Consider the following 98552-nt stretch of genomic DNA (forward strand, 5'->3'; position numbering starts at 1 on the left):
GCGCTTGGCGAGCCTGATTTGTCGTCCTGGAGCAGGCCATTGGCGAGAAACGCACGCTCTGCCGTCTCGAACATATGGTGGTGCGTGTCGACGAAACCCGGCATGACAATGCGCCCGCGCGCGTCGATCACGTCTGCGCCGGAGGCGGTGATGCCGGGTTTCACCTCGACGATCTTCGTGCCTTCGACCAGGACGTCGGCGACCTCGAAGTTGCCCACTTTCGGGTCCATCGACATCACCGCCCCGCCCCGGATCACGTAGCGGCGTCCCTTGCCACCGGTGTTCCTCGGTGGCGCCTGGTCACCGTCCCGGGCATCTGCCGGGGACGCGGCGAGCAGACTCGCCCCCGCCACACCGGCCGCCGCCGAGGTCTTGAGAAAATTGCGGCGCCCGGGTCGTGGATCGGCGTTCTCCCGCCGCTCCCCTTCGTTCCGCCGGTTCACCATGATGAATTCTCCTTCGTAAAGCTGGTCAGGACGCGCTGACAGTTGGGGTGGCTCGCAGGGGGGTGAGCGCGGTGCTCCAGTCGACGACCTGGCCGAGCATGGAGTCCAGCGCCTCGAGGTTGTAGTCGCCGGGCTTGAAGACGGTGAAGTCCTCGAATTCCGTCAGCAGGTGGAGGGTGACCTGCTGGCGTACGTCGGCCAGGTGAAGGTTGCCGGCGATCGTCCGCAGGTGCTCCACGGCGCGGGCACCGCCCACCATTCCGTAGGAGACGAAGCCGACCGCCTTGTTGGCCCACTCGGCGTACAGGTAGTCGATGGCGTTCTTCAGCACGCCGGGAATGCTGTGGTTGTACTCGGGCGTCACGATGACGAAGCCGTCGAAGGACGCGATGGTGCTGGCCCACTGCTTGGTGTGCTCGTTCTGGTAGTTGCCGAACGCGGGCGGGAACGGTTCGTCGAAGTAGGGCAGCGGGAAGTCGCGAAGGTCGATGAGCTCGAAGGTGGCGTCGTCACGGCGCGAGGCGTGATCCCACACCCATCGGGCCACCTGCTCACTGTTCCGATCCGGGCGCGAGCTGCCCACGATGATGCCGATCCGGGTCATGACGGTCTTCTTTCAGTTGCGCTGCGGGCCGACAAGGGAGGACGCCCCGCCGAATCGAGTTGATGTGTCTACTGGAGAGATTACGCCATCGAGTAGATATGTCAACTCACTGGTAGAGTGGCCTCATGGCGCAGCTTGGATTGACCGAACGTGAGCTCCGCGCGTGGCGGACGTCCTTCCGGATGGTGGAGTCGTTGCGGACCCGCATCGAGCAGCAGCTACAGGCCAGCAGTGGCCTGTCCAACGCCGACTACACCGTGCTCGCCCTGCTGTCCGAGGCGCCCGGCGGGCGGATGCGCTCCTACGAGCTCGGGCGGGCCGCCGGCTGGGAGAAGAGCCGCATGCACCACCAGCTCGTCCGGATGCACCGCCGGGGCCTGGTCGCCCGCGAACGGTGTGGCTCTCGCGGCATCTACTCGGTTCTCACCGAGGAGGGGCTCGCCGCGCTCAAACAGGCCGTGCCCGGGCACGCCGAAGAGGTCCGGCGCCTGTTCGTGGACCGGCTGACGCCCGACGAGCTCGATCAGTTCGCCGATTTGGCCGCCAAGATCCTCGACAACCTGGAAGCGGACGAGCAGCCCCCTTGACGCGACCCCTCTCTGTCAGACTGCATGCGTGAACGGGTCCGCGCCATCCTGGTGGAGGGCGATCACCTGCGCACCATCAAGCGGATCAAGCCAAGTCGGCAGCCCTACTGGGTACTGCCCGGCGGAGGCGTCGAGACCGACGACGCTTCCCTGGAGCAGGCGCGCCACCGTGAGCTTCACGAAGAGCTCGCCGCAAGGCCGATGTCCGAGCCCTCGTGCACATCCTCACCACCGAACTGGACCGTCAGTACTTCTTCCTGTCCCACGTTCCGCGAGGCGGTGCTGCGGGTTCGCGTGAAGGACGGTGAACAGCGGGCCTGGGAGTCGTGGGGCGGTTCCGGGCCGACGAGCGCGGCGTGGTGGACGCCGGGGTCATGGCACCGCTGGACGGCACGTACGAAGGTGCGTCCCCGACCGGCCTGCTGTGGTCGATGCGGCCGGCCGAGCCTCCCCTGGACGCTTCTTCGCCCGCCGCAAGCCGAATCCGCTGCGGATGTCGCTCACGGTGGAGACCGACGGAGCACCGCTGGCCGAGACGCGCTTCGAGCGCACCTTCACAGACCAAGACATTCTCGAACGTACCGCACCGTACGACAGCGGCCTGACGGGCACGCTCTACTCACGGGACGAGGCGGCACCCGGAGTGATCATGCTCGGCGGCTCCGACGGCGGCCGGCTCGACCACTCCGCCGCCCTGCTGGCCACGCGCGGATACACCGTACTGTCGCTCGGCTACTTCGGCGTCGAGGACCGGCCGGCCCACCTCATCCACATCGACCCTCGGTTACTTCTCCCAGGCCATCACCTGGCTCACCGGACGACCAGAAGTGAGCGGACCGCGGGTGGCGATCATCGGGCAGTCCCGTGGCGCGGAACTCGCACTCCCGGTCGGCGCACCGGATGAGCGGTGGCCGCGGTCGTCGCCGTCGCGCCGGGCAGCATACGGCACGCGGGCGTCACCGCCGACAGCCGCGCTTCAAAGGAACCGGCGTGGGACCTGAAGGGCCAGGCTCTGCCGTTCATACAGGCGAAGATGTTGGTGAGGACGTTCTTCCACTTCATGAGCGTGGGGCTGCAGCCGCCGGCCTGTACCGCGTCAAAACTCATCGCATCGGGCTCGAGCTGGAAGTTCACCGAAGTAGCGACGCGGAGCGAATCACCGACCTGAACATACGCCGACGAGACCGGCTCGGCGGCCTCCTCCACGAGTACTCACATGCCGCTTAACCTGCACGGATGGAAGTTTCGGCAGGGGCAGAGTTGGAACGCCTCAGCGGGGCGGCCCGACCATGACCTGGCCGTACGCGTCGGCGGCCTGCGCCATCACGGCTGGATCGATCTGGACGCCGTCGGGGCGCGGGGTGGCGTGGTCGCGGCCGGCGTTCTCCATCCGTCGCAGGGCGACCTCGTCTGCCTGGATGCTCATCGAGCCCCCGGCGTCGGCGACGACCTAGACCTTGTAGCCCTGCTCGAGCGCGGTCAGGGTCGGATACACGGTGCAGACGTCGTTGGTGACCCCGGCGATGACCAGGTTGCTGCGCCCGGTCGCGGCCACGGCGGCCGCGAAGGCAGGGTCGTCCATGGCGTTGACCACGCCGATGCGCTGGATCCGGGCGGCGTACTCCTGCGGGGCGACAGTGGCGATCTCGGGAGCCAGGGGGCCCTGGCCGTGGTCTTCCAACGAGGTCGTCAGGACGAGCAGGAGGTCGAGGGCCTTGGCGGCCTTGGCCAGCGCGACGGCGTTGGCCAAGCATCTTGGCGCGCCAGCGCCTCCGGGCGGACTCGATCAGATGGGAAGGCACGCTGCCAGACGCGTGAGTGGCTGACCCATCGGTGGCGCGATCGTGGTCAGTTTTTGAGCTGTGAACTGGAGGGTCCGCGGGTGCAGAGTGGGCGCCGCGTGATGGCCGCCGGCCCGCCCGGGCCGGCGGGTCCGCCCTGCCACAGAATCCAGCCCGGAAGTGGACATGAAGGCTATCTGCATGCTGCGCGGCTCCGCCGAGCCATCTACCCGAATCCCGGCCTCCAGCACAGCCGTGCAGCGGAGACCCACGAAGGAATCAAGCACGTGGCGATGAACGCGCTGACCCAGGTCGCCGGGTACTGGATGGACCTGACGGGAATCTTCGCCTTCGCGATGTCAGGGGCGTTCGTCGCCGTACGCAAGAACTTCGGCGTCTTCGGGGTGCTCCTCCTGGCCGAAGGGGCCGGTCTGGGCGGCGGCCTGTTCCGCGATCTGGTCATCGGGGTCGTTCCCGTCGCTTTCACCGACTGCGGCTACTACCTGATGCCCGTGGCCGCCGCGCTGGTCGTCTTCTTCAGTTCGCGGGTGCACCGCCACAGCGGAGTACTCGCGGTCATCGACGTGTGCGACACGGCCGCTCTGGCGCTGTTCGGCGTCACCGGGGCAGTCAAGGCGCTTGGACACGACTTCAGCTGGCCGAGCGCCGTCGCGCTCGGCGTCGCCAGCGCCGTCGGCGGCGGCATCCTGAGCAGCGTTCTGGCTATGGAGGTGCCATCTTCGCTGCGCTGGGAGCAGGATCTGTACGTGCTACCCGCCGTCACCGGCGCGGGCTCGGCGATCCTGCTCGACGCGTTCGGCGTGCTCAACGGCGTCACCGCGCCGTGCGCCGCCGTACCGGCCTTCGGCCTGGGGCTGCTGGCCACGCGCCACCGTTGGCGCACGCCCCGCGCCCGCATCTGGCGTAACCCATTCTCCGGCATGCGCCACCAGCCCGCGCAGGCCCGGACTGCATCGACGGCTGACAGCGAGAGGACGCAGTTGGCGGGTCCGTACAACGAGCGTCGCCAATGGGTTGCCACCACCTCGTCCCGTGTCCGACCGGCAAAGGTCAGGGAAGGATAAACGCCGAGGTCCTACGCGGCAGGGCGGCCCGGGTAGACCCACACAGGCCGTCGGAGGTGCCACCGACGACCGGGTGCGTGTGCCCGTTCGACCAGGGGCGTGGCCGGCTTAAGGGATTCGCCGCCTTCATGGTGACGATGCGGCTGCGGCATGGGACTGTCGCTGATGACCGGCGACGCCAGGTTCGTCCTTGCCATCAAGTCGGTCACCACCGCGCTGGCTTTGCGCCTGCCGATAATGTCATCCGCCCAGGTCATGACCTTGCAGGGCTTAGCACGGCGTGACACGATTTTCCGGCCACTAGGAAAGGGACCAAGTGCGGCTTGCAGCGCCCATAAGATCAAGACCGCGTGTTAATTATCTGCGAGCCCTAACTAACCGGCATTGCCGTTAGTGCCGGTCGCTGACGTCGCATGCCGGGGCGTACGAGCACGTGCCGAGCACGCTGGGGACCCGTTCATCCATGCAACGGCTTTCATCGAGCGATACGGGATCACCGTCGCCTTCCAGCAATTGATTCCGGAGGAACCCGGAGCGATTCACTGTTGACCGGTCCCTCGAGCACTTCTCCCCTGCCGCAGGTCCGTCCGGGGCTGCTGGTCTCCCAAGTGCTGGTGAAGATGCGGAGCGCGAGTCCGTAGAGCAGCCCCGGGGCCGCGCAACCACGCAGGGCGAGTTGCGGCCGTGTTCGGTGTCTCCGTACAGGGTGATGTAGGCGACCTCGTCGGTCAGGATGATGCGATACAGGTTCCGCAGGTCGTAGAAGCGCAGTTCGACGACGTCCAAGTGCTGCGCTGCCTCGCGCACGTACTCGGCGTTGTTGCGCACCTGCTCCAGCAGCATGCCCGGGTGGCTTTGGAGGTCTCCACCAGCACCGTTTGTAGGTCAGTGCTGACACCACCCGGACCAGGAGGGCACCCTAGTGTTGGTGGGAGTTGACACCACCCTGGCGGGCGCGCAAGCGGAGCTCGTAGAGCAGGCCAAGTGGCGGGAGCACCCCAATCGGGACACCCCCGAGCACGTCCGCGATCAGGCCGAACTGTGGGCGGGACAGGCACGCACCGAACTGGAGTGGGCGAAGAGCCTGAGCAAACGACTGTCTGAGGGCGCCTACACCATGGCCGATGATCCGGATTCGTGGCGAACGGTCCCCGATCACCTCAAGATGCGCGCCTAATCAACCTTGACTAGACGTTTCGTCCTCGTGTACTTTGGCCAAGTAGTCAAACTGGACTAGTCCCTACCAATCCGTTCGCAACACGGGAGAAGGAATCGAACCCATGGGAAAGCTCGCGATCGAGACGAGAGGGTTGAGCGGAGGTGGGCGCATGTCGGCGACGAAGCTCCTGGTACTCGGTATCGTGCACCTCTCCGGCGGCGCGCATGGCTACCAGGTGCGGTCCGAACTGCAGAGCTGGGGTGCGGAGAGTTGGGCCAAGATCAAGCCCGGCTCGATTTATCACGCGCTGAAGAAGGCGGCGGCTGATGGCCTCCTCACCGAACACGCCGAGCCGGGCAACTCCGGGCCGGAGCGCGTTCTGTACCGCGCGACAGCTCGGGGACGTGACGAGATGGTCGAACTGGTCCGCGACGGTCTGCGGCGCACCCACGACCCGGACATGCTCAACGCGTCCATCGCCATGTTGCCCATGCTGACCAGGACAGATGCCATCGCGCAGGTTAACGAGCGGGTCGCGCGCCTGGAAGCGGAGCTCGTAGTGCAGGCCGAGTGGCGGGAGCACCCCAATAGGGACGCCCCCGAGCACGTCCGCGATCAGGCCGAACTGTGGGCGGGACAGGCACGCACCGAACTGGAGTGGGCGAAGAGCCTGAGCAAACGACTGTCTGAGGGCGCCTACACCATGGCCGATGATCCGGATTCGTGGCGAACGGTCCCCGATCACCTCAAGATGCGCGTCTAATCAACTTGACTAGACGTTTCGTCCTCGTCTGCTTTGGCCAAGTAGTCAAACTTGACTAGCTCACCAATCCGTTCGCAACGCCGAGAGAAGGAATCGAACCCATGGGAAAGCTCGCGATCGAGACGAGAGGGTTGAAGAAGAGCTTCGGCACGACCCACGCGGTCGCCGGTGTGGACCTGGCCGTGAGCGCCGGGGGCGTGTACGGCGTGCTCGGTCCGAACGGGGCGGGCAAGACCACCACGATCCGCATGCTGGCCACGCTCCTGCGCCCCGACGCCGGAGAGGCGCAAGTGCTCGGCTACGACGTCGTGCGTGACGCCCGGGCGGTGCGGAGCAGGGTGGGCCTTACCGGGCAGTTCGCGTCGGTCGACGAAGACCTCACCGGGGTAGAGAACCTGTTGCTGCTCGCCAGGCTGCTCGGCTACTCGCGCCCGCGGGCCAAGCGGCGAGCGGCCGACCTGCTCGACGCGTTCGGTCTTGCCGAGGCGGCCGACCGGCAGGTGAAGAAGTACTCCGGCGGGATGCGCCGGCGCATCGACATCGCGGCGAGCCTGGTCGTCACCCCCGAACTGATCTTCCTCGACGAGCCCACGACCGGGCTCGACCCGCGCAGCAGGAACCAGGTCTGGGAGATCGTCAGGGGCATGGTCGCCGAGGGCGCCACCGTGTTGCTGACCACGCAGTACCTCGACGAGGCCGACCAGTTGGCCGACCGGATAGCGGTGATCGACCACGGGAAGGTCATCGCCGAGGGCTCGAGCGGCGAGCTCAAGGCATCGGTCGGCGCCGGCTCGCTGCACGTACGGCTACGTGCGCCCGAGCAGCGGGCCGAGGCCGAACGGGTCCTCGCCGGCGTCCTCGAGGTGGCGGCTGAGCCGTCCGCCGACCCGGCCGCGCTGTCCGCGCGGATCTCCGACCCTGAGCGGGTCGCCCGCGCCCTGGCCGAGCTGTCCCGCGGCGGCATCGACGTCACCGAGTTCGCGCTCGGTCAGCCGAGCCTGGACGAGGTGTTCCTCACCCTGACCGGACACGCCGCCGAGGAGACACCCGAGGAGGATGCCGCATGAATGCCACGTCCGCGGAGCAGGCGTCGGCGCCGGTCACTGAGGACGCGCTGCGCAGTGTGCTGTTGGCCGGTGAGCGGCCGTCTCGCCCCGGCCCGGTGCGCACCTCGTTGACATTCGGCTGGCGCGCTCTGCTGAAGATCAAACACGTCCCGGAGCAGCTCGTCGACGTGACCATGTTCCCGATCATGTTCACGCTGATGTTCACCTACCTGTTCGGCGGCGCGCTCGCCGGGTCGACTCAGGAGTACCTGCAATTCCTGCTGCCCGGGATCCTGGTGCAGGCGAACGTCATGATCACCATGAACACCGGCATAACGCTGAACACCGACATCCAGAAGGGGGTGTTCGACAGGTTCAGGTCACTCCCGGTGTGGCGACCGTCGCCGCTGGTCGGCGCCCTGCTCGGCGATCTGGTGCGCTACTCGATCGGGTCGGCGATCGTGATCACGCTCGGCCTGGTCCTAGGGTTCCGGCCGGAGGGTGGCGCCGTCGGCGTGGTGCTCTCGGTGGCGCTGCTGCTGGTGTTCTCGTTCTGCCTGTCGTGGCTGTGGACGATGCTCAGCCTGATCCTGCGCACGCCGAACTCGGTGGCGGGGGTCAGCATGATGGTGATGTTCCCGCTGACGTTCGTGAGCAACATCTTCGTGGACCCGAAGACGATGCCCGGGTGGATGCAGGCGGTCGTCGAGGTCAACCCGATCACCCACCTGGCGACCGTGGTACGCGGCCTGATGGACGGCTCGGTGCCCGCCGGGGAAATCGGCTGGGTGCTCGTCTCGTCCGTACTTCTCGCCGCGGTCTTCGGTCCCATCACCATGGTCCTCTACCGCAACAAGAAATAGATGCCGCTCCCGCGAGCACTTGGTCGAAATCAACTCCGACAACCCGGCCCACTCGGCCAACGCCATCACCGCTACCAGACCCGGACACGACAAGGAGAGCCGAATGAGCACCATCCCCAAGAAAACCTCGGAAACCGTTGCGCACACGCCCGGGCGGGCGAGCAGCATCGGGGTCTGGATTCTGCACGTCGTGCTGGCGGCGATAATCGCCGGCGGCGGAATCTCGAAGCTCGCCGGCGACCCGATCATGGTGGACATGTTCGCCGACATCGGGGCTGGCCAGTGGCTCCGGTACCTGGTCGGAGCGCTGGAGGTCGCGGGAGGGGTTGGACTTCTGATCCCGGCTCTGGCGGGCCTGGCCAGTCTCGGGTTGGCGGCATTGCTGACCGGTGCTGTCATCACCGATCAGTTCGTGCTCGAGCAGAGCCCTTGGCTGCCGCTCGCCTTACTCATCGTGGCGGCCGTGATCGCAAGGACGCGGTGGTCGCGCACCGAGGCCGTCGTCGGCACGCTGCTCAGGCGCTGAGACAAACCTCTCGAACGGAGATGTGAGATGAACGAGATGGCCTTTCGCGTGACATCAAACGATGGCACCACCATCGCCTACGACAGGGAAGGAAGCGGTCCGGCCGTCATTCTGGTGGGCGGAGCACTCGACGAGGGGGTGGAGAACGCGCCCTTGGCGCCAGCTCTCGCCGAGCACTTCACGGTCTACAACTATGCCCGTCGGGGACGCGGCGCGAGCGGCTTCACCGAGCCGTACGCCGTGGAAAGGGAGATCGAGGACCTGAATGCGTTGATCGCGGAGGCGGGCGGCTCGGCACACCTGTTCGGGGCGTCCTCGGGCGGCGCGCTGGCGCTGGAAGCCGCCGCGGCCGGGTCAGCCATCGACACGATCGCCGTCTGGGAGGTGCCCTACGCGGTCGGGGACGACATACGCCCGCGATTCGAGGAGTACATCGCAGACACCCGACGCGCCTTCGACGCCGGGCGAGACGAGGAGGTTCTCGAACTGTTCATGCGCATGAGCGGCGCCTCCGACGACAACATCGCGGCCAGGAAAGCGGCAGGCAAGCAGACGGCGCATTGGGCGCATTCGGTCGCCCTCGCGCCCACGCTGGTCCACGACAGCGTCTTCCTCAACCGCTACCAATTGCCGGCCGATCGACTGGCAACGGTCACCCAACCGGTCCTGGTCACCACTGGAGGGCCGATCACGGTCCCCTATATGGCAGGCCTGCCCTCGGACTTCTTCGACCGCGCAGCCGACGAGCTTGCAGACCAATTACCCCACGCTCAACGGGAGACCCTCGAGGGGCCGGATCACGTCGTCGACCCACAGACCGTCGGCCCGCTGTTGCTACGGTTCTTCAGCACCGAACACTGAGGGGCCTGCGAGGTGTTGCGGGAAGACCGATTAGGCACCGCGCAAGCAGATCTTCGTCGCGCCAGGGACACGGGGCGGACAGGTGGTGTCAAGGTTGATGTCGTCGGCGGCATCACAGGCCTGATCCTGGGCGTGCTCGTCACCAACGTCTTCGTCACCACGCAAGGCCGGGCCGTCGTACTGACCTGGGCTTCAGTGGGACTCGACCTGGCCTACTCGCTGCTCATCGGCTCCGTCGTCGGTCGTACCCTCCGCTCCGGGCCGACTCAGTACCGCCCACCGAAGCCCTGCGCAGCACATGACCAGGCACCTCGGTAGGGCCAGTGATTCCGGGCTGTGGTCGCATGCGGTCACCGTTCCCGGGCGGTGGCCCGGTGCCGAAAGTCGTGCCCACGGCGTGCTCACGGCGTGCTCACGGCGTGCTCACGTCAGGAGTGCCACCGATGACGCAGCCGCGTTCCCGGGTCGACCTGTACGCGGCGATCCGACGGGATGCCCGATCTGGGATGTCCAACCGCGCGCTGCAGCGCAAGCACGGCGTCGGCTTCCGAACCGTGACAGCGGCGCTGGAATCTGCATGGCCGAAGGAGAGAAAGCAACCGCCCAAACGCGGCTCACGGCTTGACGCGTACCGAGTGGTGATCGACGAGTGGCTGCGCTCGGACCTCGACGCGCCGCGGAAGCAGCGACACACGGCGAAGCGGATCTTCGATCGACTGCTTGACGAACATGACGGGGCCGGGGTGGTGTCGTACTGGATGGTCCGCGAGTACGTCGCCACCCGACGCCGTGAGATTCGCGTCGAGGTCGGACGGGAACCTGCCAACGCGTTCATCCCGCAAGAGCACCGCCCGGGCCGCGAGGCCGAGGTTGACTTCGGCGACGTCGCCATCCGCCTGCGCGGCGAGCTCGTAACCTGCGCGCTGTTCAGCCTTCGGCTCTCCTACTCAGGCAAGGCCGTGCACAGGGTCAGTGCCTCGGCTGGGCAGGAAGCCTTCTTCGAGGGTCACGTCCACGCCTTCAACGTGCTCGGCGGGGTGCCGACCGGGAAGATCCGCTACGACAACCTCAAGGCCGCCGTCGCGAGCGTGATCGGGTTCTCCCGCCAGCGGGTCGAGGCCGACAGGTGGACCGCCGTCCGTTCCCACTACGGCATCGAAGCCTTCTATTGCCAGCCCGGAATCCAAGGTGCGCACGAGAAGGGCGGCGTCGAGGGGCAGATCGGCTGGTTCCGACGCAACCACCTCGTCCCCATCCCAGAAGTCGACTCCCTCGCCGAGCTCAACGCTATGGTCGACGCCTGGGACGAAGCCGACGACGCCCGGCGGATCGGGTCCCGCGCCCGCACGGTCGGGGAACACTTCGCCACCGAGCAGCCACTCCTCGCGCCCCTTCCGACCGAGCCGTTCGAGACCGGCCGCTGGTTCACCCCGCGCGTGGACCGGTACGCCCAGGTCACGGTCCGGATGAACAAGTACTCCGTGCCCGCGCGCATGGTCGGCCGTCAAGCCCGGGTGCTCCTGAACGCCAGCGACCTGGTCGTGTTCGACGGCAGGACCGAGATCGCCCGCCACGAACGGCTCATGACCAAGGGCTCGACCCGGGTCGACCTGGACCACTATCTCGAGGTCCTCCGCAAACCGGGCGCGCTACCCGGTGCGAAAGCGCTGGAGCAGGCCAGGGCATCCGGGCGGTTCACGCCCGTTCACGACGCCTGGTGGGCCGCGGCCTGCAAGGCCCACGGTGACGCTGACGGCACCCGTGCCCTCATTGAGGTCCTGATGATGCACCGGCACCTTCCACACGACCACGTCGTCGCCGGACTCGCGACGGCGCTGCGTGCAGGCGCGCTCACCGCGGACGCTGTCGCGTTGGAAGCGCGCAAGTACAACGACACAGCAGATGGCGGAGCCGACGACACGACAGCGGACCACCAGTCCCTGATGAGCGGCGACAGGGCACGCGGAGAAGGCGAGATCCCTGCCGTGCGATCGCTGACCGAGCGCCGGCTCCGCGCCCACATCCCGGCCGACACTCGGCCGCTGCCGAGCGTGGAGAAGTACGACCAGCTGTTGGCCAGCCGACGTGACACCCCGAACGAAGGAGCCGCACCGTGACCACCAAGCGCCGTGGAATGACCGAAGAAGCAGCCGACGCCGCGATCGACCAAGCGTGCCGGATGCTGCGAATGCCCACCATCCGCAACTCCTTCACCGACTACGCCGACCGGGCAGGGCGTGAGCAGATGTCTTACCGCGGGTTCCTCGCCGAACTATTGCTTGCCGAGTGCGACGATCGCGCCCGACGCCGGTCCGAACGCCGGATCAAGGCCGCCAAGTTCCCCCGCGAGAAGTCCCTGCGGGCCTTCGACTTCGACGCCAACCCCAACATCGATCCCGCCGGGATCCACACCCTCGCCAAGTGCGAATGGGTCCAGAAGGGACAGCCGCTGTGTCTGATCGGGGACTCCGGCACCGGCAAGTCCCATCTGCTGATCGCACTCGGCACCGAGGCCGCCATGGCCGGCTACCGGGTCAAGTACACCCCTGGCGACCCAGCTTGCCAACGAGCTCGTCGAGGCCGCCGACGAGATGACGCTGGCGAAGACCATCGCCCGCTACGGCCGCGTCGACCTGCTATGCATCGACGAACTCGGCTACATGCAACTCGACCGCCGCGGCGCGGAACTCCTCTTCCAGGTCCTCACCGAGCGTGAGGAGAAGGCCTCGGTCGCGATCGCGTCCAATGAGTCCTTCGGCGGCTGGACCAAGACCTTCACCGACCCCCGGCTATGCGCAGCCATCGTCGACCGACTCACCTTCGGCGGCACCATCCTCGAGACCGGCACCGACTCCTACCGTCTGGCCCAAGCCACAAGGCAGCGGACAACCTGACACCCGTCGGGCGCGGAAGCGGTGTCGACGCAAACCAACATCCGCGGCACCGACACGTGCCCGGCGGTGTCAGAACTCGCCAACAAGCGGTGTCGGACGAAACCTCCGCAGCCACCCGGGCGCAGCCCTCGGTCGAAGCATCGCATTGACTCCTGCCCGGTCGGGGATCGGGCAGCAGCACCCGGACCGCTCGAGGGGCCGTACCGCGCCCGACCAGATGGGCGCGAAGGCGTCTCGGGAGAGCTCGTTGCCGCGCCCAGTGAGCACACCGACCCACCGCGCCCTGGCCAGGTATATCGGGAGAGCACGGCGACGGCCCAGTCGCAGCCTGATGGCTGCCCCGGCGCATCCTCACGTGACCGTGGTTTTGTCAACGACGGCCGAATTCTGACCCCCTGACGACGGTTGAATCTTGACCCCCTGATGTTGTCGTTGGCTACTGCTCGTGCTCGGATCGGGCTGGTGGAACCCGGCCCAGGTCGCGGTTCTTCAGCCGGTAGCTGTCTCCCTTCAGTGAGATCACTTCGGCGTGGTGGACGAGGCGGTCGATCATGGCGGCGGCGACCACGTCGTCGCCGAATACCTCGCCCCAGCGTCCGAAGGGCTTGTTGGACGTGACGATCAAGCTGGCGCGTTCGTAGCGGCTCGAGACCAGCTGGAAGAACAGGTTGGCGGCCTCGGGCTCGAATGGGATGTAGCCGACCTCGTCCACGATCAGGACCGGGATGCGGGCCAGCTTGACCAGCTCGTCCTGCAAGCGGCCGACGGTGTGCGCGTCGGCCAGGCGGGCCACCCACTCGGCCGCGGTGGCAAAGGCGACCCGGTGACCGGCCTGGCATGCGCGGATCCCCAGCCCGATCGACAGGTGCGTCTTGCCGGTGCCGGGCGGGCCGAGGAAGACCACGTTCTCCCGGGCGGTGACGAAGTCCAGCGTGCTCAGATGGGCGATGGCCTCGCGTTTGAGTGAGCGCTGGTGGTCGTAGTCGAAATCTTCTAGAGCCTTGCGGGCCGGGAAGCGGGCGGCGCGGATGCGGGCCTCGCCGCCGTGGGAGTCGCGGGCGGCCACCTCGCGTTGCAGGCAGGCGGCCAGGAACTCCTCATGCGTCCAGGACTCGGCGCGGGCTCGTTCGGCCAGCCGTTCGACGGCCGCGGCCAGCGACGGCGCCTTCAGCACCCGGGTCAGATAGGCCAGCTCGGCGGCAAGGTTGCGGCCATTCGCGGCCGCCGCCGACGCGGTGCTGGTGGTTCGTGTGGCCATCACGCCACCGTCTCGATGCCGAGCAAAGCGTCGTAGTCGCTGAGCTGGCGTTGTTCCACCTCAGTGTCGATCGGCGTGGCCACGGCCTGCAGCCTGGCTGAGCGCAGCGCCGCCGCGGCCCGGGCGTGAGCGGGGTCGGTGAGCGTCTGGTGGGCGTCCCAGCAGCGCTCGTGCCGGGCCATCACCTGGCCGGCGCAGGTCACCGTGACGTGCTCCAGGTCGGCGACGACCTCGACCAGGCGGCCGATCGCGGACGGGTGAACGGAGTAGTCGTTGGAGGCGACGCGCACGTAGTGATCGCGCGCCAGCCGGGTCGCGCTGCGCCAGCCCACGGTCGGCGGCACTGGCGGCAACGCGACCATCGCCGCCCGATCCGCGCCGATCCGGTCCGCCGGACGGCAGTCCAGACGGCGATGATGGCGCTGGTTGGCTCGCTGCAGCCAACCCTCCAGCTGGGTGTTGAAGTCGTGCGGGCCGGTGAAGGCGCGGCCCGGCAGGAATGAGGTCTCCAGATAGCCGTTGGCCCGCTCCACCAGCCCTTTGGCTTCCGGATCGGCCGGCCGGCACTGCAGGATGCGAGCGCCCAACGTGCCGCGGAAGGCTTCGGCGTCGCGGGTGAGCTGCGGGCGGCCGCCTTTCCATGCCCCGATGGCGCCCTCGTTGTCCCACACGAGAGTCTTCGGGGTGGCGCCGAGCAGGGACAGCAGCGCCCACATCCCAGCGAACAGATCCCCCGCTGCGCGGGAAGGCAGCATCCGGGCCAGCAGCCAGCGCGAGTAGCCGCAGACCAGGACCAGCACCGGCAGGCTCATCCCGCGGCCGGGCCCGACCGGGATGCGGGCCGGCGGGAACCATAGATCGCATTGAGCCAGCTCGCCCGGCTGGTAGCTGGTGCGCGAGGCCGGATCGACGGGCCGGTACTCCGGCCGGATCTGCCGGATGCGGTCCTTGAGCACGGTTATCGACCGCTGCCAGCTGATCCGCTCGGCGATCACCGTCGCGGGCATGTCCGGCCACTGCCGCAGCAGCTGGCGGATCTGCGGTTCTACCGCATCCACGATCGACTTCTTACTTGGCCGTTGATACTTCGGCGGCTCCTCGGCCGCCAATGCCCGCCGCACCGTGTTCCTGGCGATGCCCAGATGCCGCGCGATCGCTTTGATCGGCATGCCCTCGGCCCGGTGCAACCGGCGGATCTCCGCCCAGTCCTCCACCTTGATCACCCTCCAGAGTGAACTGCAAGGGGGGTCAGATTTCGGCCGTCGCCTGGGGGTCAGTATTCACGCGTCGTCGACAGGTTTGGCCGAGATGAACCCGATGCGGCCATCACGGCCATGTCAACAGGCTCGGCCAGCCGACGTCTCATGCACCGCATGATCCCACATCACCGCATGTCAGAGCCAGGATCAAAGCGCGCCCTGCAGGATTCGAACCTGATGGGAGTCAACGGGGTGCCGATGGAACCGACGAAAGCTGAGACCGCCCTGACCCCGGACTCGTCTAAAAACCGGGGATGGCCAGAAAGTGGACAGCAAACTGGTCTGGGGAACGGTCAGGCGGGGCGAGCACACTCGGGCGGACCAGGTGTGTGGTGGCGGACAACGCGCCACCGGCGGCGAAGTTCCGCACGAAGTGACAGGAAGGCTGATTCGATCATGACTGAACGCCTGCGCGTGGCCGTGCTGGCGGGCGGCCCCTCGGCCGAGCACCAGGTGTCGCTGCAGTCGGCGCAGGCGGTGCTCGACGCCCTGCCGAAGGACCTGTACGAGCCCATACCCGTCATCATCGACCGCCAGGGCAGATGGCCGCTGGAACTGCGCCGCGGCGTGGCGGACGTGCTCTTCCCCGTGCTGCACGGGCCGTTCGGAGAGGACGGCGTTCTTCAGGGCCATCTGCAGACGCTGGGCATCCCGTACGTGGGCTGCGGTGTCCTGGCCTCGGCCGTGGCGATGGACAAGGTCGCGATGAAGCGCACGTTCGTCGCCGAGGGTATTCCCGTCACTCCGTACGTCTGGTTCACCGACCACGAATGGCGCACCACGACCGACCACTGGGGCCTGGTCAAGACGCTCGACTGGCCGATGTACGTCAAACCGGCCAACATGGGCTCCTCCATCGGCATCTCGCGCGTCACCTCCATGGAGGAACTGCGCGCGGGCGTCGATCTGGCGCTCACCCACGACCGGGTCGTGCTCGTCGAGCAGGGCGTCGACGCCCGCGAACTGATCTGCGGCGTGCTCGGCGATCATGACTCGCCGGAGGCTTCGGTGCCCGGCGAGCTGAACGTGAACGGCGCGTGGCTCGACTACGAGGCCAAATACCTCAGCAGTTCCGAGATCTCCACGATTCCCGCCGCATTGCCCGAACGGGTGGCCGAGGACGTGCGTGAGCTGTCTCTGCGCGTCTACCGGGCGATCGGCGGCTACGGCCTGTCCCGGGTCGACTTCCTGTACGAGGAGGACACCGGACGCCTGTACGTCCTGGAGATCAACACCATGCCGGGCTTCACCCCCCGATCCGTCTACCCCAAGGCATGGGCGGAAAGCGGCGTCCCGTACCCGGACCTGCTGCGCCGCCTCATCGACCTGGCGTTCGCGCGGAGCGGCTCGTGATCCACATGACGCTGGCCGAGATCGCCCGGGTCATCGGCGCGGACCTGCACAGCGTGGGTGAGCCGGAGGCGCTGGTGACGGCGCCGCCGGCGATCGACTCCCGTGACGTCGTGCCGGGTGGACTGTTCGCCGCGACGGCCGGGGCCCGCGTGGACGGGCATGATTACGCGGCGAAGGCCGTGGCGTCCGGGGCCGTGGCCGTGCTGGCCTCCCGGCCCGTCGGGGTGCCCGCCCTTGTGGTCGAGGACGTGCAGACGGCGCTGGGCGTACTGGCCCGGCACGTGCTCGCACGCCTCGGTCCGATCGTGATCGCCCTGACCGGCTCGGTGGGCAAGACCACGACCAAGGACCTGCTGGCCCAGGTGCTCGAACGGCACGGGCCGACGATCGCCACCGATCGATCGTTCAACAACGAGCTGGGGTTGCCGCTCACCGTGCTGCGTGCCGACGCCACGACCCAGTACCTGGTGCTGGAGATGGGCGCGGGCCGCAAGGGCGACCTGACCTATCTGACCGGAATCGCGCCCCCGCAGGTGGGCCTGGTGCTCAACGTCGGTGCCGCGCACGTCTCGCGCATGGGGGGCAGGCTGGCCGACGTCGCTGCCGCGAAGGGGGAACTGGTTGAGGCGTTGCCCGCCGGCGGGTTCGCGATTCTGAACGCCGACGATCCGTACGTCATGGGCATGGCGGGCCGTACCAAGGCGCGGATCGTCCCGTACGGCGGATCGGCGGGCGTGCGTGCCGAGAACGTGCGGCTGGGAGACCTGGCCAAGCCCTCGTTCGACCTGGTGACGCCCTCCAGCCGCGCCCGGGTCGAGCTGGACCTCATCGGCGAGCACCAGGTGGGCAACGCGCTGGGCGCCGCCGCGGTGGCGGTGACGCTCGGGCTGTCCGCCGGCGAGATCGCCGACGGGCTGAACGCGGCCAGGCGGCGTTCCCCCGGGCGACTGGAGGTGTTCGAACGGCCCGACGGCATCACCGTCGTCAACGACGCTTACAACGCCAACCCCGAGTCCATGCGAGCCGGGCTACGGGCGTTGAAGGCGATGGCTGGCGGACGCCGTACCGTCGCCGTGCTCGGTGCGATGGGCCAGCAGGCCGATGCCTCGCGCGCCCGGCACAGGCAGGTGGGGCGGCTCGTGGCCGATCTGGGCATCGACGTGCTGATCGCGGTCGGGCCGGGGGATCCGGTCGAGATGGCGCGGGAGGCGGAGTCGGCGGGCGTCACCGTGCGGACGGCCGAGAACACGGCCGCGACGGTCAGGCTGGCCGCCGGGCTGCTCGAACCGGGGGATGTCGTGCTGGTCAAGGCCTCCAGCGAGATCGGACTCAGCGCCTGTGCGCGGGAGCTGGCGGGTGGCTGAGCCGGTCGCAGTGCTGGGGCGGCGGCTGCTGGCGGCGCGGAAGCGGACCTTCGTCGGCCGGGAGGAGGAGCTTGCCGTCTTCGAGGCGGCGCTGCGTATCGGGGGCCGGGTGTTGTTCGTGCACGGTCCGGGCGGTGTGGGCAAGTCGGCGCTGCTGTGCCGTTTCGCGCAGGAGGCGGCCGGACGTCCGGTGACAAAGCTGGACGGCCACGCATTGGGCCCGTCCCCGGCCGCCTTCGAGTCCGCCGCCAGACCGGTGCTCGACGGCGAGCGTGCCGTGCTGCTCATCGACACCCTCGAACAGATCCAAAGCCTGGAAAACTGGCTGCGCGAACACTTCCTGCCCCCTGCCGGTCGGCGCGCTCGTCGTCGTGGCCGGACGCAACTCCCCGGATCTGCTGTGGCAGGCCGATCCCGACTGGTCGGACACGTTGCAGATCATGCCGCTGCGCTGCGCCTGGCCGCCAAGGTCGACGGCGTGGAGTCCGTCGTCGCCATGCGCTTCTGGATGGACAGGCAACCGCAGGCGTACCGCGTCTACCGGCGTACCGCGACTGGGGGAGCTGAGTGGCTACCACCGGCACTATCACAAGTACGACCAGGGAAAACTCGCGTGCTCGGAGATTCGGAATACGCCCTGTTCTCCCACGACTGGCGGGGCCTCGCCCGTCCAGGTGTGGCTCGAACGGGTGCTGACGGCCGGGCCGCGCAGGGATGTTCCCGAGGTGCCGGAGCTTGAGCTGGCGGTGTTGTCACAGGAGGAGTTCGCGGGTGCCGTGCGCAAGGCCCTGCGGCACCTGTCGCGCCCCTCCGAACTGGCCGCCAACCCCCTCGTCCGCAGCAGGCTGGTCGCCGGGCACGCCGACCCCGTACTGGCCCTTCGCCAGCTCCGGGAAGAGAGCATCAGGAACCTGAGCGGGGACCCGCGCGCGAGCAAGCCGCATCGCGCTGGACACCACCTACCTGCGCGGCGTGCCCACTCAGGAGGCCGCCGCCGAACGGCTCGGCCTGCCCTACTCCACCTACCGCCGCCATCTGGTCTCCGGAATCGAGCGCGTCTGCGAGGATCTCTGGCGTCGCGAGCTCTATGGCGCGCACGAGAGCTGAGCGGGTCAGCCGGACAGGGCGAAGGCGGCCGCCGCCTCGGCGTGCAGGCGGGCGCTCGGCAGTACGGGGACGGGGCTGTCCTTGTCGCTGATCAGCAGCTCGATCTCGGTGCAGCCGAGGATGACGCCCTCGGCGCCCGCGTCGGCCAGGTCGTCGATGATCGCGGTGTAGGAGCTCCTGGAGGAGGGACGGAGCGTTCCGCGCACCAGCTCGTCGAAGATCACGTCATGGACCAGCTCGCGCTGCGCGCGCCCGGGGACGATCACCTCGAAGCCGTGGGTGGCCAACCGGTCCCGGTAGAAGGGCTCCTCCATCGTGAAGCGGGTGCCCAGCAGGCCGACCTTCCGCATGCCTCTGGCTGTGACCTCGGCTCCCACCGCGTCGGCGATGTGCAGGACGGGCACGTTCGTGCTCTGTGCCACCTCGTCGCTCACCCGGTTGAAGGTGTTGCTGCAGATGAGCAGTATCTCGGCGCCCATCGACTCGAGCCCGCCGCCCGCCTCGGCCAGCAGCGCTCCCACATCCTGCCACCGGCCGGCGAAGATGAGGTCTTCGACCGTGGTGTAGTCGACCGACCAGATCAGGCTGTTGGCGGAATGGCTGCCGCCGAGGCGCTCGCGTATGCGCTGGTTGATGACCTGGTAGTAGATGACCGTCGATTCCCAGCTCAAGCCGCCGATGAGCCCGATAGTACGCATGGAACTCCGTTCGTAACCGTGTCGCGGCAGGCTAGGCGGAGTACCTGCTCATTTCGCAGACCAAAAACTGTCCGGTTCTTCGCGGGCAGCTTCTGGTCATAGATCTGACCTGTCGAATGGACAGGCGGAGTCCCTAGCTTGCCTCCGGTCAAATGTGAACTTCACCCATCGGGGGCGATCCGTTGAACAGGAAGAGCACCGGCGTGCTGTCCGCAGTGCTGGCCGGGATGCTGAGGACGAGCGCGTGCGGTACGGACAAGACCGAGACCGCGCAGGGCTCAGGCGGCTGCGACACCGGCAAGGGCACGCTGGTCGTCGGCGTGATCGCGCCATGGTCAGGCAAGCTGTCCATGACCGTGGTGGCCTCTGTCCTCGCCGCCGGTGGCGTCTTCACCATCTCGGAGGCGACGGCCACACCGTTCACGACGCGTTGGCGCCGTAGAGCTCCCGGTGCCACAGGTCGGCACAGATACGTTCGATGCCGGCTGTCAGGTGGCGACGGTAGGTGGTGAACGGCAGGCCGAGTCGTTCGGCGGCCAGCTCCTGGGTGGGCGTGCCGTGCAGGAACGTGACAGACAGTGCCCGGTGGAGCTTGGCCGAGCGTGGGTCATGGCGTAGGTCGTCGATCGCCTGGCGGAGCAGGTCGCCCAGTGCCGTGGCCGGGTCCTGCCCGGCCCGCTCGGCGATCAGCCTGGTGCGCGTCAGCGGGGAAGCGGCCAGCGCGTCCAGCCGCGACAACTGGCGCAACGCCTTGCGAACCGCCTCGGCGAACTCCGCCTGGGACAGCACCGCCAGCTCCGCCGTCTCGGTTTCCGGCCCGTCGGCGGGACCCGTTACGGGCAGGTGGTTCACCCGCTCCAGCCACGCCCGCGCCGGCACCGCGCGCCAATCATGAGCGAACAGCGTGTACGCGTCCTCCCCCAGCCGCGGCTGCTCGGGGATATCCCGCATCCCGTAACGCCGTAAACGCTCCACCCACGCCTTGCCCAGACGCTTTACCGCGATATACGACCAGGCCATCCGCTCGGCCCGCAGACAATTACCGATCACCCGCCACTGAATCACATCCATCACCGGCGAATTCTCGCAATGAGGCGGCAGCACCCATAGCCGGCTGACCGCCAGATGTTCACCGGCGCGCAATGGCGTGGAGGCGCGCGCATGCGCCCACGCCATGGCCACGACGGGATCGGCCGTCAGTTCTTGCTCATCGAGTTCGGCCAGACGCAACCACGCTGTGAAGGCCACGACCTCACCGGTTTCGGTCCGTCGATACAGCCGGAACGCCTCCGGCTGACGTTCCGCCCAGAAGGCGGCGCAGGCGGCGGACGCCGCACCCTCCGCTGCCGTGGCCACCCGGACCAGCGTGCCAACGTCCTCCTCGCGCAGCACCTCTTCCTGGAACTCGCCCTCGTCGCGGCAGCGGTGGAAGTCGGCCGGCGCCTCGTTGTCGCGATGCAGGTAGAGCAGTGCCGCCACCGCGCCGAGTACGTCCGCGTCGCTCGCCGTACGTACCCTCTCCGCCAGGTGCGCGTGGATGCGGTCGTGCATCGCCGTATACCCCTCGGGATCCCGCCATCGCAGGTCCGCCTCCAGCACCTCCCGCACCACGTCATGCGGAAACAGCCCCAGACGGCTCGACTCCACGAACGGCAACCGCCGCAACCATCCGAACAGCCTGCTGGCGTCTTGCGGTAAGGCCGCCCGCAGCAGTTCCTCCGTCGTCATGTACGCATGCGCGCAGATTTCCAGAGCATGCCGATGCGCCGCCGAAGGCAGCTCGCCCACCAGCTGATCCAGCAACGTGGCCACCACGTCCTGATTCGGCATCCACCGCCTGCCGGCCCCGCCGTCCTTCACCGCCACCGCCGCCCCCAGCAGCAGCGCCAGCGGATGACCACCGGCAAACGCCAGCAGCACCTCGCGCAACTCGGCCGCCACCCCGCAGGAGTCCAGCAGAGCCTGCGCGTCCGCGGTCGGCAGGTCGCGCAGGGCCAGCACCTCCAGCGCCCCCGCCCATCCCGAGTCGGCCTGCCACCGCAGGTCCGGCGGGTTTCGCCCCGCGATCACCACCAACGCCCCCATGGGCACCCGCGGCAGGAACCGCTCGCGCAGCCATCCCTCCAAGCCCTGAATCCGTTCGAAGTCGTCGACCAGCAATACCGCGTCCGCATCCCGCAGCACCAACTCGGCCTCGGCCTCGAACGCCGCCGGCGACGGCTCCACCGTGCGCCCGTCCACCACCGACACCGGCCGCCCCGCCACCACGGCCGCCTGCGCAAACCGCCGCAACAAAGCCGACTTCCCGATACCGCCGGGACCGTGCACGTACAGAACGCTGCAGCCGCCGCCGTACAACGCCGCGTCGAAAACCGCGAGCTCTTCCTCCCGCCCCACAAACGCCATCTCACGCGCCGCTTGCAGGCGCGATCCCAGCAACCCGGACGTATTACTACTCCCCGATGACATATCCCCTAATCCCTCTCCGGACACCCGGCCGGCACTGCTGTCAAGTCCCGGTACGACCTCTCGGACGCGCTGGCCGGATTCTCGGTGAACCATCCACAGGTCGGCCAGTCAGCCAAGAATTCAACAGGACGCACCATGACGCTTCGCCCCGTCTCCTCTCGAAATTATGAAGACAACGAGCCGTGACAATATCGCCCGCTGTCCACCACAAGTACAGCAGACCGTACCTCCAGACATTCGCCCGCGTCGCACAACGCAAAAATAACCCGTTCAATGCGCGGATCGTTCACGTGATGAATTTGGCATTCGGCGCGCACCCCGTCCGATTGAAAATGAGAGATCCTTCCGAATTACGACGCACTAGAGCAACGGAACCTCCACGCTGCACCTAATCAGCACTTCGCTCGTTGAGGATTCCCAGGGATTGCGAAGGGAACCCTGCTTTGATGCGGTGGCGATCGACGATGCGCTGGACCTGTTCGCGCTGCTGAGGCCGCGCTCAGCGCGACCTCTGGTGGCAATCGGGTATTGGCCGCGGTGCAGAAACGCCCTGGGCCTGGCCGTCGGGGTTCAGGCATCGAATCGAGGGGCTGAAGGCACAGACGGACGGTGGGCGCGGAAGAATTCGATGATGTCGTGGGCCAGCAGGTCGGGTTCTTCGTGGGCGGCGAAGTGTCCGCCGCGGGGCATGTGCGTGTAGCGCGTGACGTTGTAGGTGCGCTCGGCCCAGCTGCGTGGGGGCCGGCTCAGGTCGGCGGGGAACAGGGCGACGGCCGTGGGCACCCTCACCCGTTCGACACGTTTTGTCATGCCGTGGGCGTACTCGTAGTAGGGCCTGAAGGAGGTCGAGATCGTGCCGGTGAACCAGTAGAGGGAGGCCTGGGTGAGGATGAAGTCGTCGCTGAAGCGCGAGGACAGGTCGCCTCCGCAGTCGCTCCACGCGCGGTACTTCTCGACGATCCAGGCGAGCAGGCCGGCGGGTGAGTCGGCCAGGCCGTGGGCCAGGGTGAGGGGACGGGTGTTCTGCTGGTGCTGGTACCCGCCTTCCTGCTCCTGCCAGGCCGCCACGGAGGCGAGGTGGGCCTGTTCCTGCGGGGTGAGGCCGTCCGGGTCGTAGTCGGCCGGGGCGGCCACGGCCAGCAGGTGGATGCCGACCAGCGCCTCGGGGTGGGCCTCGGCGAGCCGTGAGGTGACGCCGGCGCCCAGGTCTCCGCCGTGCGCCGTGTACCGCTCGAAGCCGAGTTCGTCGCGCATCAGCCGGTGCCAGAGTTCGTGTGTCTGCTGAGTATTCGTGAGCGTGGGCCGCTGGGGTGAGAAGGCGAATCCGGGCAGTGAGGGAACGATCACGGTGAAGGCGTCCTCGGCTGCTCCTCCGTACCGGGATGGGGTGGCCAGCTGGTGGGCGAGGGGGATGAGTTCGAGGAAGGAGCTGGGCCAGCCGTGCGTGAGGACGATCGGCAGCGCGTCCGGGTGCTCGCCGTCGAAGCGGAGGTAGTGCACCGGTGTTCCGTCGAGGTCCGCGAGATGTGACGGGAGGGCGTTGATGGCGGCTTCGTGGGCTCGCCAGTCGTAGCCGGAGGCCCAGTACGCGACGAGGCGGCGGAGTTCCACGGTGTCGGTGCCGGCCTGCCAGCCGTGCACGGGCCACGGCTGGGGCCATCGCGTGGCCCTCAACCGGGCGCGGAGCTCGTTCAGCTCTGCGTCACTGACCGTGATCATGGGTGTGTTGCTCGGCATGGCGTTCTCCTTGGTGTGCTGCGTGTGCCGGCGCACGTCGCCCTCACTGCGGCCGCTGTCTCGCGCCGATGCCGGCTCATGTGGGCGTGGAGTCGTCGTCGGGCACGCCGCTGCCTTCGTAGGAGCCGAGGTTCTCGATCAGGTCGAGGAGTTCGGGGTGGTCGATGAACCGGTCGCGGTGCACTTGGGCGATCTTGTCGCCGATCTCGGGGTCGGGGTCGTCGGTGAGGTCCAGTGAGACCATGTTGGCCGCGAGCGGTATACCGATCGCGTCGATCTGACGGTGCAGCGCGTCGTACATGTAGGTGCGGTAGGCGTCGATGTCCTTGAGCGCGTACATGGTGCCGTAGTGGAACTCGCCGCCGAAGTCACGACCGACCATGAAGAACTCGACAGCGTCGAGCTTGTCGCCGAGCGTGCGCAACAGGTCGAGCGCGTGCTGGACCTGGCCTTCGGGAGCGTCGGGCTTCAGGGCGATGCGGATCTGGTGGTAGATCATGGCAGTTCTCCTTCGAACGGACGTTGATACAACGAGTGGTTGCGTTGAGGACTCTAGGTTCTGCTTCCTCTTAACACAACTGTCTGTTGCCTTAATTCCCGGCTTAATGCACCTGCGAGTTGTACTAGGATTTGCGTCGCTCTAACCTGGCCGTATGGCAGGAGAACCGCTGCAAGACGTTCAGCATCTGCACGCCGACGCGGCCACGGTTCGGCCGGGCGGACGGACGGCGCGCGTGCGCGAAGCCGTCATCGATGCCACCATCGCGGAGTTGAGCGAGGTCGGCTACGCCGCGCTGCGCGTCGATGCGGTGGCCGAGCGCGCGGGCGTCAACAAGACGACGATCTACCGCCGCTGGGGCAACAAGGTCGGCCTGGTGTCCACCGCCCTCATTGAGCGCCGTGGCCAGTTGGTGCCGCCCGCCGACACCGGCAGCCTGCGCGGGGATCTCATCGAGCTGCTCAAAGAGATCCGGCTCGGCCTCAACGTCCCCTGGGTCGCCGCGCTGCTGCGCGAAGCCGGCCCGCGCACTGCCGCGAACGCCGATCTGTACGAACTCCTCGACAGGTTCTGGCCGGCCCGGTTCAAGGTCTCAGGAGTCATCTTCGAGCGCGCCGTCGAACGCGGCGAACTACCCGCCGACACCGACCCCGACTTCCTGCTGGAGATGCTCTCGGGGCCGCTCTACTTCCACTGGCTCATGCTCGGCCACCCGCTGGACGACGACTTCCTCGAGCGAATGGCCGACTTCATCCTCCATGGCGCACAGGCCAGACCACCCGGCGCAGGGGCGTCGGAGAGCGGCGGCAGGTAGCCAGTTTCAGGCAGTGTGCTGGTAGGCGGTGTACGTGAGAGATGCTGGGCCGCTGCGGCTGCCAGGAGCCGGATCGACCCCCCACCGACCACGAGAAAGCGCTCTCCTGGTCGCGCCTGTGCGCGGCGCACAGCGTGCCAGGCGACGGCGCCGGGTTCGACCAAGCATGCGTCTTTCACGTCCAGCTGCGAGGGCAGAGCCAACAGCGTGTATTCCGGCACCACCACCGCTTCGGCCAGGCCGCCGTCTCGGTAAATCCCGAGGCTTCCGTGGCCGACTTCAGTGCATGTCCGCGTACGACCTCATCTCCCGAACGGGGTACGACCTCACGTCCAGAGGGTCGGCGTGTCATTGACGTGTTCGAGCTGAGTTAGTGATCATCCTTCGATCTGTCAGCCGGCAAGCAGACGAGATCGAAGGATGACCACGGGGACTGCACCCTCAGCCTGCAGATACTTCTTGACGGTCTTCCAGTCGTGCCCGCGCCGCGACGTGCCGATGATCGTTGGCGTGATTTCGTCCGCGCCCACGCCGCGAGCACGCTGGCTTGTGATTTCTTCACGGTGGACACCGTCACGCTGCGCCGGTTGTACGTCTTCTTCGTGGTGGAGGTCGGCACCCGGTTCGTGCACGTGCTCGGCGGGACCGCTCACCCTGATGGCGCATGGGTTACCCAGCAAGCCCGTAACCTTCTCGTCAATCTGGAGGACCGGGCCAACACGTTCCGGTTCCTGATTCGGGATCGGGACACGAAGTTCACCAGCAGCTTTGATGAGGTCTTCGCAGGCAACGGCATTCACGTGCTGAAGATCCCGCCACGGTCGCCTCGCACGAACGCGTTCGCCGAGGGATGGGTACGCACCACACGCACGGAATGCACCGACCGACTACTCATCTTCGGCGAGCGACACCTTCGCACCGTGCTGGACGAATACGCCGATCACTACAACCGACACCGGCCACACCGCTCCCTCGCCCTCCGAGCTCCCACCAATGATGCCTCCAACGTGATCCCGCTGCCGCTGGGCCGGATCGAGCGCCGCCACGTTCTCGGCGGTCTGATCAACGAGTACCAGCGCACGGCTAACCAATGAGGTGCCGTCACGAATGCGCAGGTCAACGCCTTTGGGCCTGGTTTTGACACCCTTCACGCAACGCAGCCCGCCCGGCACGTGACCGACCTCAACGACCAGCGAACCGTCCGCCGATAACCCGTCGTCGCGGGGCATGATCAGCGAATACCGCCACGCCGCTTAACCGCAGCTCAGGCCCCGTAACTCAATATTCGAGCGGTACACCCACCTCAGCGCATGTGGATGCGTAACGATTGGCTGGCGTCACTCGTCCGTACCGTCGACTACCTCATTCAAGTCATCCAGCTCAACCTCACCCGACTTCCAGAAACGCCGCAGCGGTCCGCAGCAGTACCACACCAGGAAGCCGGCCACCGCGAATATGACACCAGCCATCGGCACGTCGCCTTTGCAGAGCATGACAATCCCCCCGATGGCCATGGCCAGCGTCATTGGCACCAAGAGGACCAAGGTGAGCACGACCCAGAATCGCCGCATGCTGTGCAGGGTGTTTTCGGCGGCGTCCTGCACCGCCTGTCTGACTCCATGATCCGTTTGCACGGAGGGCGGGGATGCGTCGGCGTCTCGCACGCCGCCGTCCCGGGAAACAGATGGAGGCGAAGGGGCCTCGGACGGCCCCTTCGACCGCAGGGATCCGTCGGCGCCCGGAGTGCAGAACGCAGGCCTAGCAGGCGGGTCCGGCTGGGCAGTGGTCGGCGCCCGTGAGGGGCTGGTCTTTCCCAGAAAGGCCCGGAAGCCCTTCCAGGTGAAGGACGCCGCGCCGAACCACAGCGCCAGCTTCCCCAACATGTCCGGCCACCAGAACCAGGCCACCAGGCCACAGAGCCCGGCCAGCCCGAAGAGTGCAAGGCCGAGAGAGATCCGGTCTTTCGACATGCGCACCACTCAACGTTGTCAGAGGTCTCCCAGTTGAGACGTGTGGCGGATACCCATGGTTCCAAAAGAAGACGGATGGTGGCTGAATGGCCCCGTTCAGCGGAGTGTTCGCACCGTGCGTATGGGCATCGACCCCGGGACGGCACGACGTCGAATGCCCTCGACAGCGCCATCGTCAGGCCGGTCTTGTGTTTGATTAAAAGAGATAGATATTGGTCTCAGGCGCACGCGGATCGAACCCGGAACCTATGGATTAAAAGCTGCAGAGTCCCCTACTCGACGCACTACCGCGTCCTGTTTCACAGTACCACTACATGCCATTTGACCCGCGTTCACCGCACCTGGCCGTTGACAGCGCTGGGCAGCGATCACGGTATTGATCCGACTTACTCTGCGTGGTGTGTCGAGTGGACTATGTTATGTCTTTCTCAAGATCCTCTTGGTGTGTCGTCAAGGACGATGAGGGGGAGAGGGTTGGCGAGGAAACGGTTCGACATGGTCGATGTGGTGGAGATCCTCACGCGCTGGGAGGCCGGAAAGGGCGCGTTCGACGGTGTAGCGGGCCCGCCATGGCGTCCTGAAGCCGAGACGACAACCGTGTATGCGGTGGCAGATCCCCTGTCGGCCCGAGTTCCTGAGATCGGCAGTAGGTAGCGCCGTTATCGCAGCGTCACGTGTCGCGGGCCGTGGAGTTAGGGGGAGGTTGGTCCGCGTGGTCGTAGGCTTCCTGCGACGCCGACACCTCGCCGAGGTGCGCGATCGCCCATTCCTCCAGCGCGCGCAGCGGTTCGCGCAGAGTGCGGCCCGCCTCGGTCAGCGCGTACTCGACGCGGACCGGAACCTCGGGGTAGACGGTACGGCGTACGAGCCCGTCCCGTTCCAGTCCGCGGAGAGTCTGGGTGAGCATCTTCTGCGAGATGCCCTCAATGCGTCGGCGCAGCTCCGAGAACCGAGCGCTGCCATCCCACAGGGCGCCCACGATGAGCACCGTCCAACGGTCGCCGATGCGATCCAGGATGTGGCGGGTCGGACAGTCCGCACGATAGGGGCTGCTGCGGAGCACTGACTCGGCCTGAGTGGTTACCACAAAGTGCCTTCTTCCTATCAGAGAGCTGCCCTCCTACGGCAATCACAGGGCGTCGCCTGACGCCATCCGTCCCGGAGAAAGGCACCTCGTGTCCCGTATCACCGTCATCGGCGGCACCGGCTACGCCGGTTCAGCCATCGTCGCGGAGGCCGCCTCTCGCGGCCACCAGGTAACCGGGCTGAGCCGCTCGCTCCCCGACGCGCCAATCCCAGGCGTACCCCTGTACGTCGTCGGCGGCTACTCCTCCCTGCGCCCCGCACCCGGGGCGGCCCGCTTCGTCACCGACCTCAGCCACATCCCCGCAGAGCTCCACGACGAGATCCGCGCCGGAGCCGCGCTCATCATCGAGGACCTCCCAGCCACGCCCCCGACCCTCGACTGGGTCTTCGTGAGCCCGGCGCTCAGGTTCGGCGCACGTATGCCCGGCGAACGACTCGGCCGTTATCGGCTCGGCGACGACGTCGCGGTTCAGCCCGAGGACGGCGGTGCGATCTCCGCCGCGGACTACGCCCTCGGGTTCGTCGACCTGATCGAGAAAGGCGACCACCACAGGGCACAGGTCAACCTCGGCCACTAGGCAGGCCCGTTGTCCCGTCTCTGAAGATCTTGCCTCTCGACGGAGCCCTGACCAAGCCAGAGGCAATCTCGGGTGAGACGGAACCGCGGCCGAATCTCATTCAAACAAGGGCTCTGTCTCAGTTAACCTTGACAGACCCAAAAGCGGTCTTCAGCCAGCGGGCTCAGGCTGGTGCCGCCGTTCTGGAGGGTGCGAGCAGGCCCAGGGCGCGGGCCGTCTCAACGGCCTCCGCCCGGCGGTGCGTGCCGAGCTTGGCGTACAAGTTACGGATGTGCGTCTTGACCGTGTTGGTCGAGACTGAGAGTTCGCGGGCGATTTCCGGGGTGGTCAGGTTGGTGGGCAGGTAGCGCAGTACGCGGACCTCGCTGCCGCTGAGCGGTTCCCGCAGCGGCTCAGGTCTGGTCGGCGAGCGAGCGGGCCGCGTGCCGGCCAGCAGCAGGGTCTGGATCTCGGCGATGAGAGAAGCGTGCGCGGTGCGATGCCGGACGTGGCGCTCGAACAGACCCGGAGCCGGGTAGAGCAGGAACGGGAGGAGCACGCCGTCGGGCTCGGCCAGGTCCAGGGCGCGCTCCAGGGCGGTTTCCGCGGCGGCCTGGTCGCCGAGCGCTTCCCGGGCGATCGCTTCAAGCAGGAACGCCTGCGCTTTCCTGGCCGGCCAGGCTAGCGGCGCGGTGCCGTCAAGGACCGGGGCGAGTGCTGCGGTGGCGGCCTGCGGGTCACCCTGGGCGAGGCGCAGCGCGGCGGTGGAGTTGCGGGTTGTCCCGTGGCTGCGGTCCTCGTCGCTGTCGTTGAGCCCGGTCAGGAACCGCGCGGCGCGGTCCGTCTCGCCGAGGCGCAACAGGCTGTGCACCAGCAGTTCCCGTGTCGGGGGCAGCAGGTAGTGCCGGGAGGCGAGGTGCCTGGACAGCGGCACGCCGGCCTCGAAGGCGGCGAGCGCCTGCGTGGTTCTGCCGCGTGCCAGTTCAAGGACCCCGCGGACGTAACGGATGGCCAAGACGACCGCAGGCTCGGTTTCTGTGCTGAGGAAGCGCTCGGCGCGCTGCACCCAGGGCTCGGCTTCCGCGGGCCTCACCTGGTAGGCCAGCACCGCACCAATCGTCACGGAGGCGACGCGGGCGGCCGGCTCACTGGCCCACCCATGCCGCTCGGCCAACTCGACCGCCTGCGTGCCGAGTTCCACCGCGCGGGCTGTCGACCGCAGGAGGTTCGTCGCCGCCAGGTAGGCCAGGCCGGTGAACTCCAGGTAGGGCCGCCGAATCTGGCGGGCTAGCGCGATGCCGCGTTCCAGGTTCGGTCTCGCATCATCGGGCGCGTCTGCCCAGAACTCGGCGATGCCGAGGCTGATCAGCGCCAGCGCCCGCAGGTCCTCCCCCAGGCCAGTCACCGCGATGCCCGCGCCGCTGGCCTGGACCATGGCTTCCAGCCTGGCGGCCTGCTCAGTTACGGCTGGCAGGTCCGCACGCTGGCGGGCAAGCAGCAGCCCGACAAGGCCAAGCAGCAGCCGCACCTGCCCCCGCCGGGCTTCTGGCACGCTCTGCGATCCCCGCTGCGCCTGGCCCAGGTACCCTTCCGCGGCTTCCAGCGACCCTCGGGCCAGCTCGTCCGCCGCGGCTACCGCGGCCAGTCCGGCATCCGCCGCGGCCAGCCCGGACGGGAAGCCGGCTAGCAGCTCGTGCACGGCGCTGGCCTGGCCGTCCAGGTGCAGGGCGGGCCAGTGGTCGGTGAGCAGTTGGGCGGCGAGGTCCCAGCCCTCGGCGTCCTGGGCCTGCCGCACCGCCTCAACCAGGTAGCCGTGCCCGGCCAGCCACTCTGCCGCTGCCCGGTGCAGCCCGGCCACCGCTCCCGGTTCGGTGCGGCGCAGTTCCAGCCGCAGCAGGCCGGCGAACATCTGGTGGTAACGGAACCAGGAGCGTGTCGCGTCCAGCGAGACCACGAACGCGCCTGCCGCCTCCAGATCCTGCAGGATCCGTTCGGCGCCCTCGGCTCCGGTCAGCAGGCTGGCCAGCTCGCCGTTGACCCGCTCCAGGATGCTGGTGCGCAGCAGCAGCATCCGCACCTGCGCGGGCTGCCGGTCCAGCACCTCAGCCAGCAGGTACTCGGCCACCGTGCGCTCAGTTCCGGAGAACTCGGCCGCGAACCGCTCCGGATCCGGGTGCCCGGCCAGCGACAAGGCGGCCAGCCTCAGACCTGCCGCCCAGCCCTCCGTTCGCTGGTGCAAGCCCGCCAGCGCCGACGGCGGCAGCTTCGTTCCCGCCGTCGCCAGCAACTCGCCGGCTTCGGCCAGCGAGAACCGCAGGTCGCCATCCCGGATCTCGGTCAGCTCGCCATCCAGCCGGAGCCGATGCAAGCCCAGCCGTACGTCGTGTCGCGCGGCTAACACGAACCGCAGCCCCTGTGGCGCGCGCATCACCAGCAGTTCAAGCTGCCGGAGCGACTCCTCGCCGAGCTCGTGCACGTCATCGACCACGAGCCACAGCTCGTCTTCCAGTCCTGCGAGGTCCCCGAGCAGCTGTTCCGCTATTGTCTGCCCGTCCAGGCCCGGTGCCCCCGTCACTGCGCCCACGAGCCCCGCTCCCGGTGCGGTCGCACGCAATGCGGTAACCACTGACAGCCAGAACCGCTGCGGGTCGCGTTCCTCCCGCCCCGCCGCAACGTACGCTGCCCGCCCCGCCAGCCTCCGCTGGCTGATCCATGACCGCAGCAGCACCGTCTTCCCGCTGCCCGCAGGCGCCGACAGCATCGTCACCCGCGCCGACTCGTCAAGCCGGCCAAACAGCGCAGGCCGGGCCACTACCCCGCCCGGGCCAGCCTCGCCGCCTACCTTGGCCGTGAGCTCCGGTCCGTTCAGTCCCACAGTCTGATCATTGCATTTCCCGCGCCTGGACCGCAGTCGCGCGAGGAACTGTCGCCGGCCAGGGTGCCAGCCGCTACGCGCAATCACCCTGATCAGATGGGCTTGGTGTCACCCGGTCGATGTGAATTCGTTCCGGCCAGTCCTGTAGGCACGCGCACCCGTGCGGCAGCAACTCATGCCTGCTCGGCCAGTGCGCGCCACTGCTGCCAGGTGGCGAGCCGCTCGCGGTACGCCTTCTCCGCGATGGGGTAGGGGAAGCTGCCGAGAAACAGGCGCAGCGGCGGCTCGGGGAGGTCGACCAAGGTGAGGATTACCGGCGCGGTGACCGACGGGTCGCGCGGTGCGCGGGCACCGGCGCCAGCCCGCCGGGCCTCCCGTACCGGCTCGTAGGCGGCGATCGGCGCGGTGTGTACCGCCGAGTCGCCGGCCCAGTCCGTGCCGTACGGCCCGGGCTCGACGAGCGTCACCTTGATGCCGAGCGGGCCGACTTCCTGTGACAGCGCCTCGCTCATGGCCTCAAGGCCCCACTTCGAGGCGTTGTACAGGCCAAGCGTCGGGAAGGCGGCGATGCCGCCGATGCTGGAAACCTGCAGGAGGTGCCCGCTGCCCTGTGCCCGCATGACCGGCAGGGCCGCCTGGGTCACCCACAGCGGGCCGAGCAGGTTGGTGTCGATCTGGGCGCGGGCCTGCTCTTCAGTGGTCTCCTCGATCATGCCGAACAGGCCGTAGCCGGCGTTGTTGACCACCACGTCCAAGCTGTCGAACTCGCGCGCGGCGCGGTTCACCGCGGCGAACACTCCAGCCCGGTCGGTCACGTCGAGGGAGATCGGCAGGAACTGGTCACCGTACTTGTCGGACAGTTCCCGCAGCGTGTTGATGTCGCGTGCCGTCGCGGCGACCCGGTCACCACGTTCCAGCGCCGCAGCCGCCCAGATGCGGCCGAAACCGCGCGAGGCCCCGGTAATGAACCATGTCTTCATGCGATCTCCTCAAGATAACGATGAGCAGCCGGGGGTGTCCCTGTGCCGGCGCTCCCTGTCATGCGTGCCAATCTGGCCGGCCGCCGGATGAGCGGTCATCGCCCTATCGGGGTGATTCACGGCGGTTCCCTGGTCCGTGGGTCAGTTGCACAGGGTGCCGGCGGCGGGCAGGGCGCGGTTGACGAGGTAGTTGTCGGTGTACTTGGCGACGCAGGAGCTAAGGAGGTAGGTCGTGTAGTCGTCGCCGTTGGCGGAAAGCACCCGGCTGCCGGGCAGCTGGGCGGCGAAGCCGAAGGCCCAGGGGTAGGCCGACATGACCTGAGGGGTGGACTCCAGGATCAGGGCCGGAGGTGCGTGCTTGACGGGGGTGGCGGGTGCCGGGCTATGGGCGGGAGCAGGCCAGCCGAGGCAGCCGGTCAGGTTGGTCCAGGACTCTACCTGGCCGCCAAGGTGGGGAGAGATCTTGTGAGCCAACCGCTCGAGCCGTGCGAGTCCGGTGTAGGTGGTGGCGGCAGGGGACTGGTCGAGGCAGGCAGTTGCCTGCAGCTGGACATGGTCGAGGATGGTCTTGTCCGCGTCGTGGGTGAAGGCGGTGGCATCACCGCCGAGTGCTTGCTTGATCGCGGCGGCGAGGGGAGGCCAGGTGACGGAGCTGATGCCAAGGAAATGCTGGGTCGCGGCCTGGATGTCCTGGCCGGTAACCGTCTGGGTGGTGCCCTTGGCGGGGATGGCGGCGCGGTTGGCGCGGGCTACGAGCTGGTCGTACAGGCTCGCGGTTGGCGGTTCGGGCGGCGCGTGGCCGAGGTCTGATTCCCGCCAGGCTTGCTCGCCGAGGACTTGGGAGAGGCGTTTCTCGAGCTGCTGGACGCGGGTGTTCAGCCGGATGGCGCGTTCTTGGGCGGCCAGGAGGTCGGCTTGCAGCGATGCCCTGGTGACGGCGGTCCCGGTGACGTTGCCTTCCGAATGAGCCGCCGGCCGTGCTGCGGGCACCGCGCGAGTCGCTCAGCGGCAGCGAGGTCCGCGTGCTGCGGGCCTGCTCGCGCCCTCCCGGAACGCCGTCAGGCGCCAGCGGGACTGAGACACGAGTCCGCATACGGCCGCGGCTCCCGTTGCTGGGAATCACCCTGACCGCATGACGGCCGGTCACCCTGCCTTCGGCAAAGCTGCGTACCAGGACGACGAAGCGTATCTGGGCAAGGGTGATGAGGATGGATCAGGAAGACCGTCCGGTCCTGGTGACCGGGGCTACCGGCAGCACCGGCCGGGCCGTGCTGGAGGCCCTGGCCGGGCGCGGAAAGCCAGTGCGGGCGATGGTGCGCCGGGAGGCGGACCGGGAGCGTCTCCCGGTCGGCGTCCAGGCGGTCGTGGCCGACTTCGACGACGCCGTATCCGTGGCGGCGGCTCTGCGCGGCGCCGGACGCGCCTACCTGGTGACGCCGTCCGCGGAGCGGGCCGAGGCGCAGCAGCGGCGTTTCGCGGACCTAGCGGCCGAAGCCGGCGTCGAGCACGTGGTCGTGCTGTCCCAGCTGGCCGCGGACAAGGACTCGCCGGTGCGGTTCCTGCGATACCACGCCATGGTCGAAGAGCATGTCCGCAGCCTGGGCATCGGGTACACGTTCCTGCGGCCCAACCTGTTCTTCCAGGGGCTGCTGGCGTTCGCCGGGCTGGTTTCCGCACAGGGCCGGTTCTACGCGCCGATCGGCGACGCGAAGGTGAGCGCGATCGACGTGCGCGACATCGGCGCGGTGGCCGCGGCCGCGCTGACCGAGGCCGGGCACGAGGGAGCGACGTACACGCTGACCGGCCCCGCGGCCATTACCCACCACGACATCGCCGCGGCACTGGCCTCCGCCCTCGGGCGCGACGTAACCTTCGCCGAGGTACCGCCGGATGTCTTCGCTGACAGCCTGAGCGGGATGATGCCCCCCTGGCAGATCGACGGTCTCCTGGAGGATTACGCGCACTACGGGCGTGGTGAGGCGGCGGAGGTGACCGCGACAGTCGCCGATATCACCGGCAAACCCTCCAGGAGCATCGGCCAGTTCGCCCGCGACTACGCCGCGGCGTTCAGCAGCTAAGTGCACCTGTTCGCAAGTTCGCCGGGATCGTCCCCGGCGTGTGCCGTTCTCGAGTACGACCCCTCACTGGCACCGGTCGCCCCGGGGCACCGCTTGCGCGAGGGACGGGGCGCGACAGGATCACGCAAATAAGGTGATCATCCCTTCATACCCCGGCAGGTGAGGCTGTGGAGGACCCGCAAGAGGATGACCGGTGATGGCCGGGAAAGGAACACCGATGACCAGCGAGCGTCATGTGCTGCACGTATCCGATGCTGATCTGGAGGAGCTGCGGTCGAGGTTGAGCGGCACGCGCTGGCCGCAGCCATGGCCGCGGCAGGAGGCTGGCGGCGACTGGCTGGCAGGGACGAGCGAGGGGGAGCTGCGGCGGCTGGTCCGGTACTGGGCGGACGGTTACGACTGGCGGTACCGCGAGGCCGAGATCAACGCGCTTCCCGGCCATGTCGCTTCGGTGGACGGGGCTGGCGTCTTCTACTGCGGTTCGACGCCGAGGAGCCGGGGGCGCTGCCTCTCGTGCTGACGCACGGCTGGCCCAGCTCGTTCCTGGAACTGGCCCCGCTGGCCCGTCGCCTATCCATGCCGTCCCGGCACAGCGGGCAGGCAGCGGACGCGTTCACCGTCGTGGATGTGCCGACGGCGGTGGCCGTGTTCCCCGGGACCTTAGCCACCCGCCGCGGAGCTGGGCCGAGCGGACCTTCAACGTCACCCGATACACCGCCATGCCACGCGGCGGCCGCTTCGCCGCGCACGAGGAAGCGGCGGTGCTCGCCGCCGACCTCACCGAGTTCTTCCGCCCACTGCGGCAGGCCACCTGACCTCGCTCCAGCCGCCACGGGGTGCTGGGTGGAAACCGCCATTTTCTCGGCCAGCCGGTGTTGAATCCTTGCGCGTGCGTCGAAGACGATAAGGTTGCCTTGCGTGGTTAGGTGATTTTCTTGTCATGCTGTGTGGATAATGAGGGTTTTGTGGCCCCTCGGGATCGCCCCGCTGGTCTTGCGTAGCGATCGGTCCGAACAGCACAGCGTTCACCCGCACTCCGCTTCGCGCCAGATGCACGCCAAGATCCCTGCTCAGCTGCACCACTCCAGCCTTGGCGGCCGCGTACGCCATCTGGGCGGTCGCCGCACCAGTCTCGCAAGGAATGACACGGCGTTGATGACCGAGCCGCCGGCCGGGCCGGTGTTACGCAGGTGCGGGATGCGCCGCCTCCGTCTACTTCGTGGTGGCCGAGGCACTCACCAACATCGCCAACAGCCAGGTTCGGCACGCGGTCGTCAGCGTACGCCGCCTCGACGGCCGGCTACACCTGCGGGTCGTGGACGACGGGTGGGACGGAGCGAACGAGAGCGGCTCCGGCGTCGTCTGCATCAGCCGACGGGTCGCTGCACACGATGGGTCCTTTTCTGCTGGCCAGTCCTACCGGCGGACCGAACCGTCCTCAACGTGACCCTGCCCTGTGCGATGTGAGGCCCCTCGACCACGCGGTCAAGTACGGGTCGCCTGACGCGGCTTCCTCGGGCCCGAACAGTGCGAGCCGTTGTGATGTCAATTGTCGTTGGTCCCGTACAGTTCGCGTTGCCAGAGTTCCTCGCAGATGCGTTCGACGCCGGAGGTCAGATGGCGGCGGTAGGTGGTGAAGGGCAGGCCGAGTCGTTCGGCGGCGGCTTCCTGGGTGGGGGCGCCGCGCAGGTAGGTGGTATCGAGGGCGCGGTGGAGCTTGCTCGCACGGGCGTCCTGGCCCAGCGTGTGGATGGCCTCTTCCAGGCGCCGACGCAGGGCCTGGACGGGGTCGGAATGCCCGGCGACCAGCCTGCTGCGGACGAGGGGGTTGGCGGCCAGCTCGGACGTACGTGACAGGTGCCGCAGGGCCTTGCGGACGGCTTCGGTGAACTCCGCCTGCGACAGGACCGCGAGTTCGGGCTCCCGCACGGAGGTGGCGTCGGTGGGTGTGTCGGCCGACATCAGCCGCTCCAGCCAGACCTGTGCGGGCAGGGCCCGCCAGTCGTGGGCGAACAGGGTGTATTCGCTGTCTCCCATCCTGCAGTGCTCGTCGAGCTCGTACGGACTGTCGCGCCGGTAGTAGCCGACCCTGACGTCGTCGGCGGGCACGGCCATGAACGACCAGGCCATGCGTTCGGAGCGCAGGGAGTGGCCGACTCCGCGCCATTCCATCACCGAGGACAGTCCCTGGTTGGCGTCGCGTACCCAGATTCGGCCGACGCTCAAGTGCTCGCCCGGCCTCAGCGGGGCAACGGCGCGGGCGTGGGCCCAGGCGGCGGCGACGACCGGGTCGGCTGCGGCCTCCACGTCGCTGGGCCGGTCCAGGCGGAGCCAGACGCAGACGCCGGCCAGCTCGCCGGTCGCGGCATGCCGGTAGAGGTGGAACGCCTCTGGCTGCCGGGCGGCCCAGAAGGCGACGGCGGCTGCCGACTCCTCGCTGTCGGCCTCGGCCACCAGAGCTACCGTGTTCTCGGTTGCCCCGATCTGAAACACCTCCTCGTACACGTCGTCCTCCTGGTGCCAGAAGTCCCGCCCCGGCAGGGACCTGCGATGGCGGCGCAGGTAGAACATGGAGCCGACGACCCGGAGCACGTCGGCGTCGGCCACAGTTCGGACCTGGGCCATGAGGTGACCGCCGATGCGCTGCCGCAGGTCGGCGTAGCGCTGCGGGTCTCGCCAGCTCAGGTCCGCCCGAAGGATCTCGCGTACCACATCGTGCGGGTGCAGCCCCGGCGTCCCCGACTCCATGAACGGCAGCCGCCGCAGCCATGAGAACAAAGCGGCGGCGTCGTCGTCGGGCAGCACCGCGCGCAACAGGTCCTCGGTGGTGATGTACGTCTGCGCGCAGACCTCCAGCGCGTGCCGATGCGCGGGACTCGGCACATCCCCGACGAGCTGGTCGAGCAGGGTGGCCACCACATCCTGGGCGGGCGTCCAGCGCGAGCTCGCTCTCTCATCCTTGATCGCCACCGCGGCGCCCAGCGACAGGGCCAGCGGATGACCGCCGGCGAAGGCCAGCAGCGACTCGCGCAGGCTGCCGTCAGCCACGCCACGGGCCTCCAGCAGCGCCGCGGCTTCCGCGGGCGAAAGGTCGCGCAGCGGCATCACCATCAGCGTGCCCGCCCAGGTAGGGTCGGCCTGCCACGTCAGGTCCGGCGGGACGCGCCCGGCCAGGACGACCAGCGCGCCGACCGGGATGCGGGGCAGGAAACGCTCGCGCAGCCAGCCTTCCAAGCTCTGAATGTCTTCGAAGCTGTCGATGAGCAGCACGGCACGCTCATCGGCGAACACCGTCTCGGCGGCGGACTCGAACGCGGCCGGGGACGGGCCCAGCGTGCGCCCGTCCAGCAGCGTGACGCTTCGCTCGGCTGTCAGGGCTTCCTGCGCAAGCCGGCGCAGCAGCGCCGACTTTCCGACACCGCCAGGGCCATGCACGAACAGCACCCTGCCACCGCACCGCAGCGCCGCACTGAAGGCGGCGAGCTCCTCCTGACGCCCGACGAAAGCCCCATTCCCTGCGGCCAGCAGACGCTGTCCCAGCAGGTCGAAACCCTGGTCGTTCACCAAACGCATACCGTTACCACGACTTCCATCCGAAATGTCGGCCCATCATAATTTCGCAAACATGCGATGCGACTCCAGTCGGGTCACGAAGCGGTGTGAGGCTGATCACTGGCGCCACACCACCGTCGTCGCGCGGTCCTGGCCGACGGCATCTGCGACCTCCGGATCCCGCTTGCTTGCTACATCGAAGGGATACCTCCTTCCCCCGCCCTCAAGACAGAACCTCATGCCTGTTTGTTGCCTTTGCCTATTTTGGGGAGCGCACGGGTCTACGGGCTACCCGCGCCCCCGCCAAGCGCTTAGAAGGCGGATACCGATTGGACTGTGAATTGATCATTTCTATGGTGGACGCTGTCCGCGGTTGTCAATTCACCACAAGATCCTCACTGCCGGCCGCGGAAAGTACAGCGGTATTTCTCTATGGCTTTTACCTTGGAGATTGAGTGAAGCATTTCTATTATGCGGTATTTGATGCAAGGCGACCCCCGCGGGTTCACGCCTAATTGTGTGATCCCGACCACATCGACGCCTCGGGCAGAAAGTGAGCAGAAAATGCATATTTGGTGCCCGGCCCAGTCATCCGGGCACTCGGGAACCCGTCAGAGAGTCACGAGGCGGGCCGCGCCCGGATCGGGCACATCGGGCAGCGCGGCTCATCGGTCTTGGGGTGCCGGTCCGCCCCGCCGGGGTGGCCGTCTTCGCAGGCGCGCGGGCTGTCCGGGCGGGACACCGGTGACTTTTTCGATCTTGTGCAGCTGCGAAGTGGCGCGACAGTCTCATGGACCGGTGCTCGTACCGATGAGGTGCCGAGGTCGAACGCCAGGATCTTCATCCCTGTTTCCCGATGAACTCGCGCAGCGAGTGAAAGCTCGCCTTCTCGGTGCGGGCCTGGGTTTCGTAGTCGACGTGGACGAGTCCGAAACGGACGGCGTACCCGCGGGCCCACTCGAGGTTGTCCAGCAGCGACCAGCAGAAGTAGCCGCGCACGTCCACACCGTCGGTCATCGCGGCGCGGATGGCGGCCAGGTGGTCGCGCAGGAAGTCGACGCGACCGGTGTCGTCGAGAGTCCCGTCGTCGCCGTAGCCGTTCTCGGTGATGAAGATCGGCGGGAGCGCGGGGTAGCGCCGGGCCAGGCCAAGGAGAGTCTGGTGGAGCCCTTGCGGCTCCATCGGCCAGCCCAGCCCGCTGGTCGCCGCGCCGTCCGGGGTGACGCTGCGCACCCCGAGGTCGAAGGCGGATCGCTACCGAGGCCGACAGATCCCCACACCTTGGACAACCCCGGCATACGCCTGATCCAGCGGCATGGCTTCGTGGAGAGCCCGCTGCGGTGAGAGTCGCACGGCGGGTTCGGCGGGCGGGCCGGGGAAACGGATCTTCAGAAGCGAAGCCACCGCGCCCCGGCTCGACCCGACACCCTGGCTTCGGCCGCCCACCTGTTCCTCACCGAACTGCGTCTGACCAGACCAAAAGCGGCTGCGGCCGCCTGACCTTTTACAAGATCCTTCAGAGGCTCCAGGTGCTGTTAGCCACCTGGACAGGCCGATGCCCCATCTGTCATCAACGACCACCATGACGAACTAACAAAGTACTACTGGTTGAGTGCCGAGATCCAGGAGCGGAGTGCGGAGACGGTGGTCTCGGCCTTGTCGGTGATGAGGTGGAAGTGGTGGCCGGGCACGTCCACGATGTCGATGGGCGGCGGCCACGACGAGCTGACCGGCCGGTGCTCGCGCAGGTAGGGAAGCGGGTCCTGGGCGCGCAGCAGCAGCGTCGGCGCGCCGGTCGGCCGAGGCTGCCAGCCGCGCAGGATGCGTGTGTAGGCCCCCATCGCGACCAGGGACGTGTCGTCGAAGAGCTCGTCGAAGAGCTCCCCCAGCTGTGACGCCCGATAAGCGGGCATGCCGAGGAGCCACTGATCGCCCTCGTTCTCGTCGGTCACGTGGTAAGTATCGATCATGGCGATGCCGGCGGGAGGTGTCCCGAACTCGGTGAGCCTGGTCGCCACGGCCTGAGCCGTGCATCCCCCGACGGAATAGCCGGCGAGCACGACAGGGCGGTCGCCGAAGTGGCCCTGGAGGATCTCGGCGTGCAGGTCGATCAAGGTGTTCCAGTCCTCGGGCACGACTCCTCCGCCGGACAGGCCCGGGTAGGGGATCTCGTACACGTCGCGTTCGCCCGCGAAGAGGTCGGCGAATCTGCCGTAGATCCCCGTTGCGACACGCGGGTAGAAGTCGGGAAAGCAGACCAGGGCGGTCTCGCCGGGTCCGGTCGCCAGCCGCTCAGGAGGCAGGGCGTGCGCTCCGCGAAGCCCGGACGGGAACGTGGGCAGGGCCATCGACGCCGTGACCAGCATGCGCATCGCCTCCACCTCCTGGCCGGCTTGCGACATCCTGCGATAGAGAGGCGCGATCAGAGATTTCACGGGTCCGGGTCCCGGTTGTGGCAGCACCTCGTTGTTCTCCCGCTGTGGCAGCGCATCGTCGAGCAGGTCAAGGAGGTGTCCGGCCAGTTGTTCCGGGCCGGGATGGTCGAACGCCACGGTCGCGGGCAGCCGCAGCCCGGTGAGCGTGCTCAGCCTGTTACGTAGCATGACGCCGGCGAGCGAGTCGATACCGAGCTCGGCGAACGACCGGTCGAGCCGGACCTCGTCCGCGCCGGTGTGGCCCAGGACGGTGGCCACCTCGGCTCGTACCGCCTCCACCAGTGCGGTACGCCGCTCGGCGGGTGGCAGCGGGGCGAGTCGCCGGCGCCACGTCCCCGGCTGTTCCTCCTGCGACGTGGTGCCGGCGGTGGGGCGCGCCCGGCGCAGCAGGCTGTGGAGCAACGCCGGTACAGGCCCGTTCCACGTCCGATCGAGCAGGAGCGGAGCGAGCACGGACTCCGACGAGGCCAGAGCGGCGTCGAACAGGCTCAGGCCCTGCTCGTCGGTCACCGGCGCCAGAGGACCGTTGCGTACGGCGCCCGCCATGCCGCAGGGGTGCTGCCACGGTCCCCAGACCAGCGAAAGTGCGGGCAGCCCCCGCGCGGCGCGATGCTGGGCCAGTGCGTCGAGGAAGGCGTTGGCCGCGGCGTAGTTGGCCTGCCCGGCGTTGCCCAGCAGGCCGGCCGCGGAGGAGAACAGCACGAACGAGGACAGGCCGAGGTCCCGCGCCAGCTCGTGCAGGTGCCAGGCCGCGTCCACCTTGGGGCGCAGCACCTTCGTCATCCGCTGCGGGGTCAGCGCGTCCAGCACTCCGTCGTCCAGGACGCCTGCGGCGTGCACGATCGCGCTCAGCGGCGGGTCGGCAGCGGCCACCAGGCCGCGTACGGCCGCGCGGTCGGAGATGTCGCACGCGGCGACACGCACGGACACACCGAGGTCCGCCAGCTCGGCCCGCAGCGCTTCCACCCCGTCGGCGGCCTCTCCACTCCGGCTCGCGAGCAGGAGATGGGACGCCGAGTGGCGGGTGGCCAGGTGCCGTGCGAGCACGGACCCGAGCGCGCCCGTGCCGCCGGTTACCAGAACGGTGCCGCGCGTGTCGAGAGTCCCCGCCGCCTCCTGGCCGGGAGTGCCAGCCATCTCCTGGCCGGCTTCGGTCAGACGTGGAACCAGGATCGTGCCGGCGCGGATGGCCAATACCGGCTCGCCGGACGCGCGTGCCACCGGCAGCGCGGCGGCGGACTCGGGGGTGTCGTCGACATCGACCAGCACGATGTGGCCTGGATACTCCGCCTGGGCGACGCGTGCGAGCCCCCACACCGCCGCCGCGGCCAGGTCGGGGTCCGGCGAGGTGGCGTCCCGCGTCACCACGACCAGGCGCCGACCTCCGGCGAGACCGACCGCGCTCCAGGAGGCCAGCACCTCAAGGGTCTCAGTGGTGGCGGCGTGCACCGCGGCCACCGGGTCGCAGCCGCGAGACCAGCCCTGGACGTGCACGATGACATCGTCCTGTGAGCCGGCGGGCTCACCACTTTGATCCGGCTGGACCCACCGCACGCTGTAGAGGTTTCCGGCGGGCCGCCGAGGGGTGTGCTGCCCGGCCGGCCGTCGCAGCGTCACGGTTTCGATGCGGGCGACCGGTGAGCCGGTGCCGTCGGCGAGGTTCAGCCGGATCCTGCCGTCTCCCAGCTCTCGTACGTGGACACGCAGTTCCGTGGCGCCGGAGGCGATCAGCCGTACGCCGGAGAAGGTGAAGGGCAACCGGGTGTCGGCGAGTTCGGGGGCGGCGACGAGGCTCGTGTGCAGCGCGGCGTCCAGCAACGCGGGGTGCATCACGTACCCGGCGGCGCTCTCCGCGTCGGGCAGCCGGACCTCTGCGAACAGATCGCCGTCACGCCGCCACACCGCCCGTACGCCGCGGAACGCGGGACCGTAGGCGAGGCCGGCCGAGGCGAGGACGTCGTATGAGCCCTCGACGTGCACGGGCGTGGCGTGCGCGGGCGGCCACGCGGCGGATTCGTCCGGCTTCCCGGCAGCGGTGGCACCGAGCGTCCCCGTCGCATGCCGCGTCCATGCCTCGTGTGTTCCCGCGTGCTCGGGACGGGAGTCGATGTCGACGGTCCGCCTGCGCGTCTCGTCCGGTTCGCCGAGCGTGACCTGGATGCGGACGCCGCCGGCGGCCGGGAGTTCGAGCGGTGCGACGATAGCCAGGTCCTCCAGGACGTCGCAGTCGACCTCGTCGCCGGCGCGGACGGCCAGCTCGACGAGGACGGTCGCCGGCACCAGCGCGCGGCCCCCGACCACGTGGCCGGCGAGCCACGGGTGCGTCCCGGCGGACAGGCGGCCCCGGCACAGCACCCGATTCGTGCCGGGTTCGGGTTCGGCGCCGGTGAGCATCGGATGCCGCAGCGCGCTGCGGTGGTCGGTGGAGTGGCGGCTCACCCAGTATCGCCGGCGCTGGAAGGGATAGGTGGGCAGGTCGATGAGCCGCGCGCCGGTACCCGCGAAGACGGCCCGCCAGTTCACCGGTACGCCTCTGGCGTGCAGCGCGGCCATGGCCTCGAACAGCACGTCCACGTCGTCGGCGCGGGCCCGGCCGGTGGCCGCCACCGCCGGGTCTTCGGCGGCGAGGCCGTCTCGCACCAGGGAGGTCAGCACCGCGTCGGGCCCCACCTCCAGGTAGGACCGCGCGCCCCGTTCCTCTGCCGTCCGTACGGCGGCCGCGAACCGGACCGGGTCGCGCACCTGCCGCACCCAGTATTCCGGCGAGCGCAGTTCCTCGGCCACCGGCAGGCCGGTCATCGTCGAGATCATCGGGATCGCCGGGGAGTTCAGCGTGATGTCCCTGAGCACGTCACCGTACTCGCCGAGCATCGGCTCCATCAGCGGAGAGTGGAACGCATGACCGACCCGCAGCCGGGTGGTCCGCCGTCCCCGCTTGGCGAACCCGGCCGCCACGGCGGAAACGGCGCTTTCCGCACCGGAGATGACCACGGAACGCGGGCCGTTGACCGAGGCTATGCCGACCGCGCCGGTCAACGCGGCGGCCACCTCCGTCTCCGTGGCCTGCACCGCCACCATCGCACCGCCAGCGGGCAGGGCGCTCATCAACCGCCCCCGTGCCCCGACCAGCCGTGCCGCGTCCGGCAGGGTGAAGACACCGGCGACGTGCGCCGCCGCCAGCTCCCCGATGGAGTGCCCGACGAGGTGGTCCGGGCGGATCCCCCATGATTCCAGCAGCCGGAACATCGCCACCTCGAAGGCGAACAGGCCGGCCTGGGTGAAGTCCGTACGGTCGAGCAACGCGGCGTCGTGGTCCATCACGTGCGCCAGCGAGGCCGGCAGGTGCGGGTCCAGGTGCCGGCACACCTCGTCGAACGCCGCGGCGAACACGGGAAACGCCTGCCTCAGCCGTGCTCCCATGGCGGGCCGCTGGGCGCCCTGGCCGGTGAACAGCAGCGCGAGCGGCGCCGGCCCGGCGGTGTTCACCAGGACGTCCGGGTGCGGCTCACCGCGTCCCAGCGCGTCCAGCGCCGTCCGGTCACCCCCGGCGATGACGGCCCGCAGCGGCAACGTGGAGCCGGACACGGCGAGCGAGTACGCCGCGTCCACGGCATCGACCTCACCGAGGGCTGCCAGATCTCGCGCCCTGGCACGCAGCGCGGCCTCGTCGGCGGCGGACAGCAACCACGGCGGCTTGCGCGGAGCGGACGTCTGCGGGACGGACGTCAGCGTGCCGGACGTCTGCGGGACGGGCTCCGGCTCTGGGGCCTGTTCCAGGATGACGTGCGCGTTCGTGCCGCTGATCCCGAAAGCGGACACGCCGGCCCGGCGGGGCCTGCCCGTCTCCGGCCAGGCCCGCGCCTCGGTCAGCAGTTCCACGGTCTTGCGTGACCAGTCCACATGCCCGGTGGGCGCGTCGACGTGCAAGGTGCGGGGCAGCAGGCCGTGGCGCAGGGCCTCGACCATCTTGATGACCCCCGCCGCTCCGGCGGCGGCCTGAGTGTGGCCGATGTTCGACTTCACGGAACCCAGCAGGAGTGGCGGCGCCTCCGGCCGCCGCGAACCGTAGGTCGCGATCAGCGCCTGCGCCTCGATCGGGTCCCCCAGCATCGTTCCTGTCCCGTGCGCCTCCACGGCGTCCACGTCCTGCACCGTCAGGCCGGCCGCCGACAGCGCCTCATGGATGACCTCCTGCTGCGCGGGGCCGCTGGGCGCGGCGAGCCCGTTGGAGGGGCCGTCGGAATTGACGGCCGTCCCCCGTAGCAGTGCCAGCACCGGGTGCCCGTTGCGCCGGGCGTCCGACAACCGTTCCAGAAGCAGCAGCCCTGCCCCCTCCGACCATCCCGTGCCATCGGCGGCGGCGGCGAACGACTTGCAGCGGCCGTCCGGGGCCAGCCCGCGCAGCCGGCTGAACGCGGTGAATGTGGAGGGTGTCGCCATCACGGTCACCCCTCCCGCCGCTGCCAGCGAGCACTCTCCGGCCCGCAACGCCCGGGCCGCCAGGTGCAGCGCCACGAGCGATGACGAGCAGGCCGTGTCCAGCGTCATCGACGGGCCGCGCAGGCCGAGCTTGTACGAGATCCGGCCGGAGACCAAGCTGCCGGCCGACCCGAGTGCGAGGTGCGCCTCCAGCTCGTGGGGATCGTTGACGAACCGCATGCCGTAGTCGTCGTACATCACGCCCACGAACACGCCGGTGTCGCTGCCTCGTACGGACACGGGGTCGATGCCCGCCCGCTCGAAGAGCTCCCACGACGTCTCCAGCAGTAACCGCTGCTGCGGGTCCGTGGCCAGTGCCTCTTTGGGCGACATCCCGAAAAACGCGGGGTCGAAATCAGCGGGATTGTCCAAGAACCCGCCGCGCAACGTCAGAGACTTGCCCGGCATGTCGGGATCGGGGTCGTACAACTCCGTCAGGTCCCAGTCGCGGTCTTCAGGAAAGCCGGAGGTGGCGTCCCGCTCGTCGAGCACCAGCCGCCACAGGTCCTCGGGTGAGGCGACGCCGCCCGGGTACCGGCAGGCCATCGACACGATGGCGATCGGATCGTCATCGGCTGGGGCACGCTCCAGCGCGACCTGCCCGCGCGGCATCGCCTCGCCGCTGAGCCTGGCTCGCAGGTGGCAGGCCACCAAGGCGGGGGTCGGGTGGTCGAACACCAGCGTGCTGGGGAGTTCGACGCCGGTCCTGGCGCTGAGCCGATCCTTCAGCACGATCCCCGCCATGGACGTCAGGCCGAGCTCGGTGAACGGCCGCCTGGGGTCGACTTCCCCGGAATCCAGCCCGAGCAGCGTCGTGAGCTCGGCCAGCACCAGCTGTTCCAGGGGACCCTCCGCGGCTGGCACTGGTCCGAGGTCGAGGGCCGTGATCTCGTGGCGCTTCGGCTTGCCGGTCGAGGTACGCGGCACGGCGTCGATCACGTGCACCGCGTCGGGCACCTTGGCCTCGGTCAACTCCGCCCGGCACGCGGCCAGCAGGGCCCCCGTGTCGAATCCCTCGGGGCCGGGGACGACGAACGCGACCGGCACCTCGCCGAACACCTCGTGCGGCACTCCGGCCACGACCGCGTCGGCGACCCCTGGACAGCCGAGCAGGACTCGCTCGACCTCCTCGGGATAGATGTTCTCCCCACCCCGGATGATCAACTCCTTGAACCGGCCGGTGAGCGCGAGATGCCCGTGCGCCACCCGCCGCCCCCTGTCGCCCGTGCGATACCACCCGTCCACGAAAGGCGACTCCTGGTCGCCGTGGTAGCCGAGCATGAGCCCGGGACCTCGAACCCAGACCTCGCCCTCGTCGCCGTACGGAACGTCTTCGGTGCTGTCCGGATCCACCAGCCGGATCTCCACACCCGGCACCGGAGGCCCGCACGAGCCGGCGACCCGCGGCCCTTCCGGCCGGTTCACCGCGATCATGCCGCACGTCTCCGTGCTGCCATAGGCGTCGAGCAGCGGCGCGCCGAGCACCTCCTCCGCCTCCGCGCACAGCCGTGGGGCGAGGGGTGCTCCCGCCGTGACGCACAACCGCAGCCCGGACGGCCGCCGTCCGTCCCGCCGGACGGACTCCACGAGCCGGTGATAGACGGTCGGCACACCCGCCAGCATGGTCGGCTCGCGTTCGTACAAGGCATCGAGCAGGCTTTCCTCGCTGAGCACGTGGGCGCTCGCACCCGTCGCCACCACACCCAGCAGGCACAGCGAATACGAGAAAGAGTGGAACAACGGCAACGGCCACAGCAGCCGATCCCGCGCGGACAGCCCGAAGATCGGCGCATGACAGGCGGCCGCGGACCACAGCCCGGCACGTTGCGTCGACAACACGCCCTTGGCCCGGCCCGTGGTCCCCGAGGTGTAGTGCAACCACGCAGGATCGTCGAGAGCCAGTTCGTCCGCCGCCCGGCAGGGTGCTTCCCGTCCGGCCAGGTCCTCGTACCGCAGGCAGCCGTCCGGAACATCACCGCCATCCCCCACGAGGATGACGAGGGAAGGCGAGGCCGCCCGGCGCACCTGCGGCAGGCTGGAGACGTCGGTGAAAATCACCTGGGCTCCGCTGTCCCGCAAGGCGTAGGCCAGCTCGGCGTCGGAGGATCTCGGGTTCAGCGGCACACCCACCGCCGCCGCCCGGGTGATCGCGAGAGAACTCTCGAGGGCCTCCACCCTGTTGCCGAGGAGGATCGCCACCCGATCACCCGCAGCGACACCCAAGGATCTCAGCTGACCCGCCAGCCTCATCGTCCGAACGTCCAGGGACGCGTAGTCGACCGCCCGGGACGCGTCCGAGAAGGCGATCCGCTCCCCCTGGGCGGCCGCATGCCGGGCCAGCAGCTCGGGCACCGTACGGATCATTTCACTGTGCGCCAAGGTCATCCTCTCGCCAGGTACGGAGCGAATTCGGCACGGCCCACCCGCGCTCGCACGGAAGGGGCCTCGGCGCATCCGTGCGCCGAGGCCCGTCTCTCTCAGAACCGCTAAACGAGGTCTGTCACGACGAGCCAGTTGTAGTGAATCAGCTTCTGCCGCGTCTCGGTCCACTGCTGTTCCTGAGTGTTCACCCAGTGAGATGCGGCCGCCACCGTTCCCACCGTCCCGTCGCGGACGGCGTGGTCAGTACCAATCCACCCCATGCGGCGGCGACACCCAGCCCGGCCACCGCGATCATCATCCGCAGCTTGTGGACGACTCCCCCTGAACTCTCGAGACGGTGGGACGGCGAGAGCATCGCCGGCACACCGTGTCTCTGTGGCACGACCACCCCAGTGTCGGCTCTTCAACTGTTCATGTCCCAGACCGTTCACTGTCCATTCCCCGCCCCCAGGGGTCTCGAAGACCCTGCGCCGCAGGTGCAGGCGATGACCTGGGCCAGCGGCTCCAAGGCCTCGATGAGGCGGGCGGCGGGGATGCCGCCGGGCCCGGCGATGGAGCTGGACGATGCAGGCTGCCAGGCGCACTATCTGATCCGTGAGCGGGATGGGAGTCCCCCTCCTCATGGACGAGGTCCTCCCCGGGGCCGGCATCCAGACCGGCCTCTGCATGCGGCGGGCGCTCGGCAGCAGCAGGACGGCGCCCAGCAGGTCGGCCTTGCGTTCCGTGCGAGGCCTACCGTTGCAGGTGGGCCAGGGCCCGGTTCAGGACGGGAATCACGGCCTGGGTGGCACCGGCGCAGCGGCGCGCGTCATCGCTTTCATCGGCGTGGGTCACGCAGAACTCATGACTCGCCTTGACCGCGATGACACAGGCGTTGAGCTGCGCGATGGCGAGCTCACGGTTCGACCCGAGCTGCCTTTTCAGCAGTCTCCTCGTCACCGCGAGGATCTCGGCGCTGTCCATGTCGCGGCATACCTCGAACAAGGACTCGGCGGGATACGGCGTCGTGAACACCACGGAAGCGCAGGCCAGCACCGCTTCCTCGCATTCCTGAAGCGATCTGCAGACCTCATCGAAAAACGCTGCAGGGGGTAGGACGTTCGTTTCGCCGGCGCGGTGGACGTACAGCGTCATCGCACTTACCTTTCGACTGCGGACGGGCTGAGACTCAGCTGTGCGTGCACCGGTCAGGGGTGCATTGACAATTCGGGAAGCGGGTCCGTCATGACAATTCCGTTGCGGAAGACGGGGCGTCGCCAATCGGAGGCGTCCAGCGGGAGAAGGGTGTGACGATGTCTCCGGGCCGCTTCAATGCGTGTGTCGTGTACGCCGGCGGGATATCCGCTTGCCGCGACGATGGCTTCGATGCGTTCGGCGCCGAAGTTGATGGGAACCGCGTCCGAGTACTCCGACGCGCTCACCTCAAGCCACGCGCTCGTGTCCTGGCGTATGCTCTCCGCCAGTTCCCGGATGGCGACTTCGGGGGTTTTGCCGAGGTTGCGCGCCTGCCAGTAGCGCAAGATCCGTGCGCTGTGCCCGATCATGCCCGTCATGGCGCCTCCGCTGGTCAGAAAGTGACCATTGCCGAACGAGTCGCCCGCCACGACGCCGTTTCTCGCGATCAGGGCGTCGTCCCCCATCCTCTCGATCAGGCTGAACAGCTTGGGACCGTAGGCCATTTGCACGCGGCGGAGGGCCGACTGCTCGATGCCCAGCACCTCGGCCGCCTGCTGGATGTAGAACTCATAGAGCAGGTGCTGGTAAGCGCCGAAGTACTCGGCCGACTGCGGATCGGTGCCGGCCGGTACCAGGCCCTCGACGATCGGGTCGAACGACTTGAAGTCCGGGACCTGGACCAGAACCCACCCGACCTCGGGATCGTTCTCGTGTCCGACCGCGATCTGCCGGACCCAGTATTCACGGCCGTCGGCGTCGAACTGGGAGGAGATCCTCCGGCGCAACCGCCCGTCGACGAGGATCTCCAGCAGTCCGGCTATGAAATCCGCCTGCGCGACGACTGGCCCTCGCCCATCCTGATGATCGACTGACACATCGTGCTGTTCGAAACCGAGTCTTCCCGCATCGGTGCTGTCGAAGCCTTCGGCGATGACGAACAACTCGGGCACACCGAGGTCGATGGGCTCGCTGCCCGGCATCGGTATCCGAACGAATCGACCCTTGAAGTCGAATTCCTGCAGCTCCATGATGCGAATCCGGTACCTGCCGTCCGGTTGCCGGACGAAACCCTCGCCCTCCGCGTCCATCACCCGGTGGTGGGTGAACAGCCTGACGCGCGGCGGGGTGAGCCCCGTGGCGAGGTCCATCTCGGCGATGGCTTCGATATAGCGGCGCAGCAGCCGAAGAATGGAGGCGGCTTCAGCCTGGAACGTAGAGGGGCCGTCCAGCACGTCTCGGAGATCGGACCGAATGGTCTCGGGTTCGGGAACACGGGGCACGGGCGGCGGATCGAGCACGGTCAGCACCCGGTGCGGTCGCCCGTCCCGCCACCGATCGTCGATGAACTCGACGTGTTCGATGGTGCCGACCAGGTGCAGGACACGGTCGTACTTGTCTATGACCTCGTCCGGCGTGACGTCGCCGGCGAGCGTGTTCGTGCTGTAGAAGCGTTCTGCGAGGCGGAAGACGGTCCCGTCCTTGTGGTGAGGCACGCCCGCTTCTCCGTACCGGTCCATCATCATGCGATCGATGAGGCCCAGCTGGTGGAAGAGATCTACTCGGAGGTTCCAGTGAACGCCGAGGAAGGGATCTCCTCTCATATCGACGCCTACCGCACGCCGTCCCATGGCGATCGTCCAAAGCATCGCCATCATGTTCGTGCCGCCCAGACCGAGTGCCACGAAATCCGGGTCGGTGACTGGGGAGGCGGCCACATCGGCCTCATCCAGGTGATGCATGCGGTGTTTCACAGGTGGCTCTCTTTCTCAGACAGCAGAAACTGCTTCCCATCGGGGAGGAGCAAAATTCCCTATGAATTCCTGGCCGACCACACGTCGACCGGAGAGTTCGCAGGCATGAGTGTCTGCAGCGATGGTCCGGTCATCGCTGTCGTCAGCACAGCCATGACCACCATGAGGGAATAGACCGCCGGACTGATCAGTCCGGCTTCACGTCCCACGCCGAGTACGACCAGTTCGGTCAGCCCACGCGTGTTCATGAGAATTCCGATGGCCGCAGACTCTCTGGCGTCGAGGCCAGACACACGTGCGGCGCCGTACGCGGCGAAGAACTTGCCCGCCACCGCCAGCGCAACGACGACGAGGACATCGACAAGGGTGAGTCTGTCCAACCGGGAAAGATCGACCTGCAGTCCGGCCACGAGGAAGAAGACCGGCAGCAGGAGTGCGGAGTTGACATCGGTGAGGCCGCGTACGCTCTGAAGGAACCGGTTACCGTCCACGCCCGTCCGCGCGAGTGCGGCGCCGAAGACAAACGCTCCGAAGATGTAGTGAAGCCCCATCCACTCGGTGGCCGCGCCGGCGAGGAGGAGCCCGCAGCAGACGACCGTGAGCACGCCGACGCCGCCCGCCTGGTTTCCCGCCCGCACCCTCGTCTTTCGGGCGATGAAGGGCACGACGGTAAAGGTGATCACGACGAAGGGCAAGAAGGCGACCAGCCGCCAGGGATCCTGCCCGGTGCCGCCCACGACGGCCAGAACGGTTGCCAGCAGCACCCACGCCAGGGCGTCGATGAGCGCGGCAGAGCTGATGGAGATGTTGCCCAGCCTGGTCGTCAGCCGGCCTTGATCGGAAAGGATGCGAGCCAGGACCGGGAACGCCGTGATCGATAGCGCGACACCCATGAAAAGGACGAAACCGAGCGGTGGCGCCGACTCCGCGCGCCAGAGGTAGAGCGCCAGCACCGCGCCGAACCCGAACGGCAGGAGGACCGATGAAACGGTGATCAACCCGACCGTCCTGCGCCGGCCCCGCAACAGTGCCGGATCGATCTCCGTTCCGACAGTCAGCATGAAGATGGCGACGCCCACGGCGGCGAACGCGGTCAGCTGCTGCCTCGTATCGGCGGGAAACAGCCACTCCACGGCCGGAGCTCCCAAGAAGGTGGGACCCAGCAGGATGCCTGCCGTGATCTCGCCCAGGACCACCGGCTGGCCCAGTCTGCGGGCGAGCATGCCCAGGACCCGCGCGAGCCCGAGCATGATCGCGAGATCGATGAAAAGCATCACGACGTGTCACCGCCGTCTTCGAGGCTCCCGGCCGAGGTGATCACGTCCAGCACCCAGTCGACGTCTTCCACCGTCATGAAGGGGTTGAGCAGGGTCAGCTTGAGCCACACGGACGGCTTCCGGGTGCGGAGCTCGGTACGTCCGACGACGGCTTTGCCCTCTGCCAGAATTCTGCGGCGGAGGGACACGTTCACCGCGTCGGACCTGGCCGGCACGTCCGCCCGCGGAACGTACCGGAAGACGACCGTCGACAACACCGGATCGCACGCGAGCGCCAGGTACGGCGTTAGGGCGATGCGACGCGCGGCGTGTCGGGCGAGCATGTGACAGTGGTCCACCATCTCGCCCAAGCGCTCGGTGCCGACCGCCTGCAACGTGACGGCGATTTTGAAGGCGTCCGCCCGCCGGGTGGTGCGTAGTGACCTGTCGGTGTGGTTCAGATGACCAGCCCGCAGGTCGTCGGCGGCGTTCACGTACGGCGCCTCGAACGCCATGGGCGCGAACGCGTCCGCGCGGCGTGTGAGCAGCACCCCTGCTCCGATTGGCTGCCAGCCGAACTTGTGCAGGTCCAACGAGACGCTGTCGGCCCCATCAATGCCGGTCAGCAGCGACGCGAGCTTGCCGGAGAACAGCGCACCACCACCGTAAGCGGCATCAACATGCACCGCCGCGCCATGGGCACGGGAGATGGTGATGATGTCCTCGACCGGGTCGATCGCGCCGAAATCGGTGGTCCCGGTGGTGGCCACCACACAGGCGGGCCACCGGCCCTCCCGCGTACCGCCTTCCAGCGCTGCCCTCAGTGCGTCCGGGTCCATCTGATCTCGCGCGTTCGTCTCCACCGGGATCACGTTCTCGTCGGGGAAACCCAGCAGCCGCGCGCTGCGGCGGATCGAGAAATGGGCCGACCGCGAAGCATAGACCACCGACCGGCCGTGCGCGGGGCCTGGACCGCCGGGACGGTCACGGGCCAGGAAGAGTCCGACGAGGTTGGATTCCGTCCCACCGGACGTGACGACGCCGGCGGCGGCGTCGGGGTCGTATCCCACAAGCGTGCACATCGCCCGGACGACCTCTGACTCGATGATGATGCCGGCCGGTGACTGGTCCCACGATGTGAGATCGGCGTTCAGGATGGCGGCGGCCACGTCCGCGGCTGCCGAGATCGCCAGCGGAGGACTCAGCAGGTGCGCCGACCAGGCGGGATCGGCCAGGTCGACCGCACCGCGCGCGAGGATTTCAGTCAAGGACGCCAGAACACCGACGCCTCGACCTTCCCGCAGGAGCAACGGGCCCAGTGCGTCACGCACATCCCCGGCGAGCTCGACCGGCTCGCCTGCGGGAACCGGGCCGCCCCGCTGCTGTGCGCCGTCCGACAGCGCTTGGAGAACAGTTCCGATCAGAGTGTGGAGGTCGTCCGATCCGGGGCTGCTCAAAGGAAAGTCATGTGTCGTTCCCCGAGGTTCTGGCTCCGGCGTTCCCAGGCTGATCGCATTGGTGGTCATCAACGGGTTCCTGGTGGTCGACGGGCGCTCAGTAGACGACCCGGGCATCGGACGCGGTCCGCGCGTCACGCGACCGCCGCAGGTCCCGGCTGATGTTGAGTCGTTTGAGCCAGCGATCATTTCCGTCGAACGCGGCCGCGAAAGTCCTGCGACCGTGCACGGCACGGTAGTTGTCGACGAAGAGCAGTTCACCGGGGTGCATGCTGTAGCCGACGATGGCCGTGTCGATCGCTTCGACGAACACACGCAGAGCAGACAACGCCTCAGGATCGTCGATGTCCCAGTCCACGGCGTCGGAGTCCAGCCGGACGTAGGGCGATGAAAGGTCACCGAAGAGCACCGGCGTCTTCTCGGGATTCCGTAGGAGCCGCTCGATGCGAGCGTAGCTGCGGCGCGCGACCGACGTCAGGCCGGGACCGCTAACCAGCGCGGGGTCAGCGTTCTCCGGCCGGTGCGACTCATCAGGCCGCAGGACGAACCTCGGCTGGGCGAGGATGTCCCGTACTTCGCCAGAGACCACGACGTCGTCGAGACACGCGTATGTCGTCTCGGTCGCCCCTGGGTTCCGAAGGCACATCAACGCGACATAGTCAGCCCGGTAAGGATGGAAGGCGTCCTCCGTGTGCCACAGCAGCGTGGCGTCGCTGCTGGAGTTGATCTGGCGACTCTCATGGCCCCGGACGGGAACGACCTCGTGCATCAGCCTGCCACCTTGTTGACTGGCCCAGCCGAAGACGTCACCCAGTAGGCTCGCGCACAGTGTGAAGTAGAACTCCTCGCGAGCCGATGCGCGCCTTGTCTCCTCGGCGCCGGCCCAATGGCGCGGCGTCGCGCCGATCGCCGTGTCGTCGACCGGAAATCCGGTCACCAAACACACGCCAGCGGGCTCACTCAGACGGAATTCGGCAAGCCCTCGCCGTACCGTAACCGGTAGCTCATGGGCGTGCACGTTTACGTTCCGCAGGAATTCCTCGTCCTCAACGGTCCGGTACCGCTCGGTCATCCGTGCCAGCAGCTCCTCGATGACGTCGACCTCGCGGCTGGATATGCGGATCTCATACATGCGCCCACCGTCCGAGGTCCGCGCCGGCATCCTGGTATGTCATTGCGATCCCTTCCGTCGTGCATGTCGCCATAAAATCCTTCACTTACATATTCTTTTCGATGTCGTTAACAAGTGCCAACGACGCTTCCGTCTTCCTTGTGCGGCCTGACCAGGCCGGGTGAAGCATGCACTTTACGGACTACCAATGGCCATACCATTTTCTGCTCATTAAGTGTTCGCCGAGCACCGGTGGTACTCGGCGGCCCGGCTGCTGGAGCCGGTGGTGTCGACCACCTGACCAGGTGATCGACAAATAAGGCGCGGTACTCCGCGAACCGGAAGGTGCGAGTTCTCTACGGCTGGCCGAGCGGTGCCAGCTGCTGTACCTTCCATGCGTGGCTTCCGAGAATTCGCGTTCCATGCCCGACAGTGCGGCCAGCACGGTGAACACGAGGAGCACCCGCGGAAGTTCGCCATGGATGGGGACGAGGGCCTGTTCTCAACCACCCGGCCGGGTCATTCCCACAGGCGCACACACCAGCCGAGAACGCGTCGGCCCTGTTGAGCCCAGTGAGCAAGAAATGAGCAGGAAAGTGGACTGGTCTGTAAGTTCAGGCCCCACATACGCTCCCCGGTGCGAGATCGCTCCCCCAGAAAGAGAACGCTATGAAGTCGTACCTGCGTAAGGCCCTCGCCAGCTGCGCAGCCGCACTGGCGGTCATGGTGGCCCCTCCCCTCCCCCACATTCGCTATCAACCACGCAGACTGCAACGTGTCGTACAGTCGTGAATTTCTGCGAATTCAAAACGGTCTAGACCGTCACTGCTTCGCGAACGGCGACACGATGAGCGGGGCCATCTACGGTGTCGACCTCATCTCCGCAGGGAACAACAATGTGGTAATCGAATACATCGATGGCTTAGGAGGGGCCCTCAAGAGCCTTCCTGCTTGAAAAGTGGAACCTCTGGGACTTCATTAACGACTCGTCGGGGATCAAACGCAGAATTCATATTATTTACAAGATCAGAATCATTTAGGTCGCATTCCAGTGACGGGGACTGCGCCCCACCGCGCGGCCGACTCCAGTGGCCGCACCTATCGACCTCACGCGAGCCCGCGTGTGTCCCTCCAGCCGAGAACGCTTCGGCCCTGGCTGCGGACACCGCGATAGCGGAGGCGAGCATCGCGGTCGTCCACGGCCGTGCGGGGTCCTCATTCAAACGTTTCATCCCTGGCGACAATCGGCTCGCCAAGGGATCGGCGACTCTCGGACATGTGGTTGAGCGACTCGCGAGCGGGGCGGAAAAAGATCGCAAGGCCGCGAACCTTCCTTCCCCCGGCGCTATCCAACCCAGATGTACGACGAAACATAAACAGATTCAGAAGGGCATCCATAGATGCGATCAAAGCTGGCCACCCTGTTCCTCGCCACGCTCGCCGCCGGAAGCTGCGTCCTCGCCGGCGCCTCGCCCGCCTCGGCCACGGAGTCGCAGTACGGCAAAAGCAAATGGATCAGCGCCGAGAGCGGCTGGCAGAACGCCGGCGTGTACGTCGAACCCGGTGACCTGGTGCAGATCCACTACGTCAGTGGCCGGTGGACGGTCGACCACCGCGAGTTCCCCTATGTGTCCTCGCGCGGCTACCCCTGGGACATCGACAGCGAGATCTACCAGGGATGCAAGGTCCTCAGCCAGTACCCATACGGCACGCTGATCGCGAAGGTCAACGGAGACCACTACAGAATCGGCACTGGGGCTTCCATCCGGACGCGCCAGGAAGGCTTCCTCCAGTTGCGCATCAACGACGCCGACGGTTGCCTCCGCGACAACGACGGCGCCGTCCGCGTGACGATCACGGTCACCGACTAACTAGGGCTCGTATGCAGTGGAGAGTCACCGGACCTTCCGCAGCTCAGTCGGTAGGTTACCGCGTGTCTAGGTCTCCGGCTCGCGTACGTTTTGCGCCCTCCCCTACTGGGATGTTCCATGTGGGTGGGCGCGGTCGGCTCCGTATACCTGGGCGGTGGCGCGGCAATCCGGAGGCACGTTCGTGCTCCGTGTCGAGGACACAGACACGGCCCGTAACCGGCCGAAGTGGACTCAGGGCAATCATCGACGCCTTGGCGGCGATCGGGATCAGCACCGCAGATCCGGTCTTCGAGTGCCCGTATTTCCAGTCGGACAATGCCGCCCGGCACCGGAAAGCGTCCTGCGGCTGTACCGGCCGGCCGGGCGTACTACTGCGACTGCACTTGCGAGCAGCTCAAGAGCGGACAGGGTCCGAGCACCTGGGGGTATGACGGGTTCTGCTGTGAGCGGGGGCTGGAGTACGTCGGGGGGCGGGCGCTGCGGTTCCGTACGCCGGATGGGGGGCGAGACGGTGGTCGAGGATCTCGTCCGCGGTCAGCTGATCTTTCCCAGCAGCGCGCGGGCGTCGCCGGACAGCATGCGGTCGTAGGCAGCCTCTACCTCGTCCAGTGGGCTGGTCTCGATCATGGGCCGCACGCCCGTCAGTGCGGCGAAGCGCAGGGTCTCCTCGACATCGAGGGCGGTGCCGGACGGGTGGCCATGCACGGACCTGCTCGCCGCGCGATGAGCTGGAACGGGCTGACCTGAATGGATTCCGGCGTTGCGCCGAGCATGATGAGTTCGCCGTTGTGACGCAGCCCGTCGATGGTGGCGCCCATGGCGTCGGAGCTGGCCGCGGTGGCGAGCACGACCTTCGCGCCGCACAGGGCGGACACCGGCGGTGGCGGGAGCCAGGGTGCCGAGTCCGGACCGACGGCATCCCGTACTGTGGCTCGGCACGGCTGACGAACCGGTTTGCCAAGTACGGGACGACAGTAGGGCGTTCCGGTTGGCGCGCCGTGCTGGTATGCGCAGCGCACCTGACTCCCATCCCGGCTCTCGGCATTGCGGCCATTGCCATCGGGTTGGAGGTGTGCTTCGTGTCCCAGATGCTGTCGAGAGATGTCGTTGATGTCCCATCACGCTGGGCTCGGTGCTCTTCATCCTCTTCCCTGCGGTGCTCGCCGCCATCTCGGGGACCTCGGCCGTGCGCGAGACCTCCGTTGTCCTGAGGATGCGGAGGGCATGGCGGCGCGCGAGGCGTGGAGAGGCCGTGCAGGTTCTGACCGGTGTGGCGCTGCGGCCCGGCCGCGGACTGTCCGTCTCAGGTGCGCGTGTCGTGCTGGTGAGCGGCCGGGTCGCCGCGACCTGGACCGTCGACGCGGGCATCGTGGTCATCACCCCGCTGCGCGGTTTCACCCGAGCCGAGCACACCGCCGTCACGCCGTCCCCTGAGCAAAGGCCGGCGGGAGATGTTCGAGCCGTCTACGCGGGCAGTGTTGTATTCGCTCCCGTCGCGGCAGAGGACGGCCATCAGTCCGACCTACTGTAGTGACGACCTGCTGAGAACTCGGATGCCGTCGCCGCCTAAGGGCTCAGGAAGGTGCCCGTCCGCCGGGTGTGACGCACCCAGGGCGGGCTACGAGGAGCGCTGATCCGGCACGCCCTCGTCGTCCGGGTCGAGCCGCGCCCAGACTTCGGCGAGGTTGCGCAGGTGCTCGTCGTCGAGCCGGTCGAAGAAGAGCCTGCGCAGGTCGCTGTGCTGCTGGCGCCATGCCTTGCGCATGAGCGCCCTCCCGTCCTTGGTCAGGACCGCCGTGAAGCCACGTCCGTCGTCGGCCGTCCGTCGCCTCTCGATCAGGCCGCGACGCTCGAGCCGGTCGGCGAGCCGGGTGAACCCGCCGGTGGACATCAGGCGCTGCTGGGCGAGCTCCGACATCCGCATGCCGTTCCGGCCGGCCTCGCCCAGCAGTGCCAGCACGCTGTACTCGGCCATGCTCACGTTCAGCGGAGCGAGGCCGGCCTCGATTTCACGCCAGATCCGATCATGGGTGAGCAGGAACCCCCGCCACGCCTGGTCTTCAAGCTCTCGCAGCTTGTCGGTCGCCATGAGCAGCACGGTATCGACAGGTCATCTCGAGAACCAACCGATGTGTCTGCCTGCACAGCAAACCTTGTTCGCGGCCAGAACATGGTGTTGGCAAGCCGGTGCGTGACCTGCTCGCCCCGACGTCGAGCGCGAGGAGACCCGGGCCCGTCGTTATCTGGGGTTGTCAAACGAACTTGCTGGTCAGCCGCATGAAGCTCGTTAAGGCACGTCAGGCCCGTCAGGCACGTAGACGTCAGCATGCCGTGCATGGCCGGGACCGGCGCGAAGGTATTCGAGCGTGTGCGGAGGCGATTGATCAGCAATGGGCCGTTGCGATGGTGTGTCGTTCGGGCACGGCGCAGGGTCGCGGCGTCCGGAGTGGGTAAGCGCCACGGAAGCGGGCGGCGGTGCCGTCCGACAGCAGGATCCCAGCGGCGGCGCGGTCGCCTGGCGGATCGCCGGCGCGGAGGCCGTCGAGTCGAACGCGCCGCATAACGTGCCGTCCGCGGTGAGGACGTCAGCCGGATGCAGGTCGCCGTGGAGCGCTGCGGGACGGGAACCGGCAGAGGAAAGCGCGGGCGAGGGCGGGCAGCCAGGTGTGTTCCACGCGCAGCAGCGCCCCCGCAGACGGCGTCGCCCCAGGGCAACCGAATGGTGAGGGTCGTCGCCAGGCCGGTGAGCAGGAAACTGGACTGGTCACCTGTGGCGTTCCCCCCGGGGTGTGGACACCCGGTTTTCATGCAGCCGGTGCGGCCACTCTAGCCACAAGACGATCAGAAGACGACGAGTCAGAAGAGCTGGCGGGCACCCTGGTCCGGGTTCCGGCGTCCGCCAGGTCAAGTGGTTGATCATGCCGTCAGCAGCACGGATGTCGCCATTTCGGCCGACCCGTCGGACCGCACCAGTGCTCCGCGCGGGTCGTCTTCCGCGGCTGCCGACTCGTGATTCGCCCTGCTGGGTGTCAGCTCATGGCCTGCCGGAAGTACTCCTCGGCGCTGGTCGGCTTGATGCCGGGGTAGCGGTGGTTCTCGAGCGGGTCGAGCTTCCCCTTCCCACTGACCATGGCCCAGTTGTACTGCAGCAGGAGGTACTCGAACGTGTCGGTGGCCACCGCCTTACGGCGTTCGATCTCGGCGCGGAGGTCGTCGGTGCTGCCGAGCCGCCGTGCCTCGAGCCGTCGCCCCGAGCCGCGCTCCATGGCCTGGTGCAGTTCCTTCAGCGTCAGCACATCCCCGGCCACTCGCACGGTGCGTCCGGCGGTCGAGGGGTCGAGGGCTACTTCGGCGGTCCACTCGGCGGTGTCGGAATAGGTGGAGAAGTCGACGGGTTGATCGCCGTCACCCCAATAGCTGAAGGTGCCGGACTCCCAGTCGACCCAGTTGTACCAGGGCTCGTTCAGGACCTCGAGGAAGGCGCCGATGAGGACTGAGGTGGGTGCCACGGTGCTGGACCGGTAGGCCTCGGCGGCCTTCTTGCGGAGGTCGGCGAAGTCGTTGTCACCGTAGTCGAGTCGGTCTATACCGAGGGAGAAATCTGAGGGGATCCAGCGCGGAACCCCGGCCTTCTCGGCGGCACGCAGCAGGTTGACCTGGCCGTCGATGATGACCTCCGCACCCCCCTGGACGGCGGAGACAACGACGTCCACTCCCTGCAGCGCGGGTGAGGCGGTCGGCGGGATCGCGGATGTCTCCTTCTACGACCTCGATGGCCGGGTCGTCGAATGCCTGCAGGCCCTTGGCGTTGCCGGGCCTGACGAGGGCGCGGACCTGCACGTCCCGCCGTCGCAGACTGTCGATGATCAGACGGCCCAGGCGACCGGTGGCGCCGGCCACGAACACAGTAGACATGGATGCTCCCTGTAAGGGTGAGATGGAACGGGACCCGCTGAATGCGGCAGCCCCCGGCTGAACACCGGACAGCGATTCATGTGCGGCTAGGAGAACTGGCTCGCAGGACTGGTTGGACGAGCCTCTGCCTGCTGGATGCGCTCGAAGAGAGGCCAAGCGGCTTTGCCCGGGGCCGGCCATTCGCTGGTTCGCCGTCCTGTGCTGCTTCAGGGCCCGTCGCGCGAGCTCTGAGAAGATCTGCGACGTCAGTGAGTCCGACCTCGATGCGTCCATAGATGCGGGGGTTGAGCAGTGTCGTACCGTCGAAGTCTCCGGCGGAGGCGAAGAACGCGACCGGGATCGTCAACGCCTGGAAGAAGGCGAACAGTGGCCGCAAGGCGTGTTCCAGGACAAGCGCATGGTGGTCGCCTCCGCCCGTCGCGGCAAGGAGGACGGGCTTGTTCGCGAGCGCATACTGGTCGACAAGGTCGAAGAAGTGCTTGAACATGCCCGGGTACGTACCGCGGAACACAGGTGCGGCGGCGATGAGAAGATCGGCATCCTCGGCGAGCCGGAGCGAGTCTTCGACCTCGGGCGTGACGTCATCGCGCTCGATCGCTCCGGTGAACCCCGCGCCCAAGCGGTACACGTCAACCCGGGACACCTCGATGGGGAGCATGTCCTTCAGAGTGTCGAGGACAACGTCGACGAGTCCCATCGTCTTGGACGGCTGACTGGGGCTGCCGTTGACGACGACGACGCGCAGGACCGGACCGGTGTCCGCTACGGCGGTCATGCCGCGCTCTTCTCTCGCAGTGTGACCTCGTGGCGCACGACGGGTGCCACCTCGGTGCCGAGCAGTTCGATCGCCTCGAGGTGCTCCTTCTGCGGCATCCCGCCGAAGCCCATCTGGATGATGGCGCGGTTGAGGCCGTACAGCTCGTGGTAGGTGAGCAGTTTGTCGATGAGCTCCTGCGGGCTGCCGACCAGCAGTCCGGCCGCGGGCGACGACTGCGCGTCGAACGCGGCCCGGGGAAGCCGGAGGCCGACGCCGCGCTGGTGGTTGTTCTCCATCATGCCCCTGGCGAAGTAGGGGTACATGGTGTCGCGTGCACCCTGGCTGGTCCGCCCGACGAACCCGTGCGAGTTCACGCTGATCGGCAGCGCGTCCGCGTCGTGCCCGGCCTTCGCCGCGGCTGCTCGGTAGAGCTGGACCGTCTCCTCGTGGAAGGTCATCGGTCCGAGCAGCAGCGCCAGGGCCAGGGGCAGACCGAGGTGGCCGGTGCTGATGGCCGACGCGGGCGATCCGCCGACCCCGACCCAGATCGGGATGGTGCCGCCGTCGGCGCGGGGCGCGATGTCGGCGTCGACCAGGGGGGCGCGGAAGCGCCCCGACCAGGTGAGCGGGTTCTGGTCGCGGATCTTCAGCAGCAGGTCGAGCTTCTCGCGGAACAGGTCCGCGTAGTCCTTCAGCTCGTGCCCGAACAGGGGGAAGGACTCGGTATAGGAGCCGCGGCCGGCGATGATCTCGGCGCGGCCGGCGGACAGCAGGTCGATCGTGGCGAACTGCTCCCACACGCGTACCGGGTCCTCCGAGCCGAGCACCGTGACCGAACTCGTCAGCTTGATGCGCTCGGTCTTCTCCGCGGCGGCGGCCAACAGGATGGCCGGCGCTGATCCGACGAAGTCGCTGCGGTGGTGCTCGCCCACGCCGAAGACGTCCAAGCCCACCTGGTCGGCGACCTGCGCCTGCTCGATCGTCTCGCGGACGCGCTGCCGCGGGGACGGCAGGGCCCCGGTGGACGGGTCCTCCGTGAGCTCCCCGAACGTCATGATGCCGATCTCGAATGGCATGTCGTTTCCTCTCTCCGGCCGGAGGCACCGCGCGCCTCCGACCGCCGATCCACACCTCCTTCAATCTGTCTGCGCAAGCAAATATTCCCGGGCGCCGCCTGAGGCCTGTGCCACATACTTTGCGCAGGACGGGTCGGCCGCATGAGACCTCAAGGACGAGCTCAGATGCGAAATCGGGTCAACTCCAGGAGTCAAATAGTTGCCTGCAAAGGCAACTTATGAGCTCCTTTGCGTGCGAGTAGGTTGGCAACAGTCCTCGCGTATCCCGCGATGCCCGCACGGTACGTGCCTGCCGGGCAGTCGGGCCGTCTGGTGCGACCTGAGCTGCTCTGCTCACCCTCGCCCCGGGCCGGTGCTGGGCCGCCGGGCCGGTAAGATCGTTTGGGGGTTCGCATCTGCGGCCGGTGGGCAAGCCGTGCGAGATAGCCTGGGGCGACGTGAGATCGTCGTGAGGTGGCGGGGGTGAGTCGGTGACGGACTCTCGGGTACCGGGTTCAGGCGCCCCGGGACGTATCGGTGAGCATCAGGTCGTGCGGCTGCTCGGTGAAGGCGGGCAGGGCGCGGTCTATCTGGCGGAGTCGCCCGCCGGGGGGCCAGTGGCGATCAAGGTGCTGCACGGGCGGCTCGCCGCCGATCCGGAGGTCCGGCGCCGGTTTCTGCGCGAGGCGAAGGTCGCCGCCAGCGTCGCGCCGTTCTGCACGGCGCGGGTGATCGGCACCGGGACGCTGGGTGTGCAGCCGTACATCGTCAGCGAGTACGTTCCCGGCCCGTCGCTGGACGCCCTGGTACGCGGGGATGGGCCGCGCACCGGAGGCGGGCTGGACCGACTGGCGATCAGTACGCTGACCGCCCTCGCCTCGATCCACCGCGCCGGCATCGTGCACCGCGATTTCAAGCCGGGCAACGTGATCCTCGGCCCCGAGGGGCCTGTCGTGATCGACTTCGGCATCGCCCGCACACTCGACGCCGTGACCACCACCAACCAGGTGACCGGCACCCCGGCGTACATGTCGCCGGAACAGCTCAGCGACCAGCCGCTCACGCCGGCCTCGGACATGTTCTCTTGGGCGAGCACGATGGTGTTCGCGGCGACCGGGCGCATGGCCTTCACCGGCGGCAGCGTCCCGGCGGTCCTGCATGCCATCCTGCACAATCCGCCCGACCTGTCCGGGGTGCCCGAGCCGCTGCGCGCGATGGTGGCGGCCTGCCTGGCCAAGAACCCCGCCGACCGGCCGACCACCGAGCAGCTGCTGCGCGACCTCACCTCCGGCGACGGCGCCGTACGCCCCGGCGGCGGGGCCGAACGCATGCTCGCCGACATGGTGCGGCCCAGCCTGCCGGCGGTGTCCGTCGCGCCCTCGGCCCTGAACGGGACGATGGCGGAACCCAGGCGCTCTCGCGGGCCGCTGCTCGCGGCCGGGGCCGTGCTGGTGGCGCTGGCCGTCGCCGCGGGCTTACTGCTCGTGCCCTCATGGCCGGCCAGGGACGAGGGCGGCGGTGACAAGGCCGCGGCCACCTCGTCCGCCGTGGCCCGGCCGGTGCTCGACCTCGCGGCGTACCCGACGGTCGACGTGGCCGACGGCTTCGACGGCGCCGCGCGCTACGACGGCTACCAGATCTACAGCGACGAGGTGATGCCGCGGATCAAGGCAGAGGGCGGCAGGCTCACCTGCGAAGCTCAGGTCCCGTTCTACGGCTGGTACGCCCTGCCCGGGGCACCGTCCTCCGGCGACACGGTCAGCATGATCACCCTGGGCGGTTTCGCGGGCACCGGCAAGCAGGAAGACAGCGTGTTCGTCGGCCGGATCAAGGACAATATCAACTACATCGGCGCCTGGTACAACCACACCCGCAAGGAGGTCGGCATCGACATACTGGTCGACGGCAAGTGGCGCCACGCCCCCAACAGCGCCAGCCTGTCACTCGCGCCCGGAGACCGCCTCGCCCTGGTGCTGTCGGGCGGCACCACGGTCACCTCGTACGCCGAGACAGGCGGCGCCTGGCGCCGCCTGACCACCGTCAACCTCGACCTGAAGGCCACGCCGCAGGAGTGGACGCGGTGGCGCCACGGGTTCGCCCTGCGCGCCACGACCGGCACGGTCACCCTGGACGCCGCCGAGGGGTACAGCGCCGCCGGCTGATCCTCAGACCTTCACCGTGGCGATCGGCATGTCACCGTGGTGATCGGCATGGAGGAGTCGAGCGCGCGCAGCCGGAAATTGGCGGCCACTGCGCCTGCCGAATACTCCATCCATGCAGTGGGATTCAAGAACTCGAATCACTACCTCATGTCATAGCTGCTCATCGAGTGCGGCCTCATGTCGCACCACGTCAGGCAAGTAGACCCCCGCATGCCGAGAATGGTGGGGTCCGGCGCGAAGACATTCGAGCGTGTGGAGAGGCGATCGATCAGCGATGGGCCGTTGCGATGAGGCGCTGCAGCGCGGCGTGGGCGGGTCCGCCCCAGGTGGGCTTGCCACCTGGGCGGCCGCGGACGTCGGCTTCGCAGATGAAGAGGCCCCTGAGAGCGCGGAGCGCTGACAGGGCCGTCCTCATGGCTGGCGGTCAGAAAGTGAGCAGGAAACTGGACTGGTCACCGGTCACCCATGGGCACAAGCTGCTGTCTGTGGCACACAGCACGCTTTGCGTGCTTGTCGGAACGCATCATCACCCCCCGGACATGGGAGCCTGCGTGAAGCAGACGTTAGAAAAGACCGCCCTCCGCACAATAGTCGTGATAAGCACGCTGATCGCATCCATCGCCCTCGTCAACGCTCCCGCCAGAGCCGACGTCTACCGCGACTCGATGCTTCGGAACTGGGAAACAGGGCTGTGCCTGGACAGCAACTTTGACGGACGCGTCTACACTCTGGGCTGCAACAGCGGGAACTATCAGCGGTGGATCATCGAGACCTGGGGCGGCGGGATCCCGCGCGGTCCCGATGACGGCCCGCTCCCACCCGAGGGGGTGAATGAGGGCCCATGGTTCGCTCTCAGGAACGCGGCCACGGGACGGTGCCTCGACAGCAATGGCAGGGATGTCTATACGACGCCCTGCCAGACTGGCAATGCGTATCAGGCATGGCTCGTCTGGGACCTCTGGTCTGACAACCTTACCATCCAGCCCTATACATATGGCTTCGCAGGGCACAACCCACGCGGAAGTCTCGACAGTGACCGTGCCGGCCACGTATATGTGCATGAGGAAAACGACGGCGGCTTCCAGAACTGGAAGCCGGGCTTCTAGTGCCGTATCAGGCCACGTTGGGATACGGATCACTGGCGCCCGAAACGGGCCGCTGGGCCACGAGGACGGCGGGATTCGGCTCGAACATGGCGGGATAAGTCCGGCACGATAACGCGATCTTCGCTGTTCATAGCCCGGGACCGCGACCCGGAACTTGATCGTGCGGGCCATCACCGTGCGGTGCTGACCGTCCTCACCCGGATGGAACCCCGCCGGCAGGTAACGCAGGAACTTCAGCTGAGTAAGCGTGTTGACCACCGTCGGCGGCGCCCAACCCTGCAGGCTGCACCACGACAGGAACTCCCCGACGGTCCCCATGATCGCGTTCGCGGTGCCCTCGCTGCGATACCGCACCGCGGCGCCCGGCTTGCGTGATCGCGACGGCATCGGCTCATCCACCAGCCACCGCATCATCGCCATCAACTGCGGAAGGCTCGGGCCGGCCCAGTCCAGCCCATGACCTCGACAGGTACAAGGCGATCCGGCCCGCGTACGTCTTCTCGGTGTTGAACGCCCGGCCCGCCCCACGCAACCCCGCCAGATACGCGCACGCCTCGACATGCAACTCGAGATCCTCATCATCAACCACCACCCACGACACCGACTCGTCGGCGGCCACCGCCCGCTCAGGCCGGAAGAAGCGAGGCAGTGCACCTGACATGGGGTGCCGTTAACCAACGTGGCACCAGCCGCCAAATAGGCCCTGAGCTGGATATCAGCTACCCGCTTCCAATTCGGCACGCACTGTTGGCGGTTCGATGCTTGCGCAGGCCGGCCACAATGAAGATGAGGCCCTGTAGGGAGCGGCCCAGCCGATCCAACGAGGGCACCACGAGGGTGTCGCCGGGCCGTAGGTAGTCCAGCGCCTTCACAGCTCCTCGCGTTCGGCGTTCTTGCTGGACTTCTTGTCGGCGAAGATGCGGATACAGCCCGCCGTGGTGAGGGCGGCCATCTGGCGGTCCAGGAGTCGGCCGCGGGTGGAGACGCGGGCGTAGCCGACGAGCGCTCCCGAGGGGCCCGCGGGTTCGGCCGCCAGCGGGTCCTCGCCGAGAGACCCCACCAGCAGCGAACCTTCGGCAAGCGCGAGGTTCTTGGCCGTAGTGTTCACCAGGAGCCACCGCCGGGGGCCAGCATGGTGACGGTCACCGTGAGCGGCTTGTCGGGGGAGGTCTGGCTGCCGCGACCGAAGGCACCGTGGGTGACCATCCATCGGCCGATACACCCCTGGCAGAACCGGCGCGGTGGGCGGCCTAGCGCCCACGACGGTGGTTCCAGCGCCTCCTCCACGATCTCGAAGTCGGCGTCCATCTCACGGCACAAGATGCAATCGTTCCGGACGTGGGGGTAGGGCAGCACAGGCTCGGCGAGGGGGCTCCATGACCCGGAGCGTGGAGAAAAGGGTGCTGACGTACTTGCTGAACACTCAGATTTCTCAACACGTTTTTCAACAGAACGCGGAGGCAGGTAGGGGCGGTCCGGGGCCCGTTCGGCTGCGGTGTTGAGAATCGATCGATTTTCAACACCCTGATCGGACTTGGGCAGCTACCGTCGGCGGCCGGCATCAACGGCTGCTGTCACTTTGCCCGGTGATGCGGTCGGAGAGCAGGTCGGTGACCGAGCGCGGGGCGCGGCCGAGGAGTTCGCCAAGAAACGGGTCGACGCCGGCGAAGCGGCCCTGGCGGGCGGCCTGGAAGAAGGTGAGCAGCATACGCGCCATGGCCTCCGGGGAGCCCGCTGCGATCCGGCCGGCGATCCACTGCTCGTCGTCGACGACGACCCGTTCGATGATGCGGCCGGTGAGGGTGGAGGCGATCTGGGCGACGTCGTCGAAAGTGACGGCGTCGGGAGCGGTGACGGTGATCGGGCCGTCGAAAGAGCGGTCTCCGGCGAGGATGAGCGCGGCGGCTTCGGCGGCGTCGGCGCGGTCGGTCCAGGAGACGGGGCCGTCGGCCGGGGCGGTGATCGCTCCGGTGTGCTGCCAGGGGCCGAGAAGCCAGTCCAGGCTGTGAGCGTAGAAGCCGTTGCGCAGTGAGGTCCAGGCGATGCCGGTGTCGGCGAGGAGCGCTTCGGTGGCGGCGTGGTCGCCTGCGGGCGGGAACGGGCTGTCGAGACCGGCGCCCTGGTGGCTGGTGTAGAGGATGCGCTGCGCGCCGGCTGTGACCGCGGCTTCGATGGCGGTGCGGTGCAGGGCGACGGCGTCGGCAGTGGGGTCGTTGGAGGAGACCAGCAGCACTTGCTCGGCTCCTTCGAACGAGTCGCGCAGGGCGTCGGGGTCGTCGTAGGAGCCGTGCCGCACGCGTACGCCGCGGTCGGCGAGGTGCTGTGCCTTGGCGACGTCGCGCACGCTGACGCCGATCTGGTCGGCGGGGACAAGCTTGAGCAGGTGTTCCACGGTGGCGCCGTTGAGGGCGCCGGTCGCGCCGGTGATGACGATCATGATCAGTTCTCCTGTCGGTGGTCTCACGGGATCGCGGCGGTGACGTGCCAGGGCCACGGGCCCTGGTGTAACAGGTGGCCGCTATCGCCTTCGGAGTAGCGGGAGCAGGACGTCGTCGACGAGGTGCTCCAGGAACGGCCGATCACACGGTCGGCCGGCGAAGATGAGCCGGTGCACGATGACGGCCGGGGCGACCTCGGCGAACAGCGCGGCCGCGCCGGGCACCAACCGCTCACCGCCTTCGATGGCGCTGCGGAACGGCTCCTCGGTCATCGCCGTCTCATCCCGGCGCAGGATCCGCCGCATCTCTGCGGCGAGGCCGGGGTCGCTGCGCATGCCGGTGAACAGGGCGCCGAGTAGCCCGATCTCCTGTTCGGCGATCTGATCGGCCAGCCACTGCACGGTCGCCAGCAGTGCCGCACGGAGGTCGCCCGGCGGGATGGCCGGGGGTGTTCCCGGCGCACGGTGTTCGACCGCTGCGGCCACCAGAGCGGCCTTGCCCGGATAACGCCGGTAGACCGTCGGCTTGCCGACCCCGGCCCGGGCCGCGACCGCGTCGATCGTCAGCTGGTCGTATCCGACCTCGGTCAGCACCAGCAGCGTCGCCTCAAGGATCGCGATGTCACGTGCGGCGTCCCGTGGCCTGCCGCGCACCGGCGCGGGCCTGCGCCCATCCAACACCGCCCACCTCCTCCGATTAACGAAACGAAACTGGAACGTAACGTAATTTAGATGAGAGGCGGGCGTCAGGCAAATTCCGCGCTCACGCCTGGGAACTGGGATTTTCCGCCGATCCTGCGGGACCCGGCGACGTGGCGCCATCCTCTGGTCGCCCGGCACGCCGACCCCCTGCTCCGGGCCGACCTGCTGGCCCTCGCCGACCGGATCGGCCCGCTGCTGGAGGCGCTCGACCGCCTCCCGCACACCCTCGTCCACGGCGACGCCGGCCCCATGAACCTGCTGGTCCCGGCCGACGGCTCGGCGGAGTTCGTGGCCGTCGACTGGAGCTGGCCGCACTCGGCGGCCGTGGGCTTCGACCTCGGCCAGCTCCTGGTCGGCCGGGCGCACACCGGCGAGCTCGACCCCGCGGACCTGCCTGAGGTCCACGAGGCGATCGAGGCCGCGTACGCCGCCGCGACGGCCGGCATCGCGGACCCCGGCGAGGTCTCCTTCGGCTACGTGGCCGGGCTCGTGCTGCGCAGCGCGTGGACCGCGATCCCCTTCGAGCTCCTGGACCAGGAGCCCACCCCGAGCTGCACGACCTGTTCCGCAAACGGGCCGCACTCGCCCGCTTCATCGTCGACCTGGGGCGCTCGTCCCGCCTTTGCGACGGATGTTGACCACCGGCCGCCGCCTCGACGGGCTGAGCCACGACGAGACGGCGGCCGGAGTCTTTCTCAGGCGTTGATGGTGGCGTAAGTGTCCAGACCGTAGTTCTTGGCGTAACCGTTCTCGACGCCGACCAGGAGCTCGACGACCTCGAAGTAGCGGTCCCAGAAGGACGTCTCACGCAGCGCCTCGACGAGGAGCTGGTACGCCTGATGATCGCGGGCTTCCCACACCCAGACATCGGTGACGCGCGCGGTGTAGAACTCCGTGTCGTAGAAGCGCGACCGCACATCCTTCACCTTGGCCGTGATCGCCGGGAGGATCTCGGTCGTGAACACCTCCACCCGCTGCTCGACTGACATGCCGAGCCACTCGGACGTGGTCTTCACCAGCATGAACGCCGTCACGCTCGGTTCGAACGACTCCGTGGGCATGATGTCTCCCTTCTCGTGATGTGTCGGGTCTTAAGCGGCGTATGCGCCGGCCTGGATGTCCTCGATGAGAGTCGGCCCGGAAGGGGCCCACTCCAGCTGTTCGCGGGTCCATGTGCTGGAGGCGGACATGTCCATCGCGAAGAATCTGCCGACGAAGCCGAAGTGCTCGACGGCGTTCTCGGGTGCGACCGGCCTTACGGGGAGGCTGAGGGTGCGCCCGACGGCCTCGGCGATCGTGCGCGTCGAGACGGCCTGCTCGGCGACGGCGTGCAACCGGGATCCGGCCGGTGCCCCCTCGATCGCGAGCCGGACGAGGTGCGCCGCATCGGAACGATGCACCGCGGCCCAGGCCGTACCGCCGTCACCGATGTAGGCGGATACGCCGTGCCGGCGGGCGGCCGCGACGATGGAGGCCATGAATCCGTGATCACCGATCGCGTGCACCGTCGGGGCGAAGCGCACGCTGATCGCCCGGACGCCCTTCTCGACATACTCGAGCGCGAGGTTCTCGCTGCCCCCTCGCGGGGAGTCCGGGCCGACCGCGGGCGACGGGTCACTCTCGACCGCGGGCCTGCCCTGCGCCAACCCGGACAGTGCGGCTGCGAGGACGAAGGGGCGACCGCTCCCGATGAGCGCGTCGGCGATCGTCTCGACCGCGGCCCTCTCGGCTCGGTTGGACACCGCCGGGTTGGCCCAGTCGTGCTTGTTAGCCAGGTGGACCACGGCCTCCGCGGCGGCGGCCCCGGCGCGGATGGTGTCGAGGTCATCCAGGTCGCCGCGCCGTACCAGGGCGCCCTTCTTCTCCAGCGCGGCGGCGGAGGCGTCCGAGCGGGCCAGGCCGGTGACGTCGTAACCCGCCTCCAGCAACTGGTCGACGACGGCCGAGCCGATCCATCCGGTCGCTCCGGTGACGAATACCTGCATGTCAGTACTCCTTTGTGTACAGCTTTGTGTTCGGCGGCGACCCGGACGGGCCACCGGGGTCTGAGTGGTCGGCGCGTACTCGTCGGGACAGCAGCGACTGCAGGACGACGAGCCCGCCGACGATGAGCACGGTCGCCCCGGTCACCCGCAGTCCGAGGTCCGTGCCCGAGACGAACGCCGTGATGACGTCATGGGCGCGGCCGGGTGTGGTCACGGCGAGTGCTTGGGCGACGGTGTGCGAACCGTGGGCGCGGATGTCCGGCGGGAGCGTGGCGACGAACCGTGCGGTGAGCACGGTGCCGATGACGGCGACGCCAAGAGCGCTGCCGAACTCGCGGGTGGTGGCCTGTAGCCCGGCCCCGACCCCGGCCTGGGCCGGTGGCAGCGAGCCCGCGATGGCGCCGGACAACGTCGGCAGTGCCAGCGCCACGCCGGCTCCGGTCACCATGAGCCACGCGGCGTATCCGGCGTACGGGGTCTGGGCGCCGCTGGTGGACAGGCCGAGCAGGCCACAACCGACGAACCCGAACGCGAGCGCGATGGTGACGTCGAGGCCGACGCGCCGTGACAGGCTTCCTACATGCCGCGCGCCCAGGATGACCGGGATGGTCAGCGGGATGATGCCGAGACCGGTTCGCAGCACACCGAAGCCCATGCCGTGCTGCAGGAACGACGCGTTGACGTAGAACAGCGCGAACATGCCGAAGAAGACCGCGGTCATGCCGAGGCAGGCGTTGCGCAGGCCCGGGACGCGGAAGAGCCGTGGATCGAGCAGCGGGTGCTCGACGTACAGCTCCACGAGCGTCCACACCGTGAACAACACGGCGGCGCAGACGAACCCGGCGATGACGAACGGGCTGTCCCATCCTTGCTCCGGGCCCTGGACGATTCCGAGCAGCAGCGCCACCGACGCGCCGACGAGCAACACCGCGCCGAGCAGGTCCAGGCGGCGGTCATGCCGCGGCGACACCGGCGCGACCTGAGCCACGAGCATGGCCAGTACCAGCGAAACCGGCACGGCGGCAAGGAACAGCCAACGCCATGATCCGCCCGACAGCAGCGCACCGCCGCCGACGTTGCCGACAACTCCCCCGATTCCCGTCATCGACGCCCAGGTCGCGATCGTCGCGCTCTTGCGTTCGGCGGGTACGGCGTGCAGCAGCACGGCAAGCGTGTTGGGCAACACGGCGGCGGCACCGATACCCGTGATCGCCCGGCTGACCAGCAGGAGGGCCACGTTCGGCGCCGCCGCCGACATCAACGCGCCCGCCGCGAACAACACCAAGCCGGTCAGCAGGACACCCTTGTGCCCGAAGCGGTCACCCGCGGCACCTCCTGGGATCACCAGACAGGCGAAGAAGATCACATAGGTGTCGACGATCCAGACCAGGGCCGACGCCGACGGGCGCAGCGCGCTGGCCGCGAGCATGGGAACGGCGAGGTTGACCGCGGCGACCATCCCGACGACGAGCACCACACAGGCGCACATGACCGCCGGCAGGCCGTGCCGGCCTCGCCTGGTCGAAGCGTGATCGGGGATCGAGACCTTGAGTGGCATGACGACGACGCTACGGACGCCGCGGTTTTTGCGCCACGCAACTTCTGCAATGAGTCCTTGCGTAAGATGCAACTATGACCGACCAGCTCGACCTGAACCTGTTGCGGGTGTTCGACGCGCTCCTCCAGGACGGCAGCGTCACAGCGGCCTCCGAGCGGCTTCATCTGTCCATCCCCGCGACCAGCAGGGCCCTGGGCCGCCTGCGGCGGGCGATGAACGACCCGATCCTGGTGCGCGCCGGCCGCGGGATGGCTCCCACGCCGTTCGCCCTGCGAACCGCACCACGAGTACGGTCACTCCTCGACGAAGCGTCGGCCCTGATCAGCGCCGACCGCGAGCTCACGATCGCCGAGCTCAAGCGCACCTTCACCATCCGCATCAACGACGGCGTGGCCGCGACCCTGGCGACGGCCGCAGTCGAAGCCACCGCCACGCTCGCCCCGGGCGTGATGTTGCGCTTCGTCGCCGAGGGCAGCGAAAACGTCGAGGCCCTCCGCGACGGCTCGGTCGATCTGGACATCGGCGCCGGCGACGTCACGGCTCCCGACATCCGGTCCGCGGTGCTGTACCGCGAACGCATGGTCGGCATCGTCCGCGCCGACCATCCGCTGGGCCGTCACCGCCGCCCGACGTTGACGCAACTGTGCCGGCATCCGCACGTCTCGGCCTCCCGACGCGGACGCGCTCGCGGACCGCTGGACGACGCGCTCGACGCCGCGGGCCTCCACCGCCACGTCGCCGCCGTCGTCCCCACCTCGGCCGTAGCCGCGCTCCTGGTCGCATCCAGCCAGTACGTCGGGCTCGTCCCCCAACGCCTCGCCGAGCAGTACGGCCAGACCCTCGGCATCCGGTGGTTCCCCGTCCCCGCGGACCTGCCGGAGGTCGACGTACGTCTGCTCTGGCACGCACGGCTCGATGCCGACCCCGCGCAGCGCTGGCTACGCGACACCATCCGCGACGCGCTCCGCACGGAGAGGTGAGTCGTTGACACTCCGACACGATCAGAGCGGTCGTCGCGCCAGCTCACCTCCGCCGACGGCCCCGAGCCGTGCGCCGCTGATGCCGTGGGGCGTGCGGAGCGTGGCCGACGGGTCAGCGAAGGACGACCGTGGTCAGGGCGTGTGGCAGGAGCGTCACCGTCCCGCCCTCGACAGGGATGGATCCGAGTGACTCGTCCTCGTTGGTCACGTATGCCGCGACCTCGCCGCTCACTCCCTCCCAGGTAACGGGGGCCATGCCGGTGTTGAGGATCTCGACGACGCGGGAGCCGTCGGTGTTGCGGAAGGCGGACACCTTCAGGGCGGGCTTCGCGACCATCGCTTCGAGTCTGACCGCGCCCGGCCTGATGAACCGGCTGTTGGCGGCCAGCGCCCACAGCCCGGTAGGCCTTGGCCTCCTCGTCGATCAGCAGCAACGCCCTGGTGTTTCCCTTGGAGGCTCCAGCCAGTACAGGTAGCCGGAGACGTGGCCGAGGGTCAGCGCGTCGTGCACGGCCAGGGCGATCGTGAACCCGTCGGAGCCGCTGCCGTCGTACCAGTTCTCGTTCCAGCTGGTGCCGTTGGGATGCCACTCCGACATCCACGTCGGCCTCGATCGCCGTCGTGTACGCCTTGGCCTCGGTCCAGCCGACAGATTCGGAGCACACCAGCCCTGGATGCCGTCGCGGAAGCCGGGAAAGTTCTCGACCTCCGTGGTCGTCATCAGCGCGCCGCCGAACTGGGCGCCCTCGAGCACCAACGGTTGCAGCTGCGCCCGTGCCGCGTAGATCGCAGCGGTGTAACCGGCGGGACCTGATCCCACGATGATCAGACTTCTGATGTCATCAGCCGCCATGGCTGATCTCCTCCTGCATCAATGATGCTGAGTGAATGTGCTGTATCGGTAGGGCGGCCACCTGCGTAGAAGGCCATGCGCGTGCCGTTCGCTCAGTGGGGTGACTTCTCTCCGGCTTCGATCGCGAAGGGCAGCCGGTTGGTCGATGGCGGCAGTGGGCAGATGGGGAAGTGCTCGCTGAACGCGCAAGGCAGGTTGACGGTGCGGTTGAAGTCAAGCGTCACGTTGCCCTCGCTGTCCGGGCCGGAGACGTCCAGGGAGCGGCCGGCCCCGTAGGTGGTGACGCCGCTGGTGGCGTCGGTGAAGACCGTGAGCAACATGCCGTGTGAGCTGAGCACCTGGAGGGTGTGCTCGCTGCCCGCGTACTCGAAGTGCACCAGACCGGGCGTTTCGTGGGTGTGGGCGTCCGAGCCCACGGAGTCGAGCGTTATGGACGCCGGCGCGTCGAACTGTTCGAGCCGACCCGGGAGCACCCATTTCCGGCTGGGCCCGTAGGTGGGCACACCGTCGAAGTCGTGCCTGGCCGGTGAGCTCGGGTCGTAGGTCACGATCAGGTACGTGCCGCGGTAGGTGATGCCCACTTCCCGCTCCCCCACGGTGACCCGGAGGTCGTCGGGAGCGCCGGCGAGGGCGAACCGGCGTTCGGTGGTGAAGGTCTCGCCGTCGAAGGCCATCGGGGTGCCCTGCGGGTCGATGTGGATGGCGTCCCCGTGTTGCCACCACCGGCCCGGCAGCCCGGGATGGTGCCGGGGTGTCTCGTCCAGCCACTCGTGGGAGGTGGCGGACAGCCAGCCGAAGGGCTGGGTGAGCCATTGCTCCCAGCCGGCCCTCCACTCCTGCCAGGCGCGCGTGAACTCCTGCGGAACGTGTACATCGCTCATTGTCGTTCTCCGTTTCCTTGTGACGCGGCGGTCAGACCGTGGTCGTGGTGGGGCGGGCCCATGTGGCGAAGAGGGTCAGGGCGAGCAGGGGGAAGACGACCCCGGCGGTGAGGGCTGTCGCGATCGCCCCCGCCTCGCCGGTGCCGCCCGCGGCGGCGGTGCCGTACACGGTGGTCATCACGGCCAGGCCGAGTGCGCCGCCGAGTTGCTGCATGGCCTGATTGAGGCTGGACGCGGCACCGAGATGGGCCGCAGGCGCCTGGTGCATGATGACGGCGGTGAGCGGCGCGATGGTCAGCCCCGCGCCGAGTCCGAGCAGGACGAACGGCCCGAGCAGGCCGCCCGCGAACGTGTCGGCGGCATTGATCCGCGACATCCACGCCAGCCCCGCGAGCAGGCCTGTCATCCCGAGGGCGCCGACGATCCGCTCCCCGTGTCGCGTCACCAGGCGGCTGGTCAGGAGGTTCGTGACGAGCAGCGCGGCGCTGAAGGGCAGAACGGACAACCCCGTCTGGAGCGGGGTGAAGCCCAGGACGTTCTGGGTGAACAGCGCGGCGAAGTAGAGGAAACCCGCCTGGCCCGCCGGGATCAGCATCATGGCCAGCAGCGGGGCCGCGCTGCGCATCCTGGTGAAGAAGTCCAGCGGCACGACCGGGGCGGCGTGGCGCCGTTCGATGAGGACCAGAGCGAGCAGCCCGGCGATCGCCAGCGCGAACGAGACGAGCACCGGCGGGCTGGTCCAGCCCTGCGACTCGGCGTTGATGAGGCCGTAGACGAGGGCGGTCATGCCCGTCGTGGACGCGACGGCCCCGCCGACGTCCAGGCGGGCCGGCGCGCGAGGCGCCTCCGGAACCAGCAGGCGTACCCCGACCAGGACGGCCAGGCCGATGGGGATGTTGACGAACATGACCCATTCCCAGCCCAGGGACGTGGTCAACATCCCGCCGAGAAGCAGGCCGAGCGCGGCGCCGACGCCGATGACCAGCACGAACACGCTCATCGCCCGGGCGCGCTGCGGACCGGGCCTGGTGATCGACATCAGCAGCACGAGCGTGCCCGGCGCGGCGAGCGCCGCTCCCACGCCTTGCAGGACGCGGGCGGCGATGAGCATCGCCGGCATCGTGGCCGCACCACCCAGCGCCGAGGCGACGATGAAGATCGACACGCCGATCAGCAGCGTGCGGCGTGGGCCGACGATCGACCCCACCTTGCCGCTGAGCAGGACAAGGCCGCCGAAGACCAGGGCGTAGGAGGTGACGACCCAGGACAGGCCGGTCGCGGAGAAGCCCAGCGCGTGCCGGATCTGCGGCAGCGCGACGTTCACCACGCTGTTGTCGATCACCAGGATGAGCTGGGTGAGGCACAACACGATGACCGCCGGGTAACGCAGCCGTTGTGCGGAGGATGGGTGGCCGCCACTCTCCGCCGGCTGTCGGTCGGGCGGGATGCCGCGGTCGTGGGCGGCGCTTCGGAGGGGTTGGGTGCTCACCGTGAGCGTCCTTTCTGACTGTGGCCGGCTCTGGCTGCGGCCAGCGTCGCGGCTCGGAGTCTGCGTCACCCCCGGACGCGAACGCACAAAAAATTGCCGACTCGGCAAGAGGCACCCCGAGGGAATGCGCGCCCGTACGTGGACGGTTGAGGCCACGTACGGACCTGGATTCGGAGTCAGGCGCTTGCGTACCTCGTTGCCGAGCCAGCAAGGATGGTCACTGTGGACGACGATCTCGACGCCGCGCTGGCGGCCATGGGGCCGCGGCTTCGGCGGTTGCGCCGCCATCGCGGCCTGACCCTGGCCGACCTGGCCGCGGAAACCGGCATTTCGGAGAGCACTCTGTCGCGCCTGGAGAGCGGCGGGCGGCGGCCTAACCTCGAACTCCTCCTTCCCCTGGCCAGGGCCCACGGCATGCCGCTGGACGAGCTCATCGGGGCACCGCAGACCGGCGATCCGCGCGTCCACCTGCGGCCGATCCGGCGCGACGGCATGACGTACATCCGGCTGACCCAACGGGCGGGCGGCACCCAGGCGTACAAGCTGATCATTCCCGGGGCGACGGGCCCCGCGGAGCCCCAGCCGCAGCGCCACGAGGGCTATGAGTGGCTGTACGTGCTCAGCGGCCGGCTCCGGCTTGTGCTGGGTGAGCAGGACCTCGTCCTGGCTCCCGGCGAGGTGGTCGAGTTCGACACGCATGTCCCGCACTGGATGGGGAACGCCGGGGCCACGCCGGTCGAGTTGCTCATCCTGTTCGGGCCCCAGGGGGAACGCTCTCACGTACGTGCCCGGCCGCGCCCGAACGACGGCTGACGCGCGGGGCCCGGCCTCCGCTGCCCGCTAGCCCCGTTTTCCGCACGTAAGTGATCTTCAGCGGAGGTCTCGTGGATCGATGTCGAGGAGGTCAAGGAGATCGAGTTGGAGATCGGTGGGTTGCGGGATGGTCGGGGGTGACTGGCCGGTGCCCGGGATCAGCCGGATGCCGGCCAGAGGGTCGAGGACCAGCTTGCCGGTGGGCACGGCGGGCCGTCCTGCGTACAGGCCGTCGATCTTGGTCTGGCCGCGAGCCGCCAGGGCCTGGCAGACCTGGCGTTCGATCAGGCAGAAGATGAGCAGGGCCAGGCAGATCACGATGATCAGCGCACTGAGGCGGCGGTTGCTCTTCAGGTACAGGCTGGTGACGGCCAGCGGCCCTTTGAAGGCCTGGTAGCGGCGCTCGACCGCTTCTTGGCCTTTGTAGTGGCGCAGCACCTGCCCGGCGTCGGCCTGATCGGCACCAAGGTTGGTCAGCAGGGCGTACCAGCCGTCGGTGGTGGCTTCGGCGTCCAGCGCCTGCTGGTCGAAGTGCCAGGCCAGGGTGGGTTTGCCGGTGTCCGGGTCGGTGCCGGTGAGCGTGGTCAGATAGGCGCTCACCCGCCGGGCGCGGCCGATCGCGGTGATCCGGTCGCTGACGGCCTGCTCGTCGGGATAGTGACGGCTGCCCAGGCCGCGCTCCAGCCGGGCCAGATCCTCACCAGCCCGCGCCAGCTTCTTGGCCCGGGCGGCCTCGGCCGCCTGAGCGCGGGCCGAGGAGTGCACGAAGATCCTTCGCAGCCTCAGCACAGGGTCCTTCTTGCGCGGCCCGGCCACCGTCATGACGTCGTCACGCACGTGCCAGACGCCACGCCGCCGGATGGGCTTGCCCTCGTCCCGGGCGGCGACATAGTCCACCCGGGTGGCCGCAGAGAGCTTCTGACCAGCCAGGGTCTCGGCGCTGACGTAGTGCTTAGAGCCACCACCGTCGCCAGCAGGTCCGGCGGCACCGACGGACGCCCGTTGACCGGCGTATACGTGTCCGCGAACGCCTCCGGCGGGAACAACGCTCGCCGATGTTCGGCCAGGAACGCGAACCTGCTCCCGGCCGGGATCAACTCCCGGCACACGACCCACACCTCAGGCCCGGCCGCAACCATCCGACGGCCCATCATGACCCGAGTGCGACTCCCCGATTCCAGTCTGAAAAGCCACCAAGATCTTCAGGACATTCCTACTAGATGACGGTGCCCTGGGCGCGCCAGCGCGTCGCCCGAGCCGTACCAGCACCACCTCGGTACGGCACGAGCTGACCGCGCTCGATCAATCAGCGCGGGCCTCGCCACCCGGCGGACGAGGTGACGAGCCAGACCGCGCCCGAACAGGCCACGGCGGTCGCCAGCGACAGACTCCCCACCGCGGCGACCGGCGCGTGCGAGGCCAGCAGGGCCGCGCTCGGCGCCCAGCCGAGCGCGCACAGCCCCAGGGCGAGGACATACCTGGCGGCCATCGGGCCGACAAGCGTCCCAGCCAGGTCACTCACGCCCGCGATGAGTACGGCCGTGACGGGAGCCAGCAGTACCCCGGCCCACCACAAGTCCACTGCGATCGCGGGCGAGAGGATCTGCGGCAGCCACAGCGCTTCCAGCGTCGCCGCCGTGCGTGCCGCGGGAAGGGTGTTTGCCCAGATCAGGACCCGCTCCATCCGCATCCCCGTCACGGGCACGAAGTCGTGATCGCGCTCCACGGCCAGGCCGCTGACGAGGTGCTCACCCAGCAGGTGCGGTACAGCGAGGAGCAACGGCACCCAGGCGTAGGCGGGGGCCGTCACCAGCAACCCCGCCACCGCCACTAGGAGCACCGCGGGCATCACCAGACGGTCGGCCAGCGCCCGTCGCTCCTGCGCCAGCGCCCGGTAGAGAACCGCGCGCTCGGCGGCGAACGCCGGCTGGTGTCCCAGCGAGGCCACCCCGGGACGGAATCGCTCGGCTCCCAGCTCCTGGCCGCTGTTGGAGTGGCGCAGCACCTCCCGCGCTCCGGCTGCCTCTCGCGCCGCCGAGTCGGCGGGTTCCTGGTATCCATCGGCCACGGCCACCAGCAGAGCCACTGCGCACACCAGCGACGCCAGGGCGGCCAGCAGCGGAAACGCCGACCCCGGCGCCGGTTCGAACGCCACGTCCATCAGCCCCTGCGCGAGCGGTGCGAGTCGCAACCATGCCGCCGTGGGCAGGTCGGAGGCGTAGGAAGCCAGCATCGCCACTCCCCAGACCGCACCGGCGGCGCGAGTGGCCAGGAGCGTCGCAGCGGGCCCCAGCGCAAGCAGATGGCGGGCGCATGCGGCCAGCCTGAACAGCAGGAGCAGCACGGCGCAGGCCGCAGCCGGCTGCCAGGCTGGTGCCGGGTCGAGCCCCGCCGCCCAGCGCGACAGCGTCCCGGCGGCCAGGACCATCAGCGAGAAGCGTGCTGGCCCGGCCAGCAGGTGCCGGGCCAGCACGGCGCGGCCGCCCCCGGGAGCGGTCAGCAGCCACGAGACGTCGGCAGTGGCAAGCCGCAGCGGGGAGCGGCGCGTGGCGGTCAGCAACAGCAAGGGCAGGACGAGTGGCGCGATGACGGTCACTCGCCCGGCCACGCCGTCCTGGCCGGGCGGCGCGAGCGCGAGCAGCCGGAGCTTGAGCTGGAGCAGGGACACCAGGGCCGCCACCGCGAGCAGCAGCAGCATCCGCCAGGGGCGTAGCTCCCGCACCCTCCGTAGCCAGGCGGTGAGGGAAAGGTAGCCGAGGGCGCGGCCGGCAGCCGCGAACGCATTCACCGGGGCTCCGACGTCAGCGCGAGGTAGACCTCCTCGAGACCGGCCTGACGGGACAGCCCCGCCTTGTGCGCGAGGCTGGAAAGGTCGCCGCCAGCCTTCACCCGTCCGTGTTCGAGCACAATCACCTGATCGGCGATGCGCTGCGCGTCGTGCAGAATGTGGGTGGCCACCACGACGGCCGCCCCGCCCGCCGCCAGATCACTGAGGGTGGTGCGCAGCCGCAAGGCGCTGTGCGGGTCCAGGCCGTTGAACGGCTCATCGAGCAGCAGCACCTCGGCCCCGTGCAGCAGCGCCATGACGAGGGCGAGCCGGCGCCGCAGCCCTTGCGAGAGCTCGTGGGGCAGCGCGTCGCGCCGGTCGCCGAGCTCGAAGCGCTCCAGCAGGTGGCGGGCGCGCCGCTCCCACCCTGGCAGGCCGTAGGCCAGCGCGATGAAGGAGATGTGTTCCCAGACCGAAACGCCTGGGTACAGGTCGGGCTGTTCCGGCATGTAGGAGGTCGCTTGTTGGGCTCGGGTGCTGCCAGGAGGATGGCCGCCGACCAGCATGGTGCCTGCGTCGAGCCGGACGAGTCCGGCAGCCGCCCGGAACAGGGTGGACTTTCCCGCGCCGTTGTGCCCCAGGAGCGCGGTGATCTGCCCGTACCCGCAGCGGAATGCTGCGCCGTCCACGGCTGTCCGCTCCGCGTACCGCTTCACGGCTCCCTCACACTCCCAGGCCGCGCTCATCGCACACCCACGGCGCTCGCCTGCCAGCCGCGCACCAGCTCCTGCCAGCCCTGCGAGCCGAGTGGCCCGCTGCCGCGCACCACGCCGGACTCCACGTGGCAGTACAGCGGGGTGGCCTGGCGCGGGTTGTAGAGCTCGCGTAACGGGTGGTCCGCCGAGGCCAGCACGGTCATGGCCGGTATGGCGTGCTCGGCGACAAGGCGCTCCGTCTGGGCTCGACTGCCGGATTCCTCGTCAAAGACCACCATCACCAGCTCGCTAGCCGCGGACTCGGCCAGCCGCCACAGCGCCGGTATGTGCGGCAGGTGCTCACGGCAACTCGGGCAGTGGTGGGAGACAAAGACGAGTGTGAAGGCGCGGTCGGCATAGTCGTCGCTGTCCAGCACCGCCCCGTCGAGGGTGACCGCGGAGAACGGCGGCGCGGGCATGCCCTCCGGCAGTGCGAGGTCGTCCGGCTGGTGGCGGAAGGGATCGAGCGCGAACCTGAGCTTGGCCGCCATGCGCAGTGTCAGCGCCACCGAGCCCAGCAGGGCGGCCCAGGTGAGGGCGAACATCGCCGTCGTGGTCATGACGCGCTTCCCTTCGCGTTGCCCGGCTGCCATGCCGGGCGAAGAATGAGGCTCACGTCGGGCAGGCTCAGCCAGACCGTGGCGAACAGCGCGGCCATCGCCGCGACGAGCGCGAGCACGTCGGCCGGGAGAACACCCTGGCGGGGCGTCAACGCCTCCAGGAGCAACGCGGCGCAGGCGCAGGCGGTCAGCCCCGCGTTGCGGACGAGGTCGAGCGTGGAGATGGGCTGGGTGCTGCGACCGAAGCAATTGCAGGAGACCCGCCGACCTCTCCGCAGTGCCAGCGCGAGTCGGGCTGAGAACAGCAGCAGGAGCGCCGCAGCGAGCAACAGGCCCCACCTCAGCGCGGCGCCGCCGACCGCCATCAAGGTGGCGGCGCTGCCCTCCGCGGCAACCACCGCGACCGCGGCGGGGCGGGCCGCGCGAGCGGGCAGGCCGGACAGCTCGGCGGTCGCCTTCGTGAAGGCGGGTAGATCACGCACCTTCGCGACGAACGCCAGGGCGAAGACCAGGGCCAGGCTCAAGCGGAAAAACAGCAGCGCGTGCTCGGGCAAGGGAGTCAGCATGCGCGTTCACCTCCGGTGTGGTCGAACTCCCAGTACGGGCGGGGCGGCTGGTCGGGCGCCGGCGCGGTGATGAGCTGGCGGGCGAGGAAGCCGTCGGCGTCGGCCACCAGACCGAGCAGGCCGCCGTCCTCGTCGCTGCGCGTATGCCAGGCACGCAGTGGCTCTGTGCAGCGCCACATCAGCTCCTCCTCACCCGGGCTCGGCCTCGTCACCGCCAGTCCCAGCCCTGCGGCCTCGGTGCGGGTGATGGCGTGGCCGTGGCTGTCGTAGCCAGAGACCAGCTCGTCGATGATGCGGGCGCGGTCCTCCTCGGTCAGGTCGGGCCGCTGGCGGGCGATGAGCTCACGGCCGGCCCTGCGGATGTTGCGGTCGGCGCGGTAGAAGGTGGACAGCGTCGTGGGGAACAGGCGCTGGCTGACGGCCGAGAAGACCTCGAGCCGGTCGGCCCGCTCATCCAGGCCGAACCACTCCCCGGCCATCAGGGGTAGGAGCCTGATGTCCTCGGCGGAGATCCGGCCGGGCGCCGCGACCTGCTCCCCCACGGCGGAGATGTGCGGGTCGATCGGTCCCAACTGCGCCATTGGGCCCAGCACCAGCTCGTCGGCGGCTAGGCACAGCAGAGTACCCGCGGATTCGGCGTGGTCGGGGACGAGCACGGCCAGCCGGTCGGTGTGCTCGTGCAGCAGCAGGGCGATGCGGCGGGTGGCGTCCACGTCTCCTCCGCTGGTGAGCAGGACGAGGTCCAGGCGCTCGGCGCGTTCCCGGCGGCGCAGGCACTCGTACAGGACGTAGGCGTGCGCGGCGTCGAGCCGGCCGGCCAGCAGCGCGACAGCCCGGCCGCCGCGCGCGCGTTCCAGCTCGGCCAGCGCGTCGATCACCGCGTGGCCGTCCGCGACCCCGGACGCGCTCACGACGGCTGTCCCGTGTTGATCAGACAGCTCGCCAGCGCGTCGGTCATGCGCAACTCGGGCACGCGCTCCTCGACGTACATGAACTGGCCGACGGGATTGTTCTCCAGGAAGACGTGGCGGCCGTCGGGGGTCAGGATGAGGTCGAGCGCGCCGAAGGCGAGACCATAGCTGTGTACGAACTCCAGGCAGCGCGCCGCCACCTCGTCGGGCAGCCGGTGCAGGCGGTAGGGGACGTCCACCTCGTAGTGCCTCAGATCCACTGCCGTCTCCGGCCGCTCCTGCGAAAGGATCTCGGCGGCGAAGACCTCGTCTCCGATGACGGTCACCCGCAGTTCCCTGTCCTTGTCGACGTACTCCTGGAACAGGCAGGGGGTCAGCCGCACGGCCTCCAGCGCCGCCAGCTCGGCCTCTCCCAGCAGGGTCGTCGGCATTTCCAGCGACAGCGGCGGGCCGGTCGCCGCCTCTGCGGCCAGTTCGACGGAGGCGAGCGCGGCCGGCCCCGCCATGCTCTTGAAGATCGACCTTCCGCCGCACTCGGCGTGGAAGGCGCGCACCGCCTCCGGGTCGGTGGTGATGAGCGTGCGCGGCACCTCGAAACCCATCCCGGCGGCTCGCCGCAATTGCTCGGGTTTCCAGCTCGCCGCCCTGACGTCGCCGGGACGGCTCATCCAGTAGCAGTCGAGGGAGGCCAGCAACCCGCCCATGGTCTGCTCCAGCTCCGCATTGGCGAAGGCACGCTCCAACGGGCTCAGCTCGGCCGACACGCCATAGGGGTGCGGGCGGCGCAGCCACACCGAGCGCACGCGCTCCAGGTCGGCGATCCGGCCGGTGCTCAGCCGGAATCCACCCGTCCAGTTCCGACAGCGCAGGGCCGTACTGATCACCGCTGTGTCGGGCAGGTGGTCGGAATTCAGCCGCACGGGCTCGTGCCCCCAGCCGACCAGCTTCTTGATGACGACGTCGGCGTGCGGATCCATGGTGTTGGTGAAGATCAGTATTTGCGTGCCCTGCATCTGTGGCCCCGGTCGGTGGTAGTGGACGGGAACGGAGTGCTCCGGGGCAGCACTGAGGCCTGCCCCGGAACCCTCCGGCAAGGTCAGCAGCCGATGGGGCCGGTGTCCCAGAGCTGCCGGTTGTAGGTAATGCAGGTGCCCAGCGCGCAGACCGTGAACTTGGTGCAGTAGCCAGCGGAGGCGGCGTCGCCTCCGACCCACATCTGCTGGTCGGCGTCGTACGCGCCGAGCGGCTCGGCAGTCGTCTCTGCTGGGGTCGTACGGGCGAGTCCCAGGCCGAACGGAGCCTTCATCGCTGTTTCCTTTCGTTTGGCGATGTCTCAAGCGTGGCGACGGGCGCGTTTTTCTGACAGTCACGAAAAGAAGGGACAGATCATATGGTTAACCCACCTTGCAGTGACCTATCGTGAAGATCGTTGATCTCGCGCCGGTGGAGGTCGGACGTGGACAGTCATGCCAGGCGCCTCGTAGGCAGGCAGGACGAGCTCTCGACGGTCGACAACGTCCTGGCGGCGGCGCTCGCCGGAAGCTTTCAGCTCCTGACGCTGACGGGAGAGCCGGGCATCGGCAAGTCGCGGTTGCTGGACGTGGTGGCGTCCAGGGCCCAGCAGCGAGGCATGTGCGTGGTCAGAGGGCTGGCCTCGGAGTTTGAATGCGATCTGCCGCTGGCCCTGGTCATCGATGCCCTCGACGAGCGGCTGGCGAGCCTGCGCGAGGAGCTGAGCGAACGCGTCGGCCAGGCGGCGATCCCCCTCCTGACCTCCGTCTTCCCCGCTCTGCCCGGAGAGCCCGCCGCCGACGTACGAGACGGCCTGAACGCGTTCACCCGCAACCGCCTCTACCGGGCGGTGCGGGGCGTGCTGGAGGAACTGGCGTCGCCCCGTGGCCTGGCTCTGGTGCTGGACGACGTGCATTGGGCCGACGACGCCTCAGCGGAGTTGCTCGGCTATCTGGTGCGCCACCCGCCCGGCGGCGGCGTGCTGATGGCAATGGCCTATCGCCCCGCCCAGACCTCTCCTTCCCTGGCCAAACTGGTACAGGCCGGCGCCGAGCATCACCACCGGCTCGCCGTGGGCCCGCTGAGCAGCGCCGAGGTGGCGGAGTTCCTTGGCGAGACGGTCGGCCGCACCCGGCTGCGGACGCTGTACGAGGCCAGCGGTGGGAACCCGTTCTACCTGGAGGTCCTGGCCGAGCTGGGACGGCATGCCACGGCCGAGACCGCCCCGGCCGAGCTGCCCGCCGACCTGCGCGCCGCGCTCAGGCTCGAACTCGACGCGCTGCCGCCCGACGCGCTGCTGGTCGCCTACGGCGCGGCGGTGACGGGCGAGGAATTCGAGCCCGCGCTCCTGGAAGCGGCCGCGGCGCTGCCGGAGGAGACGGTCGCCGAGGGCATGGACCTGCTGGCCGCCCGTGACGTCATCCGCCCGGCCAAGTCGGCGGGCCGTTTCCGCTTCCGTCACCCGCTGATCAGGAACGCCGTCTACGGCTCCGCCGGAGCGGGCTGGCGGGTCCGCGCGCACGCCCGCATCGCCGCCTACCTGGCCACGGTAGGCGCGCCCGCGTCGCTACGCGCTCACCATCTGGTGCAGTCGGCCCGGCCGGGTGACCGCAGTGCGATCGAAACGCTGAAGCAGGCCGCGCAATCAGTCGAGGAGCACGCCCCCACCACGGCGGCTCGCTGGCTGCAGGCAGTGCTGCGCCTCGTGCCGGAGGACGAGCCGGACCGGATCGAGGTCCTCATGGAGCTGGCCAAACTCCAGGCGGTCAGCGGCCAGCTCCGCGAGGGGTGGAGCACGGCGCAGGAGGCCCTGCGGCTGCTGCCCCGCTCCGACCACACGCGGCGGGCAGCGGTCGTCCGGCACTCGGCCATGATCGACCGGATGCTGGGTCGTCCGACGAAGGGACGGGATCTGCTGACGGCCGAGCTTAACCGCATGCCCCATCCCCTGCTGCGCGCGACGGTGCCGTTACGGCTACGACTGGTCGGGGATAACCTCATGCGGGGCGACGTCCGTATAGCCCAGCACTACCTCGACCTCATACCGGAGATCTCCGCGCAGGAAGAGCCGGCCATGGCCATGGCCGCGGCCGCGATGCGGCCCATGACGGCCTACGCGGCCGGGCGGCTGGACGAAGCGCTCTTCCACGTCGAGGCTGCCGAGCGCCTGGCGGGCAAGACCTCGGACGAGCACCTGGCCGAATGGATCGAAACCTTTTCCTGGTTCTGCTGGTCGCAGATGTTGTTGGGCCGCCAGAAGGAGGCGCAGCACTGGTTCTCGCATGCTGTCGCTGTAGCCCGGGCGACGGGCCAGAACTACATCCTGCCGAGCCTTTTGGCCGGACAGGCCCGAGCGCTCTGGCAGCTCGGAGAGCTGGCGGCGGCGGAGGTAGCGGCCGACGAGGCGACCGAAATCGGCAGATCGCTGCACGCGGTGCAGTTGCTGGCCTTCGGGCTGACCGAGCGCTGCCTGGTGGCCTCCTGGTCGGGGCAGCACGAGGAGGCCCTGCGACACGGCGAGGAGGTCATGCGGCTGTGCGAGAGCGAGACGGAGTCGTGGGCGGCTAACGCCCGCTACGCCGGCGCACGCGCGCTGATCAACGCCGGGGAGGTGATCCCGGGCGCGCAGGTGCTGGCGCAGGTGTGCGCGCCGCCCGCCAGGAGCGTGCTCGACCGGAGCACGCTCCTGGCCAGCTACGAGGCCATGGCCTTCGCCGAGATGACCCGGCAACGAGGCGAGCAGGCCACGCTGTGGGCCGAGCGCGCCACCCGGCTCTCCCAGGGCGGTCTCCCTCCCGCCCTGGCCACCGCCTGGCTGAGCCGCGCCCACGCGCTGCGACTCGGCGAGCCCGCCGCTTCGGCCGAGCAGGCGGTGCGCGCGGCTGAGGAGTTCTCCCGCACCGAGCACTGGATCGAGGCCGGGCGCGCATGGCTGTGCGCAGGCACCGCCTTCACCGCCGCCGGCACGCCCGGCCCCGCCCGTACGGCACTGCACCAGGCGGCCGAGATCTTCGTCCGGTGCGGATCCAGGCACCTGCTGGCCGAGACCATCCGAGAACAGCGCAAGAGCGGCGTGCGTGCGCCGTCGCCCTCGGGCGGCAGGGCGCGACCTTTCGGGCTCTCGCGCCGCGAGATGGACGTCGCCGAACTGGCGGGGGAAGGCTGCAGCAACAAGCAGATCGCCCAGCGACTGTCGATCAGCATCCACACCGTGGAGTCCCACCTGTCGCACATCTTCACCAAACTCGGGGTCGCCTCCCGCATCGGGATGAAGAATGCCCTCGATGGCTGGATGTGACCACCACGACAAACCCTGATCCGGCCGAACGCGGAAATCACGGTTTACCGCGATGTCCCGTGCCTGCCTCGTGCCGCATGCTGATCATGTCCTTCACCGAGCTGGAGTGCCGACATGACCATGATTTCTATCGTTCCGAAATCGCCGATCCTCCACCGCGGGCTCCTGGACGTCCTCCACGAGGAGGGCATCGACTTCGCAGCGATCACGCCCGTCCTGGTCCTGGTGGCCGACGGGGAGCACGGCGGCCTGGCCGAAAGGGTTGCGGAGGCGATCCTCCGCCAGGAACCGGCGGAGGATCGCCCACCCGCTCGCCATCCTGACCTGTCGGCCAGGGAGAACGAGGTGCTCCAGCGGGTCGCCGACGGTTTGACCCAGCAGCAGATCGCGCGGAGCATGGGCATCAGCAGGCACACCGTCGACACCTACCTGCGTAGGGTGCGGGCCAAGCTGGGACTTGGCAACAAGGCCGAGCTCACCAGGGCGGCAGTGCTCGGCCCGTCGTCCTGAGCCGGCCAGTGTCAGGCGTGTGCCCCGCAGACTCAGCTCCAGGTCGCGGGATGACGGTCCCACCCAGGACGAGCTGATCCCCGATTCTGGGACGCCCTGGAGGGTGACCTTCCTCCGCCTCTACGAGGGCCGCACACCGGGCGAGAGATGCTTGGCATCAGTTGGTGCCCATGGCACGATCTACCCCTGTTGGGGAGATCACGGCGGCTGGGTTCGGAGGGGGATGAGCGAGTTATCGGCGCAGCCGCGCGGCCATCAGAGCGGGGCCTATCGTGCGGCCCGCCTTGGGCTGCTGGCGGGGCTGTCCGCCGTGGTCGTCTCGGGATTGCTGCCCTGGATCGCGCCAGCCCGGTCGGGAACGGCCGAACAAACCGAGGGATTCGCTCCGGGTTTCGGCGAAGCCGTGATAGGCCATCTGGGACTGTCCTATCTGGATGTTCATCGCGCAGTTCCGGTAATGCTCCTAGTGACGTTCGCGTTCACGGGGGGCGCAATCATCGCGTCGCTGCTGGCGGTGGTCGCCCTGATCCGGTCATCAGGTGGCGTTCATGTGGTAGGCGCCGCACTCGCTGCAGTGGACGTTGTCGCGTGCGGCGCGGCCGTCGTGCCGTCTCATCCCGACTTGGTCCCCGGTGTTGGGCCTGTAGTGGCCGCGTTCGGATTCTTCGCGCTCGCGACCTGCCAGACCGTGCTGGCGAGGGGAGAACCGGCCGCTCGTGCAGGTCGGCGACCGAGATCTTAGGAGCGATCGACAGCGGCCCGGAATGGGGCCAAGCCCGGTCGATCGCGCCAAGCCCAGTCGCGGGGACGATGGAGCCGCCAATTGGCGACACTCGTTGGTAGCAGCGCTGACCGGATCCGAACGCTGGATCCTGTCCCGTCTCCAGAACGGCGTAATCCTAGGTCGGCGCCCTTCGCGCGTGGAGTGAGGACAGCCTCGTGTGGACCGGGTACGCTCTGTGAGGCGTCCGCTCCTGGTTGCGTCTTGTAGGCGGCCTCAACCTGGACGACGCGGTCGGGTTGACCGCGACGACCACGAATACGTCGTCATGCTCGACACCGCTGACTAGGTCGAGGCTGTTCCGCCCCGACTTGGCGCGAATTCGTCGCCTCCCGGACAGCCGCAAGTGGCGACGGTGCTGACTTCACCTCCCGTAACGTCACCCCCGCCCTCGGCTTGGACAAGGGTCAGGCCCACAAGCTCGGCCCACGGCCGTGTTCGGCCCGTTCCGGGCTCGAACACCTCGGCCGACGCCCATCGTGGTCGTCTCACTGTTGTCGTCGAGGGACGGTCCCGTCCACGTCGCCGGCCACGCCGTCACCCTCACATAAGCGGAGTGGGTCGTCTCACAGGGATCGCGACCACATCTACGAGGCGTTCCTGACGTTCAATGCCGCGATCATCTACCGAGACGTCTCCAGCCGCATTGTGTTGGGCATACCATCCGCCGACTGCCGGACGGCCGATGTAGCGGCTATGGCTGCTGAGCGGGACGCCGACGTGCTCCTCGATCAGCGTGCGGAAGTCGGCCGAGGTTGGAAGGGGCGTGTTGACGATTCGTTGAGGATTCTTTAGGGCCAGCCCGCCGGAAAACCGGCGTCTCGTGGGCGACCACGCACACCAGCCGCACAACTCGCACTCCTTTGGTCCAGGTCCGCTTCGACGCCGAGACCTGCCGCGTCTGCCCACTTCACCAGTGGTGCACCACAGCGAGGCATACATAGTGGTTTGTGACCATTTCGGACGGTATATCGCCGTGAGGTTGATATTCCGAGGAAGTTCGGTTTCATCGGCAACTTGATGAGGTGACAGCGCGTCAAAGCCTTTTGTACGATGCGGGCCGACATCGGATAGGGGCACACGAATGGTTGACACGCCGAAAGCAATGGCGGCCCTCCTCTCGCTGGTCTTGACAGCAGGCCTCGTTGCCTGTTCATCAGACGGAGACCAGCGCGGGGCGGGAGCGGACGCCGGTCAGAGGTCCTCGGGGGCCGGCATCAGTGGAGACTTCGCACAGCAGAACATGATCGTTACGGCTGTCTGCTCGCGGGGGAACGGCAGCGGCGGAGTCATCAATGTCGACGGCTGGAACCCGCAGAGCTGGAAGCACGTGGCGCATGCGGAGTTCCGGCTGCCGGACACGGCGATTGTCGATTCCGACAAGGCCCGGCCTAACACCGCCGTGAGGCAACTGTGCGAGCCAGATGAGCTGCCCGCTGATGCCGCGGACGTGGCTGCCATCCGATCACTCTTTGACCAGGACTTCACGAAGATGGCCGTGGTCACCGAGGACCCGCAGACCGCGGCGACTCATGGCGGGTACGTCGACCGTTCGGGCAAGTTCACCGATCTGACCGGGAACGAGGACTTCGGCAACACTCCGCACGAGGACAATGCGGCCTTCTCGCGGGACGGGAGCGCGGTCTGGTTCACGTACGAGGTGGTCGACCAGCCTGGGATCTCAACCAAGAACCGGGTCTCGAGCCGAGCGCTTGCCGGGGACCACAAGGTGGTCGACCAGTTCGAGGTCGAGACCGTCGGCGAAAGGAACCTCATCATGGTGGGGAGAACGCCGAGCAGGGCGGTGCTGGCCAACGGCGCCGTCCTCTCGCCGGACGGAAAACGCATCCTGGCTGAAAGCCGCGTCCTGGACGTCCCTGCGGAGGGCCAAGGGGTGGGCCCGGACCTCGTGGACAAGGGCAGATACCTCTCTTGTGGTGGTGTCGGCTGGCTCGACAACGACACGGTGCTGTGTAGCGAGGACGGCAGGTTCGCCGCGCTCGACATCGCCGCGGGAGCGCAGCCTGGAGCGCCCATACTCCCCAGCAACGACCACGACAACCACGCCATGGTCATCTCCCCCGACGGTCAGAGATTCGCTTTCCTCTCCCAGAAGGGGGCCGCGATAAATTACTACCTCTGCGATACCAAGCCAGGATCCACGCCCCAGAAGATCGAGCGGACCGGGGAGTTCTCCACGCTCGGTGACACTGCCGCATTCATCGAGTGGCGCTGAAAGGCATTCTGCCTGCCGATAATTCCATCCACACAGGTCGTCCGACTTGCATGGCTTGACCAGCGGCGCCTGACCGATCTGATCGGCCAGGCGCCGTAACGTGGACCTTGAACTGTGCGCAGCGGACCTCCATCCGGATTGCTCGTTTCTGAACGGTCACCACAGGTCCGTTGGGCCTCGGATTTACCCTTCGGGCCCAAACCTCCGCGGCGTCAGCTCGCTAATCAGAGTAAGCAAGCACAGTCAAGGGCTGCCATCCGCCCTACGATTGCTCGTTGGATACTCGTCGGCACCCGATACGGCAGGACACCGGACGGCATTCTTGGACATTTCTAAAGCGGACAACTTGTGACACCGCGACACAATGAGACACGATTTGATAGAGGGCGGCATTGAGAACTGCTATTTTTAATCCGTAGGTTCCGGGTTCGAGCCCCGGGAACCCTACCACCCTATACCCCACCTGACCTGCACTTTCTCGATTCTCGACCGCCTTCTGCAAGGTGAAGATGGCCGGTTCATGCTCGTCACATGCTCTTCGGCACGCGTCCGGCACATCAGCGGTGCGCCTGCCGACAATTCCATCCACGCAGCTCAAGCGGCATGTGAGTACTCGTGCAGGACACCGCCAAGCCGGGCTCGTCGGCGTATCTTCAAATCGGTGACTCGCTCTGGCTCCGTGATCCGCTCCGGGACCGGACGCAACGGGGCGGCTTTGGGCCAGAGCTTGATGGGCTCTGTGCCCGTTATAGAACAGTTCATACTCGCGTAGGGCGTGCCGAAGGTGGCGTTCGTTCCAGACGAGGCAGCGGTCGAGAAGCGCGTGGCGGCAGGACTGCACCCACCGCTCCATGATGGAGTTCATCCGCGGCATCCGAATGCCGGTGAGCACCGTCGTGATGCCGGCCTCGGCGAGGACCTCGTCCATGAGGATCGGGAACTTGCCATCCCGATCTCGGAGCAGAAAGCGCGCTCGGCAGCCTGCGTCTTCCAGGTCCATCACTAGATTCCTGATCACCTGGGTGACCCAGTTCGCGCTCGGGTGAGCGGTGGTGCCGAGCACGCGGACGCGTCTGGTGGCGTGCTCGATGACCGCCAGGACGTACTGGCGTTGCCCGCTGAGGGTGACGGTCTCGATGAAGTCGCAGGCCAGTAGGGCGTCGACTTGCGAGCGCAGAAAGTCGGCCCACGTGGTGGAAGCCCGCTCGGGTGCCGGGTCGAGGCCTGCCTGTTTGAGGATCTCCCAGACGGTGGACGGCGCGACCTTGATGCCAAGCGTGGTGAGCTCTCCGTGGACCCGCCGATAGCCCCAGCTCGGGCTCTCCCGGACCAGGCGCGGATGGAGGGGACCGTGGGTGGGCGCCCGGGCCGCTTCGGCCGGCAGATACGGGCGTGACGCCGTCTCATCAGATCGCGGTGCCAACGCAGGACAGTGTCCGGCCGGACGAGAAGCCTCAACTGGCGCAGAACCTCGCGGGGCAGCGACGTCAGGAGAGCGGCAAGGAAGGCCCGGTCCTCGGGCGAGAATCGCACTCTGGTGTCGGCGCCGAGTTGGCGTTCAAGGACGGCGATCTGGTGACGCAGGACGAGAATCTCCACATCCTTGTCCCGATCGCTCATGGGCAGCAGCCGCAGCGCGAGCCGGGTGACCAGGTCAACGCCGTCGGCCTGCTCGGCTACGTCTGGGAAATCTCCGGACGCTGGGGCATCGCCTACCGCGCCTCGGCCCTGCTCCCCGCACGGGAGGCCGCCGATGCCTGACCCGCTCCTGGTGCTCGCAGTCCTGGCCGCTTCGGCGGTCGGGCTGTGGGCCTGGCGCCGCTGGCACTATGCCTCCTTCTGGCTCATCGTCGGCTTCCCGCTCATGGCGATCAGCGTCCGCGCGTCCTGGCGGCGCGTCGCCCTTGGCTGCGGACTCACCAAGAAGCGGCAACGCTGGTGGTTCACCACCGTCCCCGGTGCCATCGCCTCGACAGGCCTGGTCAAGGTCCGCCGCCGCTTCCAACGGATCGCCGTCGACACCAAGCCGTTCATGTGGCTACCCATGCCGACCCGGTACGGCTGGCGCGTCACCCTGTGCACGCTGGAGGGTCAGATCCCCGGCGACTACGCCGACGCCGCCGAACGGCTCGCGCATTCCTGGGGTGTTCACGCGGTGCGCGTCACCTCCGACAAGCCTGGTCGGGTACGGCTGGCCGCCACCATGCGCGATCCGCTGGTCAAAGTCGACCACCTCCCGCCCTCACCCGACCTGCTCAAGGTCACCGTCGGCAGACTGGAGACCGGCAAACCGTGGGTGGTCGACTTCCGTACGATCCCGCATTGGCTCAACGCGGGAGCGACCCAGTCCGGCAAATCCAACCTCGCCAATGCCCTCATCGTCGGCCTCGCCCCGCAACCGGTCGCCCTGGTCGGCTTCGACCTCAAGGGCGGCGTGGAGTTCACCCCGTACGCGTCTCGGCTGTCCGCCCTGGCGTGTGACCGCGCCGAATCCGTCGACCTGCTGTGCGACCTGGTCGGCCTGATGATCGACCGCATGGGCCTGTGCCGTCAGGCCGCTGCCCGCAACATCTGGCAACTCCCACCCGCCATCCGGCCTGTCCCCGTCGTCGTCCTGGTGGACGAGCTCGCCGAGCTCTACCTGATGGCCGACAAGTCCGAGAAGGACGAGGTCGCGCGCACGTCCACGGCTCTGCTGCGGGTGGCGCAGCTCGGGCGGGCCTTCGGGATCTACCTGTTCTGCTGCGGCCAACGGATCGGCTCCGACCTCGGCCCCGGCGTCACCGCCCTCCGTGCCCAGTGCTCCGGCCGGATCTGCCACCGGGTCAACGATCCCGAGACCGCGACCATGACCCTCGGCGACCTCGACCCTGCCGCCCTCGCCTCCGCCCGGACCATCGCCGCCGACACTCCAGGCGTCGCGATCGTGGCCTCCTCCGATGGCCAGTGGTACCGGGCTCGCTCCTTCTACGTCAGCGAGCAGATCGCCGAACACACGGCCAAGGCCCACGCCGACCTCACCCCGCCCTGGGACGAGATCACCGCCCACATCACCGAGCCCATCAACGCCTGAGAGGGGGTGGAACGATGCGACGCTTCGCCTGCTGGCTGCTCGACACCGGCCCGATCCTTGTCCTGGCCGTCATCGCGGGTGCCGGATCGTTCACCCACATCCGCGACACCGCCGCTGACCACGGCCAAACCGGCTGGATGTCCTGGGCGGTGGCGGTGTGCATCGACCTCACCTGTGTCATGGCCGCCCGCGAGCGTCAACGCGACAAGAAGACCGATCGCCCCCGGCGCAGCTGGATCTCCTGGCCCGTCCTCGTCCTGTCCGGCGGCGTCGTCCTGTCCCTGGCCGCCAACCTGGCGCAAGCCGTACCAACCGCCTGGGGCTGGATCACCGCCGCAACTCCGGCGGGCGCGTTCCTGATCGCGGTCTCCATGCTGGAACGCCGCGCGGCGAACCCTCGTCCCGAGCCGTCCCCGGCCATCGTCCCCGTCCTGGCGGTCCAGGACGAACAGCAGGACGGCCCCGCACCCGCCCTACTCGATTACGCCCGCCGCGTCGCCGACGAGCACCACGCCAAGCACGGCAAGCCCATCACCCGCGACGCCCTCCGCTCCCGCCTGGGCGTCTCCAACCAACTCGCCTCCGACCTGCTCGCCACCCTACGAACCGCCTAACCAAGGGAGAACACCGATGACCAATCGAACGGCCCTCATCACTGGCCTGCGTGACCTGGCCGCCTTCCTGGAGGCCAACCCCGATCTTCCAGCAGCCCGCAACCTCACGGTCCACCACTTCCCCCGCCGCGCCGACGACACGGAGCTGTGCGCCGAGGTCGACCAGATCGCCGCCCAGCTCGGCACCGTGATCGATGCCGAGGAGCTCCCGCACGGCCACTACGGCACCTCGATTCACTTCGGCCCGGTCGAATACAAGGCCGTCGCCATCCTGTCCGCCGCCCGTGCCCAGTACGCCGCCGACGACAGCTATCGCGGCTGCGTCGACCCCGAGTAGGAGAACCCGATCATGCGAATCCGTCTCGACGGCACCCGCGCCGAAATCGTCGACGCCCTGTTCCGTCTCCGCACCAACTTCACCGTCTCTGGCGTTTCCCGCGTCTATCCCGATCGTGGCCGTCCGCACCACTGGCGGATCTACGTCAACACCCTGCCCAAGGAGAGGAGGTGATCGCCCTGTACGGCTGCTGCACCTGCAACGGAACCGGCCTCTACGACAACCAGACGTGCCGCGACTGCGACGGCACCGGCATCGACAACCACGGCGCGCAGTACTCCCGGGACCCGCAAGCGGTCCCTTAAGAGCAGCGCCCCCGGCCTGGCCGTACATCCGCCAAGACACACGCCAGGTCGGGGGGCCATCCCTTCACCCGAACGAGCGAAAGGAGGATCCCATCTTGCCCACAAAGCACACCGATCCGCACGTACTCAAGGGTTTGATCACCCGACTCAACGCCCCCGACTTCGACCGCTGGGCCGACCAGATCCACGCCACCGGCGGCTGTCGACAGCCCATCCACCTACGCGGCAAGGTCGAACACTGGGACACCGCCACGGGCACCCTGCTCCACCGCTACACCACGCGCAACGAACCTGACGGCGTCCTGCGCCTGCCCTGCAAGACCCGCCGCGCCTCCCGCTGCCCGGCCTGCGCCGAGGTCTACCGCGCCGACACCTACCACCTCATCCGCGCGGGTCTCATCGGCGGCAAGGACGTCCCCGAGACCGTCACCAGCCACCCGACCCTGTTCGTCACGCTCACCGCCCCGTCCTTCGGTGCGGTCCACTCCCGCAAGGAGACCAACGGCAAAGCCCTGCCGTGTCACGCCCGCCGCGACGCCGCCACCTGCCCGCACGGCAAGGTCATCTCCTGCACAGCCAAGCACAACTCCGACGGCAAGCGCCTCGGTGAACCGCTGTGCCCGGACTGCTACGACTACTCGGGCTCGGTCCTGTTCAACGCCCTCGCACCGTTGCTGTGGAAGCGGTTCGCCGACTCTCTTCGCCGACACCTGGCCAAGCTCGGCGGCCTGGCCCTCAAAGACCTCCGCCACCACCTCACCGTCTCCTTCACCAAGGTCGCCGAATACCAGCGGCGCGGCGTCGTCCACTTCCACGCCGTCATCCGCCTCGACGGCCCTGGCGGCCCTACCGCCCCGCCTCCGGCCTGGGCAACGACCGACGTCCTGACGCAAGCCGTACAACATGCCGCCCGTGTCGTCAGCGCCCTCGTTCCCGCTCTCGACGAACAGCCGGCCCGCCTCTTCAAGTGGGGCCAACAGCTCGACATCCGCCCCATCACGATGACCGGCGACCTCACCGAACAAGCCGTCGCGGGCTACATCGCCAAGTACGCCACCAAGGCAGCCGAATGCGTCGACACCCTCGACCGCCGCATCAACCCCCTCGACAACCTCGACGCCTTCAACCTCCGCGACCACCCCAAACGCCTCATCGCCGAATGCATGAGGCTCGGAACCATCGAGGACCTGGCCGAACTCCGCCTTGCCGAATGGGCCCACATGCTCGGCTTCCGAGGTCACTTCTCCACCAGGTCCCGCAACTACTCGACCACCCTCGGCGCACTCCGCGCCGCCCGTGAAGAGCACGCCCGCGACAACGAGATCACCACCGGACGCCTTCCGCTCTTCGACGAGGACACCGTCCTCGTGATCAGCGAATGGGAGTACGCAGGCAAGGGCCACAGCGCCGGGGACCAACTCCTCGCCGACGCGCTCACCGGCTCCGCCGTACCAAGGGGCGGCCTATGACCCGGCTCCTCCTCACCGTCCCCGAGGCCGCCGAGACGCTCGCCATCTCCCGCAGCAAGCTCTACCAACTCCTGCACGCGGGCGCGCTCACCTCGGTCCTCATCGGCGGCTCACGCCGCATCCCCCTGTCCGCCCTGCACGACTACGTCAACCACCTCACCGACAAGGAGGCCGCAGCATGACCACGACCCTGATCGCCACGCCCGACGAGCCCAACCACGATCGCAAGCCCCGCACCATCCGGCGGCGCACCAGCGGCGAAGGAACCCTCTACCAGCGCACCGACGGACGGTGGGAGGGAGCCACCTACGTCCCCACCACCGACGGGCAGACCCGCCGCATCCGCGTCTACGGCAAGACCCGCCGCGAGGCCGCCGACAAACTCACCAAGAAGATCAACGACCACCGGCAGAAGTTCCCCCTTCCGGCCCGCGACCCCGCACTCGGCGACTACCTGACCACCTGGCTCAACCACATCGCCGTACACAAGGTCCGCCCCAACACCCTGGCCCGCTACCGCGCCTGCCTGCGCCTCTACTTCCCGCTACACCTGCTCAAGAAGAAACTCCGTCAGCTCACAGCCAAGGACATCCGCCTGTGGCTGGACCAGCTCCGCGTCACCTGCCGCTGCTGCGCCCTGGGCACCGATACCACTCGCGACCCCCAGGCCGCAGACCCTAGCCAGCGGCCCCGCTGCTGTGCCCTTGGCCGCTGCTGCCAGCGCTACCTGTCCCCGCTGACCATCCAATACATTCACGCCCCGCTCCGCACAGCCCTGGAACACGCCGTTCGCGAAGACGACCTACCGCGCAACGTCGCCCGCAACGTCCAAGTCCCCGTCGTCCGTCAACAACGCACCGAACCCTTCAGCCCGGCCGAGGCCCGCACCTTCCTCGACGCCGCCCAAGGCTTCCGCCTGCACGCCCTGTTCGACCTCGCGCTCCGCACCGGCATGCGGCGCGGCGAACTCCTCGGCCTGCGCTGGAGCGACCTGGACCTGACCGGCGGCACGCTGGCCATCCGCCAGACCCTGCAATACGTCCCCGGTACCGACCTGGTCATCAGCCCCACCAAGACCCCCAGCTCCGAACGCCGGATCGCCCTACCCCGCGAGGCCATCGCCTCCCTGACCCGCCACCGCAACCAGCAGCAGGCCAACCGCGACGCCGCAGGCCACGCCTGGGCCGACACCGGCCTGGTGTTCACCACCAAGACCGGTGTGCCGCTCCAGCCCAGCAACGTCAACCGCGACTTCCACCAGCTCCTCCGTGGAGCCGGACTCCGCAAGATCCGCTTTCACGACCTGAGGCATTCGTGCGCCTCACTCCTGCTGGATCAAGGCGTGGACCTCATCATGATCAAGGAACTCCTCGGCCACGCCCACATCGCCATCACCGCCGACGTCTACGCCCACGTCCGACTCCGCCTCCAACGCGACGCCATCGAACGCATGTCCGGAGCACTCGACGAGCAGCCCGAACCGTAGCCGTCAGAAAACGATCACAACGTCTGTAGCCGTCAACGTGGCCGTCAAGCGCGTAACGGGGCCTCGCTGAAACGCTCTACAGCGAGGCCCCGTTCGTGTCACTCAAATCTTAATGCCCGCGTCCGGACAGTTAGATCTGAGCGAACACATTTAGCGAATTAAATTCGCCCGACAAATACTCAGAGCGGAAAGTTGTTATGCCACGGGGCATCCAGCTCCTCCGGGTCAGCACCCGCTTCCCTTACTGCATCGTCAATTTCTGAGATCCCATCGACGATTTTGACGTAGGGGGTGTCGAAGTCCCCGTCGTAGAAACAGATGTCCTCGTCTACGAGGTGCTTGGGCACCTCAATGGCAGCGATACGGAACCGGCCATCCAGCATCGGGACAACCCAGACCCACGAGTAGCGGTCAGGATCGCTGCTCGGTCGACGAGCCGAGATCTCCGCCTTGGTCATGACCAGGCGATTCTCAGCTTGTGTCTTCATCTACCCTCCCCAGAAGATCCGGATGACGGGGCCATCGAAGGTATGGATCTGCAGGTGAGGGAAGTCTCCATCTGCGTTACCCGTTCCATGACCGAGAACACGTCCATCGGGACCGAGTTCATCGTCCCAATGATAGGTGCCGGGCTTCCGGCCGAAGTACTGCTTTGTGCCCGGCCCGTCAAAGCCCTGAGCGTTCCGATAGCCATGCCCTTGGAACTTTCCAAGGAACAGCTCCTCCGCCTGACTACGCGACTGAACATGGATGCTGGTCGCGCCCTCATCAATAGCTTTGGCGGCCTTGGAAACGGCCCCACTAGACCAAGGAATATCACAAGGTCCGGAGTTGTGGACGAGTACGGCTTGGTCACCCGCCAGCACATAGTACGTGTGGACGGCCGCGACAGTGAGGTCATAGACCTTCGGGTGGCTGCGCTGTGCCTGGGTGCCGACGACCTGGGCGGTGGTGCCGGTCGGGGTGCGGAGGCGGTCGGCACCCGTCAGGT

At 68.2% G+C, this 98552-nt stretch carries 95 protein-coding genes and 7 pseudogenes (1 of these 102 running past the window's edge); 46 read left to right on the forward strand and 56 right to left on the reverse strand.

The window, feature by feature from the left end; genetic code table 11:
- Positions 1-446: the 5' end (the start) of an amidohydrolase family protein gene (locus ABD830_RS15315; RefSeq protein ID WP_344987473.1), read on the reverse strand. Its footprint begins 1138 nt before the window's first position; only the first 446 of its 1584 coding nucleotides appear in the window; the start codon lies at positions 444-446; the stop codon falls past the left edge of the window.
- A 25-nt stretch (positions 447-471) separates the two neighbouring features.
- Positions 472-1050, reverse strand: coding sequence for an NADPH-dependent FMN reductase (locus tag ABD830_RS15320; protein WP_344987474.1), 579 nt, complete (start codon positions 1048-1050; stop codon positions 472-474).
- A gap of 125 nt (positions 1051-1175) precedes the next feature.
- Here ABD830_RS15320 and ABD830_RS15325 point away from each other — a divergent pair, with 125 nt between their 5' ends.
- The 4 genes and pseudogenes from ABD830_RS15325 (at position 1176) to ABD830_RS15340 (ending at position 2805) form a co-directional block, all read left to right on the forward strand.
- Complete coding sequence (locus tag ABD830_RS15325) at positions 1176-1637, forward strand: MarR family winged helix-turn-helix transcriptional regulator (RefSeq protein WP_344987475.1); 462 nt, start codon at positions 1176-1178, stop codon at positions 1635-1637.
- A gap of 24 nt (positions 1638-1661) precedes the next feature.
- Positions 1662-1859 (forward strand): annotated as a pseudogene (locus ABD830_RS54205) (NUDIX domain-containing protein); the annotation flags it as partial.
- Between the two features lie 152 nt (positions 1860-2011).
- Positions 2012-2242, forward strand: a complete 231-nt coding sequence (locus ABD830_RS54210) for a hypothetical protein (RefSeq protein ID WP_378520976.1) — start codon at positions 2012-2014, stop codon at positions 2240-2242.
- A 302-nt stretch (positions 2243-2544) separates the two neighbouring features.
- Entirely contained in the window at positions 2545-2805 is a 261-nt protein-coding gene (locus ABD830_RS15340; protein WP_344987478.1) for a hypothetical protein, read from the forward strand.
- A 102-nt stretch (positions 2806-2907) separates the two neighbouring features.
- Here ABD830_RS15340 and ABD830_RS15345 read toward each other — a convergent pair whose 3' ends face one another.
- On the reverse strand, positions 2908-3063 hold the full coding sequence (locus tag ABD830_RS15345; protein ID WP_344987479.1) for a hypothetical protein: 156 nt from the start codon (positions 3061-3063) through the stop codon (positions 2908-2910).
- Positions 3064-3087: 24 nt separating this feature from the next.
- Positions 3088-3396 (reverse strand): annotated as a pseudogene (locus ABD830_RS15350) (isochorismatase family protein); the annotation flags it as partial.
- A gap of 315 nt (positions 3397-3711) precedes the next feature.
- On the opposite strand from ABD830_RS15350, the gene ABD830_RS15355 reads away from it, so the two are divergent.
- On the forward strand, positions 3712-4503 hold the full coding sequence (locus ABD830_RS15355; protein WP_344987683.1) for a trimeric intracellular cation channel family protein: 792 nt from the start codon (positions 3712-3714) through the stop codon (positions 4501-4503).
- A gap of 390 nt (positions 4504-4893) precedes the next feature.
- Here ABD830_RS15355 and ABD830_RS15360 read toward each other — a convergent pair whose 3' ends face one another.
- Positions 4894-5346: a hypothetical protein gene (locus ABD830_RS15360; protein WP_344987481.1), complete on the reverse strand. Its 453-nt coding sequence runs from the start codon at positions 5344-5346 to the stop codon at positions 4894-4896.
- An 85-nt stretch (positions 5347-5431) separates the two neighbouring features.
- Here ABD830_RS15360 and ABD830_RS15365 point away from each other — a divergent pair, with 85 nt between their 5' ends.
- The 9 genes and pseudogenes from ABD830_RS15365 (at position 5432) to ABD830_RS15400 (ending at position 12615) form a co-directional block, all read left to right on the forward strand.
- On the forward strand, positions 5432-5680 hold the full coding sequence (locus ABD830_RS15365; protein ID WP_344987482.1) for a hypothetical protein: 249 nt from the start codon (positions 5432-5434) through the stop codon (positions 5678-5680).
- Between the two features lie 103 nt (positions 5681-5783).
- Positions 5784-6425, forward strand: coding sequence for a PadR family transcriptional regulator (locus tag ABD830_RS15370; protein WP_344987483.1), 642 nt, complete (start codon positions 5784-5786; stop codon positions 6423-6425).
- 101 nt (positions 6426-6526) lie between these two features.
- Entirely contained in the window at positions 6527-7492 is a 966-nt protein-coding gene (locus tag ABD830_RS15375; protein WP_344987485.1) for an ATP-binding cassette domain-containing protein, read from the forward strand.
- Positions 7489-8334 (forward strand): ABC transporter permease, encoded by an 846-nt coding sequence (locus tag ABD830_RS15380; RefSeq protein WP_344987486.1) that lies wholly within the window; start codon positions 7489-7491, stop codon positions 8332-8334. Before ABD830_RS15375 ends, ABD830_RS15380 begins: the two co-directional genes overlap by 4 nt.
- Positions 8335-8437: 103 nt before the next feature.
- Positions 8438-8860 (forward strand): DoxX family protein, encoded by a 423-nt coding sequence (locus tag ABD830_RS15385; protein WP_344987487.1) that lies wholly within the window; start codon positions 8438-8440, stop codon positions 8858-8860.
- A gap of 27 nt (positions 8861-8887) precedes the next feature.
- Positions 8888-9721 carry an alpha/beta fold hydrolase gene (locus ABD830_RS15390; protein WP_344987488.1) on the forward strand — a complete coding sequence of 278 codons (834 nt, stop codon included), beginning with the start codon at positions 8888-8890 and terminating at the stop codon, positions 9719-9721.
- Between the two features lie 443 nt (positions 9722-10164).
- Positions 10165-11838, forward strand: a complete 1674-nt coding sequence (gene istA, locus ABD830_RS15395) for an IS21 family transposase (protein WP_344987490.1) — start codon at positions 10165-10167, stop codon at positions 11836-11838.
- A gap of 71 nt (positions 11839-11909) precedes the next feature.
- Positions 11910-12257 (forward strand): annotated as a pseudogene (locus ABD830_RS54215) (ATP-binding protein); the annotation flags it as partial.
- Between the two features lie 10 nt (positions 12258-12267).
- Positions 12268-12615, forward strand: a complete 348-nt coding sequence (locus ABD830_RS15400; RefSeq protein WP_425567083.1) for an ATP-binding protein — start codon at positions 12268-12270, stop codon at positions 12613-12615.
- Positions 12616-13051: 436 nt separating this feature from the next.
- Here the strand turns inward: ABD830_RS15400 and istB are convergent, their stop codons facing one another.
- Both istB and istA (ABD830_RS15410) read right to left on the reverse strand, forming a co-directional pair.
- The gene (istB, locus tag ABD830_RS15405; RefSeq protein WP_344987494.1) at positions 13052-13873 is read right to left on the reverse strand and encodes an IS21-like element helper ATPase IstB; all 822 of its coding nucleotides are present in this window, start codon (positions 13871-13873) and stop codon (positions 13052-13054) included.
- The gene (gene istA / locus ABD830_RS15410; RefSeq protein ID WP_344987496.1) at positions 13873-15096 is read right to left on the reverse strand and encodes an IS21 family transposase; all 1224 of its coding nucleotides are present in this window, start codon (positions 15094-15096) and stop codon (positions 13873-13875) included. Before istA (ABD830_RS15410) ends, istB begins: the two co-directional genes overlap by 1 nt.
- A gap of 432 nt (positions 15097-15528) precedes the next feature.
- On the opposite strand from istA (ABD830_RS15410), the gene ABD830_RS15415 reads away from it, so the two are divergent.
- From ABD830_RS15415 to ABD830_RS15425, 3 genes are read left to right on the forward strand one after another with little or no spacing between them, the layout of a single operon-like run.
- Positions 15529-16485 carry a D-alanine--D-alanine ligase family protein gene (locus ABD830_RS15415; RefSeq protein WP_344987498.1) on the forward strand — a complete coding sequence of 319 codons (957 nt, stop codon included), beginning with the start codon at positions 15529-15531 and terminating at the stop codon, positions 16483-16485.
- A 5-nt stretch (positions 16486-16490) separates the two neighbouring features.
- Positions 16491-17849, forward strand: a complete 1359-nt coding sequence (locus ABD830_RS15420; protein WP_344987684.1) for a UDP-N-acetylmuramoyl-tripeptide--D-alanyl-D-alanine ligase — start codon at positions 16491-16493, stop codon at positions 17847-17849.
- Positions 17842-18588: an ATP-binding protein gene (locus ABD830_RS15425; RefSeq protein WP_344987500.1), complete on the forward strand. Its 747-nt coding sequence runs from the start codon at positions 17842-17844 to the stop codon at positions 18586-18588. The genes ABD830_RS15420 and ABD830_RS15425 overlap by 8 nt, the downstream gene beginning before the upstream one ends.
- Before the next feature lie 13 nt (positions 18589-18601).
- Here ABD830_RS15425 and ABD830_RS15430 read toward each other — a convergent pair whose 3' ends face one another.
- Complete coding sequence (locus tag ABD830_RS15430; protein ID WP_344987502.1) at positions 18602-18793, reverse strand: hypothetical protein; 192 nt, start codon at positions 18791-18793, stop codon at positions 18602-18604.
- Positions 18794-18821: 28 nt separating this feature from the next.
- Here ABD830_RS15430 and ABD830_RS15435 point away from each other — a divergent pair, with 28 nt between their 5' ends.
- The gene (locus tag ABD830_RS15435) at positions 18822-18956 is read left to right on the forward strand and encodes a hypothetical protein (protein WP_344987504.1); all 135 of its coding nucleotides are present in this window, start codon (positions 18822-18824) and stop codon (positions 18954-18956) included.
- Between the two features lie 5 nt (positions 18957-18961).
- On the opposite strand, the gene ABD830_RS15440 is transcribed toward ABD830_RS15435, so the two are convergent.
- The 5 genes from ABD830_RS15440 to ABD830_RS15460 form a co-directional block, all read right to left on the reverse strand.
- Positions 18962-19654: an aspartate/glutamate racemase family protein gene (locus ABD830_RS15440; protein WP_344987506.1), complete on the reverse strand. Its 693-nt coding sequence runs from the start codon at positions 19652-19654 to the stop codon at positions 18962-18964.
- A gap of 148 nt (positions 19655-19802) precedes the next feature.
- Positions 19803-20078, reverse strand: coding sequence for a hypothetical protein (locus ABD830_RS15445; RefSeq protein ID WP_344987508.1), 276 nt, complete (start codon positions 20076-20078; stop codon positions 19803-19805).
- On the reverse strand, positions 20075-22093 hold the full coding sequence (locus ABD830_RS15450) for an ATP-binding protein (RefSeq protein WP_344987510.1): 2019 nt from the start codon (positions 22091-22093) through the stop codon (positions 20075-20077). Before ABD830_RS15450 ends, ABD830_RS15445 begins: the two co-directional genes overlap by 4 nt.
- 600 nt (positions 22094-22693) lie before the next feature.
- The gene (locus tag ABD830_RS15455; protein WP_344987512.1) at positions 22694-23860 is read right to left on the reverse strand and encodes an epoxide hydrolase family protein; all 1167 of its coding nucleotides are present in this window, start codon (positions 23858-23860) and stop codon (positions 22694-22696) included.
- 76 nt (positions 23861-23936) lie between these two features.
- On the reverse strand, positions 23937-24359 hold the full coding sequence (locus ABD830_RS15460; RefSeq protein WP_344987513.1) for a Dabb family protein: 423 nt from the start codon (positions 24357-24359) through the stop codon (positions 23937-23939).
- Between the two features lie 154 nt (positions 24360-24513).
- Here ABD830_RS15460 and ABD830_RS15465 point away from each other — a divergent pair, with 154 nt between their 5' ends.
- Together ABD830_RS15465 and ABD830_RS15470 are read left to right on the forward strand one after the other, a co-directional pair.
- Positions 24514-25173, forward strand: a complete 660-nt coding sequence (locus ABD830_RS15465; RefSeq protein ID WP_344987515.1) for a TetR/AcrR family transcriptional regulator — start codon at positions 24514-24516, stop codon at positions 25171-25173.
- Between the two features lie 476 nt (positions 25174-25649).
- Entirely contained in the window at positions 25650-26267 is a 618-nt protein-coding gene (locus tag ABD830_RS15470; protein WP_344987517.1) for an integrase core domain-containing protein, read from the forward strand.
- Positions 26268-26510: 243 nt separating this feature from the next.
- On the opposite strand, the gene ABD830_RS15475 is transcribed toward ABD830_RS15470, so the two are convergent.
- Both ABD830_RS15475 and ABD830_RS15480 read right to left on the reverse strand, forming a co-directional pair.
- Entirely contained in the window at positions 26511-27143 is a 633-nt protein-coding gene (locus tag ABD830_RS15475; RefSeq protein WP_344987519.1) for a hypothetical protein, read from the reverse strand.
- A 670-nt stretch (positions 27144-27813) separates the two neighbouring features.
- Positions 27814-28230: a winged helix-turn-helix transcriptional regulator gene (locus ABD830_RS15480; protein WP_344987521.1), complete on the reverse strand. Its 417-nt coding sequence runs from the start codon at positions 28228-28230 to the stop codon at positions 27814-27816.
- Positions 28231-28318: 88 nt separating this feature from the next.
- Between ABD830_RS15480 and ABD830_RS15485 the strand changes: the two genes are divergently transcribed.
- Entirely contained in the window at positions 28319-28807 is a 489-nt protein-coding gene (locus ABD830_RS15485) for an NAD(P)-dependent oxidoreductase (protein WP_344987523.1), read from the forward strand.
- Positions 28808-28970: 163 nt separating this feature from the next.
- Here the strand turns inward: ABD830_RS15485 and ABD830_RS15490 are convergent, their stop codons facing one another.
- The 3 genes from ABD830_RS15490 to ABD830_RS15500 form a co-directional block, all read right to left on the reverse strand.
- Positions 28971-31661, reverse strand: coding sequence for a winged helix-turn-helix domain-containing protein (locus ABD830_RS15490; RefSeq protein WP_344987525.1), 2691 nt, complete (start codon positions 31659-31661; stop codon positions 28971-28973).
- A 173-nt stretch (positions 31662-31834) separates the two neighbouring features.
- Positions 31835-32641 (reverse strand): SDR family oxidoreductase, encoded by an 807-nt coding sequence (locus ABD830_RS15495; RefSeq protein WP_344987527.1) that lies wholly within the window; start codon positions 32639-32641, stop codon positions 31835-31837.
- A gap of 141 nt (positions 32642-32782) precedes the next feature.
- Positions 32783-33631 carry an alpha/beta hydrolase gene (locus tag ABD830_RS15500; RefSeq protein ID WP_344987529.1) on the reverse strand — a complete coding sequence of 283 codons (849 nt, stop codon included), beginning with the start codon at positions 33629-33631 and terminating at the stop codon, positions 32783-32785.
- A gap of 218 nt (positions 33632-33849) precedes the next feature.
- Here ABD830_RS15500 and ABD830_RS15505 point away from each other — a divergent pair, with 218 nt between their 5' ends.
- The 3 genes from ABD830_RS15505 (at position 33850) to ABD830_RS54220 (ending at position 35598) form a co-directional block, all read left to right on the forward strand.
- Positions 33850-34719, forward strand: a complete 870-nt coding sequence (locus tag ABD830_RS15505) for an SDR family oxidoreductase (RefSeq protein WP_344987530.1) — start codon at positions 33850-33852, stop codon at positions 34717-34719.
- Between the two features lie 217 nt (positions 34720-34936).
- The gene (locus ABD830_RS15510; protein ID WP_344987531.1) at positions 34937-35239 is read left to right on the forward strand and encodes an epoxide hydrolase N-terminal domain-containing protein; all 303 of its coding nucleotides are present in this window, start codon (positions 34937-34939) and stop codon (positions 35237-35239) included.
- Entirely contained in the window at positions 35233-35598 is a 366-nt protein-coding gene (locus ABD830_RS54220; protein ID WP_378520736.1) for a hypothetical protein, read from the forward strand. The genes ABD830_RS15510 and ABD830_RS54220 overlap by 7 nt, the downstream gene beginning before the upstream one ends.
- Here ABD830_RS54220 and ABD830_RS54225 read toward each other — a convergent pair.
- The 9 genes from ABD830_RS54225 to gntD form a co-directional block, all read right to left on the reverse strand.
- Complete coding sequence (locus ABD830_RS54225) at positions 35497-35829, reverse strand: SDR family oxidoreductase (RefSeq protein ID WP_378520735.1); 333 nt, start codon at positions 35827-35829, stop codon at positions 35497-35499. The genes ABD830_RS54220 and ABD830_RS54225 overlap by 102 nt on opposite strands.
- A 435-nt stretch (positions 35830-36264) precedes the next feature.
- Entirely contained in the window at positions 36265-38292 is a 2028-nt protein-coding gene (locus ABD830_RS15515; protein WP_344987533.1) for an ATP-binding protein, read from the reverse strand.
- Positions 38293-39111: 819 nt separating this feature from the next.
- Positions 39112-39504 carry a family 1 glycosylhydrolase gene (locus ABD830_RS15520; RefSeq protein ID WP_344987535.1) on the reverse strand — a complete coding sequence of 131 codons (393 nt, stop codon included), beginning with the start codon at positions 39502-39504 and terminating at the stop codon, positions 39112-39114.
- A gap of 368 nt (positions 39505-39872) precedes the next feature.
- On the reverse strand, positions 39873-47564 hold the full coding sequence (locus tag ABD830_RS15525) for an SDR family NAD(P)-dependent oxidoreductase (protein ID WP_344987536.1): 7692 nt from the start codon (positions 47562-47564) through the stop codon (positions 39873-39875).
- A 735-nt stretch (positions 47565-48299) separates the two neighbouring features.
- Complete coding sequence (locus ABD830_RS15530) at positions 48300-48701, reverse strand: hypothetical protein (RefSeq protein ID WP_344987538.1); 402 nt, start codon at positions 48699-48701, stop codon at positions 48300-48302.
- 53 nt (positions 48702-48754) lie between these two features.
- A complete protein-coding gene (locus ABD830_RS15535) occupies positions 48755-50494 on the reverse strand; it encodes a hypothetical protein (RefSeq protein ID WP_344987540.1) in 1740 nt (579 codons plus the stop codon).
- A gap of 59 nt (positions 50495-50553) precedes the next feature.
- Positions 50554-51768 carry a cation:proton antiporter gene (locus ABD830_RS15540; RefSeq protein WP_344987685.1) on the reverse strand — a complete coding sequence of 405 codons (1215 nt, stop codon included), beginning with the start codon at positions 51766-51768 and terminating at the stop codon, positions 50554-50556.
- Complete coding sequence (locus ABD830_RS15545) at positions 51768-53276, reverse strand: pyridoxal phosphate-dependent decarboxylase family protein (protein ID WP_344987541.1); 1509 nt, start codon at positions 53274-53276, stop codon at positions 51768-51770. The genes ABD830_RS15540 and ABD830_RS15545 overlap by 1 nt, the downstream gene beginning before the upstream one ends.
- A gap of 28 nt (positions 53277-53304) precedes the next feature.
- Positions 53305-54339: a guanitoxin biosynthesis L-enduracididine beta-hydroxylase GntD gene (gene gntD, locus ABD830_RS15550; RefSeq protein WP_344987543.1), complete on the reverse strand. Its 1035-nt coding sequence runs from the start codon at positions 54337-54339 to the stop codon at positions 53305-53307.
- Positions 54340-55093: 754 nt separating this feature from the next.
- On the opposite strand from gntD, the gene ABD830_RS54230 reads away from it, so the two are divergent.
- From ABD830_RS54230 to ABD830_RS15560, 3 genes are all read left to right on the forward strand, one after another.
- Entirely contained in the window at positions 55094-55273 is a 180-nt protein-coding gene (locus ABD830_RS54230; RefSeq protein WP_378520734.1) for a beta/gamma crystallin domain-containing protein, read from the forward strand.
- Between the two features lie 445 nt (positions 55274-55718).
- Positions 55719-56189, forward strand: coding sequence for a hypothetical protein (locus ABD830_RS15555; protein WP_344987545.1), 471 nt, complete (start codon positions 55719-55721; stop codon positions 56187-56189).
- 154 nt (positions 56190-56343) lie between these two features.
- A complete protein-coding gene (locus tag ABD830_RS15560) occupies positions 56344-56778 on the forward strand; it encodes a hypothetical protein (protein ID WP_344987546.1) in 435 nt (144 codons plus the stop codon).
- On the opposite strand, the gene ABD830_RS15565 is transcribed toward ABD830_RS15560, so the two are convergent.
- Positions 56724-56894 carry a hypothetical protein gene (locus ABD830_RS15565; RefSeq protein ID WP_344987547.1) on the reverse strand — a complete coding sequence of 57 codons (171 nt, stop codon included), beginning with the start codon at positions 56892-56894 and terminating at the stop codon, positions 56724-56726. The genes ABD830_RS15560 and ABD830_RS15565 overlap by 55 nt on opposite strands.
- 427 nt (positions 56895-57321) lie before the next feature.
- On the opposite strand from ABD830_RS15565, the gene ABD830_RS15570 reads away from it, so the two are divergent.
- On the forward strand, positions 57322-57720 hold the full coding sequence (locus ABD830_RS15570; protein ID WP_344987548.1) for a hypothetical protein: 399 nt from the start codon (positions 57322-57324) through the stop codon (positions 57718-57720).
- An 87-nt stretch (positions 57721-57807) separates the two neighbouring features.
- Here the strand turns inward: ABD830_RS15570 and ABD830_RS15575 are convergent, their stop codons facing one another.
- The 5 genes and pseudogenes from ABD830_RS15575 to ABD830_RS15590 form a co-directional block, all read right to left on the reverse strand.
- The gene (locus ABD830_RS15575; RefSeq protein ID WP_344987549.1) at positions 57808-58278 is read right to left on the reverse strand and encodes a MarR family winged helix-turn-helix transcriptional regulator; all 471 of its coding nucleotides are present in this window, start codon (positions 58276-58278) and stop codon (positions 57808-57810) included.
- A 940-nt stretch (positions 58279-59218) separates the two neighbouring features.
- Entirely contained in the window at positions 59219-59935 is a 717-nt protein-coding gene (locus tag ABD830_RS15580) for an NmrA family NAD(P)-binding protein (protein ID WP_425567084.1), read from the reverse strand.
- Between the two features lies 1 nt (position 59936).
- Positions 59937-60284: pseudogene (locus ABD830_RS54235) on the reverse strand (NmrA family NAD(P)-binding protein); the annotation flags it as partial.
- Positions 60181-60879: an NAD(P)H-dependent oxidoreductase gene (locus ABD830_RS15585; protein ID WP_344987551.1), complete on the reverse strand. Its 699-nt coding sequence runs from the start codon at positions 60877-60879 to the stop codon at positions 60181-60183. The gene ABD830_RS15585 and the pseudogene ABD830_RS54235, both read right to left, overlap by 104 nt.
- Positions 60876-61937, reverse strand: a complete 1062-nt coding sequence (locus tag ABD830_RS15590; protein WP_344987552.1) for an LLM class flavin-dependent oxidoreductase — start codon at positions 61935-61937, stop codon at positions 60876-60878. Before ABD830_RS15590 ends, ABD830_RS15585 begins: the two co-directional genes overlap by 4 nt.
- Positions 61938-62467: 530 nt before the next feature.
- On the opposite strand from ABD830_RS15590, the gene ABD830_RS15595 reads away from it, so the two are divergent.
- Together ABD830_RS15595 and ABD830_RS15600 are read left to right on the forward strand one after the other, a co-directional pair.
- Positions 62468-64078 (forward strand): serine/threonine-protein kinase, encoded by a 1611-nt coding sequence (locus ABD830_RS15595; protein WP_344987553.1) that lies wholly within the window; start codon positions 62468-62470, stop codon positions 64076-64078.
- Positions 64079-64629: 551 nt separating this feature from the next.
- A complete protein-coding gene (locus tag ABD830_RS15600) occupies positions 64630-65184 on the forward strand; it encodes an RICIN domain-containing protein (protein WP_344987554.1) in 555 nt (184 codons plus the stop codon).
- Positions 65185-65575: 391 nt separating this feature from the next.
- Here the strand turns inward: ABD830_RS15600 and ABD830_RS15605 are convergent, their stop codons facing one another.
- The 5 genes and pseudogenes from ABD830_RS15605 to ABD830_RS15630 form a co-directional block, all read right to left on the reverse strand.
- Positions 65576-65845, reverse strand: a complete 270-nt coding sequence (locus ABD830_RS15605; RefSeq protein WP_344987555.1) for a hypothetical protein — start codon at positions 65843-65845, stop codon at positions 65576-65578.
- Positions 65846-65903: 58 nt separating this feature from the next.
- Positions 65904-66136: pseudogene (locus tag ABD830_RS15610) on the reverse strand (recombinase family protein).
- A gap of 152 nt (positions 66137-66288) precedes the next feature.
- Complete coding sequence (locus ABD830_RS15620; RefSeq protein ID WP_344987558.1) at positions 66289-66504, reverse strand: hypothetical protein; 216 nt, start codon at positions 66502-66504, stop codon at positions 66289-66291.
- Between the two features lie 241 nt (positions 66505-66745).
- Positions 66746-67621: an SDR family oxidoreductase gene (locus ABD830_RS15625; protein ID WP_344987559.1), complete on the reverse strand. Its 876-nt coding sequence runs from the start codon at positions 67619-67621 to the stop codon at positions 66746-66748.
- 81 nt (positions 67622-67702) lie between these two features.
- Positions 67703-68302: a TetR/AcrR family transcriptional regulator gene (locus tag ABD830_RS15630; RefSeq protein WP_344987560.1), complete on the reverse strand. Its 600-nt coding sequence runs from the start codon at positions 68300-68302 to the stop codon at positions 67703-67705.
- Positions 68303-68353: 51 nt separating this feature from the next.
- Between ABD830_RS15630 and ABD830_RS15635 the strand changes: the two genes are divergently transcribed.
- Positions 68354-69040, forward strand: a complete 687-nt coding sequence (locus ABD830_RS15635) for a hypothetical protein (RefSeq protein ID WP_344987561.1) — start codon at positions 68354-68356, stop codon at positions 69038-69040.
- On the opposite strand, the gene ABD830_RS15640 is transcribed toward ABD830_RS15635, so the two are convergent.
- The 3 genes from ABD830_RS15640 to ABD830_RS15650 are packed head-to-tail and all read right to left on the reverse strand — an operon-like array spanning position 69019 to position 71866.
- On the reverse strand, positions 69019-69384 hold the full coding sequence (locus ABD830_RS15640; protein ID WP_344987562.1) for a darcynin family protein: 366 nt from the start codon (positions 69382-69384) through the stop codon (positions 69019-69021). The genes ABD830_RS15635 and ABD830_RS15640 overlap by 22 nt on opposite strands.
- A 30-nt stretch (positions 69385-69414) precedes the next feature.
- Positions 69415-70308 carry an SDR family oxidoreductase gene (locus tag ABD830_RS15645; RefSeq protein WP_344987563.1) on the reverse strand — a complete coding sequence of 298 codons (894 nt, stop codon included), beginning with the start codon at positions 70306-70308 and terminating at the stop codon, positions 69415-69417.
- Position 70309: 1 nt separating this feature from the next.
- Positions 70310-71866: an MFS transporter gene (locus ABD830_RS15650; protein ID WP_344987564.1), complete on the reverse strand. Its 1557-nt coding sequence runs from the start codon at positions 71864-71866 to the stop codon at positions 70310-70312.
- A gap of 74 nt (positions 71867-71940) precedes the next feature.
- On the opposite strand from ABD830_RS15650, the gene ABD830_RS15655 reads away from it, so the two are divergent.
- Positions 71941-72846 carry a LysR family transcriptional regulator gene (locus ABD830_RS15655; RefSeq protein WP_344987565.1) on the forward strand — a complete coding sequence of 302 codons (906 nt, stop codon included), beginning with the start codon at positions 71941-71943 and terminating at the stop codon, positions 72844-72846.
- Between the two features lie 112 nt (positions 72847-72958).
- Here ABD830_RS15655 and ABD830_RS15660 read toward each other — a convergent pair whose 3' ends face one another.
- The 4 genes and pseudogenes from ABD830_RS15660 to ABD830_RS15675 all read right to left on the reverse strand — a co-directional run bounded on the left by ABD830_RS15660 (position 72959) and on the right by ABD830_RS15675 (position 76069).
- Positions 72959-73183 (reverse strand): glycoside hydrolase family 30 beta sandwich domain-containing protein, encoded by a 225-nt coding sequence (locus ABD830_RS15660; RefSeq protein ID WP_344987566.1) that lies wholly within the window; start codon positions 73181-73183, stop codon positions 72959-72961.
- Positions 73184-73513: 330 nt separating this feature from the next.
- Positions 73514-73699: pseudogene (locus tag ABD830_RS15665) on the reverse strand (FAD-dependent oxidoreductase); the annotation flags it as partial.
- 92 nt (positions 73700-73791) lie between these two features.
- Positions 73792-74580, reverse strand: a complete 789-nt coding sequence (locus ABD830_RS15670; RefSeq protein ID WP_344987567.1) for a DUF1684 domain-containing protein — start codon at positions 74578-74580, stop codon at positions 73792-73794.
- Positions 74581-74611: 31 nt separating this feature from the next.
- Complete coding sequence (locus ABD830_RS15675; RefSeq protein WP_344987568.1) at positions 74612-76069, reverse strand: MFS transporter; 1458 nt, start codon at positions 76067-76069, stop codon at positions 74612-74614.
- Between the two features lie 222 nt (positions 76070-76291).
- Here ABD830_RS15675 and ABD830_RS15680 point away from each other — a divergent pair, with 222 nt between their 5' ends.
- On the forward strand, positions 76292-76882 hold the full coding sequence (locus ABD830_RS15680; protein ID WP_344987569.1) for an XRE family transcriptional regulator: 591 nt from the start codon (positions 76292-76294) through the stop codon (positions 76880-76882).
- A gap of 57 nt (positions 76883-76939) precedes the next feature.
- Here ABD830_RS15680 and ABD830_RS15685 read toward each other — a convergent pair whose 3' ends face one another.
- The 8 genes from ABD830_RS15685 to ABD830_RS15720 form a co-directional block, all read right to left on the reverse strand.
- Positions 76940-77779 (reverse strand): IS1634 family transposase, encoded by an 840-nt coding sequence (locus ABD830_RS15685; protein ID WP_344987570.1) that lies wholly within the window; start codon positions 77777-77779, stop codon positions 76940-76942.
- Positions 77780-78188: 409 nt separating this feature from the next.
- Entirely contained in the window at positions 78189-79670 is a 1482-nt protein-coding gene (locus ABD830_RS15690) for a hypothetical protein (protein ID WP_344987571.1), read from the reverse strand.
- A complete protein-coding gene (locus ABD830_RS15695) occupies positions 79667-80365 on the reverse strand; it encodes an ABC transporter ATP-binding protein (protein WP_344987572.1) in 699 nt (232 codons plus the stop codon). Before ABD830_RS15695 ends, ABD830_RS15690 begins: the two co-directional genes overlap by 4 nt.
- A 26-nt stretch (positions 80366-80391) precedes the next feature.
- Complete coding sequence (locus ABD830_RS15700; protein ID WP_344987573.1) at positions 80392-80964, reverse strand: peroxiredoxin family protein; 573 nt, start codon at positions 80962-80964, stop codon at positions 80392-80394.
- Complete coding sequence (locus ABD830_RS15705; protein ID WP_344987574.1) at positions 80961-81530, reverse strand: MauE/DoxX family redox-associated membrane protein; 570 nt, start codon at positions 81528-81530, stop codon at positions 80961-80963. Before ABD830_RS15705 ends, ABD830_RS15700 begins: the two co-directional genes overlap by 4 nt.
- The gene (locus ABD830_RS15710) at positions 81524-82441 is read right to left on the reverse strand and encodes an SDH family Clp fold serine proteinase (RefSeq protein WP_344987575.1); all 918 of its coding nucleotides are present in this window, start codon (positions 82439-82441) and stop codon (positions 81524-81526) included. Before ABD830_RS15710 ends, ABD830_RS15705 begins: the two co-directional genes overlap by 7 nt.
- On the reverse strand, positions 82438-83454 hold the full coding sequence (locus tag ABD830_RS15715) for an MvdC/MvdD family ATP grasp protein (RefSeq protein ID WP_344987576.1): 1017 nt from the start codon (positions 83452-83454) through the stop codon (positions 82438-82440). The genes ABD830_RS15710 and ABD830_RS15715 overlap by 4 nt, the downstream gene beginning before the upstream one ends.
- Positions 83455-83537: 83 nt before the next feature.
- Positions 83538-83747: a hypothetical protein gene (locus ABD830_RS15720; protein ID WP_344987577.1), complete on the reverse strand. Its 210-nt coding sequence runs from the start codon at positions 83745-83747 to the stop codon at positions 83538-83540.
- Between the two features lie 150 nt (positions 83748-83897).
- On the opposite strand from ABD830_RS15720, the gene ABD830_RS15725 reads away from it, so the two are divergent.
- The 4 genes from ABD830_RS15725 (at position 83898) to ABD830_RS15740 (ending at position 90277) form a co-directional block, all read left to right on the forward strand.
- Positions 83898-86750, forward strand: a complete 2853-nt coding sequence (locus ABD830_RS15725) for a helix-turn-helix transcriptional regulator (protein WP_344987578.1) — start codon at positions 83898-83900, stop codon at positions 86748-86750.
- Between the two features lie 114 nt (positions 86751-86864).
- A complete protein-coding gene (locus ABD830_RS15730) occupies positions 86865-87260 on the forward strand; it encodes a helix-turn-helix domain-containing protein (RefSeq protein WP_344987579.1) in 396 nt (131 codons plus the stop codon).
- 223 nt (positions 87261-87483) lie between these two features.
- Entirely contained in the window at positions 87484-88002 is a 519-nt protein-coding gene (locus tag ABD830_RS15735; protein WP_344987580.1) for a hypothetical protein, read from the forward strand.
- Positions 88003-89125: 1123 nt separating this feature from the next.
- Positions 89126-90277, forward strand: coding sequence for a hypothetical protein (locus tag ABD830_RS15740; protein WP_344987581.1), 1152 nt, complete (start codon positions 89126-89128; stop codon positions 90275-90277).
- A gap of 262 nt (positions 90278-90539) precedes the next feature.
- Here the strand turns inward: ABD830_RS15740 and ABD830_RS15745 are convergent, their stop codons facing one another.
- Positions 90540-91700, reverse strand: a complete 1161-nt coding sequence (locus ABD830_RS15745; RefSeq protein ID WP_344987582.1) for a hypothetical protein — start codon at positions 91698-91700, stop codon at positions 90540-90542.
- On the opposite strand from ABD830_RS15745, the gene ABD830_RS15750 reads away from it, so the two are divergent.
- The 9 genes from ABD830_RS15750 to ABD830_RS15790 all read left to right on the forward strand — a co-directional run bounded on the left by ABD830_RS15750 (position 91694) and on the right by ABD830_RS15790 (position 97561).
- The gene (locus ABD830_RS15750) at positions 91694-92038 is read left to right on the forward strand and encodes a hypothetical protein (protein ID WP_344987583.1); all 345 of its coding nucleotides are present in this window, start codon (positions 91694-91696) and stop codon (positions 92036-92038) included. The two genes, ABD830_RS15745 and ABD830_RS15750, sit on opposite strands and share 7 nt — an antisense overlap.
- Positions 92031-93350 carry an FtsK/SpoIIIE domain-containing protein gene (locus ABD830_RS15755; protein WP_344987584.1) on the forward strand — a complete coding sequence of 440 codons (1320 nt, stop codon included), beginning with the start codon at positions 92031-92033 and terminating at the stop codon, positions 93348-93350. Before ABD830_RS15750 ends, ABD830_RS15755 begins: the two co-directional genes overlap by 8 nt.
- A 14-nt stretch (positions 93351-93364) precedes the next feature.
- Positions 93365-93964: a DUF2637 domain-containing protein gene (locus ABD830_RS15760; protein ID WP_344987585.1), complete on the forward strand. Its 600-nt coding sequence runs from the start codon at positions 93365-93367 to the stop codon at positions 93962-93964.
- A 16-nt stretch (positions 93965-93980) separates the two neighbouring features.
- Positions 93981-94301, forward strand: a complete 321-nt coding sequence (locus tag ABD830_RS15765; protein WP_344987586.1) for a hypothetical protein — start codon at positions 93981-93983, stop codon at positions 94299-94301.
- A gap of 12 nt (positions 94302-94313) precedes the next feature.
- Positions 94314-94475, forward strand: coding sequence for a DUF3970 family protein (locus ABD830_RS15770; RefSeq protein ID WP_344987587.1), 162 nt, complete (start codon positions 94314-94316; stop codon positions 94473-94475).
- Positions 94472-94606 (forward strand): hypothetical protein, encoded by a 135-nt coding sequence (locus ABD830_RS15775; protein WP_344987588.1) that lies wholly within the window; start codon positions 94472-94474, stop codon positions 94604-94606. Before ABD830_RS15770 ends, ABD830_RS15775 begins: the two co-directional genes overlap by 4 nt.
- A 95-nt stretch (positions 94607-94701) precedes the next feature.
- Positions 94702-96075 carry a replication initiator gene (locus ABD830_RS15780; RefSeq protein WP_344987589.1) on the forward strand — a complete coding sequence of 458 codons (1374 nt, stop codon included), beginning with the start codon at positions 94702-94704 and terminating at the stop codon, positions 96073-96075.
- Positions 96072-96257: an excisionase family DNA-binding protein gene (locus ABD830_RS15785; RefSeq protein ID WP_344987590.1), complete on the forward strand. Its 186-nt coding sequence runs from the start codon at positions 96072-96074 to the stop codon at positions 96255-96257. Before ABD830_RS15780 ends, ABD830_RS15785 begins: the two co-directional genes overlap by 4 nt.
- Positions 96254-97561, forward strand: a complete 1308-nt coding sequence (locus tag ABD830_RS15790; RefSeq protein ID WP_344987591.1) for a tyrosine-type recombinase/integrase — start codon at positions 96254-96256, stop codon at positions 97559-97561. The genes ABD830_RS15785 and ABD830_RS15790 overlap by 4 nt, the downstream gene beginning before the upstream one ends.
- A gap of 179 nt (positions 97562-97740) precedes the next feature.
- On the opposite strand, the gene ABD830_RS15795 is transcribed toward ABD830_RS15790, so the two are convergent.
- Both ABD830_RS15795 and ABD830_RS15800 read right to left on the reverse strand, forming a co-directional pair.
- A complete protein-coding gene (locus ABD830_RS15795; protein ID WP_344987592.1) occupies positions 97741-98049 on the reverse strand; it encodes a hypothetical protein in 309 nt (102 codons plus the stop codon).
- Positions 98050-98552: pseudogene (locus tag ABD830_RS15800) on the reverse strand (hypothetical protein); the annotation flags it as partial. It lies immediately after the preceding gene.

Origin of the sequence: Nonomuraea helvata, from assembly GCF_039535785.1 — a bacterium.
GTDB lineage: Bacteria > Actinomycetota > Actinomycetes > Streptosporangiales > Streptosporangiaceae > Nonomuraea > Nonomuraea helvata.

Excerpts from the sequence above, each read along its gene's own strand:
- ABD830_RS15785 (WP_344987590.1), top strand. The coding sequence starts at position 96,072 with ATGACCCGGCTCCTCCTCACCGTCCCCGAGGCCGCCGAGACGCTCGCC.
- ABD830_RS15735 (WP_344987580.1), top strand. The coding sequence starts at position 87,484 with ATGAGCGAGTTATCGGCGCAGCCGCGCGGCCATCAGAGCGGGGCCTAT.
- ABD830_RS15390 (WP_344987488.1), top strand. The coding sequence starts at position 8,888 with ATGAACGAGATGGCCTTTCGCGTGACATCAAACGATGGCACCACCATC.
- ABD830_RS15515 (WP_344987533.1), bottom strand. The coding sequence starts at position 38,292 with ATGCGTTTGGTGAACGACCAGGGTTTCGACCTGCTGGGACAGCGTCTG.
- ABD830_RS15385 (WP_344987487.1), top strand. The coding sequence starts at position 8,438 with ATGAGCACCATCCCCAAGAAAACCTCGGAAACCGTTGCGCACACGCCC.
- ABD830_RS54210 (WP_378520976.1), top strand. The coding sequence starts at position 2,012 with ATGGCACCGCTGGACGGCACGTACGAAGGTGCGTCCCCGACCGGCCTG.
- ABD830_RS15720 (WP_344987577.1), bottom strand. The coding sequence starts at position 83,747 with ATGAAGGCTCCGTTCGGCCTGGGACTCGCCCGTACGACCCCAGCAGAG.
- ABD830_RS15345 (WP_344987479.1), bottom strand. The coding sequence starts at position 3,063 with ATGAGCATCCAGGCAGACGAGGTCGCCCTGCGACGGATGGAGAACGCC.
- ABD830_RS15765 (WP_344987586.1), top strand. The coding sequence starts at position 93,981 with ATGACCAATCGAACGGCCCTCATCACTGGCCTGCGTGACCTGGCCGCC.
- ABD830_RS15375 (WP_344987485.1), top strand. The coding sequence starts at position 6,527 with ATGGGAAAGCTCGCGATCGAGACGAGAGGGTTGAAGAAGAGCTTCGGC.
- ABD830_RS15790 (WP_344987591.1), top strand. The coding sequence starts at position 96,254 with ATGACCACGACCCTGATCGCCACGCCCGACGAGCCCAACCACGATCGC.
- ABD830_RS15380 (WP_344987486.1), top strand. The coding sequence starts at position 7,489 with ATGAATGCCACGTCCGCGGAGCAGGCGTCGGCGCCGGTCACTGAGGAC.
- ABD830_RS15540 (WP_344987685.1), bottom strand. The coding sequence starts at position 51,768 with ATGCTTTTCATCGATCTCGCGATCATGCTCGGGCTCGCGCGGGTCCTG.
- ABD830_RS15740 (WP_344987581.1), top strand. The coding sequence starts at position 89,126 with ATGGTTGACACGCCGAAAGCAATGGCGGCCCTCCTCTCGCTGGTCTTG.
- ABD830_RS15430 (WP_344987502.1), bottom strand. The coding sequence starts at position 18,793 with ATGCGGCTTGCTCGCGCGCGGGTCCCCGCTCAGGTTCCTGATGCTCTC.
- ABD830_RS15605 (WP_344987555.1), bottom strand. The coding sequence starts at position 65,845 with ATGTCAGGTGCACTGCCTCGCTTCTTCCGGCCTGAGCGGGCGGTGGCC.
- ABD830_RS15770 (WP_344987587.1), top strand. The coding sequence starts at position 94,314 with ATGCGAATCCGTCTCGACGGCACCCGCGCCGAAATCGTCGACGCCCTG.
- ABD830_RS15590 (WP_344987552.1), bottom strand. The coding sequence starts at position 61,937 with ATGCCATTCGAGATCGGCATCATGACGTTCGGGGAGCTCACGGAGGAC.
- ABD830_RS15370 (WP_344987483.1), top strand. The coding sequence starts at position 5,784 with ATGGGAAAGCTCGCGATCGAGACGAGAGGGTTGAGCGGAGGTGGGCGC.
- ABD830_RS15355 (WP_344987683.1), top strand. The coding sequence starts at position 3,712 with ATGAACGCGCTGACCCAGGTCGCCGGGTACTGGATGGACCTGACGGGA.
- ABD830_RS15325 (WP_344987475.1), top strand. The coding sequence starts at position 1,176 with ATGGCGCAGCTTGGATTGACCGAACGTGAGCTCCGCGCGTGGCGGACG.
- ABD830_RS15795 (WP_344987592.1), bottom strand. The coding sequence starts at position 98,049 with ATGAAGACACAAGCTGAGAATCGCCTGGTCATGACCAAGGCGGAGATC.
- ABD830_RS15475 (WP_344987519.1), bottom strand. The coding sequence starts at position 27,143 with ATGTCGAAAGACCGGATCTCTCTCGGCCTTGCACTCTTCGGGCTGGCC.
- ABD830_RS15555 (WP_344987545.1), top strand. The coding sequence starts at position 55,719 with ATGCGATCAAAGCTGGCCACCCTGTTCCTCGCCACGCTCGCCGCCGGA.
- ABD830_RS54225 (WP_378520735.1), bottom strand. The coding sequence starts at position 35,829 with ATGGCGTACGCGGCCGCCAAGGCTGGAGTGGTGCAGCTGAGCAGGGAT.
- ABD830_RS15670 (WP_344987567.1), bottom strand. The coding sequence starts at position 74,580 with ATGAGCGATGTACACGTTCCGCAGGAGTTCACGCGCGCCTGGCAGGAG.
- ABD830_RS15650 (WP_344987564.1), bottom strand. The coding sequence starts at position 71,866 with ATGCCACTCAAGGTCTCGATCCCCGATCACGCTTCGACCAGGCGAGGC.
- ABD830_RS15440 (WP_344987506.1), bottom strand. The coding sequence starts at position 19,654 with ATGCGTACTATCGGGCTCATCGGCGGCTTGAGCTGGGAATCGACGGTC.
- ABD830_RS15730 (WP_344987579.1), top strand. The coding sequence starts at position 86,865 with ATGACCATGATTTCTATCGTTCCGAAATCGCCGATCCTCCACCGCGGG.
- ABD830_RS15755 (WP_344987584.1), top strand. The coding sequence starts at position 92,031 with ATGCCTGACCCGCTCCTGGTGCTCGCAGTCCTGGCCGCTTCGGCGGTC.
- ABD830_RS15625 (WP_344987559.1), bottom strand. The coding sequence starts at position 67,621 with ATGATCGTCATCACCGGCGCGACCGGCGCCCTCAACGGCGCCACCGTG.
- istB (WP_344987494.1), bottom strand. The coding sequence starts at position 13,873 with ATGGCCACACGAACCACCAGCACCGCGTCGGCGGCGGCCGCGAATGGC.
- ABD830_RS15545 (WP_344987541.1), bottom strand. The coding sequence starts at position 53,276 with ATGACCACCAATGCGATCAGCCTGGGAACGCCGGAGCCAGAACCTCGG.
- ABD830_RS15320 (WP_344987474.1), bottom strand. The coding sequence starts at position 1,050 with ATGACCCGGATCGGCATCATCGTGGGCAGCTCGCGCCCGGATCGGAAC.
- ABD830_RS15505 (WP_344987530.1), top strand. The coding sequence starts at position 33,850 with ATGGATCAGGAAGACCGTCCGGTCCTGGTGACCGGGGCTACCGGCAGC.
- ABD830_RS15460 (WP_344987513.1), bottom strand. The coding sequence starts at position 24,359 with ATGATCTACCACCAGATCCGCATCGCCCTGAAGCCCGACGCTCCCGAA.
- ABD830_RS15715 (WP_344987576.1), bottom strand. The coding sequence starts at position 83,454 with ATGCAGGGCACGCAAATACTGATCTTCACCAACACCATGGATCCGCAC.
- ABD830_RS15585 (WP_344987551.1), bottom strand. The coding sequence starts at position 60,879 with ATGACCGCCGTAGCGGACACCGGTCCGGTCCTGCGCGTCGTCGTCGTC.
- ABD830_RS15705 (WP_344987574.1), bottom strand. The coding sequence starts at position 81,530 with ATGCTGACTCCCTTGCCCGAGCACGCGCTGCTGTTTTTCCGCTTGAGC.
- ABD830_RS15575 (WP_344987549.1), bottom strand. The coding sequence starts at position 58,278 with ATGGCGACCGACAAGCTGCGAGAGCTTGAAGACCAGGCGTGGCGGGGG.
- ABD830_RS15420 (WP_344987684.1), top strand. The coding sequence starts at position 16,491 with ATGACGCTGGCCGAGATCGCCCGGGTCATCGGCGCGGACCTGCACAGC.
- ABD830_RS15660 (WP_344987566.1), bottom strand. The coding sequence starts at position 73,183 with ATGGTCGCGAAGCCCGCCCTGAAGGTGTCCGCCTTCCGCAACACCGAC.
- ABD830_RS15760 (WP_344987585.1), top strand. The coding sequence starts at position 93,365 with ATGCGACGCTTCGCCTGCTGGCTGCTCGACACCGGCCCGATCCTTGTC.
- gntD (WP_344987543.1), bottom strand. The coding sequence starts at position 54,339 with ATGTATGAGATCCGCATATCCAGCCGCGAGGTCGACGTCATCGAGGAG.
- ABD830_RS15495 (WP_344987527.1), bottom strand. The coding sequence starts at position 32,641 with ATGAAGACATGGTTCATTACCGGGGCCTCGCGCGGTTTCGGCCGCATC.
- ABD830_RS15530 (WP_344987538.1), bottom strand. The coding sequence starts at position 48,701 with ATGACGCTGTACGTCCACCGCGCCGGCGAAACGAACGTCCTACCCCCT.
- ABD830_RS15360 (WP_344987481.1), bottom strand. The coding sequence starts at position 5,346 with ATGCTGCTGGAGCAGGTGCGCAACAACGCCGAGTACGTGCGCGAGGCA.
- ABD830_RS15645 (WP_344987563.1), bottom strand. The coding sequence starts at position 70,308 with ATGCAGGTATTCGTCACCGGAGCGACCGGATGGATCGGCTCGGCCGTC.
- istA (WP_344987490.1), top strand. The coding sequence starts at position 10,165 with ATGACGCAGCCGCGTTCCCGGGTCGACCTGTACGCGGCGATCCGACGG.
- ABD830_RS15455 (WP_344987512.1), bottom strand. The coding sequence starts at position 23,860 with ATGCCGAGCAACACACCCATGATCACGGTCAGTGACGCAGAGCTGAAC.
- ABD830_RS15465 (WP_344987515.1), top strand. The coding sequence starts at position 24,514 with ATGGCAGGAGAACCGCTGCAAGACGTTCAGCATCTGCACGCCGACGCG.
- ABD830_RS15700 (WP_344987573.1), bottom strand. The coding sequence starts at position 80,964 with ATGACCACGACGGCGATGTTCGCCCTCACCTGGGCCGCCCTGCTGGGC.
- ABD830_RS15415 (WP_344987498.1), top strand. The coding sequence starts at position 15,529 with ATGACTGAACGCCTGCGCGTGGCCGTGCTGGCGGGCGGCCCCTCGGCC.
- ABD830_RS15640 (WP_344987562.1), bottom strand. The coding sequence starts at position 69,384 with ATGCCCACGGAGTCGTTCGAACCGAGCGTGACGGCGTTCATGCTGGTG.
- ABD830_RS15510 (WP_344987531.1), top strand. The coding sequence starts at position 34,937 with ATGACCAGCGAGCGTCATGTGCTGCACGTATCCGATGCTGATCTGGAG.
- ABD830_RS15635 (WP_344987561.1), top strand. The coding sequence starts at position 68,354 with ATGAGAGGCGGGCGTCAGGCAAATTCCGCGCTCACGCCTGGGAACTGG.
- ABD830_RS15655 (WP_344987565.1), top strand. The coding sequence starts at position 71,941 with ATGACCGACCAGCTCGACCTGAACCTGTTGCGGGTGTTCGACGCGCTC.